The following is a 115,343-nucleotide window of genomic DNA, read 5'->3' as shown; positions in this document are numbered from 1 at the left end:
GGCTAACACATTGCCGCCCAAGCTATAACCTACGGCATATAAAGCCGAATCAGGATAATAGGTTTTAAGTTGTTTCAGAGTGAAAGCTAGGTCATCAAAGTCACCACTGTGATAACTTCTTGCCAAGCGATTCGGTTCGCCAGAACAGCCGCGATGATGGTGGACTACTGAGCATAATTTAGCTTTATTTGCTTCTACTAGTATTCTACGAACATAGTGTGACTCTGTGCTACCTTCTAACCCATGGGCAATCACGAGAATAGGGTCACCATTTTGTGGCTGACCTAACCAGTCTAAATCAATAAAATCGCCATCAGGAAGCTCTTGTCTTTGGCGAAAGGTGTCTGGTTTGGCCACTTTGAACATGAAGGGCAAAATAGTCTGTATATGTGGGTTAGCGGCCCACCAGGGTGGAGTAAAAGGGTTTTTTATCGACATGAGTCATTCAACGAGTGTTTGTGAAAGTTTAAACGTGTGTTTAAATATGATTAGTGTCACTGTAACACAGATAAAATTATCACAACAAAAATAATAGGGGGAAGAAAATGAAACGTCGTACCTTTCTTACCGGTGCTTTTGCTGGTACTGCTGTACTCGCTTTAGGCATTAATTTATACCCATCAGACCCTATTGCTATTGGTGGTGATACTCAGTATCGGGTGTTATTCAGTGTGCTTATTCCTGTGCTGTTAGATGGTGCTTTACCGGAAGTCGCCAGCCAAAGAAAATTGGCTATTGATACGACTATTGATGCTATTCAGGCTTCTATTGAGGTGCTGCCGACAGAGCAGCAAGCTGAGTTAAGAGAGCTGTTAGCGTTGCTTGAAAGCCGTTTAGGCCTGTTAATATTGACTGGCAGCATGACGCCATTAATGATGCGTTCGCCAGTCGACTTAACCAATATGCTTGAAGCATGGCGCTTCCATTACTTAGACATGGTACAGACAGCCTATCTTGGATTACGCGAATTAATTTTAGCCAGTTACTATGCTACCCCAGCTCATTGGGGAAAACTAGGTTATGCAAAGCCCACTTTTTTGCTTAATGCCTAATTAACCTAGCTTTTTTCCAAAGGAGATACTTGAATTGGCTATTATTGATCCTATTACCACAGGTTTAGATTCAGGTTGGCAGCACATTGATGCCAGCACTTTGCAGCAAAATCGTCATTTTGAAGCCGATGTTATTATTGTCGGAACCGGCGCTGGTGGTGGAACTGCCGCTGAAGTACTCACTGAGGCAGGCTTAACGGTTATAATGATTGAAGGTGGTCCGCTTAAATCTTCTAAAGACTTTGATATGGAAGAGCGCCACGCATATCCTAACTTATATCAACAAGCCGCTGCGATGAAAACAGCGGATAAAGGCATCGGCATATTTCAAGGCCGAGCAGTAGGTGGCTCAACAACTATTAACTGGACAACTTCAATTCGCACACCGAAACAAACACTCGATTTTTGGGCATCGGAGCGTTCAGTTATCAACACCTCAGCAGAAGAGATGTTACCGTGGTTTGAAAAAATGGAACAACGGCTGAATATTACCGAGTGGCAGCATGAACCTAATCGTAATAATGGGGTGCTGCGCGAAGGCTGCGAGAAACTTGGCTGGGAACATACGGTTATTAAACGAAATGTAACTGGGTGTTGGAATACGGGGTATTGCGGCATGGGCTGCCCGGTTAACGCCAAGCAATCTATGCTAGTGACCACCATTCCTGCGGCATTAAATAAAGGTGCGACCTTAATTTCACGCGCTAAAGTGACTAAACTTGAGCACAGTGGCGATAAAGTTAATGGGTTAACGGCAACGGCATTAAACGAAGGCTTAAAGCCCAGCGGTGTTGAGTTAACCTTCAGTGCTAAGCACTATATTTTAAGTGCTGGCGCAATCCATACCCCGACCATTTTAATGCGCTCTAATGTGCCTGACCCACATAAGTTATTGGGCAAAACCTTCCTTCACCCTTCATTACTTTCTGGCGGATTGTTTGATGAGCAAATTAATGGCCATAGCGGTGCACCCCAGTCTATCTATTCAGATCAGTTTGTTTGGCGAGATGGTGCTGCGGGAGACTTAGGTTATAAGCTAGAAGTTGCGCCTATTCACCCTGTGTTGATCGCCTCTAAAACCATTGGTTTTGGTCAAAGTCATGCGCAATTGATGGCTAACTTCAACAAAATGCAGGTGATGATTGCTTTGATTCGCGATGGATTCAATGAGCAGTGTATGGGAGGGCAGGTGCGTTTGACCGATAATGGTTTTGCATTAGATTACCCGTTATCAAATGATTTTTGGGCCGCTGCTAGAAAGGCTTTTTTATCCATGGCGGAGCTCCAATTTGCCGCAGGGGCAAAAAAAGTATTGCCGATGAATGATGGATTAGACTTCTTAACCTCCTGGAAGCAAGCGCAGGAAGTGATTGGTTCAATGGACTTACGTTTGCTCAAAACTATTGTTGCCTCTGCGCACGTGATGGGCGGCTGCCCAATGGGAGAGGACACCACAAAAGCGATGGTGGATAGTTTTGGGCAATCGCATTATTTTACTAATTTGTCTGTGTTTGATGGCTCAATGTTCCAAACCAGTTTAGGGGCTAATCCGCAGTTATCTATTTATGGCATAGTGGCCAGAAATGCTACTATGTTGGCTGAAAAGTTGAAAGCCAGTTAACGGTTATGGCTAGTATATAAACCGACACAAGCTGTTTGTTTTACTACTAATGTTTTACTGCTAACTCGGAAGATGTGACAGTGTTAGACCAAATAGGCTTAAATAGTGGTAGCTGTTTTGGTTAGCTGAAATAAGTGTGCCATTGATAGTGGTATTGATAGTGGAATTGATCTGAGCATCTTTACCCGTTTTGTTAGATGCTATTGAATCAGCATGAATGAGATTGATACGTTGTAGCAACATTTTTTGGGATTTGTGCTCTAACATCAATTCAACCTGTAACATTTTTTGATATTCATCTGTGGTCAAATGCGCTTTAGCCAACCGCCGCAACTGGCGGTAAGGTTTTAATACGCCAGCTTCCCACGGCTCTATTAAACGGGATAATTGTTGCCAATCATTAATACCAAGCGGATAAGATTGCTGATCTAGCTGCTGTGCTAGTAGTAGGAGATTGACATTCACCTGGTAATTGTCTTGTAGCGCAATATAAGCCTGTGGGTCACACAGGTACTTTTGCTCGCATTGTTGCCAGATGTCATTAGGAAATATTGTCATCGAAGGTTGCCCGTCAGCCATATATCAATCTCTGAATATTCTGTTAACAATTAGCATCGCGCATTGAATACTGTGAAATGGTACACAATGCGCATAAGCTGTTAAGATTCTTTAACCCATTAATCAGCTTTGAATGACAGCTCTATTGCTTCAATTTGCTCTTGTATTTCTAACCAAGCCATTTCACTTTCATCCATCGCCTGAGTCAATTTAGTGCGCTCATTGAGCACCTGCGTCATTTTGGCTTTGTTTTCAGCTTCATACAGGCTTCCATCGGCTAATGTTACTTCAAGCTCTGCTAAACGGTCAGTAAATTTTTGCTGTTCAGTTTCTAGTTTTGTTTGCTGTTTTCTTAACGGTGATACCTTTTGACGTAATTCTGCTTCAATTCTTTTTAGCTGTTTTTTGTCAATCTGTGGTGTATCAGTATTGGTGTTTTCTGACTTTTGATTAGCTTGGGCTGCTTTTGCTGCATCTAATAACCATTGATGATAATCATCTAGATCACCATCGAAAGGCTTCACCACACCCTGGTCAACAAGGTAGTAATCACTGCAGCTGAGGCGTAATAAGTGACGGTCATGCGATACGATAACCATTGCCCCTTCAAAGGTTTGCAGTGCCATGGTTAAGGCATGGCGCATCTCTAAATCAAGGTGGTTGGTGGGTTCATCTAATAGCAGCAGGTTAGGACGCTGCCATACTAGTAATGCCAGTACTAAGCGGGCCTTTTCACCACCGGAAAAAGGTCTTACAGGTGATAAAGCCATATCACCATTAAACCCAAATCCACCTAAAAAGTTACGTAATTCTTGTTCGCGAACACTCGGCGCAGCTAAGCGAGAAAGATGTTGCAGCGGTGTATCATCTAATTGTAAAAATTCAATTTGGTGTTGAGCAAAGTAGCCAATGTTAAGGCCTGGATTGGGTTCATACTTGCCTGATAACGCTTGAAGCTGACCAGAAAGTAACTTAATTAGGGTTGATTTACCGGCACCATTACGGCCCAACAAACCAATTCGAGCACCAGGCACCAAGTTGAGTTGTACCTTACTTAAAATCGTTTTATCACCATAACCCACAGCAACCTGTTCCATTTTTATCAATGGATTCGGCAGGGCTTCGGGTTCACGGAACGCCATTTGAAATGGATTGTCAGCTTGGGATGGCAGAAGCTCAGCCATGCGCTCTAACGCTTTGAGGCGGCTTTGAGCTTGCTTGGCTTTACTGGCTTTATAGCGAAAACGGTCAACAAAAGACTGCATATGTGCACGTTCTTTTTGTTGACGTTCAAAGGCTACTTGCTGCTGTGATAAACGTTCAGCTCGTACATGCTCAAATGCGCTGTAGCCGCCTTTATAGAAATTTAGTTTGTGATGTTCAACATGAATAATTTCATCCACGATGGCATCAATAAAGTCGCGGTCATGGGAAATCAAAATCAAGGTGCCTTGATAAGACTTAATCCAACCTTCTAACCAATACATGGTATCTAAATCTAAGTGGTTGGTAGGTTCATCGAGTAATAATAAGTCTGAGCGGCATAATAGCGCTTGCGCAAGGTTTAAACGCATCCGCCAGCCACCTGAGAAGCTTTTAACTGGGTTGGTTTGTTCCGCATCGCCAAAACCTAAACCGGCTAATAGTGCACCCGCTCGTGCGCGGATAGCGTAGCCTCCAATGGCATCAATTTTACCGTGAATAAGGGCGATAGCATTGCCATCATTTTCATCTTGCGCGGTGATGAGTTGAGCTTCAAGCTGGCGGAACTCAGTATCGCCATCTAAAACATATTCTAATGCAGATACATCAAGCGCCGGGGTTTCTTGGGCTACAGAGGATATTTGCCAATTTGCGGGTAGTGAGAACTCGCCTTTATCTAGGTGTAAATGACCTAAAATCAATGCCAATAATGACGTTTTTCCGGTACCATTTGCGCCGACTAAACCTACTTTGTGACCAGGGTAAATCGTCACAGAGGTTTCGTCGAGTAAGGTTTTACTGCCTCGAATTAATTGTGCTTGGCTAATACTGATCATGAACGCAACTTGAAGCTGTAAAATAAAGTGGGTGGATAATACCGTATTCGCGATTTATTTCCCACAATGACAGGACGAATACGACGCTTCCATGGCAAAATAGCCACTGTGATCTAATTAACCCGAATTGAGAGTGTCTGATGACAAAAATAAAAAAACGTTTTGTAGCGGGTGCTAAATGCCCTAAATGTGGCGCGAAAGACAGTATTTTATTATTTAAAGAAAATAACATTGAAACGATTGAGTGCACCGATTGTGACTATCGTGAGCAGCAAACTGATATCGAAGTGCCTAAAAAATCAACCGGTAATATGATCGGAGTATTTAAGCCTGAGTAAGGATAAAGAGTGTTTTATTATATTGTGAGGATGGGGCTAATACGTTTTTGCCCCCTAATGCCAGTCATACATTAGGGGAGATTAACGCATCGTTTATGTTAGGCTTATTAGCAATAAACGCCTTGCGACAAACATAAAGAGTTTTGCCTAAATACCGCAAGGTCATTATTAATGAACTAACGGATGGAACGAAAATCTATAGATTTGATTTATGTTTAACAGGCAGATGACAATACAGATCTTACTGACTCATTAACTCATCTGGTGACGCTTCAGCTTCAATTTTTGATTTATGCTGATTTAATACTTTAATCACATTGTTATTACTGAGTATGAGTTCATCGAAGCGTTGGTTAATCTCTTGTAATTCTAACCCATAGCTAGGGTCATCTTTGGCTTTAGTTTGCCAAAAACGTTTACGATCTAATTTTTGCACTTCACTTGCTCGCAGAATTTCAAAGTAGCTATTTTCCTGCTTAAGACGATAGATCTCTCCCTCAAGTAATTGGAGTAATTTTTCTTTTGAAATGGTTTGCTTGTTCAGGAGTGCTTTGAGGGGATCAATTTTGATTTCACGTTTATCTGAGTCGATTTCAGTAGTGATACCGTTTTCGTATTCAATTTTATGTTGGCGGAATGCTTCCGGACAAACGCTATGGCTGAATACGACTTTGTCATCTTTCATACATTTATAGATGGCATTAGTGTTCCCCTGCACCATAAAAGGACTGAGTAAAAGCACCAATAAATATATAGTTCTTGCCATGCGGCCACATATCCTTCTGTAAATCCATCATATACCGTTAGTTAGTATAGAACCATCGCAGCTTTATCACATAAATATGTTAGATAAATTTATGTTAAATAAACATCGCAAGTGTAACGATAAAACCAGTTTATTGACAATTGATTTTTTTTTGACGCATGTAATATCTACTACAGAAGTGTTTTTTACTATTTATGCCGCTCAAAATCACTCCTTTACTTAGCGAAAAATGGCCAAGAAAGGTGTGATAGTGTTTTTCTAGGGCTTAATATGAGCTTGCTAGCGGGTGTTCGGTTTGAGTCAGAAGTGCTAATTTTTATTCAGTATCAAGAACACGAGTAATCGTCGTTATCGATCAAATGTTAAGTTATCGATAAGACGCGCTTTGCCTAAATATGCTGCCGCGACAATGACTAAACTGTTATCTTCAGCGGTAACGGGTTGCAAATTGTTGCTGTTGCGGACTTCAAGATAATCTGGCGTAAAGCCCGCTTCAATAAGTGATGCAGTGGCGTGTTGGCTGGCCTCGATAATACTTTCACCTTGCTGAATACTTAGTGCCATTTGATCTAATGCTTGTTTAAGTGCAGCGGCATTAATTTTTTCTTCAGCGGTTAAATAACCATTACGTGAGCTCATCGCTAAACCTGATGGCTCACGAATTGTTTCCACACCAATAATATTAATGGGTAGTGACAGGTCAGCGACCATGGTTTTAATGACTAACAATTGTTGAAAGTCTTTATTACCAAAAAAGGCCATGTCTGGCTGAACTATGTTAAATAACTTATTCACGACAGTGGCAACGCCACGGAAATGGCCTGGACGACTTGCGCCGCAAAGCTCATCACCGATTTCTGGTACTTCTATAAAAGTTTGTTTATCTAAGCCTTTAGGATAAATAGTCTCTGGTGTTGGAGTAAATAATAACGCAGCACCAGCGTCAACTAAGGCTTGTTTATCTGCCGCTAAGGTGCGTGGATAAGCGCCTAAGTCTTCATTTTTACCAAATTGAAGTGGGTTAACAAAAATAGACACAACAACATGGTCAGCTTGTTTCAGTGCTCGATTAACAAGGGTAATATGACCCTGGTGTAAATTACCCATGGTTGGGACAAATGCAACTGTTTCGCCTTTAATGCGCCAAGCATTAACTTGATCGCGAATGTCAGAGATGGCGGCAGTGGTGATCATGATGAATTAAACCTGCGAAATAATTAGTTAAAGATGTGTTCTTCAGCTGGGAATGAACCGTCAGCCACTTCGTCAATATAAGCGCGAATTGCGCTGCGGATTTCACCCGTTTGTTTAAGATAGTTTTTGGAAAAGCGAGGAATGTAACCACTCGATATGCCTAAAACATCATGCATTACTAAGATTTGACCGTCAGTATCTGCTCCAGCGCCAATACCAATAACTGGAATTGAAAGTGCCTCAGTGATTGTTTTAGCTAAAGTTGCCGGAATACATTCAAGGACTAATAATTGAGCACCAGCTGCCTGTAAAGCTTTGGCTTCATCTAAAATACGTTGGGCATTATCTGCATCGCGTCCTTGTACTTTGAAACCACCAAATACATGAACCGATTGAGGTGTTAATCCTAAATGAGCACAAACAGGAATGCCGCGTTCAGTGAGCATTTTAACACTATCAAGTAACCAGTGACCGCCTTCAACTTTGACCATGTTAGCGCCGGCCTGCATTAATATGGCAGCATTTTGCATGGTTTGTTCTGCGGTTGAATAGCTCATAAAAGGCATGTCAGCGATCAGTAAAGCACGGTTTATGCCGCGACGTACGCAGGCTGTGTGATAGGCAATATCAGCAACGGTAACAGGTAAGGTGTCATCATGACCCTGTAACACCATTCCCATAGAGTCACCCACTAATAAAACATCAATCCCTTCGCTGTCAAAGGCACCTGCAAAACTGGCATCATATGCGGTTAGTGCAGTGAATTTTTTACCTTCTTTTTTGAACTTCAATAGGGTAGAACTAGTGACTTTTGACATAGTGGACTCTTAATACAATTCAAATTTATACGCTGTGGAGCATATACTCTAAAGTGGTGAAATCAACTTTTATTCGGTATTTTGTGCAAAGACTGCTGCATTTCTGGTGTCAGTAACGATTTAAGTGCCTGATGACAGGGCAAGATTAAGTCTTCAGCAATTTCAGCCAGCGGGATTAACACAAAGCTGCGCTCTTTCATACCGTAATGCGGGACCTGTAATCTTGGTATATCAATGATGTGTAATCCATATAATAATAGGTCAAGATCTAAGGTTCTTGGCCCCCAACGTTCATTACGCACCCGGCCTTGTTGTTGTTCAATATCTTGCAGGCTATTGAGTAATTCAATCGGTTCAAGGTGAGTATTAAAGCAGGCTACCGCATTAACATAATCAGGCTGAACAACATCACCCATGGGCGTTGAGCGATAATAACACGACACTGTAACATCACCATTGACAGCAATCTTTTTTAACGCGGCAACAGCTTGGTTTAGCTGTTGCTCTGGCTCTGCAAGATTAGCTCCTAATGCGACATAAACTAAAGTCATTATTCTGCAGCTGAGTCCGATTTAGCAGCAGGTTTGCGCTTTCTTTTACGCTGTGCTGTATTGCGATTACGGTTTGAGCTTGTTTTGCCTGAGCCTTTAGCAATATCACTACGTTGTGTTTCATCAGCTTCAACAAATGATTTCCACCAGGTAGCTTGTTTGGCCACACTGCCACCTTCAGCTTCACCGCGAAGTAATAATAAATCATATGCTGCACGGAATTTAGGGTGCTCTAATAATTTAAATGCCCGTGAACCTTGGCTACGCTCAAATCTAAGCTGTAATTGCCAAATATCTTTTGCAGGCGTACTGAAACGGCGTGGAATGCTAATCGTGCGGCATTGTTCTTCCATCACATCACCCATAGCTGCCACTTGCGCATCATACAATGTCAAACCACTTTCAAGTGCGATATCATCAGCTCGTTGCTTTAGCGGATACCAGAGTATTGCCGCATAAAAGAATGCTGGCGTAACCGGTTTATCTTGATTAACTCGATCGTCAGTGCTGCGCATAACAGTATTGAGCATTTTAGCCGCATAGCCCTTAGGGTCATCAGTGATAATGCCATGTATTTGTGGGAATAGCGGGCCAAATAAATCGAACTCTCGCATCATTTGATAATTAGCTTGAGCTTTACCTGCAAAGAAAAGCTTTAACACTTCTTCGTACATACGGGCAGCTGGAATATCGGCTAATAGTGGCGCTAATAATTTAATCGGGGCGGCAGAAATAGGATCGATTTCCATCGATAATTTTGTGGCAAATCTTACCGCGCGTAACATCCGAACAGGGTCTTCACGATAACGGGTTTCAGGATCACCTATTAGCTTGATTTTACGGGCGTGTAAGTCTTCAATGCCACCGCCATAACTGCGGATAGAAAAGTCACTAATATCATAATATAAGGCGTTAACCGTAAAGTCGCGACGCTCAGCATCCTCATCAATTTCACCGTATACGTTGTCACGTAACAGACGACCTTCGGCATTTGATTTTGAAATGGTGTCGCTGTTTTCGCCATGATGTCCACGAAATGTTGCTACTTCAATGACATCACGTCCAAAAACAATATGTGCTAAGCGAAAACGACGTCCGACTAAGCGGCAATTACGGAATAATTTTTTGATTTCATCTGGAGTGGCATTAGTCACAACGTCAAAGTCTTTAGGCTCAAGCCCTAATAGAATATCGCGCACTCCGCCACCGACTAAATAGGCTTTAAAACCTGATTTGTGCAGTCGATAAAGCACTTTTAATGCATTTTCGCTGATCTGGCGGCGCGAAATATCGTGGCTATCACGTGAAATGATATCCAAACGTAGGCCGTTTTGTTCTTCTAACGGCTGGTCGAGCTCGGGCGCTGCTTTATTATCAAATAAATTCTTGCAGAACTGACTAATACGGCGAAAAATAATACACCTCGTTGACACTAAATTAATTGATTAAAAATCTGGCGGGTATGATATACCAATTGTGCGCGAATGAGTAGATAACTGTGTGATAAGTGATGTTGACAAATTTCCAACAGTTGTTTAGTGCTAATCTACCGCGCCAGCTGGTTTTGCTAAGATAATTTCACTGTGTTTTGGCACATTGGCTAAGGAAAACTGCGCTACTGCTTGAGCGAGCATTTTATCTACATGGTCGATATCAACTGTAGGTTGACCTAAAAAGTCTAGGGCGGCATTCAGGCTTTGTTGTGGAGCTTGTATATTGATTGCTTGCGCATGGTTTTGCTTGGAAAGTTTAAATCCTGGTTTTGCACAAGCGAGTGGTAGGTGCAACCAATTAGGTGTTGGTAAATCTAATAGGTGAAATAAGCTGATTTGTCGACAACTGGCTTCTAATAAATCGCTGCCTCTGACGACTTCAGTTATTCCCTGAAAAGCATCATCAATGACGACGGCAAGTTGATATGCAAAAAGGCCATCACTGCGTTTGATAATGAAGTCTTCACCCGCAAAACCACTTTCAACATTAATGTGGCCGCGATTGATATCATCAAAAAAACTGACTTTAGCGCTATTACGAATACGGATAGCACCGGTAGTGTGTGCATTGACGATAGTGGCTAAACCACAGCGGCTATCGTAAACGCCTCCCATAGTTTGAATCATTTTACGGGAGCATTGGCAATAATATGCTTGGTTTTGAGCAACAAGTTTCTCTATGGTGTTTTGATAGACTTGAGTTCGCTGACTTTGATACAACACTGTGCCATGCCAATGTAGGCCATAGGCATCAAGCGTTCGCAGTATGTTATCACTGGCACCGTTAACTTCCCGCGGAGGATCGATATCTTCCATTCTGACTAACCATTGGCCATTTAAACTGTGGGCACGTAAATAGCTACCGAGTGCGGCAATTAATGATCCAAAATGAAGGGAGCCTGATGGCGATGGCGCAAAGCGTCCGATATATGACATATCTTAAGCCGTTTTGAAGTCAGGACAAATTAAATAGAAAGGGCGAGAGTGATCTCGCCCTAAACGTATTTAACCAGCCATTTGCTTTTCTTTGATTTCTGCTAACGTTTTGCAGTCAATACATTGATCAGCGGTAGGTCTTGCTTCAAGTCTGCGGATACCAATTTCGATACCACATGAGAAACAATAACCAAAATCGTCTTCTTCGATTAATTGTAGTGTTTTCTCAATTTTCTTGATCAACTTACGTTCTCTATCACGAGCACGAAGCTCTAAACTGAACTCTTCTTCTTGAGCTGCGCGGTCAACAGGATCTGGAAAATTTGCAGCTTCATCTTGCATATGAGTCAGTGTACGGTCAACTTCTTCACGCAATTGGTTACGCCATGCTTCGAGTATCACTTTAAAGTGACGACGTTGCGTGGGATTCATATATTCTTCACCAGCTTTTTCCTGGTAAGGATCTACACCTGCGATAGCGAGTACGCCAAGTTTCTTAGTGCCTTCAGGCATAACGCATCTCCTGTAATCGTTTGCGTTTAATTGCGGCTTATTTTTTACGGCGCTATCTATACCAGAATCTGTATAGCGTGGCAAATTTTTTACGGTATAAATCTATTTTATTTAATTCATACCATCACTTTGCATGGACCGATAATTCTACTGGCTTGGGGTGACAATAGGGTTTGATATGCCAGTACTTCAACGCCTTGGTTAATCGCTTTATTGAGTAAGTCTGCGTACTGAGGATCGATATGTGCGGCGGGTTTCACTGTTGATATTCCACTGTGCTGCACCACAAACAATAATACGGCACGATGACCCTGTTGTACCATTTCGATTAATTCTCTTAGATGCTTTTGTCCCCGCGTAGTAACGGCATCAGGAAAATAACCTTCACCTTGCTCTAACAAGGTACAACTCTTGATTTCAATATAGCACTTAGGCCGGTCTTTGCGCGTTAAAAGAATGTCGATGCGGCTATTTTCTTCACCGTATTTCACTTCACGCTGTAAAGTGGAGTAACCAGTTAGCTCGGTAATAACGCCACTATTGATAGCTTCCTCGGCAAGTGCATTGGCTCTAGCACTGTTTACGCCGATTAAATGATCTTGATCCGATTGCATTATTTCAAATGTGTGGCGATATTTTCGTTTCGGGTTATCTGATTCAGAGAACCACACACTTTGACCAGGATATAAGCAGTTTTTCATTGAACCGGTATTAGGGCAATGAATGGTAATTTCGCTGCCATCATCTAAAATGATATCGGTCAGAAAACGCTTATAACGTTTAATGAGTCGGCCATGTTGTAGCGGGGGAGTGAAGTCCATATAAATTGATTTCGTGGCAAATAATAGTAACCATACATCATTAGATAAAAGAATGTGACAGCTGATATACTATTGTCAATTTCGTTATTCGGCTGAATACATTATTATTCTATGGTGACGTACCGCGAAAATGCTGCAAACAAGGAATTTATCATGCAATTTATGACTGTCATTTTAACTCAAGAAGCTCCCGCAACTCATTGGGGCAAGTCCGATGTCACTTTTGAAGGCCAAAATAGCTTCATTCATTTAAGTGGGAATGCACCGCTTCGCCAAGTGCAAATGGCTGCCCGTAAAATTCGCAATCAAGGCATTAACCAAGTTCAACTTCAAGGTGAACTATGGACTGTTGATTTACAGTGGGTGTTCGCCCAAGGCTTTGCCACCGCCAAACCTGGCTATGAAGTGGTTTGGTGTGGTGATGACCAACAACAGCAAATACTAACAGATCGTGCGCAGTCCGCTGCGTTTGCCCGTAAGTTAATTAACGATACCCCTGAAGACCTTTCGCCAGTGTCACTGGCTACCCAAGCGGCAAATTGGCTAAAAGATATTGGTGGCGATAAAGTGACCTTTAATATCGTTGAAGGTCAAGACTTGTTAGCTAAAAAATGGGTTGGTATTCATGCGGTTGGCCGTGGCAGTGAGCGTCCACCGGCATTATTAGAATTAGATTTTAATCCGCTTGCGGCAGATGCTCCCGTTGATGTTGCGCTTGTGGGTAAAGGCATCACATTTGACTCTGGCGGTTATAGCTTAAAGTCGTCGGTAGGTATGTTGGCGATGAAGTGCGATATGGGCGGCGCTGCAACTGTGACTGCTGCTTTAGGTTTAGCCATCAAGTCTGGTTTGAACAAACGAGTCAAACTGTATTTATGTTGCGCGGAAAACCTAGTCAGTGGCCGTGCATTTAAATTAGGCGATATTTTAACCTATAAAAATGGCACCACAGTAGAAATTGTTAATACAGATGCAGAAGGCCGTTTGGTATTAGCTGATGGTTTACAGGCTGCTTCAGAGTCAGGCGCTAAATTAATTATCGATGCAGCGACCTTAACCGGCGCTGCAGTTATGGCGGTCAGTAACGAATATAACGCAATATTTTCACCACAAACCGAAACGATAAAAATGGCGCAACAATGTGCAGCCGCAGTGGGTGAAAATGTGTGGCCATTACCGTTAGATCCTTGGCACCGCGACACTTGCCCATCTGCTTACGCTGATACGGCCAATAGTCGTCCAGTTAAAGGTGGCGGCGCAGGTGGAGCATCAAATGCAGCAGGTTTCCTATGGCGCTTTGTAACACCTGAGGCAAACTGGCTGCATATTGATTTGGCGGCGGCGTTTGAGTCTTCTGCAACTGGGTTATTTAGCGCAGGCGCAACAACCCATGGTGTACTGACAGTGGCTGAAATTCTGAAGCGATAACAGCTATCTTAATACCTTAAGCTAAACGGTATTTAAGGTATCAGATAAGTGTTTGAACTCAAGCCATCGAAAGATGGCTTTTTTATCGCTGACAATCAATCGTTTTGTAATGGCCAACTGTGCAATATGTTATATTGCTCGCCTTGTTTGGTTCTAACTGAACGATACAAGTGTAAATATGTTGGAGAGACTGTGATGGGTAACTTATGATCCAGATTAATTAATCTTTGTTGTGCATAATCTAGTCTGTCAGCTTTTTTAAACAAGGTGATATGTGGTCGATAGTGCCATTGGCTTTGGTGAAGACCTAAGTGCAAGCAAACTTGCTGAGCGGCATCAGCCATGTTAAGCAGTATGTCGTCGGCAATCCCCTGGACACATATTATGCCTGGCTGAACCCATAGGCAAAGTGTGTCTAGCGTTAAATGAAATACAGGTTTTATTAGCTTATCTAAAGCATCCAATAGTCTTGGTGTGGATGAATGACTCACTTGGCCAAGAAAAGCTAAAGTAATATGCATATTTGATTGTGTTACGGGTAAAGCTTCGGTATTAATACATGTTGTAAGCTTTTGCTGTATATCAAAAAATTTACACTTATCTGTTTTGTTGACGCTAAATCCAATAAATAATCTTTGTGCAGCTATTGGGTGACTTGATTTCATTATTTATCCCACTATCTTTAGAAACAGATTAATTAGCATAACGGGGTACTGACGAAAACAAGGTTTTCGACTATTGTTAATCTTGACCGTGTTAATCATGATGAAGCTATACGGAAAGTATGTAACATGTGTAAATAGAACAAAATACTTTGGGCAGTCAAGGAAGATGGCATTATGTCTATATGAACAATATATCGGCTATACCCTCTGACCACTGGCTGTAAAGAATATATCTCGCGAACTTTATTATTGAGTTGATTAATGGCTGAAAGCACCCAGAATTTATTGAAACAGGCTTTGACCTATGAGTCTTTAGAAATGGATAGCCCGATGTCAATGTTAATGATTGATAGTGTGCTAGCGCTAATATGCAAACAACTTAGTTGCGATATCGTATTCGCGATTAAAAGTAGTCATAGCAATAACACATTTTCACCCAGCCTTGATATCGTCGACACTTCAATATACAAGGTTGCTAGTCATTTTACCAAACACTTCCCACAGCAAAACTTCTTAACTCAAGCGATTGAACAAAACAAAGACTTGATTGATCTGGTACTCAATTTATCAAAGCCACTACATATTGATCAGCAACATTCTTCGGCTACAACAGAACAAGATCAATACATTTGTCAATTTTTTGCACAGTCTATTGATAAAAACTTAGCCATATCACATTTAGAAATAACTCCAGCGGCCAGTGTGGGTAATGTCAATGTGGTGCTTATTGCAATGTCATTACAACAAACCACGGTAACAATTGAGTCTCAACCACAAAGCTGTGAAAGTTTTTGGCAATCTGTATTAGATGAACACTGCTTTCATTTAGCAGCCGTTTTTGAACTGAAACGATTATCAGTTCTATTGGACAATAAAGAAAAACAATACCAAGAGCTATTCAGCCATTTGCCGATGGCGTGTGCATTAATTGATGTTAAAAATTTAGTGGTGCTGCAAAATCAAGTATCGCAAAACATGCTTAAGTTTGAAATTGGTCAGAGTTTGTTTGATTGCCTTCGAGATGATGATCACGCGCTATTACAAGATACATTGCATATTGTTAGGCAAGGTGTGCTTCGACAAGCTTGGTGTGAGGTGCCACTAAAAATAGGTATGTCAACCCATTGGTATAAAATGAGTTTTTGCCACGCATTAAATTCGCAGCAACAACTATTATTAATGGTTGAAGATGTCACCGAACGTTATCGTTTAGCCGACGAACTGACATTTCACTCTAATCATGATGCGTTAACCGGGTTACCTAACCGGGTGCAATTTGAAGGTATGCTGGATGAGTTACTTGCCAGCGATGAAGCTATTCCAGCTTGCGTGGCCTTTCTTGATTTAGACCAGTTTCAAGTTGTTAATGATTTAAGCGGTCACCAGGCTGGCGATGAATTATTGCAGCAAGTCTCTAAACGCCTTAAGCAGTTGGTACGTAAAGGGGATGTGGTTGCTAGATTAGGCGGTGATGAGTTCGGTATTTTAATGTATCACTCAGATGAAGTGTCTTCTCAACAAGTCGCTAAGCGAATATGCCAACAGCTTTGTGAACATGAGTTTACATGGAAAAAGGTGAAACATAATGTCAGCATGAGTATTGGTATTGCGACATTTGATCCTAAAGCTAAAGATATTTATGAAGTCATGAGTCAGGCCGACGCAGCATGTCGGCTTGCTAAACAAGAAGGTCGGAATCGCTGGCATTACTTTAGTTCAGACGATCCGCAAGTCCATATTCTTTATACTCAAATGGTTGCTTCTGTCGATATTACCGGTGCCTTAGCACTTAATCAGTTTGAGTTGTTTTACCAGTTAATCGAGCCCCTTAATCATAATGAAGTGGGTTTGCATATGGAAATTTTGCTGCGCATGGTGCTAGAGGATGGCAGCTTTGTTTCCCCGGCGATTTTCTTACCTGCGGCAGAACGATATAACTTAGCATCAAGAGTCGATCGTTGGGTCATTGATAATTTACTTAAATGGGGCAGCGAAAACCTCAATATTTGGCGAGAATTATCCATGGTCTCAGTTAACTTGTCAGCCATGTCGCTGGCGGACCAAAAGTTTATGAGCTGGCTTGAAATGCGTTTAATGGTTGAGCCTGAGTTGGTTGATAAACTGTGTTTCGAAATAACTGAAACCGCAGCAGTCAGTCAGTTAGAACAAGTAACCGCATTAATTGATTTGTTGCGTCCGTTAGGCTGTAAACTGGCATTAGATGATTTTGGCTCAGGTTTTTCAAGTTTTGCTTACTTAAAAACCTTGGATGTAGACTTTGTTAAAATTGATGGACAGTTTGTGGTAAACGTGTGTACCGATCGCAGAGATAAAGCCATTGTTTCAGCGATTTGCCAACTCGGTAAAGATATGGATTTCGAAGTGATTGGTGAGTTTGTCGAAACCGCTGAAATCGGCGTAAAACTAAAAACATTGGGTGTTGATTATGCCCAGGGATATGCAATTAATAAACCTTGCCCATTATCCACCCTTAAGTCCGGTATTCGTTCACCTTGGCTGGCGGTTCGTGGACTTGATAATATGATTTACGATATTTAATCCTTTGCGAGTTTGCAATAGTGCACAGGGACAGTAAAATGACGCAATATAAAATATTGATGGCAATATGAATCATGGCTTTAAATTGACTAATGGATTTGACCGTACCCCATTATTGTGAACATATATGTTCGATGTAAGCATAAATAAAAGCACGCATTAAAACATTAACTGTAGCTCCTTAGGCCCCCTTAAATCATTTATACTTTGTTAAATAATTTGACTTCAACTAGCCCTATGGCTGATGTAACCAACATGAATCCTGCTGTTTTAAATGTGCCTATTACCGCTGTATTGCCTGATATTTTGCATGCGGTTTCATCTCATAATCAAATTATTTTACAAGCTCCCACAGGTGCAGGTAAATCAACGGCACTGCCTTTAGCTTTACTTCAATCGGGTAAAATTAAGGGCAAAATATTAATGCTGGAACCTCGTCGAGTAGCGACTCGTAATGTGGCGCGCTTTATTGCACAACAACTCAATCAGCCCCTTGGTCAGCAAGTGGGTTATCGAGTGCGGGGTGATAGCCAGGTTACTGCTAAGACTCAACTTGAGGTGGTCACCGAAGGTATTTTAACGCGGATGATCCAAGATGATCCTGAGTTAAATGGCATTGAGATGATTATTTTCGATGAAATTCATGAGCGCCATTTGCCCACTGATATTGGTTTAGCCTTGGCGTTAGAAGTACAATCATCATTGCGTGAAGATCTGATTATTCTGGCAATGTCAGCAACCCTAGAAGCGCTGCCACTGCAAACTTTAATGCCTGAGGCGCAGGTTATATACAGCGAAGGAAGAAGCTTTCCTGTTGATGTGAAATACTCCCCTATAGGGTCTTCACCAGATTGGCTTAGCCATATGGCTAAAATTATTGCCGAGTTAATGCTTGAGTCAAAAAGTGATAGTGCACAGCAAAATGGTTCTTTGCTGGCTTTTTTGCCTGGCAGAGGCGAAATAAATCGCTTAGCGAGTTTATTGCAGCCAAAGTTAAGCCAAGATATTTTATTGTGTCCTTTATACGGTGACTTAACCGCAGCTGAGCAAGATAAAGCGATTCAAATAGCCCCTAAAGGTTTTCGTAAAATAGTGCTTGCCACTAACGTTGCCGAGTCCAGTTTAACGATTGAAGGTATTACTATGGTGGTCGACAGTGGCTATCAGCGCAGTGCTAACTTTAACCCTAAAACCGGTGTGTCACGTCTGAGTTTAACCCGTATCAGTCAAGCGTCTGCTGTGCAGCGAAGTGGCCGAGCAGGGCGCTTATCAGCCGGAACAGCGGTTAGACTGTGGAGCCAGGAAGAACAAGGGCGTTTATTAAAGGCAACATCACCTGAAATCGTGTTGTCTGAGCTGACCAGCGTAGCATTAGATTGTGCCTGTTGGGGCGCTAAGCAATTTAGCGATTTAGCGCTATTAAGTCCAGCCCCTAAAGTGAACGAGCAATTAGCTTGGCAATTATTACATCAGCTTGAGCTGGTGGATAGCGAGCATAAAATTACCGCATTAGGCCGAGAGGCGCACCAATTAGGGTGTCATCCACGTCTGGCGCATATGTTACTTAGCGCCAAAGCATTAGCACAACTTAATGGTACACCTGAGTTTGCATTATTAGCCTGCTTAATTGCAGGCATAATAGAAGCCAGAGGTTTACCCGCAAAAGGCGCTGATATTAGTGGCTATTTGTCGATGGCTTGTCAGGGGCAAATAGGCCAACAAGCCAAACAGTGGCAAAAGAAATTGTCACTACAGGGAGATATTAAGCAGTCTGTTCACCTAGCGAGTGATTATGATATTGCCCATCTTTTGGGGTTAGCGTATCCAGACCGCATAGCCAAAGCACGAGGCCAGTTAGGTTTTGTGTTAAGTAATGGTACCGGCGTTACCCTTGACCCTCAAGATCCACTCGTTCATGCACAATGGTTAGTGGTGGCTGATTTTCAAGAAACCCAAGGTAGAAATGCAGGCAGAGTGTATCTAGCTTGTGCGTTAGATGAGCGTTTATTAAATGATGAACTTGCGCATTTAGTGACCCAGCAAAGGGTGAGCGGTTGGGATGAAGCTAAAGGACGTTTCTTTGCGCAAACCCAAACACAGTTGGGCAGTATTGTGCTTAAATCTGTGGCTGACACCAGCATCAGTTCAACCGATATTCGAGCTGCATTAATGGCATTGGTGCAACAAAAAGGCCTAGCCATTTTAAATATGGATGAAAGTGTTAAGCAGTTGCAATTAAGGGTGATAATGGCCGCGCATTTATTGCCAGATTTGTCAGCCAAACACCCTTGGCCCGATTATACCGATGCCGGTTTAATGGCCAGTACAACTCAGTGGTTGATGCCTTACTTAACCGATGTACGCAGCTTAGCGCAACTGACTAAGTTAGATTGCGGCAAACTGTTAATTAATCACCTTACCTGGGAGCAACAGCAAACTTTAAATAGTCTAGCACCTACTAGCTGGCTGATGTCTACCGGAACGCATGCGCCTATTCGATATCAGCTGCCTGTGGATGAATATGGCCAGGCGTATTTTGAGTATCAACAATTAAGGGCTTTACTGAGCGTTAGGCTACAAGAAGCGTTCGGCATGGGTCAAAGCCCGGTATTATTTAATGGTAAACTGACCGTAACCATGGAATTATTGTCACCCGCGCGGCGACCGCTTGCGACAACGGCCGATTTAGCCAGCTTTTGGCAAGGGCCTTATGTCGAAGTGAAAAAAGAAATGCGCGGCAGATACCCTAAGCATTTGTGGCCAGATGACCCTGCCAATACAAAGGCAACCAAATTTACCAAAAAGAAAACTCCAGGCTTATAAGCCATTGAAGCAATTTTATCTTATTAATAACCTTGTAGAGCAACATGGCAAAAAATAAAGCAACAAAGACATCAACAACAAAATCCTCAAAGCACAAAAAAGGCTGGTTGCTAAGTCTACTTTCATTGGCGTGGAAACTGTCACTCGTCGGTCTTGCATTTGTGACCTTTTACGCTATTTATCTTGATCAAATTATTGGCCAAAAATTTGAAGGTCAAAAATGGCATTTACCTGCACAAGTCTTCAGTCGTTCTATGGCACTTTATCCTGGGGCTGCTATTAATCATCCACAACTTATGGCTGAGCTTAAATTACTGGGTTATCGCAAAGTGGCCAATCCCCGCCAAGTAGGTGAATTTTCTGCATCGAGCACGCGTATAGAGTTGTGGCGTAGGCCATTTTTACACCCAGAGGGAAATCAAGCTGAACAACGCGTGATGATAAGTTTTGATAGCTTAGGAGTTAATTCTGTTGAGCGAATGAGTGATAAACGTGAATTAGCAGTATTCCACTTAGAACCTGTTTTATTAGACCGTATTATTGCCAGCGATGGCGAAGACCGCTTATTTGTGCCAACACCAGAAATGCCTAAATTAGTGGTAGATTCATTATTGCTAGTGGAAGACCGCAGTTTTTATGATCACCATGGTGTTAACCCCTTGGCTATTGCTCGTGCTGTCGTGGTTAACATTACCGCTGGTCGCACCGTACAAGGTGGCTCAACGTTAACTCAGCAATTGGCTAAAAACTTCTTTCTAAGCAGTGAACGTTCACTTATTCGTAAAGCTCGTGAAGCATTAATGGCAATTATTATTGATTTTCGTTACAGCAAAGAGGAAATCCTTGAAGCCTATTTAAATGAAGTCTACATGGGGCAAGATAAAGCCCGTGGTGTACATGGAATAGGTTTGGCATCACAGTTCTATTTTGGTCGCCCAGTGGCTGAACTGACCGTAGCGCAGCAAGCATTTTTAGTGGCGGTGATTAAAGGGCCATCTTATTACAACCCGTGGCGATATCCAGCACGTGCACAAGAAAGACGTGATTTAGTGTTACGTATTTTAATGGAGCATGACAAGCTAACCGTCGCGCAGTACAAAGCCGCGGCAGAATCTCCTTTAGGCTTAAGGGATGGGAAAAAATCTGTCCACCAAAAACTGCCCGCATTCTTTGCTGTGGTAAAAAATGAATTAAGTCAGCGCTATAGCGATAGCTTATTAAGCCAGTCAGGCATAAAGGTCTACACTACACTTGATCCTATGGCTCAAGATGCGGCTGAAAAAGCTGTTGTGTCGACGTTAAAGTCATTAGATAAGCGAGCTAAAAACGTCCAAGTTGGCATGGTAGTGACAGACAAATACACCGGTGGTATTGCTGCAATGGTTGGGGACAAACAGCCTAGCTATGACGGTTTTAACCGTGCGGTTGAAATTCGCCGACCTATTGGCTCGCTCATTAAGCCGTTCGTATATGCTGCAGCGTTAGCTCAAGCGGATAAGTTTACTTTAGCCAGCCCATTAGCCGACAAACCACTCACCTTGAAAAATGAACAAGGTAAAACCTGGTCACCCAATAATGTGGATAAAAAATTCAGTGGTGAAGTGTCTTTATTAGAGGCATTCACCCACTCAATGAACGTACCAACAGTTAACGCGGGTTTAGCGGTTGGGGTTGATAACGTCGCAACCACCATTCAAAAAGCTGGTTGGAATGAGGCTATACCGCATTATCCTTCTATGTTGTTGGGCGCGGTGAACGGTTCGCCGTTAATGGTCGCACAGGTTTATCAAACCATTGCTGATGAAGGGCGCTATCGCAAACTGACTTCGATCACTGCTGTATTAGACAGTCAAAATACACCGCTTGAGGTCAACCGTTTAGTAAATGAAATAGCCATTGATCCCGCAACTGACTATTTAGTGCAGTATGCGATGCATAATGTTGTACAAAAGGGCACAGCTAAACGCTTAGGTGCAGCATTTCCAGGTGTTAGGTTGGCCGGTAAAACGGGCACCAGTAACGACAGCCGAGACTCATGGTTTGCGGGTTTTGACGAGCGAAATGTCGCCGCTATTTGGGTCGGACAGGACGATAACAGTAAAACCGGTTTATATGGCAGCAGTGGCGCTATGGCGGTTTACCAGGCATTTTTACACCAACGTCCGCCGTTAAGTTTACGTATGCCACCGGTTAACGGCATTGTGAATGGTTATTTTGACCAGACAAATGGTGCAGCCATGCAACCTAAGTGTCATAACGTAGTTAACTTACCCGCCCATCAGGTCAGTTACAAACCCGCAGCAAATTGTGGTGAATCATTATCTTGGTGGCAAAAGTTGCTTGGCGAGTAACGACTACTTTTGTTAAGGCATTCATGCTGCAATTTGCAGCGTGAGTGCAGCATAAACATCACGGCATTAACGTATGGCTTATTTTAGCTGCTTGCTTGTATGCTCACCGTTTCGTGACGCGGGTATAAAACAATCAATGATATGCTTAATAAAATGAAGACGGGTCAATATCTAAACTACTCGGAGAGACTCCTCGCTCTATATAAACCTCAGATTTTAATAAATCAATCATAGTGACTTCGCTGTAGCGTTTATTTTTTTGCGAATAAAAACATTTCACTATTGGGTGTAATGCATCGCGCCCTTTAGCTTGCCAAACTATCCCGACTTGCTCATTAGACAACAACACCAGAGAACCTACCGGATATATTCCAATGCAGCGGATAAACTCATAAACTAATTTTTGGTCTAAATGAAATGGGGTTAAACTGATCAAAATTTTGAATGCTGCAGCTGGGCTCATGGCTTCTTTATAGCAACGCGTTGCAGTAAGGGCATCAAAAATGTCAACAATGCAACTCATGCGCCCATGCAGAGGAATATCATCTCCTTCTAAACCCTTAGGATAACCACGACCATCAATTTTCTCATGGTGCATGAGGCAAACATCTTTACTTATTTGTGACAAGCCTTGGGTATCATCCATGATGGCCATCGCATAGACTTGATGCAACTTCATATGCTCAAATTCATCCGGAGTAAGTTTGCCGGGTTTGTGTAAAATGTTATTATCGAGTTGAATTTTGCCTACGTCGTGGACAATACCTCCGACAGCCATTTGCCTAAGTAAGTCGGTATCAAGGTTTAAATGATGGCCAAAAGTCACCAGTAAAAACGCAACATTAATAGAATGTTCCATCAAATAAGCATCTTTAGTGCGCAGTGCTGAGATACATTTAAAGGCGTCGGCATCATCTAATATCAACTCAATCATCTGGTCGGCAACAGCCTCGAATGGACCGACTTCAATCGCTTTGCCTTCATAGGTTTCTAATAAGACCTTTTGAATTAAGCTTTTGGCTTCAGTGAGGAGTTTTTTAGCATAGGTGCTTTTATCTTCTCGGGAGGAAATGGCTTTTCGTACTAGAGGATTTAGGCCAGTTGATTTTGTTGTTTTTAGCCCACAAGTGTCCGATGAGCGTTCTATATCGACCCATACTGTGGTGATATTATTTTTTATCAGTTTAGCGATTGCATCACTGTGTTTGATTTGGCCTGGATTAAGCACGTCTACTTTGTCTTGTTGGCGATCAATTGCCACAATGAACATCCCTAGTACAAGCTTATCAATTGGGATTTTAATGACATTGTTTGATCCAACAGAATCGCTCATGTACATATTACTCCAAAAAAGGGGACTGAAAACGAGTAGGGTCAAGATAACATTAGATTAACATTGTTAATCAATTTAGCATATTCAGCGAGGGATTATCTATTCAAGCATGAGGCTATGAAGATATTTATTAATCTTCATAATAGTCATTTTACCCAAGGGGTTAGCTCTGTTACTATTTTGATCCTGCAGGCTTGATTCGTTTATAAGCTGACTTATATGGATTAATAGTATGAAGTAAGTCGATTTTGAAACTCGAGTTAATTTGTTTAATACTGATCTACCCAGTGATTATTACCTGTCGTTTAGTGATTACTTATTGCTTAAATCAGTTTTTAATTTAGCGATTTCATTTAGCATGGTTATTTGGTTTTGTTCCATCTTAGCTTGATTTGCTTCCATACGTAATAATGCATTTTCTAACTCATTTTTAATCGCTTCTTGATGTGCTTCATTGCGCTCAGACGATTCATCGGGGGAGACAAAAACTGAAGCCATATAACCTGAAATTACCCCAAAAAAGCTTACGCCACTGATAATTACAATACCGCCAATGACGTGCCCTAAAGTACTCACTGGATAAAAATCACCATAGCCTACGGTTGAAATGGTGACTAATGCCCACCAAATAGCTTGTTCTGCGGTATGAATGTTTGCGCCATCAACACCCGACTCAACGATAAGTATCAGTACTGAAGCGTTGGCTAAAATCAGAACCATCGCTAGCAGCAAACTTGCCAATGTGGCTTGCTTTTTTTGCTTCAACAAAGGTAAAAAAATCGAGCGGCTGGTGCGGATCAGTCGAATAACGCGCAGTATTTGAAATACGCGAGCAATTCTTAATGCTTCTATAGCTGGAATGCTGGCAACAAAATCTATCCAATGATGGCGCCAGTAGTAAGCTTTATTGCGTGCTTTAAACAAGCCCCAAAAAAAACGACTCATAAAAACAAAACAAATACCGCCGTCGATATACAATAAAATACGATAGGTCTCGGGTTCGAGCTTGCCAAAGGTCAATGCTAAAACAATGATCACCGAGAAAAATGATAAAATCATCATCGCAAAATCAAAAGGATTGAGCGAGTTAATATTTTTAGTAGCCCATCGCTTAGATTTGATCATCAAAAAAGTCCGTTTAGTAAAAGTAGATCTTGGATTCGTTAAGTGGCATTTTTGACATAAAAAAACGCGCTAGGCAAAAGTCTAACGCGTTTTAAGTATTTATTCATTATCGGTAAAACAATGAGTCATTATTTCTTATCGATAAAATGAACCAGATCATCCAAGACTCGCTTTTTGATTTCAAGCTGAGCATCTGATGGTAAGGCATATTTTTCTGCTAACAATACATAATCATCAGCGCTTAGCGATACCGTCAGTCTAGGTCGCTTAGGGCGTTTAGATACCGACAAACCCAGAATGGTGCGAATTTGATCAGAAGGACTAACACCGCGATCTAGCGCGGCCTTACGGATAGAATATTGAAATTGCTCATCAATATCAAAAGCCACTTGAGTGGCTTTGGCTGCTTTTTGATTATTTAACCATTTCTCTGGTAATGGTTTACCTTTGCTCATAGCGTCGACTCTCCTAGATTAGCTTGCAGGCCAGTATTCGCGGATATCCGTTAACGGGCGATATAAGGTCAACATGACCTCAGTGTCGCCACCTTCATAAACTTCAATATCAAGCGCGTGAGTGTCTTGGTTATTAATGAGTGAGTAACTTTCAAATGCTTCGCCGCGGGCACCATTTTCATCCTGTGGAGGTTTTTGACCACGGTAATCTTCACGGTGAAAATAACCAAAACCGGCAAATTCCACTTGATGATAATCGTCGGACAGCCACTGACCAAACTCTTCAGCTGTGTCAGCTGATAGCGTTTGTAAGGTTAGAGTCGCTTTGCCTGGTTCTTCAAAAATTTCAGCAAAAGCATCTAAGTCAAAAAGCTTATCAACTGTGTCGCGATTCACTTTAATAGAAAAACTTAAATAGGCTTCGTCTTCCACCACGTATGACATAAAAATTGGGCTGCCACTGTGACCACGTAATAAGTATTCACATTGCTGCGAACGTTCATATTCGTAAGTGTGGATAGCTTCAACCTTTAGCTGCTGTCCGCGCAATTGCGCGGGCAACGCAAAGCTGTCATCAAGGGTTAACATATCACCCTTGAGCAGCTTATTGGGATGGTCAAGCTGGCGCTTAGGGGCTTCTTTTTTGCCGAATAGGCCGCTTAAAAATCCCATAATCAATTAGCCTTTACGTGCTTTAATACGATCAAGTACTGCATTAGCACTCGACTTTTGCTCACCAATGCCAGCTTCTGCTAGTTTGGCGTGTAATGACTTGTCGCTGTTTTCTTCCGCTAATGTTTCAGACGCTTTTAGGCGGTCATCAAACTGCTGTTGACGAGCTTTGATGCGCTCTAAAGAATCTTTAGCGTTAAGCAGTTTTGAATTGCTTGAGGCGAATGAGTCTGTGATGGTCGCAGTGGCTTTTTGCACGCTTTCAGTGGTTTTTACCATGCTTAATTGACGTTGGTAATCAGATAACTGGCGTTCAGTTTTCTTAACCAAATCTTTAAGGCGAACAGCATGCGAGCTAAAGCTATCATTGGCAGTTTGTTGCTCAGATAACTCTTGGTCAAGTTGAGCGATTTTTTCTGCAATTTCAATTGCTAAAGCTTCATTACCTTTATCAAGCGCTTGAGTGACATAACCTTCATGCTCAACAACACTGCGCTTCAAACGATCAACCTCACGATTGGCTTGCATTTCTTTCGCCATAACGTCAGTTAATTCACGCTTGGCGTTAGTTAAATGTTTTTCTGCATCACGAATTTCTTGTTCAAAAATACGTGTTGAGTTAGCGTCAACAATGCTTTGACCAACTTCTGTCGCGCCGCCACGAAATGCGGTTAGGATTTTATTTAAAATGCCCATAATTGACTCCTTAATTCAAAAACTCTGAGAGTTCATCGATCACTTCCAAACAGTTGTCTGAAAGTACTGCTAATTCTTGCTCAATCTCTTCCATACTGGACTCGACTGATAATGCACCGTAAACCACATATTTATCATCGATTTTTGCGAATGAAGATAGTGGCATTGGAATGTTGAGCTCTAACATGGTCTCAAACATTTCTGCGCGGCGTGATTGATTGACTTCATCTTCGCCCCATAAGTAACTGATGCACAATATTTGGTTGTCAGTCACTGAGACAAAAACCGGAATTTCTTCTCGGCCAACAACGTTGACTTGGAGCACTTCTACTTCCCCGTCAATTGGGTAACAATCAAATTGAAAACCGGTACGGCTTTTGTCACAAAGACCATTTAAGTGGTTAGCAATAGTGTGGATGTTCATAGTTGTCCTTATATGACATATTATGTCTGCGTTAAAGATAGCATCAAGACATAATATGTCAAGTGCTATCGTGTCCATTAAAAAAGATTCATCACTTCATTTTCAGACCATGCAGCTAAATGATAATGGTAAAGCTGTAATGAGCCAATGTGGTTGATTTTGACATCTTGTTGTTCAGCATAGTAATTGCCAGGAAATTCGAATGCTCCGTTGACTAAGCCTAAGGTGAGCCAGTCGCTTTGAATAGGCAGTTGAGGAAGTGCCGCCAACCTATGTTTAGGTGATAAACCTTGTTTACTGCCAATGCTCCAGCCCCATTCGCCAAAGCTGGGGACATTATGGTGGAACTGGTCGACCTTAAAGCCTGCAGACGCTAGGGTTTTGCCAATAGAGATAAAGGCTTTAGGGGCATGATAAGGTGAGGTTGATTGTACGGTGATAATACCATCGGCACTGAGTAGCTCATTTAGCTTACGATAGAATAAATCGGAATAAAGTTTATTTAAATCAGGGTGACTAGGGTCTGGTAAGTCAACAATGATGGCATCAAAGTGTTGACCTTGCGCAATTAAGCTATCTACCCCATTAAAGGCATCATCATTGATAAGTGTCAATCTGGGGTCATTTAAACTATTGCCGTTCAATTCCAGCATTGCTTTGCTTAAAAAAGCTGGCATGTCATCGGGAGGTGACTTAAATAAGCTGACTAAGTCTTTATCTAAATCTATTAGGGTGACTGTTTTAGGTTCCCAAGCAAGTACTTGTTTTAGACCTAGACCATCGCCGCCACCAATAATTAACACATTGTCATGTCGTGCACTGGCTGCCAAGGTCGGGTGAACCAAGAAGTTATGGTAAATGTGCTCATCACTACTGGAGAACTGTAGTCGGCCGTTGATATACAAATTATAAACTGGGGCTAATCCATTACCTCGTAACCGCTCGGTAAAAGTGAGCTGTTGAAAACGGGTTGATTTTGCATATACAACTTTATCTTTGTATAACAAATTATTGAAGTGTTGTTCCCACTGTGGCCCTTTGGTTGCCAATAGTCCAATGCAGACGCTAGCAATGATATGCCCGACAAGTAGCCATTTGACATGGTTGATATTATGCCAAAAGCGCCAAATGAAAATAGCGCCAGCAATCAGGTTTACACTGGCGGTGAGTGCGGCTGCAAGTTGGATATCTATCGATAACATAAAGAATACCCAAATAGCAGCACCAATCCCTGCACCTACGTAATCCGCACCGTAAATCGTCCCCGCATTATGGAGTAAATGCGCTTCCGAAAGCGACTGCCTGACCCTGGCGATCAGCGGGATTTCCATACCAATCATCAGGCCTAATATCACTCCCCAAACATAGGGAAGGTATTCACTTAGCGACTGTAATGTGGCAATAAAGCCACCGTTTGGCAGTTGATCTGGTGGCAAACCTAAGTTACTGGCAATAGCCAATGGCAGTTGTTGCCCAAAGCCAATAACTGCCGCGGTAATGATGATGGCGAACGAGCCACACAAGGCGACACTTAGTTCTAAAATGGCAAAACCGGTGAAAGCACATTTGATTTTACGTGCGGCAAATGCGCCAACTCCCATAGAGACAATCATTAAGCCGATCATGGTGTAAATAGCGGCTTCTAACGCGCCTAATATTCTTCCAGCATAGTGTGAAAGTAGGTACTCATAGATTAAACCACAACCGGCAAGTAGTGCCATAATGCCCAGCAGTAAGGCATCATCAAACCAGGTGATACGTTTATTTATAGGTAAAGTTGGAGAGGCAGCATCACTTTGCTTGAAATCCTCCGCTGTTGATTGAGGTGTTTGTGTTTCAAGCAAAGTGTTAGACATAGTTGTTAAGCCATTAATGCCGTTAAGATTAGGGCAACAGCAATGCTGATTGCCATTTCAACCGCGGCAATACCGATGTTGTGTTGTTTTTCGACTTCTTCGGCTAAGTTAATACCAGCCAGGACTAACTTCTTGACTAGCATGATGACCAAACTCATCAGCACTAGCATCACAAAAGAGAAAATTAACCAGCCGATAAGATTACCCACATAGGCGGTTGGAATGTATAGAATAAAGTGGCTGGCGGCATTAAAGCTAAGTGCCATCGCAATCATATAACCGCTGTGACGTATCGCGAGAGCTGTTTGTCCTTGTTTTAACGCTTGTTGCATTGAGGCATCTTGATTACGTTTGGCATAACGGCTTTCACGCAAGCGAGTTAAAATAACTAAGATTAATTGTGACACTAAAAACGCGCTGAAAATGGCAATGAAAGTGTCGATAGTGATGTCTTCTACCCACATTAATACGGCGCGAATTATAATCGCCGTTGCGATAGCTGCCGCAGCATCTACTATAGCAACTGATACATTACCCTTAAGTATTTCATCACTTTTATTAAATTCATTTAAGGCAATTTTGTCATGGAGATAACGCCCTAGCTTAATCAGTACTAGCCCGAAAAAACCGTACGCGGTCATGCCGATGGCTTCGGTGGTATATGATATTGCCGCTTCTCCGGTTATTGCGCCTGTTAGCACAATACCTAAAGCTGCGACTGCGCCAGCAGTGCTAATACCAAAGGCAAAATTATCGCGTACTGCGAGTTCTTGGGTGCTATTAACCTTAATTGACCAGCCCTGCAAATAACGCATTAAGGCTAATAAGATAACTGCGATAGTTAAATCAATCGCAAGAATAATGAGTAGTGGCTCTGTGATGCCATATTGTTGAAGAAATGTCATTGTCAGTCCTACCTATTTGCCACGACTAATGCCGCGAGTGGTGCGGCTACTTGAATTACGGAAACTACTCGTTTTTGAATAGTTTGAACGAAACTTATTGCTTGCTGTACGGGTTGTACTACTGGCTTTAGGGGCACTAGTACTTTGACGAGATAAGCTGGTCGATCCTGTACGAGGTTTAGCGTATGGGCTATCAAACTTTTTACCTTGGCTGGCGAAGCTTTTTTTGGTTTGCTCATAGGTTTTAGCCTGCGAGGTTGCTTGCTGAGGAGAGGTGTAGCGATAGCGGCCGACATCATTGTAGTAGCTATAACCACGGCGGCTTGACCAATTGTCATAACGAATAGGGCGTTGGAAAACATTAGAGAACATCGCATACATGCCATACCAAGCCCAAAACGATGTACCGCTTGAGTTCGATTGCCAACTGCCATAAGACGGATTACCTACCAATTGACTGCCTGGACCAAAATCTTCACTGCCATTGGCTAACGCCGCCGCTTCACGGCTAATAGAATTTACTCGAGCTAATTTACCTTGAGATAAATCGGCAACCACGTTAACCGGGTCTGACAACATATCGTTATACAAGCTGGTGTCAGTGGCTTGGTAGACGTTTTCCGCTTCAGCCAGTTGCTGGTCTAAGTCAATAAAATTAGCCGCATTCGCCAAGTCAGCATTGCGACGCAGCAAAGATTGGTACATAGGCCCAAGGGTGGTGGCATCTAATGCCAGCTCACTGATTAATGGCGCAAGATCAGGACTTTGCCTAGTGAGCAATTCACTGTATTGCTTTAACAAGGTTGCATTGCGTAATTGACCAGTTTCAAGACCGCTTTTTAGTTGCGCTAAACGCTGTGTGGTTAATTGTTGATATTTTGCGATTTGCTCAGGTCGATCATCACCGCAGCCCGTAAGATTTAGGCCAATAAAAAGCATGATGAAAAACGTGAATACACGGGGAAACTTGCCAGCCATGTTTTCTCCAAGTGTTATAAAATTCATGTGCATAGGGCACAATTTTTAATGTGCGTATAGTACAGGGTATAGTATCTTGAGTATATTAACCTTAACTCCAAATAGTAAAAGCACTTAAAGCGTTATTTGTTCTGCTCACAGTACAGAATTCAGTCGTAATAGGCTCGTTGTTGGTGCCCAAATTACCTTTGAAAACAAAATTACGTAAATGCTTAAGATGACAGTTTATATTCTAAGTCATATTAACTCGGTCACTCATCTCTTGTTTTTGAGTTAAAAATAAAAAAAACTTCAGGTTCAAGATATAACATTCTTGACATATTATGTCTAACAGAGAATTTGAACAAAGGATAATTATCGCCATGCCATCTCAAAGTAACAAGGTATTATCTGCACAAATACAGCAAGTAGCAGAAAGTTACTGGTTAAGATTAGTCGACCTCTGGCCTGAGGCTAAGGCGCTGACTAATGTTCAGCAAACCGAGCTGCGCACTGTATTAGGACTAAGTGATTATATTGCTGATCAGTTATGCCGTAATCCTCAATGGATACCTCAGCTTTTTAACGGTTTGCTCGATGAAGTGGTGCGGGCTGACTTTGGTAAAGAACTGGATCAAATCCTGACAGCGCTCACTACTGAAGAGCAAGTTAAGTCGGCGTTGCGTCTATTTCGTAATAAGCAAATGGTACGACTGGCATGGCGAGATTTTGCTAATTACGCAAAACTAGAAGACTCTTTAGTTGATTTGTCTGCGTTAGCCGAAGCATTAGTGATTGCGGCAAGAGACTGGCTTTATAGAGATACTTGCCAACAACTGGGCACACCTACCGATGCTGAGGGTAAACCGCAGCCTTTATTGATTCTCGGTATGGGTAAATTAGGTGGCCGAGAGCTTAATTTCTCTTCTGATATCGATTTAATATTCACCTTTCCTGAACATGGCGAAACAGTGGGCGGCCGTCGTGCGATAGCTAATCAGCAGTTTTTTATTCGTATGGGACAGAAGCTAGTTAACCTGCTTGATCAAGTCACCGCCGATGGTTTTGTGTTCCGAGTTGATATGCGTCTGCGTCCCTATGGCGAAAGCGGGCCTTTAGTGGTCAGCTTTGCCGGCCTTGAAGATTATTACCAGGAACAAGGACGCGACTGGGAACGTTACGCCATGGTAAAAGCCAGAGTACTTGGCCCCTGGACTGCTTACTGTGACGAGTTACACGGCTTATTACGTCCGTTTGTATATCGCCGTTATATTGATTTTTCTGCGATTGAGTCATTGCGAAAAATGAAGCAAATGATCGCCCAGGAAGTGCGTCGCCGCCAATTAACCGACAACATTAAGCTCGGAGCTGGTGGCATTCGTGAAGTGGAGTTCGTGGTGCAAAGTTTTCAGTTAATTCGTGGTGGCCGTGAACCTTCACTGCGTCAGCAAAGCTTATTTGGCGCGATTGATATTTTATACAGTTTAGGTCAACTGGAATACTTAGCTGTTGATGAGTTAAAACATGCTTATATTTTATTGCGCAGAGTTGAAAACTTGCTGCAAGCTATTGATGACAAGCAAACCCAGACATTACCGAATAACTCATTGGACTGGGAACGTTTATGTTACAGCATGGGGTTAACCAACGAAACGGATTTACGCACTCATATTGAAGCGGCTATGGCAAAAATTCATGGTCATTTTAATGCTACCGTGGGAGGCAGTGATTCACATGAACATAGCGATCATTGGACAAGTTTGTTTTGGAATATTCAGCAAGATGATCATGCTGACAATTTATTGCAAGAACAGCAAATTGAAGACCCTGAATTATGGCCACTTCTCAGTGACTGGCGTAATACCGTTTCTAAGCGATCAATTGGCCCCCGAGGTCGAGAAACCCTAGACCGGTTAATGCCAAAATTGCTAGAAGAGTTAACGGTTCAAACTAAACCCAGTTTGGCATTTAAGCCGGTATCTAAGGTGTTGGATAAAATATTAACCCGCACCACTTATCTTGAATTGTTATGTGAAAATCCAGGCGCCCGTCAACAATTGGTCAGTTTATGTTGTGCCAGTCCGTGGATTGCTAAAGAGTTAGCCAACTTTCCAATGCTGTTAGATGAACTGATCGATCCCGCTCAACTATATGATATTACCTCTATTGATGACTATCCAAGCGAGCTGCGACAATATCTGCTGCGTGTACCAGAAGATGATATGGAGCAGCAAATGGAAGCTTTGCGACAGTTTAAGTTATCGCAACAGCTAAAGATTGCCGCGGCAGATGTCACCGGAGTATTACCTGTCATGCAAGTGAGCGACCACCTCACTTATTTGGCTGAAGCTATTATTGAGCAAGTTGTATTGCATGCTTGGCATCAAATTGCAGCACGCCATGGTGTGCCTCAAGGAACCTCTCCAAATGAGATGGGTTTTGCGGTTATTGGATACGGTAAATTAGGTGGGATTGAGCTGGGGTATGGTTCAGATTTAGATTTAGTCTTCTTACACGGTAATAACATTGCGGGGACGACTGATGGCGAACGGCCGATAGACAACAGTCATTTTTATTTAAAATTAGCTCAACGCATAGTACATTTATTTGCGACCCGTACCACCTCAGGTGAATTGTATGAAGTTGACATGCGCCTACGTCCATCGGGATCCTCAGGATTGTTAGTGAGTGAAATTGAACGCTTTGGTGAGTATCAAATGCAAGATGCATGGACTTGGGAGCATCAAGCCTTAGTGCGTTCGAGATTTGTATTTGGCGACCATGAGTTAGCCCATCGTTTTAGCTTACTAAGGGCGCAAGTATTACAAATTCAGCGCGATAAAAATGAACTGGCCACCGCGGTAAGGGATATGCGTATCAAAATGCGAGATCACTTGTTGCAGGCAAGCGCTGGCATGTTTAACTTAAAACAAAGTGAGGGTGGAATTGCTGATATCGAATTTATCGCCCAGTTTATGGTGTTGGCTTATGCACATCAATACCAAGAGCTAACCATATGGTCAGACAATGTGCGTATCTTTGAAGTGTTGGCCGATTTAGAACTGATGCCAGTAATGCAAGCGCAGCATTTAACTCAAACCTATTGCTGGCTAAGAGATCACAATCATGAGCTCACGTTACAACAAATGGGTAGCCAAATTGATAACGATTTAGTTAAAAATAGAACGGAAACAGTGATTGAAATTTATCGTCATATTCTTGAAATGAAATATTAGTTAGGCCACATTCATAGGGAAGAATACTCCTTAATTAATGTGTTTATACTGTATTGGTTATGGCTAGAACTAAAACAGGTTAACTTTAGATAAAGTTAACCTGTTTTGTTATATAGCTTTTAACTGTTGTTGACAGTAATTAACTCACGACTAATTTTTCAATCCAAATTTGATACAAAGGTAAGCCGATAAGCACGTTAACAGGGAAGGTTATTCCCAATGATGCCAGCATAGCTAAACCAATATTGGCATCGGGTATTGCCGCTTTAATTGCAGCAGGTGCGGCTATATATGAAGCACTGGCGCTTAACCCTGCCAACACTAGAATACTGCCTGAAGGTAAATCTAGCATCAAGCCTAAGCCAATGCCTACCCAGGCTAAAACAAAAGGAGCTATTGCTGCAAAAGCCAGTAAGCGCCATTGTTTATAAGGCAGTGGAAAGCACACTTTTGCTGTGCTAATCCCCATTTCTAATAAGAACAATGCTAAAAGTGTTTTAAAACCACCCATTAAAATGGGGGTTAATGGCGCCATACCTTCAGTGCCATAAAGCCAGCCGATAACCACACCACCACACAGTAAAACCACTCCGCGACTAGTCAGCGCTTCATGCAGAACACTGCCATGGGAAGCGGTTGTTATTTGAGGGTTATTTTTAGCCTCTAAATGACGGTGCAGCCATAACATAATAATAATGGCGGGTAATTCTAATAGCACTAAGTAAAGTGTGGTTTCAGGGCGTAAAGGTAAATCAGAATAATCTACCATAGCTAATACCACCGCAAATGTACCAGCGCTAACCGAGCCGTAGTGAGCAGCAATACTGATGGCTTCTTTTTGTTCGAGTTGTATCGCTTTACGTAAAATGGGGTATAGAGTGAGAGGGATAATAAAACCCAGCGCAATAATGGCAACCAGTTCACTTATTTGTAGGTTATGCGTCTCACCATGTAATGCCATGCCGCCTTTTAAGCCAAGGGTTAACATCAGTAAAATGGTCAGGGTTTCGTAGGTGGCTTTAGGGACTTTAAGATCGGATTTAATTAATCCTGCAAGCAGACCTAAGGCAAAAAAAGCAATGACAATATCAGGCATAGTAACTTATGTTCTCGTTATGGATGAAATTTCATTCGATAATTTTATGGGCTGATTGTGCCTTGTATTCGTATTTGATAGCAATGTTTTATCAATGAAATTGCGATATGGTGTTTACGATCAATGAAGTGCTATATTCAATGGCTAAACTGACTTAGATAACGTGAAGAGAGTGCTATGAAAAACGAAATTGATATCCATAGGGCTTTACGGGTCTTTAATAAAGTGACCCAATATGGTGAGAAAACATCAGATACTGCAGAATCGGTCTATCACTTATGCGGCATTAACGCATTAACAGGTTTTGATGGTTACACCATTACCTTAAGCGATGTGCAGGTCAAGTTAGATATTTTCTTTCATAATAAATACCAGTTTGATTACCCTAATAACGAAGCGTTAGATAATTTTTTAAAGCGCTTTAGTGATGTAGAAAAATTTACCCGCGATTAGTTTACAACCAGCGGCGCATTTCAATTAATCTGCTATAGGTACGTTTAAACTCAAATGATAATGCACCGCCTTGGTATAGATTTTCAAGCGGGATATGTGAATGTATTATAAGGCAGACTTTTTGATCATATAGTTCATCCACCAGGCTGATAAAGCGGCGAGTTGGATCATCTTGTATTGAATAGGCGAGTTGTCTTTCTCCGGTGCTGGTGGCGATAACACCATCTTCAGTGCCTCGTGCTTTAATCCAGCTTCGAATTTCACCGCCTAATGCTGGCACCTCACTGAGTAAAATTGCCTTAAATTGTCCTGCTAACTCGATATAGTCCAGCGCACTTCTAGGGCCATTGCATAGTGCATCAAATTCAAACCAAGCAAGAGTGTCTATGGCATTTTTGATCGGAATAGGTCGCTGGCAAATAGAGATAATGTTTGCCTTAAATGGCTTGTTTTTATCAATTGCTAAAGCGGCATTGTGCTTTAATAGGTGAAAAACACTGAGTGCATCGAGCTTGGACGGCAAAGTAAATAAAGGATTATGTAATGCAGTACCTGACTGTAGATGATGTTGCTGGTCGCAAGCTGAATAGGCACTCAAGCGATGATCGACGCTACCATTAAGGTGAATTTCTTGGGTATGGTGTTTCAGTAACTCAATAGTGGGTAAAAAGCGATCCCGTTGTAAGCCGCCTTTATACAACTCATTAATGGTAATGTTAGAGGTGGCGACTAATATTACCCCCTCGGCAAATAATGTCTCAAATAGGCGTGCTAGTAAAATCGCATCGCCAATATCGGCAACAAAAAACTCATCGAAGCAAATCAAACGATATTGTTGTGCAATATCTTTGGCGATGTGGGTGAGCGGATCTCTAATGCCAGTGGTTTGATTTAGACGCTGGTGCAGCATGGCCATAAATCGATGAAAATGCAGACGTAACTTGGGTGTATTAGTGATGCTTTGATAAAACAAATCCATCAAAAACGTTTTTCCGCGGCCGACATCCCCCCACAAATAAATCCCTTTTATATCATGGTCATTACCTGAAGAGCGCAATTGGTAGTACAGCGAGTCTAATGCTTGCAAAGCCACAGATTGCGCGGCATCAGGCTGTAAGCTTATTTGGCTTAGGGCCTGGTACTGTGAAAGGGGCGATAATGTCATAATGGGATTCAAAGGAATAAACGGCATTAGTATAACTCAGTTCAATTTTATCATGGGTCGCGTTTATGCTCAGTTTGATGTAAATTTGCAACACCCCTAATCTGTAAAGGATAAAATAATGAACAATAAAAGCAAGGGTGTAACTTACATTGGGGCGGATATGTCGCTCAAGGGTGAGATCGACATTCAAGGTCCTGCATTGATAGCGGGCAAAATTACCGGCGTAGTTCGTTCTAGTGATGAAGTTAAAATAGAGCCCTGTGGGGTAATAGATGGCGAGGTATATTGCCAAGAGTTACGTGTAAGCGGCACGCTAAAAGGCAAATTGTTTTGTAATAAACTGGTGATTATTAGCACAGGTGTTGTTGAGGCCGATGTGTCGAGTCACGATATGGAAATATATGATGGTGGCCAATTTATTGGTATGCGGACAAAAGGTCCTGATGCCGGTGTGTTACCTGTATCAAGTGATAGTGACACTAGTCAGATTTCTCAGCCAGCAAACTCTAGCGATAATTGTCAAACTGAAATAGTGGCCCCCAACTCACTCAAAACAACAACTAGCGCGTCCTTAAATAAAGATCAAAAAACCAAGGCATCTTCCAATAAAGTCTTACTCGGTTTTGGTGCTGTTGCTGTCGCAGCTTTGTTAGGCTGGCAATCTGGCGCATTAACTCAGTTTGCACAAACGCCAAAGGTAAGTTCTGAACCTGCACTTTTTACCCCATCATCTGAACCGGCACAATCAATAACCGAGCGTAATGCCGTTAAGTTATTGAATGATGTTCAAACTGAACAGTTTTTTGTTGAACAGAAGGAAGAACTTATCAATGCTGGGTTAGCGGATCCTAATGTGGCAATGGAGGATTTACAGGCAATGGAAACATCCAATGCACTAATGTCAGACAATATAGATACATTATCTAAAGAGTCAATGGCGGCAACCGAGCAAGTAGCCGATAACATAAAAAGCTCAGATGTAGTGAAAGCCGTTGCAGATTCAAAAAGCACTGAAGACAAAGAAGACAAGATAGCCGCTAAGGTTAGCGCGATTACTGATGCGGTGAATAAGACACAAGCAGATGACTAATTGACTAGCAGCAAAGTGGCTGGGTGCAATTATGTTGTAGCGAAAATCTCATTAAAGTAAAAAAAGACCCATATAATATGGGTCTTTTTTATACAAACTTTCTATGATTAAGCACAAGCTTTGCTATATAACGCAGTTTAGTCGCACAGATATTTAAGGATTGATACGTGTTGGAATACCAGTACGTTGCTCTAATAAGCGTTTTAGTACAAAAGAATCTGTTTCAGCGTGTGCAATAAAGCGAGTCGTTTCTTTATTGAAAGTTAATGCTACAGGCTCGTTAGATTCAAATTCATTTTGTGTTTTAGACAGTGGTTGATGTACTTCTAAATAACGATTGCCATCAGGTTCAGCGGTGTATTTAACCGGTTGATTAACAAACTCGACTCGGGTGCCCACAGGAACTGTGTTAAATAAATGCTCTATATCATCATGACGTAAGCGGATACAGCCTTGGCTTATCCGTAAGCCTATACCAAAAGTAGCATTGGTGCCATGAATAGCGAAAAGGTTACCGATATAAAGGGCGTATAAACCCATAGGATTATCAGGGCCTGCTGGCCATACAGCCGGTAAGGTTATACCTTTGGCTTCATAGATTTTACGGGTTGTAGCGGTAGGCGTCCAGGTTGGATTTGCGCGCTTACGTTGTACCGTTGTTACCCAGCTTTCTGGCGTGTCTCTACCAATTTGGCCAATACCAATAGGTAATACTTCAACGGTATTAGTCCCTTTAGGATAGTAATACAAACGCATTTCAGCCACGTTGATGACTATGCCTTCCTGCTTGGTATTAGGTAAAATCAATTGATGTGGGATCACCAAAGTGCTACCTGGAGTTGGTAGAAATGGGTCAACACCAGGGTTTGCTTCTAACACATTGGTTAACCCTAATTGAAATTGTGATGCAATATCTTCCAGTGTCAGTTTACCTTCGGGCACCACATAATGTTGATTTTCACCTACTAATAAACTGCCTTTGGCAGGTAAACGATATTCTAATGCAATACTATTGAAGCTAACTATTGCCATAGTTGCAGTAAAAACGGCATATTTTACAAGGTTTAACATAATGCTGTGGTATTCCTATTTAATAGGGTTATTTTATGTGGCAGCTGATACGCTGTAACAGGGCGCATCGTCACTTATTCAGGTTAAAATATCAACCCATTTTTAGGTTCATATATTATATTTAACCGATAGAAATCTGATTTCTAAATATACTGGATTAGCTAGCAGACGACTTAGTGGATCTTTATTAGTCGTAAAGCGATGGACTATTTTCATCTGGGCGTGTTTTAAAGCGTCGATGAAGCCACATATACTGGACACGTCTTCTATTAATTATTTGTTCAATCATTTTATTACCGCGTATCGCATCATCAAGTTCATTGTCGCCAGGAAAGTTATCTAGAGGTGGCAATATCTCAATTTTATAGCCTTTATCGTCACTTGTGCGTTCAACAACAAAAGGTAATACGTTTGCCTTACCTAATTTAGCCAACGAGGTTGCCCCAGTTATTGTAGCTGCATCAGGTACTGCAAAAAATGGAATAAACACCGCACTTGAACGGCCAAAATCTTGATCCGCCGTGTACCAAATAACATCCGGTGCGCGTAAGCTGCGGATCATCTGACGTACATCACGTTTAGGCACTAGTCCTTTGTTAGAGCGTAGTCGGCCTTTTACCTGTAAATATTCCATCACTGGATTGTTATGCGGGCGATATACTCCAATACCAGGTTGGAATTGACCAAAAACACGAGCGCCCATTTCTAACGGTAAGCAATGAACCGCAAATAAAATAACGCCTGTACCATTTTGCAAACTGTTTTCAACATGCTCCTGGCCTGTCATAGTCATGTGAGCTTGTACTTTTTCATCCGACCACCACCAAGCATTAATGGTATCAAATAGTGCTTTACCCGTTTCTTCAAAGTTACTTTTTAGCAATGCCTGTTGCTCATTTTCAGGCATATCGGGGAAACACAGCTTAATATTACGTTTAGCGGTGTGAGTTCTACTTCCCGCCACAATCATTACTAAACGGCCTAATCCGGCGCCTATTTTCATTTGCATTGAAATCGGTATAAGTTGGGTTATGCGCATGATTGCTACGCCTAACCAGAGTAACCAATACTTAGGGTGATAGAGTTTTGAGGTGAATTGGGCTTTTTCGATCACAAATGACTCGTTTATCGATGAATTTTTTTAATATTCTAACTCATTTCTCTGTGAAAATTAGGTACAATCAAGGGAATTTTTTACAACAAACAGTGATTACACTATGAAGGTTTCTCTTCCTGCTTTTGAAAATGCCCGTGTTTTAGTGATTGGCGATGTGATGCTTGACCGTTATTGGGTTGGCCCAACGGCACGTATTTCGCCAGAAGCCCCTGTTCCTGTTGTGAAAATAAATCAAATTGAAGATCGTCCGGGCGGAGCGGCTAACGTGGCATTAAACGTTGCTGCTTTAGGTGGCAAAGTGCAACTAGCCGGATTAGTTGGTAAAGATGAAACTGCTGAAGCGCTGACTTTAGGGGTAAGAACCCTTGGGGTTGAACCACAATGGCTGGCAGTTGAAGGCAAACCGACTATTACTAAGTTACGCGTATTATCGCGTAGCCAGCAGTTAATTCGTCTTGATTTTGAAGAGCCCTTTGAACTTAGCCACAGTGAACAGCTATTTCAGCAAGCTGAAGCCTTGTTAGATGATATCGATGTATTAGTGTTATCTGACTATGCTAAAGGCGCCATTATCGAACCTAAGGCGTTTATTGCCAAAGCCCGCGCTAAAGGGGTGAGTGTATTAGTTGATCCAAAGGGAAGTGATTTTGGTCGTTACCATGGTGCTTCATTAATTACCCCTAACATGAGTGAATTTGAAGCTGTTGTAGGTACTGTTACCTGTGAAGATGATCTTATTGCAAAAGCAAAAAACTTATTAACTCAACATGATTTTAAAGCCATTTTAGTAACTCGCTCTGAAAAAGGCATGACGTTAATTACCCTGGATGAACCTGAATTACATATTCCTACCGTTGCGCGCGAAGTACATGATGTTACTGGAGCCGGTGATACGGTTATTTCTGCCTTGGCTACTTCTATTGCCGCAGGTGCGACGCTTGCACAAGCCTGTGCCATTGCCAATACCGCAGCGGGTATTGTTGTCGGTAAATTAGGTACCTCTACAGTAAGTCGTATTGAACTGATTAGCGCCCTCAAAATTAATCAAGGTGAGTCGGGCTTTGGTGTCATGAGTGAAGACCAGTTAGCCTATGCTATGGATCAAGCGCGTTTACGTGGCGAAAAAATAGTGATGACCAATGGCTGTTTTGATATTTTACATGCGGGACATGTCAGCTATTTACAACAGGCTCGTGCCCTTGGTGACCGATTAATTATTGCCGTGAATGATGATGCATCGGTTAAACGTTTAAAAGGAAATGGCCGTCCAGTTAACCCGGTTGATCGCCGTATGGCGGTTTTAGCTGGTTTAGCGTCAGTTGATTGGGTTGTCGCTTTTGCTGAAGACACACCACAGCGAGTTATTGCGCGTTTACTGCCTGACTCGTTAGTAAAAGGTGGGGATTATAAAATTGAAGATATTGCTGGCGGAGCAGAAGTCATCGCTAATGGTGGTAAAGTAGAAGTACTTGGTTTTGAGGAAGGGGTGTCAACGACAGCAATTATTCAAAACATTATGGCTAATAAATAGTGTGACGCTTTTTTCAAGGCTGAAATTGCCCTTCACTGATATCTTTTTTATTCATATGGTTAAATGCTATCGATGCATTTACTCTTGTGTCGATGTGAAGGGCAAGTCAGGTCAATTAATCAAATTAGTTGGCCTGCTGTTTTGTATTGTTCAGTCAGTTAATCTGCATGCCGAGCAGTTAGATCATATTACTCACCAGCAACAAATATCTTCAGTAGATACCCCGTCAGAATGGGTTAATATTTTCAACAAGCAGGCATTAATTTGTCCGCTGGCCAATATTGACTTCTGCCTCAAAGAATTACCACACTCTCTACAGAAACAAATAGAATTATCAGCACTGAATGTTCGCCAATCTATGGGCTATAAAAGTGCGATGGTGTTAGCTGTTAACCATCCAACTATTGCGGGAGTTATAGTAATACAAGCTGACCGAGAGCCCAAGCAACAGACCGGCTCATTAGGGCTTGAAACCTTTAGTATTGAGCTTGTTAATCAGGCTCAATTGAGCTTGTGGCATGAGATTGGACACTTGCATAATATTGCATTGCAGGGTCAGGAATTACCGTCAAACTTAACTGATTACCAGCATGAGTGGTTAGCTGACGTTTATTTATTTTGGCATTTAGCGCAAACACAACAGCTACATTTTGCCTTGCAACAACTGCATCGTCGTAACTTAGCCATTATTCATGATAGTGATAACTTATCTCATTGGAGTGCCCCTCAACTGCAGTATTTGTTACAAATGAATGAACAGAAACCATACGTAAAAGATATTCCTTATCGTGAATTTATAGCGCAAATTTATCCCCAGCTACCCAATTATTCCACCAGAGACATTAGCGAATTTTCAAGTTTAATCCAACGTACATTTGGTGCGGGTGTGGTGCAACCATTACCCAATTATATGTTTTGGCGCCAACCCGATTTAGCCAAAATTCTTCAACCGACATTAGATTTTTTGATGGGAAAGCCAGCCGCACAAAAATGGCGCAGTCAATATTTAGAGTCATCGCAAAATTTGTAAGCGCTATCTACTGATTTATATGATTTATTTAAAGTGAAATTTTTTGTTGTATTTTTGCTAATTGCTTAGGGGCTGCTTAGTAGAGAATTAGATTAATACTCTTTGAATTTTAAAGGTAAATTATTAACAGGTGTATCAAAATGGCTGAATTTTGATACATTTTGTCGTGTAAATGTTGGCAAGTCTGTTGTTTCTGGGGTTATTTTTAGCGGTACTTTCTAATGCTGTCTGGTAAGATTTTCTCCCAAATTATTAGCGAGACACAGTTGCATGGCCAAGCGTTCAAGAGTTGAAACCGAACAAACCGTAAATCAAATTTTAGATGAAGCCCTTAAACAAATCCTTACCATAGGTTTTCAGGCTATGTCATATACAACCTTGTCAAATGCAACTGGCATTAGTCGAACTGGTATTAGTCATCACTTTCCAAAAAAGACCGAGTTTTTAGTGCGTTTAGATCATAGGATCGGGCAGCTATTTGTTGATACACTCGATTTTAGTTCTATTGCATCGTTAGAGTTATCATGGAAGAAAGCAGTGCAGGGTGAAGAGCATAAGGCAGTACTGAAACTGTTTTTTAGCCTTTGTGGTACCAGCGATGATAACGTGACATATTTTAAAGCAGTCAATATTGCACAAGAAATAGCGTCAACTGAGTTAGGTGAGGATGGCGTAAAATGCGTAAATCATTTAATAGGTTACAGTGCTATTTTATTGCTAGAAAGTACGCCTCAACAAAAAGCGGCTTAATTGATAAATTGTCTGAGTGGGCTTCCCTTACGTCCACTAAGACCATTTGAATGCTTATATAAAATCGCTGCGACCAATTCAAATAGTGTGCTAAATCTACCTATCGTTATGTTCTACAAGTTATGTTTGCTTTTCAGCGAGCATGATGATGTATCTCCCTCATGCCCCCAAAAACGCTAGTAACATCTATTGCTTATTTAGTCTGCTGCAGTCACATCTACTGATCCTGATATTGACGACATAATCTATATAAATAGGTGTCATTTTAGGGGGAGTAATATTTTAGTGGTGGCAAGGCTGTTAGGGTTACCGGCACTTATCTCATGGTTTATCGACAGTGTTTTATTGGTAGTTTTTGATAGGGAATGCTGGCTTGATAAAGTAGTAAGGAGATCATTGGGTGTTAGTTAAATAACAATCGTTTAGCGTATTTTTATTTGTAGTGAAATTGAAGGGTAATCGCGCTTATTTATCATCAAGTAAGCGCGTTTTTTAAGCCAAGCGGGAGGATTATAAAGTGTCTTTACGGGATTGGTAATTTTGACACATTTGTTGCGCTTTTTCTTCGTCGTATTCACGCAGTCCACTTAGCACTAAGGTTTTTTTCCCTGTACCAATAACACGTTCTTCATGACGCAATTCAAAGGTCAAGGTGACATCACCACGTTTGCCATTAATTAATAACTGTTGATCAATTAAATGTAGGCTAATGTCATCAAAGTCAAAGTGGTCAAGATGAAATGACATACTTTCGTAAATCACCAAAGGACGATCAGGGTTAATCATTACCTGGTGTTGCTTCATCATAGGAACCAATACGTGGACAAAGTTTAATCCAGAAAACGCGACATAACTTTTGATGAATGCGGCAGTTTGTACATCACATTGACATACTTGCCCCTGGCGAGTGACGTGCATGTACTCTTTATTTTTCGCATCAATGATAGTGAACTTATCTTCGCCAGCATTGGGTAAGCACAATTCAACCCCATCACCGACCATACCAGCAAACTGGAATGTCATGTTTTGGCTTAAGCCATATTCGGTTAAGACCAGTGCAAATAATAAGTCACCCGGCACACAAAAACGTTTTGCGCCGACATCATGGATAGGGTTGAAATCTCCAGCAACCCGTTTAGCAAAATCACTGGCTTGTTGTGCCGCGATAAAAACACTTTGATCTTGCTTAGAATAATAAGGTGATAAAAACATGATGGAATGAGTCTTATAATTAATGGTTAATTTTTTCACCGTAGTTTACTGCACATTTAGCAATATACTCACCCGATGACTCGTTATCTTTTGATACAAAGTCAAATCTGAATGTTTTTTGTACTGACTGGCGGTGATCTAATTCACATATGTGAAATTGGTCGCCACAAGACTACCTTATTTGTAAATAAAGCGTACCTATTTGTTGATTTTAAGGCTCGCTTAAGTAAAAGTACGCACAATCACTAACGCTAATAAGAATTGTTTTTATTTGTATTTTGGTAGTTAGTAGTATTTGGGAGAGTTAACATGAGCCAGTCAAACACCTTACGTTTGAGTGTTTTAGCAAGTGCATTATTGATGAGCATGGGTGCAACAGCCGCAGATAAAGCTGCCGGCACAAAGCAAGTAACTAAACAAGCCAACATTGAACAAATAACCATATTCGGTAGTCGCAATCCTATTAACACTGTACCGGGCAGTGCGCATGTTATCTCTGCAGCTGATATTGAGCAGTTTAAGTATACCGATATTATGCGTACATTGGCTTCAATTCCAGGTGTGTATATTCAAGAAGAAGACGGCTATGGCTTACGCCCAAATATCGGAATGCGCGGTACAGGTCAAAATCGTACTGAAAAAATTACTATTATGGAAGATGGCGTATTAGCCGCTCCAGCGCCTTATTCTTCACCAGCGGCTTATTATTTCCCTACTTCTGGTCGTATGCAAAGTGTAGAGATTTTAAAAGGTAGCTCTACGGTTAAATATGGTCCACGTACCACAGGTGGCGTAATTAACATGCTATCGCGTCAAATTCCAGATGCTGATTTGGCGGGTAAAGTGGATGTTGCCGCTGGTCAAGATGGCTTTGGCAAAGTACATGCTTATGCCGGTGGTCAAGGTGATCGCGTCGGTACGGTCGCTGAAATCTATCGTTACCAAGCTGACGGTTTCCGTGACATCAATGGTGTTGGCGGTGACACTGGTTTTGTTAAAAATGATGCGCTTGCTAAAGTCAGCATTAAAACGGATGAAACTGCTAAGTATCAACAAATTGTAGAGTTAAAACTGAAGTACGCCGATGAGGTTTCTAACGAAACTTATATGGGGTTAACTGATGCTGATTATGCTGCAACGCCATTTACGCGTTATTCTGCGTCACAAAAAGATCAAATGACCACTGAGCACAAGCAAATACAGTTAAATCATGTGATTGAGCTTAATGATGCACTTTCACTTAATACTACGGCTTACTATAACGACTTTCACCGTAACTGGTATAAAGCGGATAAAGTGGGTGGTTCAAGTTTAAGCAGTGGCGGTGTACAAAATGCAGCTGATTTTGACAAGGGCTTAGTTACCGCACCTATTGACGTGAGTGTTAAAGCGAACAATCGTAGTTATTTATCTCAGGGTTTACAAACTGAATTGAATTACTTTGTCGGTAACCATGAGCTTGCATTTGGTGCGCGTTACCATGAAGATGAAATGGACCGTTATCAGTGGGCTGATACCTATCAATTAGACACTTCTCAAGTAATGAACCGCACTAAAAGCGGTATTCCGGGCACAGATTCTAATCGTATCGATAGTGCAGAAGCCTGGTCATTGTTTGTTCAAGATCGTATGACCATTGGTGATTTTGCTATTACCGCGGGTGTTCGCTACGAAGACGTTACCACTAATCGCGTAGATTGGGGTAAAGCAAACCCAGGCCGTGATGGTGAAGCGAGTAAAGATGTTGATAACAGTTTCAGCGCTATCATGCCTTCTTTATCAGCGACTTATCAAGTGAATGACGCGCTTATCGTATTAGCAGGCGTGCAAAAAGGTTTCTCTCCTGCTGCACCTGGTAACGCTGACGGTCAAGAAGAAGAAAGCTGGAACTATGAAGCAGGACTTCGTTATAACCAAGATGCGTTAACATCAGAAGCTATCGTATTCTATGGTGACTACAGCAATATGCATGGTAACTGTACAGCGGCTCAAGGTTGTGATGATAACAACATTGATAACCAGTACAACGCCGGTGAAGTTGATGTAACGGGTTTAGAGTTGAGCTTAGGATATGAGTTTAACCAAAAAGGTGAATTAAGCTTCCCAGTGAAGATGGCCTACACCTACACCAGTGCAGAGTTTGGCTCTGATTTTACCTCTGACTTTGAAAGCTGGGATAGCGTAAGTAAAGGTGACTCGCTAACTTATCTGCCAGAAAATCAGTTATATCTATCAGCAGGTGTTGCAGCAGAAAGCTGGCAAGTGACATTGGCGGGTCGTTATACCGACGATATGCGCACTAAAGCGGGTCAGGGTGATATTCCTGCTGATCAGTTAATTGCTTCTAAAACAGTATTTGATTTATCAGCGCGTTACTTTATTAACGACGCGTCAGAAGTATACTTAAATGTAGATAACTTATTTGACGAAACCTACATGACCACGCGTGTTCATGGCTCGGTTTTCTCTGGTAAGCCACAATCTGCAACATTAGGTTATAGCTATAAGTTTTAAGCTTGGCGTAATAGTGAACGAGTAAAATCAGGAGGGCTAACCATGTTAGCCCTCCTTTTTTTATAATATTTTTTGGTACCTAATTAGCTATATTGAGTCAATGAATCATTAAGATTAGGTAAGTTGATTCATTTTGTTATGGATAACAGTTATTTGCGGAGTAAATAAAATGAGTTTAAAAGCAGACAGAGATATCGAAAAAACATACACAACGGCTGAATTTGTTGCAAAACTAAGGCGATTAGCTGACTCACTTGAAAGTGGAACTAAATTTGAGATCCAGATAGCCGGTGAAAGAATTTATGTGCCAGTGCGTGCCACTTACAATATAGAGCATGAAAGAATTGATTCAGAACAAGAAATAGAATTCCAGATTAAATGGTCAAACGATTAAATTATTACTCTTGATTATTGTATATGGGCGATAAATAGCTGAACCTTGATTAAGGCTAGTCTATATAAAACAGTATTGTTGCTGGTTATAAACATAAAAAAATACCAGCCTGTTGGCTGGTATTTTTATGTTGCAAAGCTCAGTAATTAAAGTGCTTTTAGAATCGCTTCTACGCTGTCTTTAGCATCACCAAATAGCATTTGAGTATTGTCTTTAAAGAACAGTGGATTTTGCACTCCCGCATAACCTGTGTTCATTGAACGCTTAAAGCCAATCACGTTTTGCGCTTTCCACACTTCCAGTACTGGCATGCCAGCAATTGGACTGTTTGGATCTTCCATCGCAGCAGGATTAACCGTGTCATTGGCACCGATCACCAAGACGGTATCAGTACTGCTGAAATCTTCATTGATTTCATCCATTTCTAATACAATATCGTACGGCACTTTTGCTTCGGCTAACAATACGTTCATGTGACCAGGTAAACGCCCTGCAACGGGGTGAATACCAAAGCGCACCTTGATGCCTAAATCACGTAATTTACGGGTAATTTCTGCAACCGGGTATTGTGCTTGCGCAACCGCCATACCATAACCTGGGGTGATGATGACTGATTGAGAGTTTCTCAGCATATCAGCAACATCTTCGGCATTGGTTTCGCGGTACTCTCCCACTTCTTCATCGCCACTTGTGGCGACAGCATCGTTACCAAATCCGCCAGCAATGACCGAGATAAACGAGCGATTCATCGCTTTACACATGATGTAAGACAGAATTGCGCCCGATGAACCAACCAATGCACCGACAATGATCAGTAAGTCGTTTGATAGCATAAAACCTGCAGCGGCTGCAGCCCAACCTGAGTATGAGTTAAGCATTGAAACCACAACTGGCATATCCGCGCCGCCAATCGAGGCCACTAAATGCCAACCAAACGCAAAGGCGATTAGCGTCATAATCAAGATTGGGGTAACCGCACCGCCTGTTTGCACAAATTGCACCATTAACACTAACGATACAATCACCGCGGCTAAGTTCATCTTATGACGATGGGGCAAGGTCAGTGCTTTTGATGGCAGCAATCCGCGCAGTTTGGCAAATGCCACTACAGAACCGGTAAAGGTTACTGCACCAATAAATACCCCTAAGAAGACTTCTACAAGGTGAATATTAAGCATTGCCCCAGTTAAGTGCTTACTTTGCTGCAGCGCTTGGCTTGCCTCAGCAAATGCCGCTTCAGCCGTGGCAAGCGTAGTGTCTAAGTCATTACCGATTGCTACTACAATTTCGTTAATTGCCTGTGGGTGTAAATCGATAAAGCTGTTGTAACCCACTAATACCGCAGCCATGCCCACAAAACTGTGAAGAATAGCAACTAACTCAGGCATTTCGGTCATTTCAACTTTCAGTGCTAAGCGAACGCCAATTGCGCCGCCAATCACCATAGCTAAAATAATCCATACAACGCCTGTGGTACTTGGGTTTAAAATAGTTGCACCAAGGGCAATAACCATCCCTATGATGCCAAATAAATTGCCGTTTTTAGCCGTTTCTTGTTTTGAAAGCCCCGCAAGGCTTAAAATAAACAATACCGCCGCGACAATATACGATGCTGTTACCAGTCCTTCTGACACGATAATTCCCCTTAATCTTTACGGAACATTTTCAGCATGCGCTGAGTGACGGTAAAACCACCAAAAATGTTAATACTTGCAATTAACACTGCGATAAATGACAGCACTGTGACCAGTGTTGAACCCTGTCCTATTTGCAGCAAAGCCCCGACAACAATGATGCCTGAAATGGCATTGGTGACTGACATAAGCGGTGTATGCAATGAGTGAGACACGTTCCATACCACGTAGTAACCGACCACACATGACAATATAAATACCGTAAAGTGTGACAAAAACTCCGATGGTGCAACTGTGGCTATTGCGCCAAATGCCACAATGCCAGCAAGGCCTAAAACATACTTAAGCTTAGAAGGGGCTTTGGGCTGAGCATTTTTGGCCGCAGGCGCAGCGGCTGGTTTGGCTGGTGCTGCAGACACTGAAATGGCCGGAGGCGGGAAGGTAATTTCACCGTCACGCGTTACCGTCATATTACGCATAACAACATCGTCAAAGTTAAGCAGCGCGTTACCGTCTTTTTCCTTGCACATTAACTTCATCAAGTTCACAAGGTTAGTGCCATAAAGTTGCGATGATTGCGCCGGTAGTCGACCAGGCAGGTCAGTGTAACCAAGAACTTTTACACCGTTGTCGGTGATAAATTTTTCGCCCGTCACGGTATATTCACAGTTACCGCCAGTGGCCGCCGCTAAATCGACAATCACAGAACCTGACTTCATGCTATCAACCATGTCTTTGGTGATCAGCTTAGGCGCAGGGCGGCCAGGAATCAGTGCGGTGGTAATGATAATATCGACATCTTTTGCCTGCTCGGCAAATAACGCCATTTCAGCAGCAATAAACTCTTCTGACATCACCTTAGCGTAACCGTCAGATGAACCGCCTTCGGTGTTCTCAAATTCAAGCTTTAAGAATGTGCCCCCCATAGATTCAATTTGCTCGGCTACTTCTAAGCGAGTATCGAAGGCACGGACGATTGCGCCCAGTGATCCCGCAGCACCAATAGCGGCAAGGCCAGCTACACCCGCACCAATAACCAGTACTTTAGCCGGTGGCACTTTACCTGCGGCAGTGATTTGGCCGGTAAAGAAACGGCCAAATTCATGGGCGGCTTCAATAACTGCACGATAACCACCAATGTTAGCCATAGATGATAGGGCATCTAGTGACTGAGCGCGTGAAATACGTGGCACCATGTCCATCGCCATCACGGTAATTTTTTTCTGAGCTAATTTGTCAACTAAGTCAGGATTTTGAGCTGGCCAAATAAAACTAACAAGGGTAGTGCCAGGTTTCATTTTGTTAATTTCATCGTCTGTAGGTGCATTAACTTTAAAAACAAAGTCAGCTTGGTATGCATCTGCGACAATTTCAGCCCCTGCGTGTTCAAATGCGGCATCATCAAAACTTGATAATTTACCTACATCCGCCTCTATGGCCACACTAAAGCCGAGCTTTTTAAGTTGTACCACTGTGGCTGGCGTCGCAGCAGCGCGCGTTTCACCTGCAATACTTTCTCTCGGTATTCCAATCTGCATGACTGTTCCCTGATGGTTAATGAGTAAAATGCGATAAGGCTCCCCCGCCAAATAGCATAATATTTTCACATGATCATTCGTTGACGGTCGTGATCAACAAATCGATCGTATTTGGCTGGCATTGATATCAGTTGATGAACATCAATAGGTCTCTGTTGACGGTACCTTTTGGGCATCGTTTTGTTGTTTTATGCAGAGAACAATTAACTTGATAGATAACCAATTGTTAATCCAGCTTCTTAGCTTGCTGTAGACACTGCAATCAAACAAGTGCTGCAGGGTTAATTAATGCTGTTTTAATTAAGGGAAATTAAAAACTTTTAACTAACCCACACTTTTGTAGCCTAAAAAAACGACTTTGCATATTCCTAAATGGAATAAAAAATTATCTTTTATTCTTTTTTGCTTTTAGCGGACAGGAGTAAGCTTACAAACATTACACTGTTATAAGGCCGTCTTATGTTGTTAAACGAACTATCTTCATTAGCTTCACCTTTGTCACCAGGGCAAGTCGATAAGCTAAAACAACTCACCTCTGAGTTATCTGCTGTGCAATTAGCTTGGGTAAGTGGCTACTTAGCTGCCAGTGCTAACGCTAATGACAGCCAAAGCCTACTGGCTGGAGCTACACAAGCAAGTGCTAGCCAAACAGTGACTATTCTTTATGGTAGTCAAACCGGCAATGGTCGAGGGGTAGCAACAGAATTAGCGGCTAAAGCACAGGCACAAGGTTATGCAGTTAATTTAGCCTCAATGGGCGAATATAATGTGCGCCAATTGAAGCAAGAAACCCTATTGCTAGCAGTAGTGAGTACCCATGGTGAAGGCGAAGCGCCAGATGACGCGATGGAATTGCATAAGTTTTTAGCTTCAAAGCGTGCCCCTAAACTGGATAATCTTCATTACTCAGTGCTCGCGCTAGGTGATTCAAGCTATGAATTATACTGCCAAACAGGTAAAGATTTCGATGCTCGTTTTGCTGCATTAGGTGCAAAACAATTACTGCCATTGGCTGAATGTGATGTTGATTACGAGCAGGCTGCGTCAGATTGGCAAGACAGTGTATTAGAAGCCGTTAAACCTCATATTCAAAGCGTGGGTGCAGGCATAGTTTCTGTACCACAAACACAAGCTGGCAGCAGTGCGTTTACTAAGCAACAACCGTATACCGCTGAAGTATTAGTCAGTCAAAAGTTAACCGGACGCGATTCAGACCGTGATGTACGCCATGTAGAAATTGACCTTGGTGAATCAGGTATTTCGTACCAAGTCGGTGATGCATTAGGTATTTGGTTTAGCAATAACACTTTACTTGTGCATGAAATTATTTCAGGTTTAGGTTTATCTGCAGATGATCAAGTCATCGTAGGTAAAGAAACCTTAAGCCTTGTTGACGCCTTAACAGATAAAAAAGAGCTAACCCAGTTATACCCTGGTTTAGTAAAAGCATGGGCTGAATTTAGCGGCAGTGCAGAGCTATTGGCATTAAGCGAAGATAAAGAGCAAACACGTCAGTTTGTACTCGCCAACCAGCTGGCTGATTTAGTGGTCGCATACCCAGCTAACGTTACCGCAAGCCAATTAGTTGAAGTATTACGCCCATTAACACCGCGTTTATATTCAATTGCTTCTAGCCAGGCTGAAGTAGAAACTGAAGTTCACTTAACGGTTGCATTGGTTGAGGATGAGCGTCAGGGTCAAGCCCGATTTGGTGGTGCTTCTCATTTCTTAGCATCAGCAGAAGAAGGTCAAGCGGTTAAGGTTTATGTTGAACCGAATAAGCATTTCCGTTTACCTGAAAACCCAGAAACCCCAGTGATCATGGTAGGCCCTGGAACCGGTGTAGCACCATTCCGTGCCTTTATGCAGCAACGTGCCGCAGACGGCGTAACGGGTGACAGCTGGTTATTCTTCGGTAACCCACACTTTGAACAAGATTTCTTATATCAAGTTGAGTGGCAGCAGTATTTAAAAAGTGGCGATTTAAGCCGTTTAGATGTAGCGTTTTCACGTGATCAAGCTGATAAGGTTTATGTGCAGCATCGTATTACCCAGCAAGCTGAGCATGTATGGCAATGGTTACAGAATGGTGCCCATGTTTACATCTGTGGTGATGCAGAGCGTATGGCTAAAGATGTACATCAAGCATTAGTTGGCGTTGTAGTATCACAAGGCGGGCTAACTGCTGATGCAGCAGAAGCTTACTTAGAAGATTTACGCAGTAATAAGCGTTATCAGAAAGACGTGTACTAACCTTATAGCATTAGTATCAGTAACAGAATTAGGCTTAGCTGCAAAGAGGTATTGCGACCCGATGAGTCAATAGCAATGCCGCAGCTAAGCGATTAAGCAAGATTATTGTCGTACCAGGTTATTAATCGTTAAGTCATTAAGATTAAACGATCAACGCCTTAGCGAATATAGAATTAAGAGGCTGTCTCCATGAGTGATGAGCAAAAATTAGCAGTAAACGAATACCTAAAAATCGACAGTGATTATTTACGCGGTACTATTCAAGAGGGTTTAGACACCCAAGTGACCGGATCGTTTAGTGATGGCGATCAGCAGTTAATTAAATTCCACGGTTTTTACCAACAAGACGACCGTGATTTACGTAACGAACGTAAAGAGCAAAAGCTAGAACCTTTATATAGCTTCATGCTACGAGCTCGCGTGCCAGGCGGTATTTGTTCGCCAGCACAATGGTTAGATGTGGATAAAATCTCATCAACGCTAACCACTTCGAACAGTATTCGTTTAACTACGCGTCAAACGTTTCAGTATCACGGCATTCCAAAGCGTAATCTAAAGACCTTGATCCAAGGCTTAGACAGAGCTGCACTTGACTCTATTGCGGCATGTGGTGACGTAAACCGTAACGTAATGTGTAACCCAAACCCGGTTCAGTCTAAGCTGCATCAGCAAGCTTATGCCGTGGCTAAAGAGCTATCTGATCATTTACTACCACACACTCGTGCCTATGCCGAGATCTGGTTAGATGAAGAAAAGCTATTAGACACTGAAACCCATGAACCGGTTTATGGCCAAACATACTTACCGCGTAAGTTTAAAATGGCTGTATCTGTGCCGCCAGATAACGATGTTGATGTTTACACCAATGACCTAGGCTTTATTGCCATTGAAGAAAACGGTCAGCTAATCGGCTTTAACTTAGTCGCTGGTGGCGGTATGGGTTCAACCCATGGAGAAGTTGAAACCTTCCCGCGTTTAGCCGATGACTTTGGCTATATCAAAACCGCTGATGTGATTAAATTTGCTGAAGCCGTGATGACAGTGCAACGTGACTGGGGCAACCGAGTTAACCGCAAACGTTCACGTCTTAAATACACCATAGTTGATCATGGCTACGATGCATTTAAAGCCGAAGTTGAAAAGCGTACAGGCATTAAATTCGAACCTAAACGTGATGTCGTTATCGGTGATCGTGGCGATCGTTACGGCTGGGTTGAAGGCATTGATAACAAGTGGCACTTAACCTTGTTTATCGAAAGTGGCCGCATTAAAGATGTACCGGGTAAAACACTGCAAACCGGTTTACGTGAAATCGCTAAGATCCATAAAGGCGACTTCCGTATGACTTCTAATCAAAATATGATTATTGCCAATGTTGCAGCTGAAGATAAGGCCGAAATTGAAGGCTTAGCGCGTAAGCATGGTCTATTAGGTGAAGTGTTATCGGCAACCCGTGGTCACTCTATTGCCTGTGTGGCATTACCTACGTGTGCATTGGCGATGGCTGAGGCTGAGCGCTATTTCCCTGAATTTATCGATCACATCGATGCATTACAGCAAAAACATGGCATTGGCGAACAAGCTATTGTGGTGCGTATGACAGGCTGTCCAAACGGCTGTGCGCGTCCTTTTGCGGCCGAAATTGGTTTAGTGGGTAAAGCACCTGGTCGTTATAACTTGTATTTAGGTGCCAGTTTCGAAGGTACCCGCTTAAACAAAATGCACAAAGAAAACATTCAAGAAGCTGAAATTTTAGCTGAGTTGGATGGTTTGTTTGGCCGTTACGCTGTTGAGCGTGATGCGGGCGAGACCTTTGGTAACTTTACGGTACGTATTGGTGTCGTAAAGGCGGTTTTAGACGCCGCTAAGGATTTTCATGGGTAATTTCTCTATAGGACCTGAGCAGTTAGTGGCATTGCTCAGCCAACCTAAAGAGGTTCAGCAAGCTGAACTAGCAAAGATAAATCAGTTTTTATCTGCTTTAACCGCAGCTGAGCGTGTGGCATGGGGTCTGGCATTTTTGCCAGGCGAGCATGCTTTATCCTCTAGTTTTGGTATTCAGGCTGCTGTGATGTTGCATCTAGTCAGTCAGGTTCAAGCCGATATTCCGGTCATTTTAACTGATACCGGTTACTTGTTCCCTGAGACTTATCAGTTTATTGATCAGTTAACCGAGCGTTTAGACTTAAATTTGCAAGTATATCGCGCTGATCAGACTGCTGCATGGCAAGAGGCGCGTTTTGGTAAGTTGTGGGAGCAAGATTTAGCCGGACTTGAGCAATATAATCGCATCAATAAAGTTGAGCCTATGCAACGTGCCTTGGCTGAACTTAACGTGGGCACTTGGTTTGCGGGTTTACGCCGCACACAAGCAGGTACGCGTGAAGCATTGCCTATTCTAGCGATTCACGGTAATCGTTATAAATTACTGCCGATTATTGAATGGTCTAACAAAGATGTGCATGAGTATTTAACCGCCCACGCTTTACCGTATCACCCATTATGGGAACAAGGGTATGTGTCGGTTGGTGATACCCATTCAAGTAAGCCATTAGAGCTTGGGATGACTGAAGAAGAAACCCGTTTTAATGGTATGAAGCGTGAATGTGGATTGCATTACGAGATATAGCTTTTCGATTATGTTACTGTGACCGTTTTTAGGTTGAGTAAGTTGTCTTGAGTAAATTGAGTAAGTATTTGAATTTTAAAATACTCCCTAAAAAGAGTTAAATTTTGTTTAAAAAATTAGGCAGAGTACGCAATACTCGTCTACATTTACTCATTCCCGTAGATAGTTTTTTGTAGACACTTTTTAGGACTGTTTTTGCAGTCCAAGTACCTCCAAAAGCTTCGCTCGCATCCTCGAGCACATTGATTGACTTGTTAGCGTAATAAGCAATCAAATTTAAGCCCCAACAAGCATTGCTTGTTGGGGCTTTATATTATTCACCCTAGCTGTTTTTTTTGATCCTATATCACACAAGAGTTACTTCATTTCTGGGCGAAAAGTGCGCTTGGCTTAAATTATTTTTACAGGCTTACCATGGCATTGACTTACCGACACGCGCAGCTTTTGATTTAAACAAGAGCGCTCCCTATAGATCTTCCGCCCTGTCCATGGGGCGGACGGTCGTCTCGCAAACACTCATGGTTCACCTTTATAGTCTTTGCGTAACCTTTGAGCTTTAAAAAACTAAACCCATATTTTGCATCCGAGACTTAATTGAGATCACCAACCTTATATTTGGACAAAGGCAGGTTGGAAGATTTGTTTTTATAAAAGTGTAACCAGATCCAATTAAATCCTCATAGGTTTGAGATTGACTACAAGTGCAGATGATCCAGCGAGACGCCGCCAGCACATCCATGTGGGCTTAACCAAAACATCCTTGTTTTGGATACTCGCTGGCTCATCAGCACCTGAATTTTTGTTTCTTCGATTTAGCTTCATTGATGGCAGTGGCAACACAAGAGTTAACTCGTTACCGTACATAAACGTTTCAGTAAGTCAATTTTTCAATTTACTTTTTATAAAATTTACCCTGACCCCACTAAATTCCCTGACCCTACTAAATTCCAAGTTGCTAATACGGCGCATAAAAATATAAGTAGTAATAAATATCGCATCGGTTTATCACCATGTTGGCTATAAAAAGTATCACCTGATATGGTTTTTACTTGGGTTTTAAGTACGTTGGTTTCAAATTGTGGTGTACTTTGCTGTATATCATCAATTGGATCGTAGACTGCGGTAATGCCGTTATTGGTAACACGTAATAAAGGTAACCTTAGCTCTTGAGAACGCATTCTCGCTATTTGCATATGTTGATGGGCCCATGTGAGTCACCGAACCATGCATCATTACTGACAGTTAATAAAAGATCTGAGTTTTTTTGGTAGTTTTGCCTTAAAAAATGAGAAAATACAATTTCAAAACAATTGGCTGGTAAAATATTCAAGCCGTTAGCAACCAGTTTTTTTTGTATCGCTTCACCTTCACTAAAGGATGACATAGCTAAATTAAATAATGGTGCTAATGGTCGTAAAATATCTTCAAAAGGCACAAATTCACCGATAGGTAATAATTTATGCTTTCTATAGCGATTGTCATGCAGGTAATGATAGTGACCTTGCTTACTATCTGAATTTCGTTTTCCAACAACAATGAGGTTGTTATATATCGCTTTAGTATCAAATTGATAGTCAACAATTCCAGTTATCAGCGCTGTATTATTAAATGCCGCAGCGCTGTCTAACTGTGTTAAAAAATCACCTGCCAAATACTCAACTTTTGGAATGGCGGCTTCGGGCCAAACAACTAAATCTACATCCCAGTTTTTGCGGGTGAGATCTTGGTATTTTTGCATTATTGACCAAGCATGATCAGGGTTCCACTTAAGTTGCTGTTCGATATTACCTTGTACTAATAATACCTTAACCTGCTTGTCTTGATGTTGAGTATCTGATAAGTAAGGCGAAATAAATAAAGTTATGAATAAAATGCTTAAGCTTGCTAATAAAAACCAAACTTGCTTTGTTTGAAACAGTAAATAACCCGCAAAAGAGAGTATTAATACCACGAAAGATAAACCAAATTCACCGATTATCGGGCTTAAAAAGTTTAAAGGGGAGTCAGTTAAAATGTAGCCTAAAGATAGCCATGGAAAGCCAGTAAGCACAATGCCTCTCAGAGTTTCCATTAATATAAAACAGATTAAAAAGTAACTAAACCAGTGCAGAAGGCAATACTTTGAGTGGGAGGATGATGAGCGCTTATATTGATATAACTTACAACTGAGAGCAAATGCAAGTGCTGGATATAGTGCCAGATATGCACATAAAATCAACATTAGCAGCAGTGATATAATTAAAGGTAAGCCACCAAAATCAGCAATGGCAACATGAACCCAACTAATACCAATACCAAACCAGCCTAAACCAAAACAAAATCCAAGCTGAGCTGATTTTTTTACCGTTGTATTTTCATCAGTAGGTTTGACTAACCAGATGATGATTGCGAAACAAAAAAATGACATTGGCCAATAATTAAATGGTGCATAACTCAATGTCATACACGCACCAGCAAAAATAGCTAATAGTTTTTTAAACCAAAAAATTTTCATCAAATTTGTCATTGAGCAATCAGATCTACCAGTTTACTAACCATAATATTTCGGGAATTATACCCGAAACAGCCTCAAATTAGTTGCGTCGTTGTGCGTCGTTGGGTCAGAGTAAACTTTATAGGGCAGTTAATAGGCACATGCTATTGAATGGCTTTTTCTTCCCTAAATGGCGTGCTCGATGATTATGTTCGAGTTTACCCAACTTTGTCCTTAAGTTTTCATACTTTAATCTACTTTATAGTTTTAATTCAATGTTTTAATAAAAGTTGTATAGGGTAGGTTAAATCAGTCCGTGACTTCAATCTAATCCATTTTCTGCAGCAGGTTCTTATACAGATGATATTTTCGCGTTTTCGATTTAACTTCATTTGTAACAATTCCATAAGAAAAGCTGGGATGTCCGTTTTGAATTGAGGTCATCGAGAAAAGGCCGTGAGCTTGGCATGGATGCCACGCTAGCTTTCGTTGGGCCAGGGACGGCTCATCGGAAGCGTTAGGGCTTTTCGACAATGGCCGAAGCCGGATACAGATGAAGTTTAAAGCTGGATCGATCCCCATCGAAAATTATGCGCTTTTCAGCATTTTTCGTCAGGGGCGGCAGGGTGATCCAAGAGGGTATTGCTGTTGATACCCACTTGGTCTGGTGTGGGTGAAGCGCCACGACGTTGGTGGCCGCAGGCCATATTTCCAAACAAACTTTGAGGCATAAATAATTTACAGGCTTACGATCCTAGGCACATTTCTGGACAAAAATGTTCTAATGTACCTTCGGATTAGTTACAAATTCAAATATCTTCCATAAATGTTACGAATGAAAAATGGATATATAGCCCTATCCTTAAATTACAAACGTTTATCAGCATCTTTGTAAGCTTCAGCGCCTTCTCTTTTTCCAACTGCTACGACAAAAACAGTGATCCGCTCATCTTGCACTTGGTATATCAATCGATAACCCGCGCTACGCAACTTGATTTTGTAACAATCTGATAATTCTCGTAACTGATTTGCTTCGACACGAGGGTTAACCTGCACCTCAGCCAACTTCTTCTTAAACTGCTGGCGAATGGTATCACCCAACTTGTGCCATTCCTTCAAAGCACGGGGATCAAACTCCAATTCATAGGTCATCCAAAGTAACCTTCACGCCAGGTTGTGGATCGGCCAAGCGAGCCTTTGCTAATTCTAAAAGGGCTTGGTCCTCATCGGTTAACAGTACCGGCTTAAATGGCAGCACCCCTCTTTGCGCTACATATTCCAATGTTTGGCGTAGCAACTCTGATGGCGTCACACCGAGTTTTTCCAAAGCCGCATAAGAGCGTGTTTTTAGCTCATCATCGACACGAATATTAATGGTTCCCATAATCAGACTCTGTAGTTACAAATGTAATTACATGTTATGGGTTTGCTGTACAAATAGCAAGCACCAAATGTTGTCAGATAGCGCCCCTAGGTCGAAGCGCCAAAAAATATCAAACTATTATATAAATGCAGAGTAGTGTCGAAAAGATTTTATGATGTTAATAGTAGATAGATTTACCTCAAAATGGTGCTTTCATAAACTAGTGATAACGATGTTCGAGCAAAGTTTAAATTGGATGTTCTCTAACAAGGAGCAAGGGCAAAACCAAGTTAGTGTTCTTGAAATCATCTTTTTCCACTCAATCTTTAATTCCTGCAGGTTAAACTAAAGGTGTCAAATTTAGCTTATTGATTACACCTTTCAACCCGAGTAGCGGCCTCTATTTAAAATGATAATCATAATTAAATACAGGCCTAAGCTAATGCGTTAAGGTCGAATTAATGTTAAATTATTGAATCGTTTACCTATGCCTTTGAAAGTTGGAAATAGGTACTTTTGACCAACAGATAATCCTTGTGACTCTCATGGAAGAGTTAAATAGTGAATAAATTGGAGTTTATAAATGAATAAAATGGCTGTTGCAGTTGCTGTATTAGCGGTTGGTGCGGGTGGATATTATTTTAGCCAACAATCTAACTCAGTAGTGGCAAATCCTATGTTGGACTATATTCCAGCAGATACGTTAGCGTTTTCAGGGCAGTTAAGCCCTTTTCCCTTTAAAGATTATCTGTATAGCTCTGCGGGAAGTGCTCAAGGTTATTCAGTTGAGCAGCTTGGTGAGTTGAGCGATTTTTCTGAGCCGCACGAGAAGTTTTTCTTAAGTCTTTATAAGCAATATCTGACATTGATGACCGAGCCTGACAAGCTGATAGCGCATTATGGTTTACCTGATGAGATGCAAAGTTATTTTTATACTCTAGGTGCTTTGCCAGTGATGAAGCTTCAATTAGCTGATGCGAAAGAGTTCTGGGCTGAATTAGATCGCGCTGAGCAAGAAAGTGGCTTAACGCACACAGTCGGCACCACCGCAGAGCTTGAATACCGTGCTTATCGATTGACCGGTGAAGACTCTGATGAAACAGTGGATATTATCTTTGCTGAAGATAAAGGTTGGTTAACCGTTACATTAAACACTTCATTTAACCAAGTTGAATTGTTGCAAACTGCGTTAGGTGCCAAAAAAGTTGATAACCCAATTTCTGCCACCACTATGCTACAAGATATCGCCAAGCAACACGGCTTTATGCAAGACAGTATTAGCTTTATCAACCATGTTGAGTTAGTGAAAGGCATCACCTCTACCGATGGCAACATGTTGGCTAAGCAAATTACTAAATTGGCAGCGCTTCAGGATGAAGATCCATTTGCCGAACTTCACAGCGAACAGTGTCAAACTGAGCTAATGGGCATTGCTAATAACTGGCCACGTTCGGTTATGGGGTTTAAGTCTTATTCTGTATCGCGTGAACAAAGTACATTTGATGCGCGTTTTGTGATTGAAAGCAAAAATGCAGTGATACTGGATGCATTATCTAAAATGCGTGGTTTTATTCCTGATTTTGGTGCTGATGCTGCCGACCATATTATGTCATTTGGTTTAGGGATTGATGTGGCTCAGTTAGCACCATCTTTAAACACGGTTTGGAAAGATTTAAAAACACCAAGCTACCAATGTCAGCCTTTAGCTGAAAGCCAATATGCATTAGAAGAGTTCAACCCAGCCATGATTGGTATGATGACCGGCATGGCTAATGGCGTTAAAGGGTTAAGCTTAACGGTAATCGATTATCAGTTAAAAGATGCTAATGGTTCACCTGCTTTTGATAAGTTAGATGCGTTAGTGACTATGTCTGCTGAAAACCCAACCCTGTTACTTGATATGGTTAAACCTATGTATCCACCTTTAGCTCAGGTTGATTTAAAGGCTGACGGTGAAGCGGTTGATGTGACTTCATTATTAATGTTGCCACCTGAGTTTGGCGTACAAGCAAAAATGGCTGTTAAAGGTCAGCATTTGGTCTTGTTTGCCGGTGATGAAGCGCAAAAGTTAGCGGATAGCTTAGGTAAACAAGCATTAACTTCAAATGGTTTGCTTAACTTGGCGGTTGATTACGAGAAAATGTTATCGCCAATGATGACCATGATAGAGCAAAGCGGCGAAGAAGTGCCGGAAGAGTTGTCTATGATGAAAGATTACAATATGAGTATGCAAATGACGATTGATATCAATGCTAATGGCATTGAGATTGGCTCGAAAGTGAATACTAAAGCCGCTAAGTAATTTGTAGCAAGTGCTTGAAAATAAACAAGCCGTTCGCTTAATCGCGAGCGGTTTTTTATTGGCCGAAGCGCTAAAGCTAAACCTAAAGCGAGTGCATGCCAACCTTAAGTTGTCGGACATTTAGATGTAAAAAATCGACCCCAGATATCATTCTGAGGTCGATTATCAAGGTTACTGATTACTGACGTTAAGTTATCAAAACCAGAGGTTAGTTAACTAAACCACGACGCTTTAATAGCGCGTCAGTTGAAGGTTTTTTACCGGCAAAGTCGATATAGCTTTGCATTAGATCCTGGCTATTACCTTTTGACAACACTGCATCACGATATTTTTGGCCATTTTCTAGGGTTAAACCACCTTGTGACATCATGTGCGAGAACGCGTCTGCGGCAAACACTTCAGTCCATAAGTAAGCGTAGTAACCGGCTGAATAACCGCCGCCGAAGCTGTGGCTAAAATAGGTGGTTTTATAGCGTGGTGCTACAGGCGTGTAATCTAAACCGTGTTTTGCTAGTGCTTGTTTTTCAAAAGCGGCAACATCACTAATTTCAGTTCCTGCAGCAATTGAGTGCCATTCCATATCAAGCAGCGCTGCAGCTAAGTACTCAACCGTACCAAAACCTTGGTTAAAGGTATGTGACTTTAATACTTTAGCAAGAAGTTCAGCCGGAATAGGCTCGCCGGTTTGATAGTGCTTAGCGTAGTTTGCTAGCACTTGTGGCTCTATACTCCAGTCTTCGTTGGCTTGTGATGGAAACTCAACAAAGTCACGTGCGGTTAAAGTGCCCGCTAAACTTGGATATTTAACCTGTGAGTATAAGCCGTGAATAGCATGTCCAAATTCATGGAACATGGTGCTCACTTCGTCAAATGTCATCAGTGTAGGCTGACCTTCGGCAGGCTTAGGAATATTCAGCACGTTATAGACCACTGGCTTAGTATTTTTTAAGAATGATTGGCTAACCAATTCATCCATCCAGGCTCCACCACGCTTACCTTGGCGTGCATATGGGTCTAAATAGAACAGGCCAATTGAGCTGCCGTCTTGGTTAAATATTTCATATGCGGTCACATCTTTATGCCACACAGGTAAATCAGCGCGCGGCTTAACTGTGATGCCATAAAGCTTATTCATCGCAAAGAACAAGCCGTCATTTAGTACAGTGTTCATTTCAAAATAAGGCTTAACCTGGCCGTCGTCTAGGTCATATTTAGCGGTACGTACTTTCTCTGCATAGTAAGCCCAGTCCCATGGCTCAAGGGTAAAGTCTTTACCATCTTTAACAATTTCAGCTTGAATATCAGCAGCTTCAATTTTTGCTTTAACCAGTGCTTTTGGTGCTAGGTCGTCAAGTATGCCGTAAACCGCTTCTGGGTTTTTTGCCATTTGATCGCCTAGTGAGTAAGCCGCCCATGTTGGGTAACCTAATAGTTGCGCTTTTTGTGCACGTAACTGAGCTATTTTAATGTTTAACGGCGCGTTAGTTTCCATGGCGCGATAAGCAGAGGTTTGCCACAGTTTTTTACGTAAATCGCGGTTTTTAAGGCTAGATAAAAGTGGCTGAGTGGTGGTGTTCACTAAGGTGATCATATAACCCGTTTTGCCGGCAGCTTTTGCCGCAGAGGCTAGTGATGCGATGTCGTTATCTGATAAACCGTCAAGTTGCGCTTTATCTTCAACCAAGATCACGTCATCTGTGAATGATTTCAACACGTTTTGTGAGAAGCTGGTTTCAAACTTGGCTAATTCACCGTTTAACTGACGCATTGTGCTTTTGTCTGCATCAGACAATTCAGCGCCTGAACGTACAAAACGCTCGTAGTAAACTTCTACTAAGCGTAAATCTTCACCGGTTAATGTCGCTTTGTTTTTATAAATAGTTTGAATGCGGGCAAAAAGCTTTTCATCAAGATAAATATTGTCCTGGTGCGCCGTTAACTTAGGAACAATTTGTTCTTCAACGCTGATGAAATTGTCGTCAGAAATTAACCCGGTAAGATTGAAAAAGGCGCGTTGAGTACGGTCTAAAATAGCACCGGTTTTTTCTAACGCGACAATGGTGTTGTCAAACGTGGCGGCTTCAGTGTTATTAGTAATCGCGGCAATTTCTGCTTTGTGTTCTGACATGCCCTGTTCAAATGCAGGTAAGTAGTCACTCGCTTTTAGTTTATCAAATTGCGGCGCCATATATTGTAAAGGGCTTGGCGTTAATAGCACGTTGTCGGCAGCGGCAGGCGTTTTTGTCATTGTTGATGCCTCTGCGGTCGTTTTGCTGGTCATTGAAGTGTCTGCTGATTGCTCTGAACAGGCGCTAAGCATCAGTGCAGCACTGACTGCTGTTGTTATAAGGGTTTTACGCATTGAAATATCCTTGGGTCTTTGCCCGATTGAGGTGTTTTACGCCTATTCAAAATATGATCGTAGCGTTGAATAGTGGCCGTAAAAACATAAAATAATAACCTCAATACAATACCAAGCCTTCGCCTTGCCGCATAGGGTTATGATATTAACTAAGATTAATTTTTAAAATCTATGCCACCAATAGTGATATTTGCGAGATATATAGGAATCTAAGTCATAAATTTTAGTGGTATTTTATGGATATTCGCGTAGCTTAATAATGATGCATACGCACGATAAGGGCGATAGATGAAAGCGGGTAAACACGATACAAAACTGCTAAAACTTGCAATGGAAATAGGCATGGGCTACGCGCAAAAACGGGGTTTTGCTGATTTTGGAAAAGGTATTTCACCCAAAGATAAAGTGGAATGTATTTATCGATTATTGGTTGAAGACAACCTGATTCAAGCCTTGGCCGAAGATAAAGATGATGGTCCGAATCGCAAGCATAAATTGATATTATGGATCAGTAAGCAACTGCCTAAAGAGCACGAATTACTCAACTGATCTTTACTCTTAATGATAGCGTTAACGGTATTAATGGCCTTTGGCATTGCTTTATTCAAGCGATTACTACATTCCAGCGTCTGTTACTTTTCAGTCATGGTTACATTTTAGAGATTGTTAAATGTTAGAAAAAAAGCGAACTTTAAAGAGTTCGCTTTTTTGTTGGGCTATTTTCGGCTATGTCACTCATCTTATGGTGACAACGCTATATATGCCCAATAGTCCTGTAGCTTACAGCCTGATCACTAAGCATAGCCTTTACTCAAATCATACAGACGATTTGACAACTCTGATGACGAGCTACTGACATTGGCTAATTCAAGCGCATCCTTGGCATTTAAGTCATTACTGACTCTAATGTTTTCGGCAAGCTGGTTAATTTCGCCCGACACGTTTGACTGCTCACTGGCTGCTACTGCTATTTGCGAAGTGCTGCGACTTATGCCGCTAAACACTTCGATAATTTCATTAAATCCTGCAATAACTTTCTCTGATCGAGTCAAAGACTCACTCGATAAAGACTGTGAACTGACAATAATATTCACGCCCTGGCTAGCCGATGTTTGTAACTGAGCTATCATAGCTTCTATCTTGCTGGCTGACTCTTGAGAGCGGCCTGCTAGGGTTCTTACTTCATCTGCAACCACCGCAAACCCGCGCCCCTGTTCACCCGCTCTAGCGGCTTCAATGGCGGCATTTAATGCCAACAAATTCGTTTGCTCTGAAATACTTTTAATCACATCTAACATAGTACCCATTTGTTGAGAGTCCGACGCAAGACGATTAATAATATTGGCAGTTTGTTGAAGTACTTCTGACAATGCCTGGTTGGCTTTACTATTTTCTTTAACATCATCCATACGTCGTTGAACCAGACCTTGGGATTCGTCGACGGTTTCTGAGGTTGATTTGGTGTTTCGTGCAACCTCTGCGGCGCTGGCTGACATTTCTGTGATGGCAGCGGCAAGCATGTGGTTTTCTGTTAGTTGTGACTCAGCGCGCTGCTTTAGCATAGAGGACATATCATTTAGCTGTTTGGCTCGGGCTTTGGCCTCCACTGCTTCGTTTGCTATCTGTCCAAGTAAGCCCTTAAGATGTTCGCTGTATTGGTTAACAGCTTGTTTTAAATTTCCTATTTCATCATGCCTGTCAATTTTGAGCGTCGCAGCAGAACCACCACTGATTAACATGCGAATTTGCGCAGTGGTCTCATTCACCCATTGCATCACTTTGTTGGCATTCAAAATCAGAATACCAACAAAAAAAAGCAGCATTGGAATAAGCGTAGCATATAAGCTTAAGCTTAAATCACTGATAGGTTTTTGGATGATAGGGTCAGGTAGCACTATGCCAATCTTCATGCCTTCTTCTGCCATATCCATTATCGCCAACATAGAGCCACTGCCTTCAACAACGCCCTCTGGCAGTTGAATGATGGTCTGGCCGCTGTTGATTGCGCTTAATAGCGGTTGTAAGCTGCTATCTTGGGTGACAACATCATTGAGTTTTTTCATATCAAGGGATGTTGAGCGAATACTTGGAAAGCTAATAATTTGATTGTCTTGACCAAGTACAAAGTTGAACCCGCCCGATTCTTGGTTTTGGCGCTTAAACAGCTTGTCTAAACCCGCTAGCATTAAATCAACGGTTGCCACTCCCCAAAACTGACCTGCTCGATTAATTGCGACAGTGCAGGTGACCATGGCGGTGCCACTGACCGGATCTTCATAAGCTTCAGACCAACCGCATTGTCCAGTGTTAAGTGAACGCCCCGCAATATACCAGGCTTCATTATGATAGCCAGGACCACTCGGTTTATTGTAATCATCAATTTTGTCTAATTGCCCTGAAGCATTTCGTGCCCAAAAAAAAGATTTTAATGCCACACCTGAGCTAAAAGCGTTAGGTTCTGGCCAAATGCCCCCGCCAGCGACATTGGCATTGCCAAACTGGTCAATTATTTGGGGGAATAGCAGCGAAAATTGTTGTTCATCTAAGGGTAAAGTTGCTGCTAACGAGGCTAAGCTTTGGGTCAACACCGCGCCTTTACTGAGTTCAATTCTTACTTCATTAACACTGGCCGAAATACGTAATAGCTCTTTCTTCTCAACCTCTTTTTGAATAACCGGTAATGCTAATGTCTGCATTACCACATAAATAAGTACAATTGCTGTGACTAATAAACCCACACTAAGGTAGGTCGCTTTTTGTGAAATTAATAACGTTTGCTTTTCCATTAGGAATACCCTTTACGAGCTCACTGAACCGGATGTTACTTTCGCTTTAGCATCACGAATTAACGCTAGTAATATTATAGTCACTATCTTTTCATTCGGTTGTTTATATCGTCAGCTATACCGTTACTTGTAATGTAACTCTGCCAGGGTAACTTTTACTTTTAGCCCAAGATGATTTTAATTCATGTTGGTTAGCTGTAGAATCCGCCCCTTCTTTTGCTGCTGACCTAATATTTGTGCCGTTATGATGATTGACCTAGCTTTACTGCCTGTTTATTTAACCACTGTTATCGCTCTTCTATTAATACCGGGTCCTGACATGCTATTAATCGCCAGCTCTAGCCTCAGCTATGGCCGCAAAGTGGGTGTATATGCCAGCTTAGGCAATGCAACTTCTGGGCTTATTTTAACCTTGCTTGCGGCCATGGGGGTGTCTGCATTGGTTGCCATGAATCCAATGGCATTAGAGTTATTGCGTTTACTGGGTGGTGCTTATTTGCTTAAAATGGGCTGGGACTGTATGCGCAGTCTCGCAACAGAGGCCCCTGAAATAGAGCAGCAAAATAACTTAGCTAAATTGCTTTATCGCCGCGCAGTTACCAGTAACCTTCTTAATCCTAAAGCACTGCTGTTTTTTGTTTTGTTTTTACCGCAGTTTGTCTCTACTCAGCTTAGTGCCAGTTCAGGCGAGCAAATGCTGGCATTAGGGCTATTGCTTAATGTGATGGGATTGTTGTTTAATTTGTTGCTGGTGGCTTTAGTGGGAAGTTTAGGTAAACCCTTGCTGAATAATGAAAAGTTTCGTACATATCAGAACAAGTTTATGGGCGTGATATTTTTTGCTTTGGCGATTTGGTTACTGTCTTCTCAAATATAGAATGTTAGTTAACGCATTGAATAAATGTGTTATTAGAAACTAAACAATAAAAAGCTACGGTTATAAACCGTGGCTTTTTATTATCTATTTACGCTACAGATATTAATCTATTGCCGAGTTAGATTCACTTTAGGCTAGTTAATTGCTCATTATTTAATTGCAGCGATTTCTTTTTCAACCGCAGCAACCACAGCATGAGGACTGCTTAGATATTGTGAGTGGTCGATAAAAATAGCGTTGTCATTGACGGTCATGACCATAACAGGGAAGCCTGCAGTACCGATGACTTGTTGAATTTCTTCAATGCCTTCTAGCACGTGTTCTGCTTCTATACTCAGCTCATCTTTAAACACTTTATTTGATGGCGATAGTTTAAATTTTTCGACAATGGCATTGAAATCGTGTTTGTTATCTAACGGGTTGCCTTCAATGAAATGTGCCCTTTGTATAGCATTTAACACATCTAATTGTTTGCTGGCTTGTTTGCTTTGTACCCATCCCATTAGGTTTGCGGTTTTCACTGAGTTCTTAGGGCTATTTACATAGCGGATATGATCTCTGCCAAACTTAAGTCCACTGATCCGTGCAGCGGCTTCCATCTGTTCTTCGCCAGCACTGTCTTGGCCTATGTAATGCGCACTGTGTAATAAGTGAACAATCATTTCAGGGTAGGCTGCTTGCAATGCATTGACCAAAGGTGTTGCGGCATAGCTCCAAGGGCAGTGTGAGTCGTAGATAAAATAAAGCTCGGTGGTCATTAAGGTCATTCTTGTTGGCGGTTGATAAGTTGATCCTAAATAGTTTGTTGGCATTATTCAATCATTGAATCAGTGTTTATTGTCCAATGATAAACTCTGTTGATAAGACTAATGGATATCTTGTGATTATTCATGCTGGTTTAACGTCTGACCTATACAGTCATGGCATTAACCTTAATAAATCATACTTGATTGCAGGAGTGAGAATGTCGCAGGCTTTTTTATCGAAAACACGTGTTTTAGTCATAGGCAGTTGTTTGGCTACGGGAGTTGTATTGTCTGGTTGTGGCTTTTTCGGTGCTGATGAAAAACAACAAGCAGAAGCGCTTTGGTTAGCGAAAGATGAACAGCTAAAATCCGCCATAGAGGCTGTTCGAAGCGAAGGCATTGATGCGGTGATTAAGAGCGCTGAAACGGGTAGCGTGTCAGCATGTGTTGCTGCCAAATTAAGTCAAGATCCGCTTGGTGAGTTAGTCAGTGTGGAAGGTGCTTTGGCTGAGTCAGCTCAGGTTGCTGAATTAATAGGTTCAGTACAAAAGTTACTGGAGCAAGATGTCAGCTTTGAACAAGTGGCTAGTTTGCTTCAAAAGGGGGCTGATGCCGCGTCTTACGCTAAGGCATTAATTGAGCAGCAAGGGGTAACGGGCGCCATAGCCAGTATGCAGCAAATGGCAATGGCTAGTGAGCAATTTGCTACCCAAGATTTAGGTGGCCATTTTCAGCAACTTCTACTTGAGTGTCAGACTAAATAATCTCTGATCGGGTTAAATAAAAAATGGGGTTCAGATTTTGTCTCAACCCCATCAATATAATCTGCTTATTTTATCTAAACGGCGATCAGTTGGTTATCGTAATCAAGGCCGCAGGAATAATAAAGAAGACGGTAGCAATATAAGCCACTACCGTTAACTTATTCTGTTGGGCTTTTTCAGCTAACCATTCGGCACAATATATCGGCCAGTTGCGGAATAAAGGGATACCGTAAAGCACTAATACACCTAATACGTTAAAACACAAATGCACAAGTGCGATTTGTAATCCCAATATTGCGTGATCGCCAGAAACAGCCATTGCCGCCAGTAATGCGGTAATACAGGTGCCAATATTCGCGCCTAAGGTGAAGGGATAAGCTTCTTTTAGGGTAATAATATTGTTGCCTATAAGCGGCACTATCAAACTTGTCGTGGTGGATGAAGATTGCACCAGCACTGTCACAGCTGTACCTGCTGCAATGCCATGACCAGGTCCGCGACCCAATGCCGTTTTTAAGATTGTTTCTGCGCGTCCAACCATTAAGGTTTTCAGTTGCTGCCCCATAAATAACACCGCAAAAAACAAAATGAATATACCCAATCCAATGACAATCGTGCCATTAATGATTGGGTTTTCAAACTGTAGTTGGCTGGAAATAAATTCGGTTACAGGCTTTGTCATCGGTTTGATAAAATCGAAACCAATGCTGCCAGAACTGCCCATTGCAGCAAAAGGGGCGACTATCCAGCCGCTTAACTTTTCCAGTAAGCCAAACATAATTTCTAATGGTAAGAAGATACACACCGCGAGTAAATTGAAGAAGTCATGTACGGTTGCGCCTGCAAAGGCACGACGAAATTCATGCTGACAACGTAAGTGTCCTAAGCTAACTAAGGTATTGGTTAAGGTGGTGCCTATATTTGCTCCCATGATCATGGGAATAGCGATTTGTAGAGGTAAACCGCCAGCGACTAAGCCGACAATAATACTGGTAGTAGTACTTGATGATTGGATTAACGCGGTGGCAATTAAACCGACCATTAATCCGGTTACAGGGTGTGAAGCAAACTCAAACAATGCCATTGCTTGTTCACCGCTTGCTAATTTAAAACCTGTACTTATCATTGCGACAGCAAGCAATAGTAAATACAGTGATGCTATTAAACTGAACCAACGCAATGTATTGCCAATTGGTAAGGGAGAAACGCTCATGCAACAACTCCAAAATGACACTTATGTGACGCGGCGCATTCTATCAGAAGGCAAAAAAAAGTAATCAGTTTGGCAGAGCAAATTGAAAATATATTTCTAACAAAAAGCGTGATCTTTTTCATGTAAAATTCAGAGTGTGGTTTTTAATATAAGCTTTTGAAAATATTGGTTTATATTTTTAGGTGCGGCGACTTGTTACGGTGTTACTCTGTATTCAGTTAACGATAAACATTATCTTGGTAAACATATCAATGGATGAACCGATCACTATTTCACTGCCTTCACTTATTCATCGAATAGAGGGAAACAATGTTAAGCATGCTAAAGCTATAGCCTTGCAATCTGGTTGTGAGCTTAAACGTGTGCGTCGTTCGAGGAACTGGCTGATAATAGGTTCGGCGATTCAGGTGCAATCATTTTCAATGCGATTAAAAACAGAGCAGACTGAGGCGTTTGGTTATTTAATCCAAAAAATTGATACAGGCTTACTAGGTCATGCTGACAAGTTAGAATCGTTAGAAAACAAGCTTAAACGTTTAATCATCCAAAGCCCCAATATCACCTTAAGTGAATTAATGCAGATCACCGATTGCACTGTAGCTGAAGCAAGAGTTGCCCGTTTTAATGCTGATTTATATTAAGTTTTCTCTGGAAACACATAATCTAACGCTAACTTTGTTATTCTAAAGTAATAACTTCAGCGCGATTAAGGGGAAAACGCTAGCCTAAAGCTGCAGTGTTAGTCATCAATCACTAACGGCTTAGCTGCCCTTGGCCCGTATAATTGAAAGCACCATGATTGTCTATAACAGCAGGTGCTTGGATTGGTTCTTCAGTAGATGTTTTTGGGGTTTGTGCGACAGAAATATTCTGCCATTTGTTAACCACCTTTGCTAATGCCCCGCGGTTTGATAGGGTGGAGATGGCATTGTTTATTTCCTGTAATAAGCCAGAGCTTTTTGTTTGTTTACTTAACATGAAATGAATTTTATTGCTGTCTACAAGAAGAGGTAATGGTTCTAGTGCAAGATTCTCTGATTGATTCGCTATGTAAGGTAAAGAAATGGAGTCGCCGATCAGAATATCGCCTCTTTTATAGGCGAGCATCCTTACCGATTGTGCCGCATCCTGGCTAATAACTAATAAGCCCTGATTTTGTAATTCTGCTTTTGACTGTAAATAGTCCTTCCCATACCAGCCATAGGTAGGCACTAACAGCGTTAACTTCTGACTAAAAATATCCTGCCATTTTTCTATACTAATTTGAGGTAAGGTATCTGCCTTGGTAAACAATCTTATTTCTTCATCTCTGTATGATTGGCTAAAAAAGGCATACTTCTCTCGCTCTTTTGTGTAGCTGGCTCCCATCATCATGTCTAAGGTGCCAGCTTTTAACATTTGGTGAGCACGCTTAATCGGCATGTGGATAAAGTTTACTTGGCAGCCAAGATTATTAGCAACAAGAGTAAGCATGTCGATATCGAGTCCGACAGCATTACCTGAGGCGTCAACCCAAGAGTAGGGTGCCCAATCATTAAAGCCGACTTTTATCGGTTCAGAACAAATTGATTCTGCATTTTGCCCCCAAACAATGTAAGACTGGCAACAGAATAGCAGAGTAAATAACAATGTATTTTTCAATATCATATTGGCCACTGTTTTGCTTTGGTATTGAGCGTGGAATGAATTCCCTTACGTAGAAATTAATATTTTACTAAACTTACTTCATCCTAGCCTGCTATCCCGCTCATCGCTAGCGCCAAAGATGATTAAATTAGAATAATATTGATTTGCTGAGAAATTATTTTTAAGAGTTAGCTCACGTCAAAAAATAGAGAAAAGTTAAGTCATCATATGCGGCTAAGGCTAATTTAAGTGGAGTAGAACAACTCCACTAGTGAACATAAAGCACCATGAACATTTTATATCATCGATTCTACAAACTAGTCTTGGTCAGAATTTGCGTCTACAATTCGCTGTAAGCGTTCTTGTTCTTCTTCCCTAGCAGCATTAATTTCCTCAAGAATGGCACCCACATCGGCAATATGCTCACTTTCTTGGAATTCGCCGGTCAGTTTCGAAAGAGGAGTTAACTCTCCCGCTTCAAATAATGCCCACATTTCTTTGGCATACTTAGTCACGGCAAGCTCTGGAGCGAATTGACTATAGTAGTTGGTCATGTTGTTTACATCGCGGGCAAACATCCATTCTGCATTGTTATTGGCGGCCGCATCAACAGCTTGAGGTAAGTCAATAATGACAGGCCCGTTACTATCTACCAGTACATTAAATTCAGATAAATCACCATGAACTAAACCAGCACATAACATTAACTTAGTATATTCAATCATGCTGGCATGATCACGAATAGCATCCTCGGTTGTCATTTCAACGTCGTTTAGGCGCGGTGCTACCATACCGTCATTATCTGTGACCAATTCCATCAACAATACGCCTGAATAGCAGCCATAAGGCTTAGGCACACGTACGCCTGCATCCGCTAGCTTATACAGTGCATCGACCTCGGCATTCTGCCAGGCTTCTTCTTGTTGGTCGCGGCCAAATTTCGATCCCTTTTCCATCGCTCTAGCGCGGCGACTATTGCGAACTTTACGGCCTTCTTGATATTGCACTGCTTGTTTAAAGCTTCGCTTGTCTACATCTTTATAAACTTTGGCGCAGCGAATATCCTCGCCGCAACGCACGACATAAACAGTAGCTTCTTTGCCACTCATTAATTGACTGAGGACTTCGTCCACCAAGCCTTCTTCAACCAGAGGTTGGATTCTTTTTGGGATTTTCATTGCGTCCTTATACCGTAAATATGCGTAGGATGGAATGCCCAAACGAGGGTTTTTCTACATCAAAGTAAATGTGACGTTTATTTATACTAAAAGATATGTTTATGATGTACCTCAAATGCCATGTTTTTTGTCCTATGTAGATATTATATTTATCCTTGCTGTCATTTGTACATTTTTAATCTAAGATTGCATAAATGCCGTCATCACTAAAGAGTTGGACTGAAGTATGAAAGAAGTTGATTTTCGTAGTATTGATAAAATATTTATTAAAATGTCTATTAATGACAAATTTTGGGTCATATTTGGTGTCTTTGCACTTGCAATAATCAGCCTAGCGACTTTTCGTTATCAAGACAATATCAACCTAATAGAGCAGCAGTCACAATTTATGCTTGAAAGCCAATTAAAAGGTATTTTGCAAGCGACTGATGGTGCTGAACAAACAGATAAGTTAGATAAATTAAATATTCAAACTACAGGCTTATCTCAGTCAAGCCGTAACCGAGACTCTATCACTGCTGTTATGCGTGCAACATCTGGTGAGAATTACGCTTTGACTGAAGCTGTTGCCAATCAAGAAGCCGCAGCTAAAAGTGATGCGTTAACGAGTGCGTTTTTAACCCTGTTATGGCTATTGCCTTTCGGGTTAATTACTTACTGGAATGCTACCTTTATTGGCGGCGCGCTGTGGGTGCTTTGGAATACGACCGAAAACATTGGCAAGGGTAATCTTACCTCTCGATTAGGTTTCCATCCTGGCCGGGATGAGTTTGGTACCATTGGTTGTGCACTTGATAAAGCCATGGATACTTTAAGTGAGCTGGTCACTACAGTTAAAGCGAATGCTAAAACATTAAACAGTACTTCAAATTCGTTTGCCAATGTAAACCATGAAAGCGAATTGCAAATTGATCACCAGTATTCATCTCTTGATTCGGTTGCTACGGCAATGGAGGAAATGACCGCTTCTGCTGCCGAGGTGTCTAGCATCTCGCAGAAATCAGTCAGTCAAGTTGAGCAAAACTCAAAATCTATTAGTCAAAGCTTTGAGCGAGTCCAAAAAGCGATTAGTGAGATTGAGCAATTATCAGTGCTTATTGAGCAAACCTCTGAGTCAGTTAATACGCTAAAAACAAACGCGGTTAATATTAATGATGTCATCACTACTATTAATGCTATTTCCCAGCAAACTAATTTATTGGCGTTAAATGCTGCTATTGAAGCTGCGCGCGCAGGCGAGATGGGGCGTGGTTTTGCGGTAGTGGCCGATGAAGTCCGTACCCTAGCCAGTAGAACTCAGGCTGCAACGGTAGAAATTCATACTATGATTGAAAACTTACAATCAGAAACCAACAATATGGACCGTATTACTCAGAATACTGTTAAGCAAGCACAGACCAGTAGCGAGCTTGTGAGTCTTATTGGTACCGATGTCAGTTCAATTAACGAATCTTCTCAAGTCGTCATCGATATGAGCTTCCAGATTGCAGCATCATCGCAGCAGCAAAGTGCAGTCGCAAATGATATTGCATCGGAGCTAAGCGATATCCGTCAAAAAGCCAATACAATTAAAGACCTGGCAAAGCAGTCGTCAAATAGTGTTAAAGATTTATCTAAAGCATCAGAAAGTTTAGGTAAAATTTTAGAGCATTACCACACAGCATAGGCCTCTTTTGGGCCGCTTAATATGGGGGGACTCTGATAAGGGTTTTACTCATATGATTGCAATAGCTTAGATTTTATATCTAAGCTATTTTTATATTAGCGGTTCGCTGAGATAAGGATGATGGCTGAGTGATATGATTATTTGCTATCATAGGCGTATTCGGCGGCTCATATTGAATAGATTGATATTGATACCGTTGTCGTTTTTGCTACAAAAAAACCGAAAATTCGGTTATTGGAACTCTTTATGATTGAATTACAACAGAATAACCCACTACATGGTTTAAAATTAGAAACCATGGTGACAGAGCTAGTTGACTTTTACGATTGGAAAATCCTTTACGCAGCACTGCGTTTAGAGTGTTTTCATACTAACCCAAGTATGGAAGCCGCTGTGAAATTTTTAAAAAAGACTGAATGGGCTAGGGAACGCGTAGAAAACTTTTACCTTTATCGTTTTAAACGTATGCCTAAAGGCAGTGCGGCGCAGTTTGAGTTAAAACCTCGAGAACGCGGATTTTTTGATGGCATTATGCCGCGTAAACCTCAAGAGCTAACAGTGGAATTAGTTGCTGAGATGCGTGACAAAGCGACATCGGATTATCAAGAGATGAAGCGAAATAATAGTCGCCCTAAATATGGTAAAGATAAGCCAAGAACCCAAGACGCTTATGCACAGAACAAACGTTCTAGTAGCAATCGACCAGCGCCATCGCAAGACCCTAAAAATCCTTGGGGTAACTAGTTTTTAGCTAAAAGGCCTTTTAACTTAGCAACTGATTGATCAAGTTGGTTGCTAAACTTGCGCAGGTTTAATCAACTTAGTTAATTAATATAAACAAAAAGTAGCGCTTTTTTATTCGCTACTTTTCTATGACCTACTTTTTTATCCGCTATTTTTTTATTCCTATAATAAGTATCCGTAATGGATAGCTATATCTGCACTCTAGTAAGACAAATTTCACCAATTCCATGAATTATATGGCCAATCAGAGCTTCTTCAGTTTTTCAGTTTGAGGCACATTGTTAAAACAAGGGTTGTTCCCTTAAAAATAGTGCAACAAAGAAATGGAAAGACCGAATTCTCTGTACTAGAATGTTTAGGCGAGAGAGCTTGTTATCATTGTATTGCAGCAGTTTGATTGTATTGCCTTAAAATAAAGACGGTGTATTTATAAATTTGCACTAATTAAGTCTTTACAATAATCAAAACTGAGGTATTATGTAGCCTGCTCTGGCAAACAGAGTTATTAATGAATATTAAGTAAAAGAAAAGCTTTAGATCTCTTCGTTTTATCGTTGTTATCCACAGTGTTTCCCTTAGCTTTATAGTCACATTCAATAATTCAAGCTTCAGTGCATCGCATTTTCGCGATAGATTTATTAATTATTATATAAGGGACACAAAATGTCTAAAACAACTGGTTTAGTAAAATGGTTTAACGAAGATAAAGGTTTTGGCTTTATTACTCCTGATAACGGCGGCGCGGACGTTTTCGTTCATTTCCGTTCAATCACTTCAGATGGTTTCAAAACTTTAGCTGAAGGCCAAAAAGTATCTTTCGAAGTAGAACAAGGCCAAAAAGGTCCTCAAGCAGCTAACGTTACTGCTGAGTAAGTTCTTACTTTAGTAAGATAGCGCAAATAGTCTAGCGACTGTTTGCGCTTTTTTTTGCCTAAAATTTGATATTAAGTAAGACTTTCTCCGGCAAATCTACTGCCAGTACATCCTATTTTAAGCCTATTTATTGTTAACTATTCTATTTCAGCAAGTCTATTTTAAACCTATTAATACTCCCCCACATTATTACCACTGTTCAATTACGACGTTTCCTTAAGTTATCGCTTGTTGTGATGGCATAAATCATTTGATGCACCTATGTAGCTCACATATACCGGTTACTTTAAGGGCGAATAGCCTCAGGTATTTGTTGCAACTTCAATTTCCTCATTATTGTGTATTCAGGCTTATGCAAGGCATCTAAAAATTGATAAACTCAGCATCGACGTTAAGCCTTGTATTGATCCTTATATTGATACCTCTGTAATGTTGATTTTTACTGTGTTGACATCATGACCATATAACGGCATTGATTGACAAATTTTACCCATAGGAATTCTAAAGTGACAGATTCAGCTATCCGCCTAAATAAATACATCAGCGAAAGTGGCATTTGCTCAAGACGTGATGCCGACCGTTATATTGAGCAAGGTAATGTATTTATTAACGGTAAGCGTGCCCAGGTAGGCGATCATGTTAACGCTGGCGATAAAGTTAAGGTTAATGGTCACGATATCGAACCTAAGGATGCAGAAGACCTGGTATTTATTGCGCTGAATAAACCAGTGGGCATTGTTAGTACTACAGAAGGAACTGAACGCGACAATATTGTTGATTTTGTTAATCATTCAACACGTATTTTTCCTATTGGTCGGTTAGATAAAGACTCGCAAGGGTTAATCTTTTTGACGAATAACGGTGACTTGGTTAATAAAATCCTCCGGGCAGGTAATAATCACGACAAAGAGTATGTGGTTACGGTTAATAAACCGATTACCGATAGCTTTATTAAAGGTATGGCTGCAGGTGTACCTATTCTTGGTGTAGTAACGAAAAAGTGTAAAGTTGAACAAGTTGCACCTTATGCTTTTAAAATTGTACTTGTACAGGGATTAAACCGCCAAATTCGACGTATGTGTGAGCATTTTGGTTTTGAAGTGACTAAGCTTGAACGCCAACAAATCATGAATGTTAGCCTTAAGGGATTACCTATTGGTGAGTGGCGCGATTTAGATAAGCAAGAACTCGATGTGTTGTTTGAGATGATAAAAGACTCATCATCAGAAGATAAAAAGTCTGTGGCCAAGAAAAAGCCAAAACCTAAGCCTAAAACCGAATCATTGCGCGATAAAATTGAAGGGCCAGAACACTTCATGCAGCATAATCGCAGCACAAAACATAAAGGTCAGGCAAAAGGAGCGCCAAGGGGGCAAACTAAAGGTCAGGCACAAAACGGCAAAGGTAAACCTAGCCCGTCTAGGAAGCCTAAGCGTTAATCGCTCAAATTGAATACTTTAAAGGCCATCAACTAAAATTGATGGCCTTTTTTAATGAGCGGATTAACGCAGCCTTGGATAGATAATAATTTTCAGCACATTAATCAATAGAAACTGACACCATATAGACTCACAAGACTAAACTTTTTTTAATTTAGCTCGTACAACAATTATGTTTCACTGACATTGTGAGTATGACTTGTCTTCATATCGCGGCTTGTTTTGTTTTACCAACGACTTAAGATTAAAAGATAACCTTGCTTTGAGTGCCTTGATCCGTCAAAGCACTGAAATCGCTTTTGTGTATGTGTTTGACCCTATGTTATTGAAAGCGAATAACTACCAGCAAACTTCTATCGGCCAGCATCGACTTGATTTTATACTGCAGTCGTTTGACGATCTCCGCAGTCAACTTAGCCTTTTGGGTCACCAACTGCATGTTTGTTATGGCAAACCTGATGTGGTGATTTCTCATATTGTGCAATCAAACAAAATTAACTTAGTCGGTTATTCAGATAATGTCGGTTGGAATGAAATCAAACTTTGGCAGCGACTAAAGCAAAAGCTAACACAAGTGAAGTTTGTGTCAGAGTGGAGTGATAGCTTATTCAGTTATGAGCAAATGAATGAATTCGATACTGAGTTTTCGAGTTTCTCGCAGTTCAGGCGCAAGGTGGAAAAATACCGTCTTGAAGTGTCTCAATCTTGCCAAACCTGGTTAGATACACTGCCTAATCCATTCATTATTGACACAGCTTTGTTTGATCAACACCAAATGGGATTGCCTTTAGTTTTGGCAAGTCAGCATCAACAAAAGTCATTGATGTTAGGTGGCGAGCTAAGTGCGCTCAAGCATTTACATCACTACTTCAGTAGCGATTTACCCAGCACATATAAGGTGACGCGTAATGAGCTGGATGGTTTTGATAACTCGACTAAATTTAGCCCTTTTTTAGCCCATGGTAATCTTTCTGCTCGCCAAATTTGGACTGCTGTCCGTCAATATGAAGATCAACATGGTGCTAATGATTCTACCTATTGGATAGGCTTTGAATTACTTTGGCGAGAATATTTCCATTGGTTAGCCTTGAGGCTAGAAACGCAATTATTTAACTTCAAAGGAGGCAAACAAACCGCGCCTTTAACCAGTTACTTTCCTGAACGTTTTCAAAAGTGGTGCCATGGCACAACACCGTATCCGTTAGTTAATGCCTGTATGAAGCAACTCAATGCCACTGGATATATGTCCAACCGGGGCAGGCAAATTGTCGCCAGTTGTCTGGTCAACGAGTTAGGCGTTGATTGGCGCTATGGCGCGGCATATTTTGAAAAACAGCTTATCGATTATGATGTCGCTTCAAACTGGGGTAATTGGCAATACATTGCAGGTGTGGGTGCAGATCCAAGAGGTGGTCGTCATTTTAATATCGCCAAACAAAGTAAAACATATGATCCGGACAATGTATTTATTCAAAAATGGCAGGGCGAGCAGGGAGTGTGTCATTTAGATTCAGTTGATGCTGCAGATTGGCCAATGTCTGCTGAAATGTCTTCAGAGGAAAGTTAATGTCTATAGCCGTTGTATGGTTAAAACGAGATTTAAGACTATCTGATCATCAGCCTTTAGTTAATGCAATTAATAGCGGCTTACCGGTGCTGCTGGTTTATTGCTTTGAGCCAATTTTAGTTAATGACCCACATTATTCGTCAAGGCACTGGCAATTTATTATTGAATCTCTGACTGATATGCAAACTAAGTTGCCCCAAGGGAGTTTACTGTGCAGTGCAGATCCAGCCATACAAACTTTGTCTGATTTGCACCATAAGTATGGTATTACGCAGTTATTTTCCCATCAAGAAGTGGGTCTAAAGGTGACCTTTGATCGTGATATTGATATTAAACATTGGTGCGATATAGAAGATATTGCTTGGTATGAAACGCCTTATGCGGCGGTTATTCGCGGTTTACCTAATCGTCAACATTGGGATAAGTACTGGCAACAGGTGATGCGTTATCAATTTGAGTCGATAAACTTAGCCACAGTAAAATGGCTAATAGAGCCGCTTGCTTGCCATTCGCTGGCTGATGTTGCGCAACACTTTAACCAGGACAAAGGTGACTTTCAACTTGGGGGCGAAAGTATGGCATGGCAAACGCTTGAATCATTTTTTCAAGGTCGTGGTCAGTCTTATGCCTATAGTTTGTCTAGCCCAGAACTGAGCCAGCAGCATTGCTCACGTTTATCCAGTTATCTTGCCTGGGGTAATATCAGTCTGCGTCAAGTTTATCAGCATCTGCTTAGTCATTGGCATACCAAAGGCTGGCGGCGAAGCTTAGTGGCACTGAGTTCGAGATTACATTGGCATTGTCATTTTATTCAGAAGTTTGAAAGTGAATCTGAGATGGAATTTCGTCCAGTAAATCGAGGTTATACCAACCTACCACGTGCTCACGGTGATGATGCTGATAATAAGCTGCTTGCATGGGAGCAAGGTCAAACTGGCGTGCCTATGGTTGATGCTTGTATGCGCTGCTTGCATCATACCGGTTATATTAATTTTAGAATGCGCGCCATGTTAGTCAGTTTTTTAACTCATCACCTGCAAATAGATTGGCGTTTAGGGGTTAAACATTTAGCGCGGTTATTCTTAGATTTCGAGCCAGGTATACATTACAGCCAATTTCAGATGCAAGCTGGGGTGACCGGTATTAATACTATTCGGATTTATAGTCCTGTTAAGCAAGGGCTGGAAAAAGATCCTCAAGGTGAATTTGTTAAACGTTGGGTGCCAGAACTTGCCGAAATACCTGCACCTTTAATTCATTCACCTTGGCAGTTATCTGCCATGGAGCAAATGATGTATCAAGTTAACATAGGTACAGATTATCCTGCACCGATAGTCGACTTAGGTGAAACCTATAAATCGGCCCAAAGTTTACTTTGGCAGTGGCGCACTAAGCCTGAGGTTAAGCGGGAAGCTTATCGACTTTTGCAACGTCATGTGAGGCCAGATTAGATGAAAAAATCCCAGCTTCCGTCTAAGATATGTTTGGTGTGTTTACGTCCATTTAACTGGCGTAAAAAATGGCAAAAGGATTGGCAAAACGTTAAATATTGTTCTAAACGCTGCGCTGGTGAACGTAAAGCTATACTTCCAAACCTAACTGAGGGTAGCGATGTTGAACATGCTAATTTGCGCCCCGATAAGCCCAGTAGTATTAACACCAGCATAGATCAAATAATGCCCATTCAGACAGTGAACCGGAGTGAGAGATGAAGTCAGCAAAAAGGTTGCGGTTAATTTTAGGCGACCAACTTAATGCCTCGCATTCTTGGTTTCGTGAAAAAGATCAACATACTTTATATGTTATTGCCGAGCTGCACCAAGAAGCCAGTTATACCCAGCATCATGCCCAAAAAATATCAGCCTTTTTTGCTGCTATGTCACAATTTGCCAGCGCACTTGAACAGGTGGGCCATCGTGTATTGCACCTAACCTTAGATGACACTGCGCAATATCAAGACTTACCAGCATTACTGACGGCCTTATTTCAGCGTTACAGTGTTACAGAATTTGAATATCAACTTGCTGATGAATACCGCTTACGCAAGCAACTTGATACTTTTACTCAAGGGTTAACTATCACAGCAACCTCTTATGAGACCGAGCATTTTTATTTAACGGATGCTGAGTTGTCTGACTATTTTCAGCAGGATAAAAAACATCGGCTAGAACACTTTTACCGTAAAATGCGACTACGATTTAATGTGATGATGCAAGGGACTGAACCTACTGGAGGCCAATGGAATTTCGATCAGCAAAATCGTCAAAAATTAAAACCCAAAGACTTTGTTTCTGTACCTGAACCCTTGTTATTTAGTAATGATGTCACATCAATATGGGAACGAATTCAACGGCATAACATCCATACCCTAGGTGAAGTGAATACCACCTTGTTGTGGCCAGTCAACCGGCAACAAGCATTATCTCTTTTAGAGCATTTTTGCCGTTTTTGTTTAGTCAGATTCGGACAGTTTCAAGATGCAATGACGGCTAAATTAGATACTTTGGGCGAATCTAAGCAGTGGACCCTTTATCATTCACGGTTGTCCTTCGCCCTTAATACTAAAATGATCAGTCCCCAATGCGTTGTTAATACCGCTATTGCACATTTTGAGTCGTCTAATGGCGAAATAACCCTAGCGCAAATAGAAGGCTTTGTGAGGCAAATAATCGGTTGGCGCGAGTTTGTGAGGGGGATTTACTGGGCCAATATGCCGGACTATTCAACGTTAAATGCACTTGGCGCATCAAGGTCGCTACCCGATTGGTTTTGGACCGGCAATACTAAAATGAATTGCCAGCACCATGCAATCAAGCAATCGCTTGAATATGCCCATGCACATCATATTCAACGGCTGATGGTCACAGGCAACTTTTGTTTAATCGCCGGCATTCAACCCGATGAGGTCGATGCTTGGTATTTAGGCATTTATATCGATGCTATTGAGTGGGTTGAAATGCCCAATACCAGAGGCATGAGTCAATTTGCTGATGGCGGTATTGTAGGCTCGAAAGCCTATGCGGCCAGTGGTAACTACATTAATAAAATGAGTGATTACTGCGGTGACTGTGTCTATCAAGTCACTAAGGCGCACGGCGCCAATGCTTGTCCGCTGAACTCATTGTATTGGCACTTTATGAGCCGGCATCAAAATGACTTTAGCGCAAATCCACGCACTAAAATGGTCTACGGCAATTGGTTAAAAAAACCAGCGGAAGATCGCCAGATTATTTTAGACCATGCGGAACACTTATTGGCTAATTTATCAGCGCTATAAGACATAATAGATACTATCTGCCTGTTAATTTAGGATAAACCATTAATGAAACACTTAACTTCTGAAGATATAACCGCGCTAGAACCACGTTTTAGAGCACGTTTTATTAACAGCTTATCAGGCTTTAAGAGTGCCAATTTAGTAGGCACTCAAGACGCAATGGGTATAACTAATTTATCTATGATTAGCTCAGCGTTTCATATTGGTGCAGATCCCGCATTAATGGGAATGATTATCCGCCCCGATGGTGTGCCCAGAGATACCTTAGACAACATTAAACAAACTGGGGTTTATACTATTAATCAGGTTTCGGCACAGATTTATAAGCAGGCTCATCAAACTTCCGCCCGTTATGATGTTGGTGTGTCTGAATTTGAACCGGTGGGCTTAACCGCTGAATACATTAACGATGTTGCTGCGCCATTTGTGGCACAAAGTCGGCTGAAGTTTTCTTTGCAAGTGCGTGAGATTATCCCGCTCGCCATTAATAACACCATTTTAGTGATTGGTGAAATCAGCCACGTTTTATTTGTTGAGCAAGCATTAAAAGCCGATGGCTATCTTGATATAGAGTCACTTGAAACCGTTGCTGTATCCGGGCTTGATGGCTATCACACTACCAAGCGATTAAGTCGTTTAAGTTATGCTAAACCCGATCAAGATTTATCCCAGTTATCCGTTGATGGTGATTAACCATCCATCAAATACAGAGTTTAAGTCAAGTTATTAAGCTAGGTTAGAAAGTTACTGGCATGATCTGAATCACGGTGGCATTGGTCATTTAAGGGCACTATATTAGTTATACGTAATCCTTAAAATTAAGAGATAAAAGTGACTGATGCTAGGCTTATCTTGTTACTAAAAACCAGTATAACGATAGGAATTAGCTTAATTCTGACGGGTATTTATCTGCACAACTTCAGTGAAACCGTTGAGGCTATGGGCGTAAAAGGCATTATTGTCAGCGCCATGTGCGTTGCCTTTGGCATGGTGCTGTCATTGCCCACTAAAATGTACCTTACGTTTCTTTTGGTGATGAGAGAGTCAGAAAAGCAAAAATAAAAGTATTAACGTCCCATAGTATGTTGCAGCTCTATTTTGATCTTTCCCATTATGCTTTGCTGTTATCAGCTTAATTCAGACTTTTTGTTGAATAAACCCAAGACTATTGAGCCAAAAACACCGATAATTCACCTTAATTAGATAATTTGGCCGTTTGGCCGTGAATGACTGTAGGCGTATTCAATGGAAATCAAAGTAAATTTTCTCGACAATTTAAGACTAGAAGCCAAGTTCGATGACTTTACCGTCACGGCTGATCAACCTATTCGCTACAAGGGTGATGGTTCTGCGCCGAGTCCTTTTGATTACTTCCTTGCCTCGTCAGCGTTATGTGCCGCCTATTTTATTAAGGTGTACTGTAAAGCGCGTGATATATCGACTGAAAATATCAGATTGTCGCAAAACAATATTGTTGATCCTGAAGATCGCTATAACCAAATTTTCCAAATTCAAGTAGAGCTACCCGCTGATATTTCTGATAAAGATCGCGAAGGGATTTTGCGCTCTATTGATCGCTGTACCGTGAAGAAAGTGGTGCAAACAGGTCCAGAATTTAAAATTGAAACCGTTGAAAATCTCGATGCCGATGCCAACGCAATGTTGATGGGGCAAACTGAAGTCGATTCCAGTACCTTTATTTTAGGTAAAGATTTACCCCTTGAACAAACTATTCAAAACATGACCACCATGTTAGCTGACCTTGGGATGAAAATTGAAATTTCATCGTGGCGTAACATAGTGCCAAATGTGTGGTCTTTACATATTCGTGATGCAGCATCACCTATGTGTTTTACCAATGGTAAAGGCGCCACCAAAGAAAGCGCACTGTGTTCAGCCTTGGGCGAGTTTATTGAGCGTTTAAACAATAACTTTTTCTACAATGATCAATTCTATGGTGTTGAGATCGCCAATAGCGAATTTGTCCATTATCCGAATGAGAAATGGTTTGCTTTAGAACAGGATGACTCACTACCAACAGGCCTATTAGATGAGTATTGTTTAGATATTTATAATCCAGATGAAGAGCTAAATGGCTCGCACCTAATTGATACTAACTCAGGCAATATTGCTCGCGGTATTTGTGCTATTCCTTATACGCGTCAGTCTGATGGTGAAACGGTATATTTCCCGTCTAATCTAATCGAAAATTTGTTTTTAAGTAATGGCATGAGCGCGGGTAATAACCTAGAAGAAGCCCATGTGCAGTGTTTATCTGAAATTTTTGAACGTGCAGTAAAGCGTCAAATCATTGAACAAGAAATAGTGCTACCAGATGTGCCAATGTCGGTACTTGAAAAGTACCCTAGCATTCTAGCGGGCATTAAAGGCTTGGAAGAACAAGGCTTCCCTATTGTAGTGAAAGATGCGTCATTAGGTGGCCAATTCCCGGTGATGTGTGTGACCTTAATGAATCCAAGAACTGGCGGCGTATTCGCCTCGTTTGGAGCACACCCAAGCTTTGAAGTGGCGCTAGAACGCAGTTTAACTGAGCTGTTACAAGGGCGCAGTTTTGAAGGCTTAAATGATGTGCCAAAACCAACATTTAATAGCATGGCAGTGACCGAACCTGAAAACTTTGTTGAGCACTTTATTGATTCAACAGGGGTAATATCTTGGCGCTTCTTTAGCAGCAAGTATGACTATGAGTTCTGTGAATGGGATTTTTCCGGCACCAGTGAAGAAGAAGCGAGTGGACTGTTCGGTATTTTAGACGCTATGGGTAAAGAAGTGTATATCGCTGAATTTACTGAATTAGGCGCTTCAGCTTGCCGTATATTAGTGCCGGAATATTCCGAAGTTTACCCAGTGGATGACTTAATATGGGACAACACCAATAAGTCGCTTGCTTATCGTGAGGATATTTTAAACCTGCACTCGTTAAGCACTAAAGCCCTAGGCAAGTTAGTTAATCGTTTAGAAGAAAGCCAGCTTGATAACCAGACAGATATTGGTACCTTAATTGGTATCGTTTTTGATGAGAATACGGTTTGGGGGCAGCTAACCATTATTGAACTCAAAATAATGATTTACTTGGCACTAGGACAGCATGAAGATGCCCTGGAATTAGTCGAGGAGTTTTTGCAGTTTAATGACAATACTGTACAACGCCGCTTATTCTATCAAGCAGTCAATGCAGTGCTTGAAGTGACCTTAGATGAAGACTTAGCGCTAGAACACTTTATCGGTAACTTTAATAGAATGTTTGGTGCTGAGGTAATGGACAATGTGGTTGGGTCTGTCTCGGGCAAGGTACGTTTTTATGGTTTAACTAAAACCAGTATCAATTTAGAAGGGATCGAGCCGCATTTAAGGCTGATTGAAAGCTACAAGAAGCTTCATCAAGCGCGTCAGCAAAAGTTATAAGCATGAAAAAATAATTAAACATAATAAAAAATGCCAGCGATAACGTTTAAGTTACCGCTGGCATTTTTTTCGCTTATCTTAACCGTGTAAATATCGCCGCCTGACCCTAAAATATTGACAGGCCTAAAACTCGGCAACCACTTTTACTGTGTCATTCACTGAGCCGCTGTCTATATAACCAATCATACTTGGGTTTGAAGAGATCAATTTGATCATGTCCTCGGTACTGGATACTTCTTTGGGTGGTGTCCCTTTACCAGTAAACATTTTCTTGGACCAATAAGCTTTTAGCTGACTTGCTGACTTACTTAATACAGTAGAGTCAAATGTCTCTTTAGCCGCCTGTGACGCATCCATATTAATTGGGACAACTTGCTCTCCACTGGGGAACGACTTTACTTTACCAAGATAGATGTTTTCGATATATTTTTGATCGATACTGTCAGCGTTACTCGGGTGAACAATAACCGCAATTGCCGCGGATGCTTGCAGTGATATTAAGCTCAACAGGATTGAGCATAGTAATTTATTCATATCTCTCTCCTAGAATACTAAGTCAATACCAACAGAAACCGCTTTAGCATCACCGGCAACTTTCAAGCCCGGCCCGCCATTATCTTCTACGTCATCATATTGCACTTTAAGGGCAGCAGAAGGATGAAAATCCCAACGAACGCCAAATGATGTCGTATTATGAACTTCGCCAGCAACACCATCATTAAAGTCAGAATAAGAAACGTAAGGGGTAAAATCGCTAATTCTGTAACCAAGGGTGATTAAGTAAGTATCTAGATCGTCACCCTGTAAAGACAGACGATTTAATTCAGTTAATAAGATAAAGTTTTCATAATCGATATTGACTGATAACCCATAAAACTTACCTTTTCGCTCTGTGCTGCCATCCCACTCTTGTTGAACATCATCAATATAGCGTTCATTGGTGTATTGCATATGGGTTAAGCGAATATCTAACCAATCGCGATTAAATTGAACAACGATACCGCCAATATCTTTCCAAATTTCACGGGTACTTTCTAAAAAGAAAAACTCAGATAACAGTTTATTTGGGTCACTTTCCTCTTTACCATAATAAACTTGACCAGACACGGTCCAATCACCAACTAAATAGTTGTAAAGTGCACTAACCCCATTGTAGTTAAATATTTGCCAAGTATAGTTGTCTGCAGGCGGTCTAATCCAAGTATATGCATAACCGACATCAAAAAAATCACTGTAATAATAGAGGGGAAGACGCTTTTTACCCCCTTGTAATGTCCAGTTATCGTTTACATCATACGATACATAAGCCCATTCAAAATCGGCAGAAAAATCATTAGCGCCTCTTGATACTACTTGAGCTGTTGCTGATAAGCCTTCCATCAAATCGGCACTGAATTGAATACCAATTAATGTATCTGGGTTAAAACTGATTTCTTCTTCATAGACGCCCACTAAAGGGTAATCTGCTAGAAATGAGGGGCCTAAATCAAACTCTTCAACGCCGGAGCCTTCGAGCACTTGACCACCGACGACCGAAGCAAAGCCTGAAATATTCACTTCAGCTACAGCTGGCGATGCCAGAAATAGTGAACTGATGACAATTGCTATCTTCTTTTTCATAGAAAAACCTTAACAGTGAGGTTATATTCACTATTAAGGTTAGGACAGTTTTTTATTAGTGCAACTTTAGTTTAACTTTTCTGCAACTTATTTAATGTGTTATGGTCTAAAGCTTTTTTTTGCTTGTAAGCACTGTTTTTAATAAGCATTACTTAGATATTGTTAAGGATGCTGAAATATATTTCTCTAAGCTCCCATTCTATATTTGTCGACTCGTTTAATGGCAAACAACATCCATATCGTCAGTACCACGCTGCAACTCGCGAGTGAAATCCATACACCGAAAACACCGAATGCCCATGCAAAAAGGTAAATTACCGCGGCAATTAATATTAATTTTAACCCCGTTAAAATAGCAGACTCTTTGGTAGCACCAATAGCTTGGAAAAAACTCGCTCCAACAAGTAATAATCCTTCCATAGGCAGTCCCCAAAAATACCATCGTAACCCTTCAATCGCCACAGGGGTTAATTCAGGGTTATTCCCGGCAAAAAGATACACCATCCACTGTGGGCGAGTGTAAATTAAAATAAGCCCAATAACGGCGACCACTAAAGTCATACTAAATGCAATGTGGCGAGCCTCTTTGACCCTGTCGTAGCGACCTGCGCCAGCATTAAAGCTAAAGATAGGCTGGGTGCCAAAAGCAATCCCTTCAAAAACCAAATAGAAGATTGCCTCGGTATAACTAATGACGCCATAAACCGCAACATGTAAAGGGGCGCCTACCCAGAGTAAGGCGGTATTGTGAAGAGTGAGTACTATCGATAAGTACAAATTCATTAAAAAGCTCGGAAAACCCGTCTTAGTAATATCGATGCAATGCTCTGCTCGAAGCCGCATTTGCGACCAATTGATTTTTAATTGCGTTTTAGTGCCAAAAAAATGCTGTAAGCACAATAAGCCAGTTACGGCTTGACTTAACATGGTGGCTATCGCCGCACCTGCTAGGCCAAAGGGATATACCACTATAAATAACCAATCTAAAAAGGTATTTAATATGCCACCAGTAATAAGAACACAGGTGACAAAATGTGGTCTTCCATCGTTACGTAATAGTGCTGTAAAAGCTAAAGACATAATAGGGAAATGGCTCAGGGCAAAGTACCAGAATAAATAGTCATGGGCACTGTGTAATACCTCACCTTCGGCTCCTAGTGCAATCAAGATATCCTTAGCAAACAGGCTCCCACAAACGGCAAAAAATAATCCAGCCAGTAAGCATAAACTGAATGCATTACCCAAAATATGCCGAGCCTTGATAATATTACCCTTACCAAGGTTCATTGATACAAGGGCTGCGCTGCCCATTCCTATTAAGGCCCCTACAGCATATAAAATGGCACCGACAGGGTAAGCTAACATCATTCCTGCTAATCCTGTCTCACCCAAATAGTGGCCAACAAACATACCATCGATGGCAACATAAATACCGGTAATTAACATTGACGCTATAGTCGGTATTGAATAGCGCCAAAAAAGTTTTGCAACAGGCTGCTCTAACAAGCTTAAATCTTGTTGAGCTGGCTGTAATGATGTACCTGTTGACGACATAGATATGACTCAAATAATAGAAAATGATGTTAACCAAAGTGTTTATCTGAAAACACTGAAGTGATATGCAAATTGATGTGTTAGCTGAAAGTATGATCTATGACACATATCAATGCTGGTCATACTGTTTTATGCCTGTAAAAAATAGAGTTTAACGGGGTCCCTTCACCGATGACTATTCTATTATTAACCGCTACGATAGAATACGTCATTGCTATTATATTTTAAGTGTTTTTTCAGGGGTTTTGTATGACTAATACTATGAATCAAGCCTATTTCTGGGCTTGCGACATATACAATTGTCAGAGTAATGATGTTGATCTATTGAGTGCTAAACTCGCAACTGAAATAACGCGTTTACGCTTTAATCAAATGACTTTAGGATCGGTAGATGATTTGCCTATTTGTCTGTATCAATCAAGTACGCCAAAGAATGATTTACCTTCAGTGTTAATTTGCGCAGGCTTTCATGGCGAAGAGGCAGCTGGTCCATGGGGAATGCTCCACTTTTTACAACAACTTCCTGATGACATCTTAGAGCATCTTAACTTGAGTTTGTTACCCTTAGTTAATCCAAGCGGGTTTAGTAACGGACAAAGGTTCAATCTATTTGGTGAAAATCCCAACAGAGGATTTGTGCTTGAACAGCAGCAACCTAGGTCGAATCAATATACCTCTGTAGAAGGTAAATTATTACTCCAGCATGCTGGTTTATTAGCAAAGTTAAGTCGAGACGGTGTGCTGACATGTCACGAAGATGTGTTGCTCAGTGATACTTATTTATATTCATTTGAATCAAATTGCTCGCCTGGAACTTTCAGTTTTAGTTTACGAGATGCGCTAGCACAATATTTTACGCTAGCTCAAGATGGTTATATTGATGATTGTCCAGTAACAAGTGGGGTGATATTTAATCATTTTGACTCATCATTTGAGTCTTTTTTAGTCAAGCTTGGGGCTAAATTTGGTGCATGTACTGAAACACCAGGTCAGCAAAATTTTGATCAAAGAATATTAGCTAACAGCGCCGCAATGAAGGCTTTTATTGGATTATATAAAGCAGATTATTAATGTTTTTGGTAGTAGTTTTATTGTTGCTTGCTGGTGTAGTCGCTAGCTAACTGCTGTAATCGTTGCAAATTTCAGGTTCGGCCCATTCTTGATTAAGTAATTCGACGATATCTCTACTTCAATTCAAATTAGGGTTAAACGCAAGGTAAAACGGAGAATCACTTAAGGTGCCAGCAAAGCGAATGTGAGTAGATTTTTTATACATGTATTGCTGTAAATTAAAAACTTATTTTTATCTGAATTCAAGTGATGCTTATTTTATATTTGTTGGTTTTGGAACGTCACCAACGAAATTGAATTTAAAACACAATTATTTAGGTTATTCTGAAAGCTGAAGTTGCCAAATGTTACTTTGACTTAACTCTATTTGGTCACATGCAAAAAAATTGTGCTTATAAGCCATATTGCAGTTATTAGGCATGCGTCCTGTAAATTCAAAAAGTATTTGTGTCTCTGAATTTTTCAGATTTAATTCCTTATACTTTTTATCTAGCAAATAATAAATTTTACTATCACGTAATTGCCAATGTCTCCACCCAGCAATCGGAAAGTCATTAATTAATAGTGTTTCACTACCTGTGTGTAAATCTAATTGATATAACCCTGAATGATTGAATTTAGTGAAGTACAACTGCTGCCCATTACTTTGGGCGCTATAACCTCCTTTTGTCGTGAGTTGAGAAATTTCACCCGTTTCAGACGAAAGCTGCCAGATATTCCATTGGTTATTAACTTCAGCACTAAATAATATTGACTGCTGTGAATAGGCTACGTGGTGTACCAGTGAAAATTGCTTAGCGAGTTGTTGCCAATGTCGGTTTTTTACAGAATAGCGATATAAGTGATTGTTGATACTGGCAATCAGGTCCTGATCATCAGCTGACCAAGACATTGCGCTAATATGTCCTATATCGCCATCAAACTCGGCAGTATAAGCCGCTTGGTTTTCCGATTGAATATAGACTTTTTCTTTACCGGTACGATTAGATTTAAATGCTAGGATGTTACTTTTATTACCTAAAGTAGGCTGCTGACTGATCCATGAGCTTGCGGTTAGTGCAACGGATGACGAGTTTTGCAGTGAATGTCTGAAGATGTTCATCGTTGTCTGGCTTCTTTCTGTAATAATTGAACTTAAATCATCTCCGGCAGCCAGCCTTCCAAATTGATCACTTTTTTCTACCGTGGTTAATATTGATGTGTTGATATCAAACTCAAACTCAAACAACCCTTCACTATTAGATGCCAGCAAATGATGGTCTGATCGCCAAACTAAGCCATATATACTATCGATGAAGGGAACCTTGGCAATAGTACTATTATCGTTAAGATCTATTAACTTAAGATTATCGGTACCATTATCGCTGTACTCAACTACCGCTAAAATTTGATTTTTTGTAGACAAGGAGAACAAATAGTCTCCTAAATTATTGCCTATTTGTTTTGGGTGGGTTAATTGTTGCTTTCTGCCTGTATCTAATTGATATGCATAAATGGCATAAGGCTCAGATATGCTTGGGCGATATTGATAAATTAGTCTTTTGCTATGTTGATCAAAAGCTAATTGAGTGACGACTCTTTGACCACAATTTAATACTAAATCTAACTGTTTGGTGGCTGGGTCCAATTTAACAATTTCACATTCCCTTTGTTGTAAATTATTTAACCGGGATGCATAGATAAAACCATCGGCAGCATAGATTACATCAGTGTAGTAATAGCTATCATGGGTCATTGCTAGCGGTGGGCTGTCGGCTTGTTGCATAAACAGTTGGGCATAATCGTCAGCACTGGCTCTATACAGAAAAACCAAACCTTGAGTGTGCGGATCAAATGATGGATTAAAGGCGCTGCCCTGAAGGGCAGTTTTCGGCTGCCTGTCTAGAATTTGAAGTAATGGTTGTTGGATGCTTGATTGACTAGATTGATAAAAACTTACTCCTACGATGACAAGTAAGATGATAATGCCTAATGCCGTTGAATTGAATGCAGTAAATAATGCGGCAAATTTATTAATTTTAATGTCAGTTGCTTTAGGCTGAGGGAGTATTTGAGCCTGATTACTTGAGTCTGTTTTGGTATTTACTGCGTCACTTAAATTATGAGGTGTTAATAAGGTAGGGCTCGCGGTGAATATATAACCGACTTTACTGACCGTTTTTATCCATATTGGAGATGAAGGAGTGTCTTCGATGAGCTTTCGAAGTTCACCAATCGCACGATTTACCGCTGCATCACTGACAACTCTTCCGCCCCAAACCTGTGTAATTAGTTGTTCTCTGGATATGGCTTCTTGAGGATGGTTGCAAAAAAATACTAGCAATTCAAAAATGCGTGGTTCGCAAACTAAGTGAACGTTATTTTTCTGTATTTCTACTTTTTCAAGGTCAACGGTAATACTACCAAATGCATAATGCATCTATATCCTTATTATTTAGCTGATCATTATCATTTCATTATCAAACCATTCTTACTTCTTTATTGTTCCTAATCAAGGTAGTGGCACACTTAAACCACAAAAACGATGAAAGGATTATCATGAAGAATATATCGAATAGCATTAAGTATCATACCCAAAAAATGAGTTTTTCACGACATTTGGCCCAATCAATAATGACGTTACCTGCAGCGTGCTTAGCAATATTGAGTTTATTAGTAGGATGTGGAGGCGGCAGTGACAGCCCTGATATTCCAGAAGTTAAGCCACCACAAGCAACTACTTGTGCCGGTACATCATTACCAATCGATGCTAGTTGTATGACGGTCAATAATCGTGATGTCGTTATTTATAAACCTAATGCTGAAATAAAAGGTATCGCCTTATTCCTACATGGTGCGCCGGGAACACCACAGAAAGTGGCGGGCATTTTTGATGCAAAGAGTTTAACAAATGAAAGGCAATTATTATCAGTATCTCCCCAAGGTAGTCATAACTTTTGGGGGTGGGATAGCGAAAACAGTGACAATGGCGGAGCTATAGATACAGATTTTATCAGTAGCTTACTTGTCCAACTTCGAGCAGAGAATAATATCACAAGCGATAAAGTGTATATTTTTGGTTATTCGGCAGGTGGGTTTATGGCTTATAAGCTTGCATGTGCAATACCTGAGCAAATTACTGCGGTTGTCTCGCTGGCAGGTCAATTTAGGGGAGACTTTGACCAATGTACAACATCTACAGCAGTTACGCTGCATCACTTTCATAGCCCGCAGGATTCTGACGTACCCATTTCGGGGCGAACTAATGGTGATATTCAATCTGTAACGGATACATTAGCCCATTGGCGACAAATAAATGGTTGCAATGATGTCGTTACTTCAATCGAACATCCAGCAGTTAATAATACGAGCAGTGGCACCGAAACTTCTGTTTGGCAAGCCTGTTTAAAACCTGTTAGTTTTTCGCAAATCAATAATGTACCGCATGAAGCCGTTTATGATTCTGAAGTGTTAAAGCAAATTTACGCCCCAATATTTAATTAACTATTTATATAGTTAATAACATATTTGATTTTTACGGAGACACTATGTACTCAAAAACTGTTTTTCCTATATACATTGCGATTATTTTATTTATAAGTTTATCTGCATGTGATGGTGCATCGTCTTATATTGCTAATGTCTCGGACAATAATCAGCAAAATGGTGATCTTGGGTCACCAAAGAGTAATTTACCTGTCCCTGATAATCGTTTTTCAAATGAATATAACATCCTATTATTTGGCAATAGTCATGTGTCAAATCAAGCGGATTTGATCAACAAAATTATCAAGGCTGGCAATAATAAAGCACAAGTTACAGTTGTTAATGCTGGGGGAGGTTTTTTAGATGATAAGGGAAGCCAACTGAGGCGCAATGACTTATTAACAACGCAACGGTGGACGCACCTTATTTTACAGGGGCAAAAATACTCACAATCAGGAACGGAGAGTTACTCAACTTTAGAAACTCAGATTTGGATTGAAAAAGCAAAAAATGAATCAATTACCCCAATTCTTTTTCCTGAACATCCGCAACTAGGAAGGAGCAAAGAAGGTAGACAGGTTCACCAGCTTCATTCCAGCATAGCCGCAGTACAAAAATCTTGTGTTGCCCCTATAGGACTAGCTTGGGATAGAGTATTGATGATATCGCCAAGCCTTAGATTACATAGTTCAGATGGTAACCACGCGTCATTAATGGGCAATTTATTTACAGCGTTAGTTTTCTATGAGGTGATAACTGGAAACTCAGCAGACCTATTGCCTTACATTGCTGATATAGACGTTGATGAACCGACTCAACAATTACTCGGCCAAATCGCATCTGAAACCATTCAAGCTAATACACCTTGCTTTTTTGGCTGATAATTAGAAACCATGTTCAGTTTTGACGTAATTCATAATAGTAGAGTAGGTATCAACCCATAGCCTATCTTTGTTTTCTGCTAAATATTGCAGTAATTCATTATGGGCTTTATCACTTACCGTTAAATAGTCGCCTTCAATACCATGAAACACAATGTTAGCTAGCCCCCCTTGGGATTGGACTTCATTAACGAATGCGATCAGGGTTTCACCACTGACATTTTCTGGCATCAGTAATAGATCAAACTTGGGGTCGTATTGAGGGTTATATCCTTTGATCGCGATAAAAGAGTCTCTAATCGCGTTAATATAATTGCCATCAGATACATTAAAATCACCACATGGTGGAGTGAAAGTGCGACTGTTTTTATTATCGATAGCGTGAAGCAGCGTATTGGCTAACAGCACTTCTTGACGTATGTGACTGATTACCTTGGTATCTAAATCATGATATGGCATCACCCAATCTCGCCCTGATATGGATTTACGACAAGGATGGTACAGGGTGTGATTTCCCAGTTCATGACCATTGGTAGCGACTTGACGCCATTGTTCGATGTTGGTGGTCAAGTTTGGGTTTGAAAGCGTAAGGTAGAATGACGCTTTAAAGCCATATTTATCTAGCGCAGGGACTGCATTTATTAACTGGCTATTCAACGCATCATCATATGAAAGGCTCACGGCAGCTTTATATTGTTTCGGCCATTTAAAAACGGCTACTGCTTCATCGGCAAAAACATCAGTAATGACTGTAAGTGTCACTAATCCATAAATAACAAATTTAATGTTCACGCATTAGGTCCTTTATAACAGGATTAAACCACGCCATATTTCAATGGATTTTCATATTAGGTTATGTTTTTTTAACATTGATATTTTATGTGATTATCTATAAATTTGTTCTTCAACATTAATAAAAATTTTTACTAATATTTCAAATGTTTAATCGTTATAGATATTTAAACGTACTACATATTAGGTCTAATGTTAATAAAAGGTCATACTTTAAAATGGAATAGTTGATCTAAAAACACTCTCAAGGATGATTTATGTTTAAACCACTACGCTATGCAATTTTGTCCACATGCCTGTCTAATATCGCGTTTGCAAGCGAGCTGCCAGCTATTCTTGATTACTTACCCAAGTGTGAACCGATCATTTTAAGTGAATATCATCAGCAGTTAACTTTTATAAATGATGAAAATGATGATGTAACTACTAAGCTAAATACTGATGATTTTAGAGAGCAATCAATAAAAAATGCATTGTTAGTGGCTCAGCAAAATGGCAAAAAATCAGGTGCTGAAGCCATTATTATTGAGCAACTATTCACCTTAGATTTTGTTAAAAAAGTGGCCGGTAATAGTGATGAAGATAAATACGACAATTATAAAATCAACGTCAATATAGAAGCAAAAAACATTACACTTTGTGATAACAAGGAGCTTACGACTAAGCGGACTCCCTTTGGTAGTAATGGTATGAGAGTTCTATTATCCGATACGTCAGTAGTGTTGGCTGTACCAAATAGTAAATCTTTAATGATCAGTGCCGATAAACATAAGCCGCCTAGCGCAAGCGTGTCTGTCAATGGTGCTTATGGCGTTATGTTAGGTGATCCGCTATCAATATTAAAAGCCCAAATGGGGCCTGAAAGTATTAGATTATTAGACCATGATGGTACCCAAATATTGGGTTATGGCAGAAGTCTATGGTTTTATGTAAAGAGTAATAAAGTGATAGGTATTGCTAAAAATGAGGCTATTCTAAATAGCCATGGCACAAATCTCATCGCGTTTAGTGAAAACTATGATATTGATAATTGGTTTATTAACGATGTCAATTATAGAGACACATATCAAAGTGTTAACCAAAATCTCGATTTGGTTCAGCACGGTGATGAGACCCTTGTGTATAGCGACACATCCCAACTATTTTTAAACTTTAAAAGTTTTAAAGTCGATCTCTATAAGGACGCTGAGCTTCTAGTGAATGGTTTTACAATATTGCCATCAGGTGATAAAAAAAGTCTGCAAATATTAATTTTACCGCGACAGACTCTATTGAAGTGAGCCATTTTTTTACTATGAATACCGAAGATATGTACCAGCTAGACGATCAACAGCGGAGTAACCAAGTTAACTTAAATGCTGACGGTGTTTGGGTTATTGCTAATGAAAATCTACTTTTGGGTGTCAATGATAAGGGGATTGTTAACAGAATCAGAGTGACGGAATCTATTATTAAAGAGCAAAGTAAACAGGATTTTAACCTTGTGCTTGCACGTTATAACATTCCAGTTTTGAAGTCTGATTTGTTAAAGTTGTATCCAAATGCAGAAGATAATTTTGACAGTGTGATGGTAACTAAAGGCACAAAATTGCTATTTGCGACCTTTGACTCGGATGAAGATAATGCACAATTAATCGACATTATGATTGAGCTTTAGATCAGAGAGTTGACCGCGAAGAGACTAAATATTTTTCAGTATGGTTTCAAGCCTATAATGCATAAAGTCACTTTTGCGACGATTGCTATAAATACAGGCAATAAGATTTTTAATTAACAGTCACTAAGTTGGTCTGAAGATTTCAATATTTGCCATTTAGACTATATTTTACTGACATAGAGTGTATTTTAGACTAAATATCAAGGATGTAATATGCGTGACAATCAACCCGTAACACAAAAGCTGCACGTTTTTAAGCCTCATTTCAGATTGATTTCTGGTACAGATGCCCGCGGCCATATTACCTATTGTAATGATGAATTTGTTGAAGTAAGCGGTTTTACACGTGAAGAGTTGATTGGAAAACCGCACAATCTCATTCGACACCCCGATATGCCTAGCGCGGTGTTTAAAGAAATGTGGTCCTGCATTTCTAGTGGAAAAGTGTGGATGGGACTGGTAAAAAATAGACGTAAGAATGGTGATCATTATTGGGTCAGTGCGTTTGTAACCCCAGTGTTCGAGAATAATAAAGTCGTTGGGTATGAATCAGTCAGAGTGATTGCTCTTCCATCTGAAATTGCACGCGCAGAGACCATGTATGCCAGATTAAGAAATAATTTACCTCCTAGAAAGATAATTGCCAATGCGTTTCAACTGATTAAGTCTTTAACACCTGTTTGGTTACCATTAATGCTATTGAGTGTTGTAGCGGCTGTCATGGGAGGTGGAATTGAATGTATTTTAATTCTAGTGACTATGCTGATATCGTGTATTTGGACTTATTATCGTAATGAGTCCGATTGGCGTGAACTGTATACCTTAAGTCCTGATTCATTTAACGACTTACTTGTCGCGATGACTTTTTTTGATGACCTAGGGGAAAAGGCAAGAGCAAAGCTTGCGTTAGGTTCTGAAATCGCCCGTTGTAGAACCGCACTCACTCGAATTGAAGATTCGGCTCGTTCTTTAGATGTTATTGTAGATAAAACACAAGCGCAGGCTAAAACCACCGCAAAAGCCGTGGCGTTACAAAGTCATTCAACTCAACAAATTGCTTCGGCAATTACTCAAATGTCTACCGCAATTCAAGAGGTTGCGGGGAATGTCGAGCGCAATGCATCAAGTGCAAAACAAGCTCAGGTCACGGTTCAAGAAGGTGCTGAGTTAGCCAACTCCGCTAAAGCATCGATAGATAATTTAAATATATCCGTTACAGACATTGCTAAAACGGTTAAAGAGCTTGTTGATTCAACTAATGAAATTAGCCAAGCCGCGAGCTTAATTTCTAATATTGCTGATCAAACTAATTTACTTGCCTTAAACGCAGCGATTGAAGCGGCTAGAGCTGGAGAACAAGGCCGAGGGTTCAGTGTAGTAGCTGATGAAGTACGCGCATTAGCTTCAAAAACCCGTGAATCTACAGATAAAATTCACGATATTGTAAAAATACTTTCTCAACGAGCTGAAAATGCACTTGAAGTTTCAGGTAAAGGTGAACAAGCCGCTGCCCAAGGCGTTGAAATTGTTGAAAAAACAAGGTTGAAGCTGATTTCTACCAGTGATTCTGTTGAGCTAATTACTCAATTATCAATGGATATGTCTGCAGCAGTTGAGGAGCAAAGTGCGGTGGCGGAGCATATTAATCAGCAAATTATTGAAATAGCTGATGCTTCAGAAGCGACCAAGGAGTCATCGGAAACATCTTTACAAATGAGTCATGATTTACATGATTCCGTTACAGCAGTTCGTTCAATTATCAGGCGCTTTGCTGTAAATACTTTAGGTGACAAATAAGGCACTACATTCCAATTTCAGATGCGATTTCGTACTAGTTTTCAAGTGATATGGACATTTTATTAAGGTATAAATTGTCCATTAATATTGGATTTAACGGTACTAATAAACCAGTGTTAAATCCTTTATTATTCTCCTCATTGACCTAGCACTATGAGGAAATCATCCATGTCTCACCCAATTATTCAAGATTTAGAACGTCGTTATACCGTAAAAAAATACGATTCAAATAAACGTATCTCTGCTGAAAATATTGCAGTGCTACAACAAGCTATGCGTTTATCCGCGTCTTCAATTAACTCGCAGCCTTGGAAGTTCATTATTATTGAAAGTGATGCGGCAAAGCAGCGTTTGCATAATACTTTTGCAAACAAGTATCAATTCAATCAGCCGCATGCAACTGAAGCTTCACATATTATTCTATTTGCACATAATCCTGCTTATACCAAAGATGATTACCGCAAGGTTGTTGATGTTGAAGTGTCCTCAGGTCATTTGCCGGCAGACATGTATGACAATATGCTTAATGGTGCCTTTGCCTTTGCTGAAGCTAATACTAATGACGCTGGCTTTAATGGCGAATGGACTAAGGCTCAAACCTATATTGCCTTAGGCAATACTCTGCATGTATTAGGGCGTTTAGGAATAGATTCAACTCCTATGGAGGGTGTTGACTCTGAGCTTATTGGTGAAGAGTTTAAGCAAGAATTAAACGGTTATGTGGTTGAGGTGGCATTAGCCATTGGATATCACAAAGAGGGCGAGGATTATAATCATGGTCTGCCTAAATCACGTTTACCGATAAAAGATATCTTTACCGTATTGTAATTAGCATAACCTGACACGGACTAAAAAAGCTTATTTAGTCCGTGTTTTATTGTGGTGGGTCAGATGCGCTAAGTTGGTGAGTGGTGTTGAGTCATTAAATCTGCTATCAAATTGTTGACCTTAAGCGAGGAATTGTATTGCTAATCACATTCAGAATATTTATGTCTGGTATTTAATGAGACGATCGGTCTATTATTGGTGATGAACATAGAAACAGTAAAGCCTCGTCGTGGTCGTCCTCCCAAAGCCAACCGTGACAATCAAGATACTAAAGCGGCATTAATCCGTAGCGGCCTAGAGCAATTGACTGAAACCGGTTTTGCTGGCTCGGGTATTGATCTTATTTTAAAAAGAGTGGGCGTGCCCAAGGGGTCGTTCTATCACTATTTTTCCAGCAAAGAAGTTTTCGGCCAAATTGTGATTGAAAACTACGCTGGCTATTTTATGTATCAATTAGATAAGTGTTTGTCCGATGAGTCTTTACCCGCACTCCACCGGCTCAGTTTATTTGTTGATAAAGCTAAGCTTGGTATGGAAAAGTACCATTTTAAGCGTGGGTGTTTGATTGGTAATTTAGGTCAAGAAGTCGATTTACTACCAGAGAGCTATCGTCAGCAATTGATTACTGTTTTTGCGAGTTGGCAGCAGCGATTGTCCCTGTGTTTTACCCTCGCACAAGTTAATGGTGAGATTAGTCAGTCTGTTAATTGCGACAAGTTAGCTGAAATTTTTTGGGTCGGTTGGGAAGGGGCTGTCAGCCGAACAAAGCTAGTCCAAAATACACAACCTTTACAAGATTATTATGATTTTTTTATGAAAAGTTTCCATTAATTACACTTATCTAGACTTGCTTGTCATGAGCCGTAAATAGGTATTATTAATAGAAATTTTAATTTGTGTTATAAAATTTTTTACATTTAAATAGACGATCGGTCTAATTGGGGGTTTTATGTTTCGTGGCATGTTAATTGAGAAAGACGAGCAAGGTTATCGCGCAGCAGTAAAAGATATTGATGAGTCCGTTTTACCAGCAGGTGACGTCACTGTTAGCGTGCAATACAGTACATTAAACTACAAAGATGGTTTAGCGATTACGGGTAAAGGCCCTGTTGTAAGACAGTTTCCTATGGTGCCAGGGATTGATTTAGTCGGCGTAGTGGCACAATCTGATAGTAATAAGTTTGTCGTCGGCGATACCGTTTTATTAAATGGTTTTGGTGTGGGTGAAGTACATTGTGGTGGACTTGCCCAAAAAGCGCGATTAAAAAGTGACTGGCTTATTCACCTGCCTAAAGCGTTTTCTGCTCGCCAAACAATGGCCATTGGCACAGCGGGATATACCGCCATGCTATGTGTCATAGCATTAGAAAAAAATGGTGTGACTCCTGATAAAGGTGAAATATTAGTTAGCGGCGCTAATGGCGGCGTCGGCAGTTTTGCTATCGCCATTTTAGCCAAGCTAGGTTACCAGGTCGTTGCGTCCACAGGGCGTGCTGATCAAGTTGATTATCTAAAAGGCTTAGGTGCCAAAGAGGTTATTGATCGTCAATTACTGTCTGAACCAGGGCGTCCCTTAGCCAAAGAGCGTTGGGCGGGAGCGGTTGATTCTGTTGGTAGTCACACTCTGGCCAATATTTGCGCGAGTATAAAATACGGTGGCACTGTTGCTGCCTGTGGTTTAGCTCAAGGTATGGATCTGCCCGCAACCGTTATGCCATTTATTCTACGGGGGGTGACATTGGCTGGTATTGACAGTGTTATGCGCCCTATTAGTGATAGAGAAGAAGCCTGGCAGCGTTTAGGTGAGATTTTCGCTAATCCGAGTGAACAGGCTATGTTTGATAATATTTCAACAGAGATCAATCTGAACGGAGTAATACAAGCAGCCGAAGATTTAATGGCGGGTAAAATCAGAGGTAGAATTGTGGTTGACGTCAATGGATAACATCTAAAGTTTAATTTTTCCCTTAGAAGCTGAGGTTAAATAAAAAAATGCCAGTCAACTCGCTGACTGGCATTTTAATTATGTTGCTACTGATTAGTTGAATACTTTAACAAGCGGGCACGAAACTATGCCAACCTATACCCATATCTACTACCAAATACGTACGCGTTGATCTTCAGGTAAATATAGCTTGTCGCCAGGTTTAACATCAAACGCTTTGTACCAAGCATCGTGGTTACGAGGCGCTAATGCACGGTAATGTCCTGGTGCATGCGTACCAGCTTTCAGTTGGCTTAACATACTTTGTTCGGTACGCTTTTCTTTCCACACTTGTGCCCATGCAAGGAAGAAGCGTTGATCGCCCGTTACGCCATTAATAACCGGCGCCTCTTTACCATTTAAGCTTAATTGGTAAGCGTGGTAAGCCATAGATAAGCCACCTACATCGCCAATGTTTTCACCTAGACTATTACGCCCATTAACAAAATGACCCGTAATTGGCTCGTATAAACTGTATTGTGCGGCGAGTTGATCAGCTTTTGCTTCAAATGCAGCGCGATCAGAATCTGTCCACCAGTTACGTTGAATACCATTGGCATCTGATTTAGAGCCTTGGTCATCAAACCCGTGGCCCATCTCATGACCTATCACCGCACCAATACTGCCATAGTTAACTGCTGGGTCTGCATTAGGGTCAAAAAATGGCGGTTGTAAAATAGCGGCAGGGAACACAATTTCATTAAATGAACTGTTGTAGTAAGCATTAACATATTGCGGTGTCATACCCCAACGATTGCGGTCTGTTTTTTCAAGTTCGGTCGCTACGCTGTCAGCATGAAAATATTGACGTAGTTTATGGATATTGCCTACTAAATCTTGGTTTGAAAGGGTTAAACCATCAAATGTTTGCCATACATCCGGATAGCCAATTTTAGGCTTAAATGCCGCCAGTTTAGCGTGGGCATTGACTTTTGTGTCGCCACTCATCCAATCTAAACCATCAATACGTTGCCCTAGCGCTGTACGAAGGTTTTCAACTAAATCGGCCATCTTTGCTTTTGATGATTCAGGGAAATACCGTTCAACATACACTTTACCAATAGCGAACCCCAGTGATTCAGTGGCTGACATTTCATCAACGGCACGTTTCCAGCGTGGACGAGGCTCTTCTTGGCCATCTAGTTCTTTGCCATAAAAAGCAAAGTTAGCGTTAAACACCTCTTCTGCGAGCAAACCGGCGTTATTGCTTAGGGTATGGTAGGTTAAATAATCCTGCCACACATTAATTGGCTGCTGATTAATTAAGGCAATCATAGCCTTAATCGGTTCTGGCTGAGCCACATTTAGTTGTGGAATACTGTAACCCGTTTGTTCAAAGAAAAGATCCCAATTAAAGTCTGGATACTCTTTTGCTAAATCAGCACGTTTGATTTGATTAAGTGTCAGGTCACGATCGCGACGTTTTTCACGTGGCCACTGACCTTGTGCAATTTGGATTTCAAGCGCCAAAATAGCTTCAGCACGGGCCTGGCCATCTTTGATACCTGCAAATGCAAGCATTTCAGCGATATGACTCACATAAGCACTGCGAATGTGACTAAAGCGCTCAGTGTCTTCTAAATAATATGAGCGGTCGGGAAGTCCTAAACCGCTTGCGCCAATAGTGAATTCATATTGATCAGGGTCAAGTCTGTTAAACCACATGCCGCCAGATATTGGCGAGTCAGCATAGGTAAGCCAAGCATTACCAAACACTTTTGTTAAATCATCAGTGTTTTTAATGGCATTAATTTGATCAAGTGTTGCCTGGATAGGTGATACGCCAAGTTTATTGATGGTGTCTGTATCCATGTAAGCATGGTAAAAATTGGCAATTAATTGCTCTTCAGGGGTTAAATTTTGGCGACTGGTAATATCATCGATAATCGCTTTAACCTGATCTTCACTGCGTTCTGCCAATAGGCTGAATGCGCCATAGCGGGTTTTATCTGCTGGCATTTCGAAGTTGTCATACCAAGTGCCACTGGCATACATAAAAAAGTCATCGCCTGGCTTAATCGCTTCGTTACGGGCGGTTAAATCAATACCAAATTCACCTAACTCTGCCTTTGCTGCAGGTGTGGCTTTTACAATAGCGCTGTTAGTTTGCTTAGGGTCTGATGTGCCACATGCAGTTAAAAATGTACCTGCTAATGCGATGGCAATTAAGGATTTTCTCATTGTTATCGTCTTCCTTTCTGGGCTTTTTATTATAGAATTGTCGTTATAAAGTCTGCTTGATTTTCTAAGACTGACCCAAAATGTCAACTTATCAATTGTTAGCAAAGTTTATAATGTAGACCTTGTCTATTAATTTGAGCTTAAGAATACTGCAAGAGGGAAAATGAGAGGGCATAAGGTTGGCAATATATTATTAACTTACCATTGATAAACTAATATTGAATATTAAAACGCGCAAAACGTGTCAGGGCACGGATCATCGGTGCTTTACTTCGCTGGTCAATAAAAAACTGTTTTTGAGTAGAAAACTTTTTGAAGTGGCGAATATCATCGACAATATGTACCGGACGGCATTCAAACTGACTTGATAAGTGAAGTAATGTTTCAGCATTAAAAGAGAATGACTGTAGCATTTTATTGGAAATATCGTTTTTTCTAGCAACGGTGAGCGCTGATCTGCGATTAATTTGACCGTTAACTCTGTCTTTCAAACGTTTTTTATGTTGTTTCCAGGTGTCTTTGTCAGTTAAAGAATGTATATCTTCAATAATTTGGTTGGGATCACAATCAAACTTCCTCGCAATATTTGCGATTATCTCCATAGAAGTAACATTGACTCCTTTAATAGTGAGATAAACAATATAGTCGCGGCGATCATTGGCTTTTTCAATTTCTTCATGGGTTGGATTTAATGCGTCGTTGGCAAGGTTTTCAGTTTGTTCTACAGATGCAAGCAAGCTCTCGAGTGAAAGCGTTTCAGCTTCTGCATCAGCTTGTGAATGTTGATATTCATTTTGTTTCTTCATCTTTAGTCGCTACTTTTGGTTACTCAGTTTGGGTATTTGCTTTGTTTGTTGCTAATGCTATTCAGTATGCAATCAAGTAACTTTGGCTATTAGGCAAATACTACGTGAAGTCCCTTGCTGTGGAAATATAAAATCGATAATAGTTTATGTTTTTCAATTTTGAATATTCAGTTACGTTATTTTTGCTATTTTTGTTATCGAGTTGGTTTTAGATTGTTTTGAGTCTTGTTGGTTTGTTATTGATAGTCGGTTGAGTCAATTATAGCGATATAACACTCTGTTACTTTTTAAATGACATAAATTGCATAAAATCCAGCAAGCTAACTTATTGCGTGTTAACTTATCGTTAACATTTTGGCTGTCATTATAAATGTAATGATAACCATAATAAATTTGGTATGTGATATTTCAAAAGGCAGGGATATGATTAAAAAGTCATTAAAATGGATTGGTGTAGGGACCTTAGGTCTGGTGACATTGGGCGGCGGGTTTGCTGCACATGAATGGTATGCAGAAAAACCGTTTTTGTTTAGAGCCTATTTAGACCGTGCAATGGTTAAAATGGCCTTTGAAGACCCTGAAACATTAACCTCCTTAGGCTTTCTCGAATCCGTTGGTATAACAGGTCATAACGCTCATTTAGATAATGTCGACCCTGCTAAAGATCAAGCCATGTTTGATGAGTTAGCCGAATTTCGTAAAGGATTAATGCAATACCAAGATGCTGATTTAGATGAGAATCAACAGATATCTAAACAAGTGGCTTTATATTTACTGGATATGTTGGATGAGTTTGAACAGTATCAATATCATAATTACCCAGCTAACCAGATGTTTGGTATTCAAAGTGGTTTCCCCAGTTTTATGGAGTCGACTCATCAAGTTAATACCCTAGAAGATGCGCAAAATTACTTATCGCGATTAGGCGAAGTTAATCGTAAATTTGGCCAGTATTTAATTGGCCTGAAAAAACGTGAACAAATGGGGATTATTCCACCCAGATTTGTGATTGACCGCGTGTTAGATGAGATGCGTGGTTTTGTTGCAACGCCTGCGACAGAGAATATTTTGTATACCTCATTACAAACTAAAATGGATAAAGCTGAGGCGTTTAGCGATCAAGACAAACAAACTATTCTAACGCAAACTGATGTTGCTATTCGTGATTCAGTTTACCCAGCCTATGGCTTGTTTATTGATTACTTTGATGACTTAAAAACTAAAGCGGGCACTGATGATGGTTACTGGCGCTTACCGGATGGAGATAAAGCCTATAATTTGGCATTGCGATTTTTTACCACAACAGACTACAGCGCTGACTATATCCATGACTTAGGTTTGTCTGAAGTGGCGCGCATTCATCTCGAAATGATGACTATTTTTGAAGGCGAAGGCGTTGATGTTTCCAATGGCTATTTGGCCGCAATGAATGAGTTTTCTGCCCGACCTGAGTTTTATTATGAAGACTCAGATGAAGGCCGTGCGCAAATTCTAAAAGACTATCAAACCATTTTAGATGAAATTGACCAGGGGCTAGGCGATACATTTAACATTCGTCCTAAAGCGGGTATGGAAGTAGTGCGTATTCCTGAATTTAAAGAGAAAACAGCACCAGGTGCGTATTATCAAGGTCCATCTTTAGATGGATCTCGCCCAGGACGCTTCTTCGCTAACTTGTATGATGTCAAAACGACGCCTAAGTACGGGATGAGAACTTTGGCTTACCATGAAGGTATCCCGGGGCATCATTTTCAAGTAGCGATAGCGATGGAACTGGAAGGTATGCCGCTTATTCGCCGCTTTGCTCCTTTTACCGCCTATATTGAAGGTTGGGCACTGTATGCTGAACGTTTAGCCTATGAGCAAGGTTTTCAAAAAACACCGGCGGATAATATTGGCCGTTTAACCGATGAGTTACTGCGAGCGGTAAGGTTAGTTGTCGATACCGGATTACACGCTAAAAAGTGGACCCGTGAGCAGGCTATTGAATATATGGCTAATAATACAGGCCGCGCCGAACGCGATGTGGTGTCTGAAATTGAGCGCTATATTGTCATGCCGGGGCAGGCGACGTCTTACAAAGTGGGTATGATGAAAATTCTCGAGCTGCGTCAAAAGTCGAAAGACAGCTTAGGGGATAAGTTTGATTTGCGTGAGTTCCATGATGCCGTGTTAAAGAATGGCGCTATGCCACTGGATTTACTTGAGCGAGTGATTGACACTTATATTGCCGCTAAGCTAGCGGAAACTAAGTAGGTGAATTTAGCGATAGCTTAGCTAGAATAATCAATTAACGATAATTATCACAATAGTGACTTGATTAGCGTGTTAAAAACCAGTTGAATAACAACTGGTTTTTTTATGTTTTTATTTGCGTGATAGTAGATTTATTTATCCCTTAATCTCACCCACTTATTATTGCAGGCGGTTAAATGGCTTCATTAACTAAAAGGCTTGGGTTATTTTTAGATGTAGTGCAGCAAGGCTCGTTTAGTAAGGCTGCATCGCTTCATGATATGGACAATTCGTTACTGTCTAAGCAAATCAAAAAGCTGGAAGCGGACTTAGGGGTACAGTTACTTAATCGCTCAACTCGGTCATTTTCATTAACATCGGCAGGGGAAGATATACTTGAACAAGCTCAGGTACTCATGGAGACTTTAACTCAAATTCAAAATATTGCCGACTCCTATCAATCTGAACCTAGGGGCAATATTCGTATTACCTCGTCGATTAACTTTGGCCAGCAATATCTGCAACCTGTTATCAGTCAATTTATGAAGCAATATCCAAACGTAAAAGTGACTTTGTCGTTAGATGACAAACGGGCCGATATTATTTCTGAACACTTCGATGTGGCATTTCGGTTAGGCAAGTTAACCGATTCTAATCTGGTTGCTAAAAAAATCGCTAAAACGCACTTTGCCATTGTGGCCTCAGAAGCTTTTATTGCAGAGCACGGACAACCTGCAACACCAGAGGCTTTAATTCGCTTGCCTGCGGTTATTTATAACAATGGCAATGTGTGCTTAGATCAAATGTTACTTAGCACACCGCCAGATAGCGATAGCTATAAGGTGTATACGATGCAAGGTAATTACCATGTCAGTGATGTACGCACATTAATTAATGCCGTCACTGATGGATTAGGGTATGCGATGATTGATTTATTTAATTTAGATAAACCAATAATTGAATCTAAATTGGTGCCACTTCTTACAGAATATGGCTTATCTACAGTAGATACTGGCATTTATGCTATATATCCACATCGTAAACCGACTATGCTAATTAGTGAGTTTATTAAGGCCGTACAAGAGCATATAGGTACGCCGCCATTTTGGCTCGAATACATGCCTCATTATCAGAAAATGTATAAAGGCAATTGATAAAATCAGGATGTTAGTGTGTATTTTGCATAGGGCATTTAGCATTGTGCATGGGTTAAATTTTACTTAACTTGAGTCGATTATAATCACTCACTTGGAAACAATATGTGGAACACGTTTCGTGCTTATCAATCTTCAATAATATTATTAACCGCTTTGATGATGGGTGGCGCACTAGGGTTATGGCTGCCTGATTTTGCACTGAAATTAAAACCTATTGGGCAAATTTTTCTTAATTTACTCTTTATGATCATAGTGCCGCTGGTGGCGGTAAGTGTGATGTCTTCTATTGCTCGCATGACGGATTTAAAAAAGTTAGGCGCAATTCTGATTTCTATTATGGCTGTTTCCATTGTGATGGCGATGATCCCCGCAATCGGTATCATTCTACTTGCCTCTGCATTTGATCCCGCACAAGGGGTGACATTAGCATTAGCTGAAACAGTAGATAATACTGGCGGCAGTATGGACTTTGTCAGCCTATTAACAACCAATGACTTTGTTGGCTTGTTGTCTAAATCCAATATATTGGCGCTCATCATTATGTCGGTTATCAGTGGTATTGCCATAGGGCAGTCAGGCGAGGATGGCCGTAAAGTGGCAGATTTATTAGATAGCCTTAATACCGTTATCATGAAGATTATTGCGATCATAATGTACGCGGCCCCGATAGGGTTAGGGGCGTACTTTGCGGCAACGATGGCAAGCCAAGATGCAGCATTAATGGGCACATTTGCACGTGCTGTAGGGCTGTTTTTTATTGCGACAGCTTTTTATTTAACCGTGGGCTCGACATTTTATGCATGGCTGGGTGGCGGTGTTGAAGGCATAAAGCGCTTTTGGCAGAACATGTTAGAACCCGCAGTCACTGCGTTAGGTACCAGTTCATCGTTAGCCACCTTGCCTGTGACGATTCGCAGTGCAAATAAGATGGGTTTGAATGAGCAGATAGCTGAAATTAGTTTGCCTTTATTAGTTAATTTAAATAAAGGCGGTGCAGCTATGATCACCGCATTAAAGATAGTGTTTATTTATTCATTGTTGGGCTTAGATTTCAGTGCCGATGTCTTTATGATTACCGTTTTGATTGCTGTTTTGTCGGCATTTATTATTGGTGGCGTACCTGGTGGAGCATTTTTAGGTGAAATTTTTATTGTGACCACTTTAGGCCTACCACTTGAAGTTATCCCTATTTTAGTGGTGCTTGGGGCGATTACCGATGCCGCGTCGACGGTGATTAATGTGGTACATGATTTAACGGCAACCCAAATTATTGAGCGACTTAACGGTAAGCATTACCAAACGAAAGCATAATAGGTTGCATGAGTATAAAACCTAATATTGCCGAACCTATCGCCAGACATACACAGGCCAGTATTACACGGCTGAGCGCTGTATTGGCGGCGTTAAGGATATTGATGTGAAAAGCGCGGGATCTAGCAAGGTAAAGTCTTACAATCATTGGCCTGCCATTATTGTGGTTGTTATATTATTTATTGCAGCTTCAGTGGCTGTGGTGAGTATTAACCAAAGCCATCAGCAAACAAGCCCTGAAACTTGGACCGCTTTTATCTATAAAAATGGATACCAATCGGCTAAATATCAAATGGAGGATGGCTTTGATGATTATCAAATGTGTAAAGACTATGCTGTACAGCAATCTGAAAAGTTTGATAATGCACCTTGGCAGTGTGGACTTCGTTGCCGTTTTGACTCTATGCGTCAAGGATATCAATGTGACAGTATGGAGAATCATTAGCAGATTACTTGCCTTAGTGAGCCGCAATGTACCGAGAAGCGAGTATGTTTTGGTCTTTTAAAATACCAATAATGCAGCCTAACGTTACCGCATAAACTAAAAAGCATAAGCGCGAGCTTATGCTTTTTATGTGTAAACTTACTTGTTGTTTAAAGCTTGGTATTAGACGCGGGTGCAGCGGCACTTTTGGTTAAGCTACAAGGTGATTCACCTGGGCCGACCAACAATGATGGGTCGATATTGGCATTACACTTCCAGTTAATCAATCCACCATCATTATTGCCAATGCTAGGAGTAAAAGTCAGTTGTGAGTCTTCGCCATAATATTTCGCCAGTTTTACAACAACATCACTTTGCTCTGATAGAAAAATATCACTTATTAACGGATGTGCTTTAAGGTCATTAATAGGTAAATCAATCTTATCTGATGGTTTTGGTAGTCTTGATTTGTCGCTATAAAACTGTGATACCGACATTTTAGCCAGCTGGCTTAAATCAACAATAGAGTTTAGCTGTAGCTTAAGGTTAAGGCCATTATAGTTACTTTGTGCGTCCTGCTTAGTTGCCACAAACCTAGCATCTGTATTTATCGCAGGTGCTGCTGTTATCGGTGCTGCAGTTATAGGTGCAGCTGTTATAGGTGCTTTAGTAGCAGTTGATACCGTCTGTACCACTATTTCATCAGGTTTTGATGCGGCTTGCTCAGATACCACTGATTTAGATTGTGCCGTTATGGCCGCTATCTCGGCGTCATTTGCCTTAGGTTGAGATATCTGTGTAACCGCTTGCTTGGCTATCGCATTTATATTTGAAGGCGCTTGTTGAGCTGCAATTAATTTTTGTGTCACTTCATCTATTGCATCATCGGCACCTAATGTTACCCGCAACACCTGTGATGCCTTATTTGATGGCGTGTTTTGGGCTATTTCAGTTGCAGTATTGTCATCGACTGATTCTATATCTGCGTCTGCTAGGGCTAGTTGAGTAACCTCTGGCTCTGTTGATATAGGTTTTTCGTTCAAAGTTGATACCGCAGGGCTTGGATTAACTGATGTTAGGGCTAGGTCTGTGTGAGATTCTTCAACGAGCTGTTTTTTGTCGGAAGCAACCTTGGTTGGCACAGGTTTTTTTGCTTCTACGACAAGCTCAACTGGCACCGCTGAGGTCACTTGTGAGTCATTCATTGCTTGAGTATCTCTTTCCTTCGAATCTAAAGCCTTAGTATCTATCGCCTTAGTATCTATAGCTTTTATGTCTTTAGGTTGCTCAATAAGCGCTGCTGTCTCTTGGGGGATTAATTGGGTCTCACTCGGTAATATACGATTAGCTACTTGTGACTGTGTTGTTGCTTTTTCTGATTCTGTAGCTACCTGCTCGTCAGCAACAGTTGTCTGCTCGTCTATGGTAGAGATGTTAGCTGCTGCAATATTAACTTTGTCAGTGGCGACACTATTTGTATCGGCGATATCAAGACTTTCAGCATCAACAGTTGTAGAATCAGTAGGCGCTTCAATCTTTGTTGCTTTGATGGCGAGTTCAGGCCGAGGTGGCGCCTTAATGTTGCTAAGTTGATTAAACGCCTGATCTAATGCTTTCATTAGCCTTGTGTCAGCCATTACCATCGGCATAGTTGCCATGGTTTCTGTTGCTAATGTCTCTATATCTTCAGCTTCGACATTTGTTGCATCAATACTGCTGTCATTCTGTGCTATTTCAGTTGTATCGGTAACTGTGGTTTTAGCAGTCGATTCTATAGTCTTAGCAGCTACTTTCTGCTCTGTGTTTATAGTTTCTACTTTATCACCACTTTCAACTTTTGAGGCTAAAGCGAGTGCTTCATCTGCTTTGTCTGATGTGTCTGTAATATTAGCAATAACCTCAACTTCAGTGTTATTGCCGTTAGCGGTACTGCTTTTGGCTACAGAATTATCTACAGGAGGCTTTTCTTCAATAGATTGTTCTATAATAGGCTGTTGTATCACTGGTTTTTCGGTTGCTATTACACTGGCTATTTCCGCAGTGAACGGCGCATTAGTAACGTCTTCTATGGCTGTTGTTATTTGTGTAACAGCGCCAGTATTAGTACTAGCATTGATGCTGTCGATATTCGATAAAGCCGCTTTTTCTAGCTCTTCTTCAACAGTTGTTCCCTTGGTCATAGCATTTTCAATGACTTTATTAGTCACTTTTAACGCTGCTAGCGCTTCGGCCTGTTCCTTTTTTATAGCTGCTTCAGCTATAGCAGCTTGAGCTATCGCAAGAGTGGCTTTACTTGACGTTATAGATGTTGAATCTGAATCTGAGTCTGATTTTGTATCAGATGTCGCATCAATACTATTGTTAGCGACAAGGTTTTCTGGTGTTTCTGATTCTTTTGTTTCTGAAGCTCTTGTTTCTGTGACTCCTGTTTCTGAAACAGGGGCCGCTTCAGTAAGGTTTTGCTCTGCAATAATTATTTCATCAGCTTGTACGACTTTATCGTTATTTGCTGTTTGAATATCTTCTTGGGGTAATAAATCCTTTGCTGATTGTAAAATAGAAGAAAATGTTTGTGATGCTGACTCTTCAATTGCAGCCAAGTCGATATCTTCAATACTGAAAGGGAGATCAGGTAAGTCTTCTGCACTAGGGAGTAGTGCTTGCGCTGAATCAATCATGCTACTAAAGGTGCTTGTCGCATCTTGTTGTAAGGCAGTAAAATCAGTAGAAGCTATTGTGGTGGCAAAGGTTTTTTCACTAGGATCTTTTGGGCTGCCATCATTTAAAAACACCACTTTCACTGTGACACTGATGATGAGTAATAGCGAAATATTAATTAACCATTGATTAAGATCACGCTGTTTATTTTTCTGTCTTTTTTGAGGCTGTACACGGGTGATATTTTTATGCTTGGCGATGACATCACGAGCGATATCTTCAATTTCCTCACGATCGATTGAAGTCACCTCATCTAAGGCTTCAATATAATCGAGTGGTAATTCGATATTATCAGGGTGTTGTGTCCCATGACGAAGTGCGTCTACTTCTAGAACGCGATTTTTAATTTCTTCGATTAGGGGGTTCTGTTGGCTAGGTTGACTAGCTTCGTTCATGGGTCTTTATCCTTGCAAATCTTCAATCGATAATGATAGTTTTTTTATTGTTATTCTATTTATCGTTATATTCGTTAACATATATTGCTATTTTATTTGTCGGTAACAAAGATGCCTGCAATAGTGTTTTTAGAAGTGTATTTTGCACATAGGAAAAAGAAAAATAAGTATAAATTATTTAATTACAATGAATTACTGTATTAATATCTTCCGTGACATTTTTATGTAGACACTTTTTCCAAATGCTTGAGGCAAAATGAGCGCATGCACACTTCTTTAGCAGCGCACAAGATAACCTAACTAGGCTCATCAATTCAAATTTTTTAACAAATTATTATCATTTGTTGCGATTGAAGTGTCATAAAGACGTCTATAGCTATTTATGACCATTGAATTATCAATAAAGACAGTGGTTTAATTGTGAGCAGTTGAGCGTCATTATTTTGTTCGATTAACTAAGCTCTGTTCAAATTATCACTCATTTAGTGTCTGTAATAGGTTGATTTAAGTCGTTTAACAATCCTCACCATGGCAAGTGTTCAATTTGTCCTGCTGCTGTTTATCTTTTGCCAGCACTTGACGTAAATCTTCGCTGCGTTGTTTCACCGCCACGCCATAGCTGTGGTCATCACCCCATAAGTCAGCGAGTAGGGTTAATGATTCATTATCGTGTTTAGAAAATAACTGCCCAGCGCGTTCTGAATCAGCCTGGCTGTGACCTAGCAGTGTTAACGCATCGACACCTAGATTGAGTGCCGAGTCAAAGGTTTCCCGTTTAAAGTGACTAACACCGATACGAATGAGCTCATAGGCGTGGCGCCTATCAACTGCGCGGGCGACAATTTTTAAATGGGGATAATGTTTACGGGCTAATGTGGCTATTTCAATAATTTTATCGGCATTATCGACTGCGATAACGAGCATTTTGGCATTTTTGGCCCCAGAGGCTTCAAGTAAGTCTTGTCTTGCGGCATCACCATAAAATACCTTGTTGCCAAAGCGTCTTAACACTTCTATTTGGCTTGGGCTGTGGTCTAGTACGGAAATATGGTAACCCTGTGCTGACAATAAACGTCCGACAATTTGACCAAAACGACCATAGCCTGCGATGATCACCTGTTGGGTCGCTTCTATATCGGCTGGTTTATCAAAATCAGCTTGAGTTGTAGTGGTGTGCTTGTTGATGACTTTGTCATAAAAAATCAATAATAAAGGGGCCATCAGCATAGAGATAGCAACGACTAAGGTGGTCATTTCACTTTGCTCAGGCGTCAGTATTTGTAGTGAGTTTGTCAGTGATAACAATACAAAGGCAAACTCGCCACCTTGAGCTAAGGCTAAGGCAAATAACCACTTTTGCTTGGTTTGCATCTTAAACAGTTTGGCTAACATAAATAGCACACTGGCTTTAATGGTTATCAAACCTATGACTAACATCAATACTAAAGCCAACTGTTCAAACAACAATGGGAAGTTTATTGATGCGCCCACCGTAATAAAAAATAACCCCAGTAATAAGCCTTTAAAGGGTTCTATATCCGCTTCTAATTCATGTCTAAACTCGCTTTCCGCTAATACCACTCCCGCCAAAAATGTACCCAGTGCCGGTGAAAGGCCAATACTTTGCATAATAAAGGCAATTGAGATAACCAGAAATAGTGCAAATACTGTGAATAACTCCCGTAATCGGGTGTCTGCAATGTATCTAAACAATGGCGCAGATATGTACTTACCCGCCAAAATAATCCCGATAATTACGGTAATGGATACCGCCACTTGTAGGTAAGCAGGCAGGTTGGCAGTGATATTATTATGTGCTGTTGTGGTGGGAAAGTCGGTAAACGCCAGTAAGGGTAATAGCGCAAGAATAGGGATAACCGCGATATCTTGAAACAGTAATACAGAGAAGCTATTTTGGCCTGCTTCCTGCTGTATCCAGCCTTTTTCAGATAAGGTTTGCAATACAATTGCGGTAGAAGATAGTGCTAGCATCAAGCCGATTGCCAATGCGCTTTGCCAGGGTAATTCAAAGACAAGCAAGCAGCCGCTAAAAATAATCACAGTGGTGATGCTGACCTGTAAGCCCCCTAGACCCAATATTGAGTGTCTTAATTTCCAAAGCC

General features: G+C 41.0%; 91 protein-coding genes and 2 pseudogenes (2 of these 93 running past the window's edge). 47 read left to right on the top strand and 46 right to left on the bottom strand.

Annotated features, from left to right (window positions below; genetic code table 11):
* A protein-coding gene (locus tag ACRWQM_RS15035; RefSeq protein WP_434932042.1) for a hydrolase crosses the window boundary here: on the bottom strand, positions 1-432 show its 5' portion. It extends 567 nt beyond the left edge of the window; the window shows 432 of its 999 coding nt (coding positions 1-432); it begins with the start codon at positions 430-432; its stop codon lies off the left edge, out of view.
* 113 nt (positions 433-545) lie between these two features.
* Here ACRWQM_RS15035 and ACRWQM_RS15030 point away from each other — a divergent pair, with 113 nt between their 5' ends.
* Both ACRWQM_RS15030 and ACRWQM_RS15025 read left to right on the top strand, forming a co-directional pair.
* Positions 546-1,052, top strand: a complete 507-nt coding sequence (locus ACRWQM_RS15030; protein WP_434928273.1) for a TAT leader-containing periplasmic protein — start codon at positions 546-548, stop codon at positions 1,050-1,052.
* A gap of 34 nt (positions 1,053-1,086) precedes the next feature.
* The gene (locus ACRWQM_RS15025) at positions 1,087-2,673 is read left to right on the top strand and encodes a GMC family oxidoreductase N-terminal domain-containing protein (RefSeq protein ID WP_434930509.1); all 1,587 of its coding nucleotides are present in this window, start codon (positions 1,087-1,089) and stop codon (positions 2,671-2,673) included.
* 60 nt (positions 2,674-2,733) lie between these two features.
* On the opposite strand, the gene ACRWQM_RS15020 is transcribed toward ACRWQM_RS15025, so the two are convergent.
* Positions 2,734-3,252, bottom strand: a complete 519-nt coding sequence (locus ACRWQM_RS15020) for a TIGR02444 family protein (RefSeq protein ID WP_434930508.1) — start codon at positions 3,250-3,252, stop codon at positions 2,734-2,736.
* A 98-nt stretch (positions 3,253-3,350) separates the two neighbouring features.
* Positions 3,351-5,270: an ABC transporter ATP-binding protein gene (locus tag ACRWQM_RS15015; protein ID WP_434930507.1), complete on the bottom strand. Its 1,920-nt coding sequence runs from the start codon at positions 5,268-5,270 to the stop codon at positions 3,351-3,353.
* Between the two features lie 140 nt (positions 5,271-5,410).
* On the opposite strand from ACRWQM_RS15015, the gene ACRWQM_RS15010 reads away from it, so the two are divergent.
* Complete coding sequence (locus ACRWQM_RS15010; protein WP_226411167.1) at positions 5,411-5,608, top strand: YheV family putative zinc ribbon protein; 198 nt, start codon at positions 5,411-5,413, stop codon at positions 5,606-5,608.
* A gap of 241 nt (positions 5,609-5,849) precedes the next feature.
* Here ACRWQM_RS15010 and ACRWQM_RS15005 read toward each other — a convergent pair whose 3' ends face one another.
* From ACRWQM_RS15005 to sfsA, 8 genes are all read right to left on the bottom strand, one after another.
* Positions 5,850-6,374, bottom strand: coding sequence for a DUF4124 domain-containing protein (locus ACRWQM_RS15005; protein WP_434930506.1), 525 nt, complete (start codon positions 6,372-6,374; stop codon positions 5,850-5,852).
* A gap of 348 nt (positions 6,375-6,722) precedes the next feature.
* Positions 6,723-7,568 (bottom strand): pantoate--beta-alanine ligase, encoded by an 846-nt coding sequence (gene panC, locus ACRWQM_RS15000; RefSeq protein WP_434930505.1) that lies wholly within the window; start codon positions 7,566-7,568, stop codon positions 6,723-6,725.
* 23 nt (positions 7,569-7,591) lie between these two features.
* A complete protein-coding gene (gene panB, locus ACRWQM_RS14995; protein ID WP_434930504.1) occupies positions 7,592-8,386 on the bottom strand; it encodes a 3-methyl-2-oxobutanoate hydroxymethyltransferase in 795 nt (264 codons plus the stop codon).
* Between the two features lie 62 nt (positions 8,387-8,448).
* Positions 8,449-8,937: a 2-amino-4-hydroxy-6-hydroxymethyldihydropteridine diphosphokinase gene (gene folK, locus ACRWQM_RS14990; RefSeq protein WP_434930503.1), complete on the bottom strand. Its 489-nt coding sequence runs from the start codon at positions 8,935-8,937 to the stop codon at positions 8,449-8,451.
* Positions 8,937-10,247, bottom strand: a complete 1,311-nt coding sequence (locus ACRWQM_RS14985; protein WP_434932041.1) for a polynucleotide adenylyltransferase PcnB — start codon at positions 10,245-10,247, stop codon at positions 8,937-8,939. Before ACRWQM_RS14985 ends, folK begins: the two co-directional genes overlap by 1 nt.
* Before the next feature lie 231 nt (positions 10,248-10,478).
* Complete coding sequence (gluQRS, locus tag ACRWQM_RS14980; protein ID WP_434930502.1) at positions 10,479-11,366, bottom strand: tRNA glutamyl-Q(34) synthetase GluQRS; 888 nt, start codon at positions 11,364-11,366, stop codon at positions 10,479-10,481.
* A gap of 69 nt (positions 11,367-11,435) precedes the next feature.
* Positions 11,436-11,879: an RNA polymerase-binding protein DksA gene (gene dksA, locus ACRWQM_RS14975; RefSeq protein ID WP_226411155.1), complete on the bottom strand. Its 444-nt coding sequence runs from the start codon at positions 11,877-11,879 to the stop codon at positions 11,436-11,438.
* 116 nt (positions 11,880-11,995) lie between these two features.
* Positions 11,996-12,700 carry a DNA/RNA nuclease SfsA gene (gene sfsA, locus ACRWQM_RS14970; protein ID WP_434930501.1) on the bottom strand — a complete coding sequence of 235 codons (705 nt, stop codon included), beginning with the start codon at positions 12,698-12,700 and terminating at the stop codon, positions 11,996-11,998.
* Positions 12,701-12,853: 153 nt separating this feature from the next.
* Here sfsA and pepB point away from each other — a divergent pair, with 153 nt between their 5' ends.
* On the top strand, positions 12,854-14,128 hold the full coding sequence (gene pepB / locus ACRWQM_RS14965; protein WP_434930500.1) for an aminopeptidase PepB: 1,275 nt from the start codon (positions 12,854-12,856) through the stop codon (positions 14,126-14,128).
* A gap of 95 nt (positions 14,129-14,223) precedes the next feature.
* Here the strand turns inward: pepB and thpR are convergent, their stop codons facing one another.
* The gene (thpR, locus tag ACRWQM_RS14960; RefSeq protein WP_434930499.1) at positions 14,224-14,793 is read right to left on the bottom strand and encodes an RNA 2',3'-cyclic phosphodiesterase; all 570 of its coding nucleotides are present in this window, start codon (positions 14,791-14,793) and stop codon (positions 14,224-14,226) included.
* Between the two features lie 261 nt (positions 14,794-15,054).
* Here thpR and ACRWQM_RS14955 point away from each other — a divergent pair, with 261 nt between their 5' ends.
* The 3 genes from ACRWQM_RS14955 to mrcB all read left to right on the top strand — a co-directional run bounded on the left by ACRWQM_RS14955 (position 15,055) and on the right by mrcB (position 22,526).
* Entirely contained in the window at positions 15,055-17,352 is a 2,298-nt protein-coding gene (locus tag ACRWQM_RS14955) for a putative bifunctional diguanylate cyclase/phosphodiesterase (protein WP_434930498.1), read from the top strand.
* A gap of 255 nt (positions 17,353-17,607) precedes the next feature.
* On the top strand, positions 17,608-20,175 hold the full coding sequence (hrpB, locus tag ACRWQM_RS14950) for an ATP-dependent helicase HrpB (RefSeq protein WP_434930497.1): 2,568 nt from the start codon (positions 17,608-17,610) through the stop codon (positions 20,173-20,175).
* A 44-nt stretch (positions 20,176-20,219) separates the two neighbouring features.
* Positions 20,220-22,526, top strand: a complete 2,307-nt coding sequence (gene mrcB, locus ACRWQM_RS14945) for a penicillin-binding protein 1B (RefSeq protein ID WP_434930496.1) — start codon at positions 20,220-20,222, stop codon at positions 22,524-22,526.
* A gap of 145 nt (positions 22,527-22,671) precedes the next feature.
* Here mrcB and ACRWQM_RS14940 read toward each other — a convergent pair whose 3' ends face one another.
* The 9 genes from ACRWQM_RS14940 to ACRWQM_RS14900 all read right to left on the bottom strand — a co-directional run bounded on the left by ACRWQM_RS14940 (position 22,672) and on the right by ACRWQM_RS14900 (position 30,970).
* Positions 22,672-23,859, bottom strand: coding sequence for an HD-GYP domain-containing protein (locus ACRWQM_RS14940; RefSeq protein ID WP_434930495.1), 1,188 nt, complete (start codon positions 23,857-23,859; stop codon positions 22,672-22,674).
* Between the two features lie 312 nt (positions 23,860-24,171).
* On the bottom strand, positions 24,172-24,984 hold the full coding sequence (locus tag ACRWQM_RS14935) for an ion transporter (protein WP_434928289.1): 813 nt from the start codon (positions 24,982-24,984) through the stop codon (positions 24,172-24,174).
* A 128-nt stretch (positions 24,985-25,112) separates the two neighbouring features.
* On the bottom strand, positions 25,113-25,439 hold the full coding sequence (locus ACRWQM_RS14930; protein ID WP_226411137.1) for a hypothetical protein: 327 nt from the start codon (positions 25,437-25,439) through the stop codon (positions 25,113-25,115).
* Positions 25,440-25,457: 18 nt separating this feature from the next.
* A complete protein-coding gene (locus tag ACRWQM_RS14925; protein WP_226411135.1) occupies positions 25,458-26,111 on the bottom strand; it encodes a hypothetical protein in 654 nt (217 codons plus the stop codon).
* Positions 26,112-26,117: 6 nt separating this feature from the next.
* Positions 26,118-26,807 carry a PspA/IM30 family protein gene (locus ACRWQM_RS14920; protein WP_434930494.1) on the bottom strand — a complete coding sequence of 230 codons (690 nt, stop codon included), beginning with the start codon at positions 26,805-26,807 and terminating at the stop codon, positions 26,118-26,120.
* 10 nt (positions 26,808-26,817) lie between these two features.
* Complete coding sequence (locus ACRWQM_RS14915) at positions 26,818-27,231, bottom strand: YjfI family protein (protein WP_226411131.1); 414 nt, start codon at positions 27,229-27,231, stop codon at positions 26,818-26,820.
* 77 nt (positions 27,232-27,308) lie between these two features.
* A complete protein-coding gene (locus tag ACRWQM_RS14910) occupies positions 27,309-29,087 on the bottom strand; it encodes a polyamine aminopropyltransferase (RefSeq protein ID WP_434930493.1) in 1,779 nt (592 codons plus the stop codon).
* Positions 29,088-29,092: 5 nt separating this feature from the next.
* Entirely contained in the window at positions 29,093-29,992 is a 900-nt protein-coding gene (locus tag ACRWQM_RS14905) for a DUF350 domain-containing protein (RefSeq protein ID WP_226411127.1), read from the bottom strand.
* Between the two features lie 12 nt (positions 29,993-30,004).
* Entirely contained in the window at positions 30,005-30,970 is a 966-nt protein-coding gene (locus tag ACRWQM_RS14900; protein WP_434930492.1) for a hypothetical protein, read from the bottom strand.
* Between the two features lie 362 nt (positions 30,971-31,332).
* Here ACRWQM_RS14900 and glnE point away from each other — a divergent pair, with 362 nt between their 5' ends.
* Positions 31,333-34,185 (top strand): bifunctional [glutamate--ammonia ligase]-adenylyl-L-tyrosine phosphorylase/[glutamate--ammonia-ligase] adenylyltransferase, encoded by a 2,853-nt coding sequence (gene glnE / locus ACRWQM_RS14895; protein WP_434930491.1) that lies wholly within the window; start codon positions 31,333-31,335, stop codon positions 34,183-34,185.
* Positions 34,186-34,324: 139 nt separating this feature from the next.
* Here the strand turns inward: glnE and ACRWQM_RS14890 are convergent, their stop codons facing one another.
* Positions 34,325-35,281: a sodium-dependent bicarbonate transport family permease gene (locus ACRWQM_RS14890; RefSeq protein ID WP_434928295.1), complete on the bottom strand. Its 957-nt coding sequence runs from the start codon at positions 35,279-35,281 to the stop codon at positions 34,325-34,327.
* A 177-nt stretch (positions 35,282-35,458) separates the two neighbouring features.
* On the opposite strand from ACRWQM_RS14890, the gene ACRWQM_RS14885 reads away from it, so the two are divergent.
* Positions 35,459-35,734, top strand: coding sequence for a DUF3081 family protein (locus tag ACRWQM_RS14885; protein ID WP_434928296.1), 276 nt, complete (start codon positions 35,459-35,461; stop codon positions 35,732-35,734).
* A 1-nt stretch (position 35,735) separates the two neighbouring features.
* Here ACRWQM_RS14885 and zapE read toward each other — a convergent pair whose 3' ends face one another.
* Positions 35,736-36,926 (bottom strand): cell division protein ZapE, encoded by a 1,191-nt coding sequence (zapE, locus tag ACRWQM_RS14880; RefSeq protein WP_434930490.1) that lies wholly within the window; start codon positions 36,924-36,926, stop codon positions 35,736-35,738.
* Positions 36,927-37,017: 91 nt separating this feature from the next.
* On the opposite strand from zapE, the gene ACRWQM_RS14875 reads away from it, so the two are divergent.
* Complete coding sequence (locus ACRWQM_RS14875) at positions 37,018-37,989, top strand: bactofilin family protein (protein ID WP_434930489.1); 972 nt, start codon at positions 37,018-37,020, stop codon at positions 37,987-37,989.
* Between the two features lie 153 nt (positions 37,990-38,142).
* Here ACRWQM_RS14875 and ACRWQM_RS14870 read toward each other — a convergent pair whose 3' ends face one another.
* Together ACRWQM_RS14870 and ACRWQM_RS14865 are read right to left on the bottom strand one after the other, a co-directional pair.
* A complete protein-coding gene (locus tag ACRWQM_RS14870; protein ID WP_404830064.1) occupies positions 38,143-39,021 on the bottom strand; it encodes a L,D-transpeptidase family protein in 879 nt (292 codons plus the stop codon).
* 226 nt (positions 39,022-39,247) lie between these two features.
* Entirely contained in the window at positions 39,248-40,174 is a 927-nt protein-coding gene (locus tag ACRWQM_RS14865; RefSeq protein WP_434930488.1) for an LpxL/LpxP family Kdo(2)-lipid IV(A) lauroyl/palmitoleoyl acyltransferase, read from the bottom strand.
* A 103-nt stretch (positions 40,175-40,277) separates the two neighbouring features.
* Between ACRWQM_RS14865 and hldE the strand changes: the two genes are divergently transcribed.
* The 3 genes from hldE (at position 40,278) to ACRWQM_RS14850 (ending at position 43,488) form a co-directional block, all read left to right on the top strand.
* Entirely contained in the window at positions 40,278-41,708 is a 1,431-nt protein-coding gene (gene hldE / locus ACRWQM_RS14860; RefSeq protein WP_226411109.1) for a bifunctional D-glycero-beta-D-manno-heptose-7-phosphate kinase/D-glycero-beta-D-manno-heptose 1-phosphate adenylyltransferase HldE, read from the top strand.
* A 94-nt stretch (positions 41,709-41,802) separates the two neighbouring features.
* A complete protein-coding gene (locus ACRWQM_RS14855) occupies positions 41,803-42,738 on the top strand; it encodes a hypothetical protein (RefSeq protein ID WP_434930487.1) in 936 nt (311 codons plus the stop codon).
* Positions 42,739-43,008: 270 nt separating this feature from the next.
* Positions 43,009-43,488: a TetR family transcriptional regulator gene (locus ACRWQM_RS14850; RefSeq protein WP_226411105.1), complete on the top strand. Its 480-nt coding sequence runs from the start codon at positions 43,009-43,011 to the stop codon at positions 43,486-43,488.
* A gap of 510 nt (positions 43,489-43,998) precedes the next feature.
* On the opposite strand, the gene ACRWQM_RS14845 is transcribed toward ACRWQM_RS14850, so the two are convergent.
* A complete protein-coding gene (locus tag ACRWQM_RS14845; protein WP_434930486.1) occupies positions 43,999-44,700 on the bottom strand; it encodes a DUF3581 domain-containing protein in 702 nt (233 codons plus the stop codon).
* Positions 44,701-45,009: 309 nt separating this feature from the next.
* Between ACRWQM_RS14845 and ACRWQM_RS14840 the strand changes: the two genes are divergently transcribed.
* Positions 45,010-47,214 carry a TonB-dependent receptor family protein gene (locus tag ACRWQM_RS14840; protein WP_434930485.1) on the top strand — a complete coding sequence of 735 codons (2,205 nt, stop codon included), beginning with the start codon at positions 45,010-45,012 and terminating at the stop codon, positions 47,212-47,214.
* Between the two features lie 169 nt (positions 47,215-47,383).
* On the top strand, positions 47,384-47,608 hold the full coding sequence (locus ACRWQM_RS14835; protein WP_226411099.1) for an amphi-Trp domain-containing protein: 225 nt from the start codon (positions 47,384-47,386) through the stop codon (positions 47,606-47,608).
* A 146-nt stretch (positions 47,609-47,754) separates the two neighbouring features.
* Here the strand turns inward: ACRWQM_RS14835 and pntB are convergent, their stop codons facing one another.
* A complete protein-coding gene (gene pntB, locus ACRWQM_RS14830) occupies positions 47,755-49,242 on the bottom strand; it encodes a Re/Si-specific NAD(P)(+) transhydrogenase subunit beta (RefSeq protein WP_434930484.1) in 1,488 nt (495 codons plus the stop codon).
* A gap of 11 nt (positions 49,243-49,253) precedes the next feature.
* Complete coding sequence (locus ACRWQM_RS14825; RefSeq protein ID WP_434930483.1) at positions 49,254-50,780, bottom strand: Re/Si-specific NAD(P)(+) transhydrogenase subunit alpha; 1,527 nt, start codon at positions 50,778-50,780, stop codon at positions 49,254-49,256.
* A gap of 459 nt (positions 50,781-51,239) precedes the next feature.
* On the opposite strand from ACRWQM_RS14825, the gene ACRWQM_RS14820 reads away from it, so the two are divergent.
* The 3 genes from ACRWQM_RS14820 (at position 51,240) to ACRWQM_RS14810 (ending at position 55,662) form a co-directional block, all read left to right on the top strand.
* Positions 51,240-53,033: an assimilatory sulfite reductase (NADPH) flavoprotein subunit gene (locus ACRWQM_RS14820; RefSeq protein ID WP_434928304.1), complete on the top strand. Its 1,794-nt coding sequence runs from the start codon at positions 51,240-51,242 to the stop codon at positions 53,031-53,033.
* Positions 53,034-53,222: 189 nt separating this feature from the next.
* Positions 53,223-54,917, top strand: a complete 1,695-nt coding sequence (gene cysI / locus ACRWQM_RS14815; protein ID WP_434930482.1) for an assimilatory sulfite reductase (NADPH) hemoprotein subunit — start codon at positions 53,223-53,225, stop codon at positions 54,915-54,917.
* Complete coding sequence (locus tag ACRWQM_RS14810) at positions 54,910-55,662, top strand: phosphoadenylyl-sulfate reductase (RefSeq protein WP_434928305.1); 753 nt, start codon at positions 54,910-54,912, stop codon at positions 55,660-55,662. Before cysI ends, ACRWQM_RS14810 begins: the two co-directional genes overlap by 8 nt.
* A 908-nt stretch (positions 55,663-56,570) precedes the next feature.
* Here ACRWQM_RS14810 and lnt read toward each other — a convergent pair.
* The 3 genes and pseudogenes from lnt to ACRWQM_RS14795 form a co-directional block, all read right to left on the bottom strand.
* Positions 56,571-58,168: pseudogene (lnt, locus tag ACRWQM_RS14805) on the bottom strand (apolipoprotein N-acyltransferase).
* 834 nt (positions 58,169-59,002) lie between these two features.
* Entirely contained in the window at positions 59,003-59,287 is a 285-nt protein-coding gene (locus tag ACRWQM_RS14800) for a type II toxin-antitoxin system RelE family toxin (protein WP_434930481.1), read from the bottom strand.
* A complete protein-coding gene (locus ACRWQM_RS14795; RefSeq protein WP_226411083.1) occupies positions 59,277-59,519 on the bottom strand; it encodes a type II toxin-antitoxin system RelB/DinJ family antitoxin in 243 nt (80 codons plus the stop codon). The genes ACRWQM_RS14800 and ACRWQM_RS14795 overlap by 11 nt, the downstream gene beginning before the upstream one ends.
* 562 nt (positions 59,520-60,081) lie before the next feature.
* On the opposite strand from ACRWQM_RS14795, the gene ACRWQM_RS14790 reads away from it, so the two are divergent.
* Positions 60,082-61,800: a hypothetical protein gene (locus ACRWQM_RS14790; protein ID WP_434930480.1), complete on the top strand. Its 1,719-nt coding sequence runs from the start codon at positions 60,082-60,084 to the stop codon at positions 61,798-61,800.
* 208 nt (positions 61,801-62,008) lie between these two features.
* Here ACRWQM_RS14790 and ACRWQM_RS14785 read toward each other — a convergent pair whose 3' ends face one another.
* A complete protein-coding gene (locus tag ACRWQM_RS14785; RefSeq protein WP_434928310.1) occupies positions 62,009-64,162 on the bottom strand; it encodes a M3 family metallopeptidase in 2,154 nt (717 codons plus the stop codon).
* A gap of 288 nt (positions 64,163-64,450) precedes the next feature.
* Between ACRWQM_RS14785 and ACRWQM_RS14780 the strand changes: the two genes are divergently transcribed.
* Complete coding sequence (locus ACRWQM_RS14780) at positions 64,451-64,711, top strand: DUF5062 family protein (RefSeq protein WP_226411077.1); 261 nt, start codon at positions 64,451-64,453, stop codon at positions 64,709-64,711.
* Between the two features lie 245 nt (positions 64,712-64,956).
* Here the strand turns inward: ACRWQM_RS14780 and ACRWQM_RS14775 are convergent, their stop codons facing one another.
* A complete protein-coding gene (locus tag ACRWQM_RS14775; protein WP_434930479.1) occupies positions 64,957-66,948 on the bottom strand; it encodes a methyl-accepting chemotaxis protein in 1,992 nt (663 codons plus the stop codon).
* Between the two features lie 244 nt (positions 66,949-67,192).
* Between ACRWQM_RS14775 and ACRWQM_RS14770 the strand changes: the two genes are divergently transcribed.
* On the top strand, positions 67,193-67,825 hold the full coding sequence (locus ACRWQM_RS14770; protein WP_434928312.1) for a LysE family translocator: 633 nt from the start codon (positions 67,193-67,195) through the stop codon (positions 67,823-67,825).
* Positions 67,826-67,974: 149 nt separating this feature from the next.
* Here ACRWQM_RS14770 and ACRWQM_RS14765 read toward each other — a convergent pair whose 3' ends face one another.
* Positions 67,975-68,583 (bottom strand): protein-disulfide isomerase, encoded by a 609-nt coding sequence (locus ACRWQM_RS14765; protein WP_226416022.1) that lies wholly within the window; start codon positions 68,581-68,583, stop codon positions 67,975-67,977.
* 206 nt (positions 68,584-68,789) lie between these two features.
* Here ACRWQM_RS14765 and ACRWQM_RS14760 point away from each other — a divergent pair, with 206 nt between their 5' ends.
* Complete coding sequence (locus ACRWQM_RS14760) at positions 68,790-69,335, top strand: hypothetical protein (RefSeq protein ID WP_226411065.1); 546 nt, start codon at positions 68,790-68,792, stop codon at positions 69,333-69,335.
* 85 nt (positions 69,336-69,420) lie between these two features.
* On the opposite strand, the gene ACRWQM_RS14755 is transcribed toward ACRWQM_RS14760, so the two are convergent.
* Positions 69,421-70,548 carry a Na/Pi symporter gene (locus tag ACRWQM_RS14755; protein WP_434928314.1) on the bottom strand — a complete coding sequence of 376 codons (1,128 nt, stop codon included), beginning with the start codon at positions 70,546-70,548 and terminating at the stop codon, positions 69,421-69,423.
* Positions 70,549-70,799: 251 nt separating this feature from the next.
* Here ACRWQM_RS14755 and ACRWQM_RS14750 point away from each other — a divergent pair, with 251 nt between their 5' ends.
* On the top strand, positions 70,800-71,189 hold the full coding sequence (locus ACRWQM_RS14750) for a ribosome recycling factor family protein (RefSeq protein WP_434930478.1): 390 nt from the start codon (positions 70,800-70,802) through the stop codon (positions 71,187-71,189).
* Positions 71,190-71,301: 112 nt separating this feature from the next.
* Here the strand turns inward: ACRWQM_RS14750 and ACRWQM_RS14745 are convergent, their stop codons facing one another.
* Together ACRWQM_RS14745 and ACRWQM_RS14740 are read right to left on the bottom strand one after the other, a co-directional pair.
* Positions 71,302-72,195 carry a substrate-binding periplasmic protein gene (locus tag ACRWQM_RS14745; RefSeq protein ID WP_226411059.1) on the bottom strand — a complete coding sequence of 298 codons (894 nt, stop codon included), beginning with the start codon at positions 72,193-72,195 and terminating at the stop codon, positions 71,302-71,304.
* A 296-nt stretch (positions 72,196-72,491) separates the two neighbouring features.
* Positions 72,492-73,352, bottom strand: coding sequence for a PA4780 family RIO1-like protein kinase (locus ACRWQM_RS14740; protein ID WP_434930477.1), 861 nt, complete (start codon positions 73,350-73,352; stop codon positions 72,492-72,494).
* Positions 73,353-73,578: 226 nt separating this feature from the next.
* Between ACRWQM_RS14740 and ACRWQM_RS14735 the strand changes: the two genes are divergently transcribed.
* The 11 genes and pseudogenes from ACRWQM_RS14735 (at position 73,579) to ACRWQM_RS14685 (ending at position 86,344) form a co-directional block, all read left to right on the top strand.
* A complete protein-coding gene (locus ACRWQM_RS14735) occupies positions 73,579-75,018 on the top strand; it encodes a methyl-accepting chemotaxis protein (RefSeq protein ID WP_226411055.1) in 1,440 nt (479 codons plus the stop codon).
* A gap of 246 nt (positions 75,019-75,264) precedes the next feature.
* Positions 75,265-75,762 (top strand): VF530 family DNA-binding protein, encoded by a 498-nt coding sequence (locus ACRWQM_RS14730; protein WP_434928316.1) that lies wholly within the window; start codon positions 75,265-75,267, stop codon positions 75,760-75,762.
* A gap of 663 nt (positions 75,763-76,425) precedes the next feature.
* Positions 76,426-76,635, top strand: a complete 210-nt coding sequence (cspE, locus tag ACRWQM_RS14725; protein ID WP_226411051.1) for a transcription antiterminator/RNA stability regulator CspE — start codon at positions 76,426-76,428, stop codon at positions 76,633-76,635.
* A gap of 506 nt (positions 76,636-77,141) precedes the next feature.
* On the top strand, positions 77,142-78,074 hold the full coding sequence (rluF, locus tag ACRWQM_RS14720; protein ID WP_434928317.1) for a 23S rRNA pseudouridine(2604) synthase RluF: 933 nt from the start codon (positions 77,142-77,144) through the stop codon (positions 78,072-78,074).
* Positions 78,075-78,273: 199 nt separating this feature from the next.
* The gene (locus ACRWQM_RS14715) at positions 78,274-79,641 is read left to right on the top strand and encodes a DASH family cryptochrome (RefSeq protein ID WP_434930476.1); all 1,368 of its coding nucleotides are present in this window, start codon (positions 78,274-78,276) and stop codon (positions 79,639-79,641) included.
* Entirely contained in the window at positions 79,641-81,092 is a 1,452-nt protein-coding gene (locus ACRWQM_RS14710; protein ID WP_434930475.1) for a deoxyribodipyrimidine photo-lyase/cryptochrome family protein, read from the top strand. The genes ACRWQM_RS14715 and ACRWQM_RS14710 overlap by 1 nt, the downstream gene beginning before the upstream one ends.
* A pseudogene (locus ACRWQM_RS14705) lies at positions 81,093-81,224 on the top strand (DUF2256 domain-containing protein); the annotation flags it as partial.
* Positions 81,225-81,349: 125 nt separating this feature from the next.
* Positions 81,350-82,918 carry a cryptochrome/photolyase family protein gene (locus ACRWQM_RS14700; RefSeq protein WP_434930474.1) on the top strand — a complete coding sequence of 523 codons (1,569 nt, stop codon included), beginning with the start codon at positions 81,350-81,352 and terminating at the stop codon, positions 82,916-82,918.
* Between the two features lie 45 nt (positions 82,919-82,963).
* Positions 82,964-83,611: a flavin reductase family protein gene (locus ACRWQM_RS14695; protein ID WP_434930473.1), complete on the top strand. Its 648-nt coding sequence runs from the start codon at positions 82,964-82,966 to the stop codon at positions 83,609-83,611.
* A 138-nt stretch (positions 83,612-83,749) separates the two neighbouring features.
* Positions 83,750-83,980, top strand: coding sequence for a hypothetical protein (locus ACRWQM_RS14690; protein WP_434930472.1), 231 nt, complete (start codon positions 83,750-83,752; stop codon positions 83,978-83,980).
* Between the two features lie 183 nt (positions 83,981-84,163).
* Positions 84,164-86,344 (top strand): OsmC domain/YcaO domain-containing protein, encoded by a 2,181-nt coding sequence (locus ACRWQM_RS14685; protein ID WP_434930471.1) that lies wholly within the window; start codon positions 84,164-84,166, stop codon positions 86,342-86,344.
* 123 nt (positions 86,345-86,467) lie between these two features.
* On the opposite strand, the gene ACRWQM_RS14680 is transcribed toward ACRWQM_RS14685, so the two are convergent.
* From ACRWQM_RS14680 to ACRWQM_RS14670, 3 genes are all read right to left on the bottom strand, one after another.
* Complete coding sequence (locus ACRWQM_RS14680; RefSeq protein WP_434930470.1) at positions 86,468-86,878, bottom strand: phosphate ABC transporter substrate-binding protein; 411 nt, start codon at positions 86,876-86,878, stop codon at positions 86,468-86,470.
* Positions 86,879-86,887: 9 nt separating this feature from the next.
* Complete coding sequence (locus ACRWQM_RS14675; protein ID WP_434930469.1) at positions 86,888-87,964, bottom strand: porin; 1,077 nt, start codon at positions 87,962-87,964, stop codon at positions 86,888-86,890.
* Between the two features lie 186 nt (positions 87,965-88,150).
* Positions 88,151-89,518, bottom strand: a complete 1,368-nt coding sequence (locus tag ACRWQM_RS14670) for an MATE family efflux transporter (RefSeq protein ID WP_434930468.1) — start codon at positions 89,516-89,518, stop codon at positions 88,151-88,153.
* A 249-nt stretch (positions 89,519-89,767) separates the two neighbouring features.
* On the opposite strand from ACRWQM_RS14670, the gene ACRWQM_RS14665 reads away from it, so the two are divergent.
* On the top strand, positions 89,768-90,589 hold the full coding sequence (locus tag ACRWQM_RS14665) for a M14 family metallopeptidase (protein WP_434930467.1): 822 nt from the start codon (positions 89,768-89,770) through the stop codon (positions 90,587-90,589).
* 319 nt (positions 90,590-90,908) lie between these two features.
* Here the strand turns inward: ACRWQM_RS14665 and ACRWQM_RS14660 are convergent, their stop codons facing one another.
* A complete protein-coding gene (locus ACRWQM_RS14660; protein WP_434930466.1) occupies positions 90,909-93,008 on the bottom strand; it encodes a winged helix-turn-helix domain-containing protein in 2,100 nt (699 codons plus the stop codon).
* 119 nt (positions 93,009-93,127) lie between these two features.
* Between ACRWQM_RS14660 and ACRWQM_RS14655 the strand changes: the two genes are divergently transcribed.
* Positions 93,128-94,072 (top strand): alpha/beta hydrolase family esterase, encoded by a 945-nt coding sequence (locus ACRWQM_RS14655; RefSeq protein WP_434930465.1) that lies wholly within the window; start codon positions 93,128-93,130, stop codon positions 94,070-94,072.
* Between the two features lie 44 nt (positions 94,073-94,116).
* Positions 94,117-94,935 (top strand): hypothetical protein, encoded by an 819-nt coding sequence (locus tag ACRWQM_RS14650; RefSeq protein ID WP_434930464.1) that lies wholly within the window; start codon positions 94,117-94,119, stop codon positions 94,933-94,935.
* A gap of 3 nt (positions 94,936-94,938) precedes the next feature.
* On the opposite strand, the gene ACRWQM_RS14645 is transcribed toward ACRWQM_RS14650, so the two are convergent.
* A complete protein-coding gene (locus tag ACRWQM_RS14645) occupies positions 94,939-95,727 on the bottom strand; it encodes a polysaccharide deacetylase family protein (protein ID WP_434930463.1) in 789 nt (262 codons plus the stop codon).
* A 257-nt stretch (positions 95,728-95,984) separates the two neighbouring features.
* Between ACRWQM_RS14645 and ACRWQM_RS14640 the strand changes: the two genes are divergently transcribed.
* The 6 genes from ACRWQM_RS14640 to acuI all read left to right on the top strand — a co-directional run bounded on the left by ACRWQM_RS14640 (position 95,985) and on the right by acuI (position 101,954).
* The gene (locus ACRWQM_RS14640; protein ID WP_434930462.1) at positions 95,985-97,007 is read left to right on the top strand and encodes a hypothetical protein; all 1,023 of its coding nucleotides are present in this window, start codon (positions 95,985-95,987) and stop codon (positions 97,005-97,007) included.
* Between the two features lie 14 nt (positions 97,008-97,021).
* Positions 97,022-97,384 (top strand): hypothetical protein, encoded by a 363-nt coding sequence (locus ACRWQM_RS14635; RefSeq protein WP_434930461.1) that lies wholly within the window; start codon positions 97,022-97,024, stop codon positions 97,382-97,384.
* Between the two features lie 213 nt (positions 97,385-97,597).
* Entirely contained in the window at positions 97,598-99,181 is a 1,584-nt protein-coding gene (locus ACRWQM_RS14630) for a methyl-accepting chemotaxis protein (protein ID WP_434930460.1), read from the top strand.
* A 168-nt stretch (positions 99,182-99,349) separates the two neighbouring features.
* Positions 99,350-100,009 carry a nitroreductase family protein gene (locus ACRWQM_RS14625; RefSeq protein ID WP_226411016.1) on the top strand — a complete coding sequence of 220 codons (660 nt, stop codon included), beginning with the start codon at positions 99,350-99,352 and terminating at the stop codon, positions 100,007-100,009.
* 201 nt (positions 100,010-100,210) lie between these two features.
* Positions 100,211-100,840, top strand: coding sequence for an acrylate utilization transcriptional regulator AcuR (gene acuR / locus ACRWQM_RS14620; RefSeq protein WP_434930459.1), 630 nt, complete (start codon positions 100,211-100,213; stop codon positions 100,838-100,840).
* Positions 100,841-100,958: 118 nt separating this feature from the next.
* A complete protein-coding gene (acuI, locus tag ACRWQM_RS14615) occupies positions 100,959-101,954 on the top strand; it encodes an acrylyl-CoA reductase (NADPH) (RefSeq protein ID WP_434930458.1) in 996 nt (331 codons plus the stop codon).
* 150 nt (positions 101,955-102,104) lie between these two features.
* Here acuI and ACRWQM_RS14610 read toward each other — a convergent pair whose 3' ends face one another.
* Both ACRWQM_RS14610 and ACRWQM_RS14605 read right to left on the bottom strand, forming a co-directional pair.
* Positions 102,105-104,174, bottom strand: a complete 2,070-nt coding sequence (locus tag ACRWQM_RS14610) for a M13 family metallopeptidase (RefSeq protein WP_434930457.1) — start codon at positions 104,172-104,174, stop codon at positions 102,105-102,107.
* 212 nt (positions 104,175-104,386) lie between these two features.
* Entirely contained in the window at positions 104,387-104,980 is a 594-nt protein-coding gene (locus tag ACRWQM_RS14605) for a hypothetical protein (RefSeq protein WP_434930456.1), read from the bottom strand.
* 423 nt (positions 104,981-105,403) lie between these two features.
* Here ACRWQM_RS14605 and ACRWQM_RS14600 point away from each other — a divergent pair, with 423 nt between their 5' ends.
* The 4 genes from ACRWQM_RS14600 to ACRWQM_RS14585 all read left to right on the top strand — a co-directional run bounded on the left by ACRWQM_RS14600 (position 105,404) and on the right by ACRWQM_RS14585 (position 110,128).
* On the top strand, positions 105,404-107,236 hold the full coding sequence (locus ACRWQM_RS14600; RefSeq protein WP_434928338.1) for a DUF885 domain-containing protein: 1,833 nt from the start codon (positions 105,404-105,406) through the stop codon (positions 107,234-107,236).
* A gap of 176 nt (positions 107,237-107,412) precedes the next feature.
* Complete coding sequence (locus ACRWQM_RS14595; protein WP_434930455.1) at positions 107,413-108,369, top strand: LysR substrate-binding domain-containing protein; 957 nt, start codon at positions 107,413-107,415, stop codon at positions 108,367-108,369.
* Between the two features lie 105 nt (positions 108,370-108,474).
* Entirely contained in the window at positions 108,475-109,683 is a 1,209-nt protein-coding gene (locus ACRWQM_RS14590; protein ID WP_434930454.1) for a dicarboxylate/amino acid:cation symporter, read from the top strand.
* A gap of 106 nt (positions 109,684-109,789) precedes the next feature.
* A complete protein-coding gene (locus tag ACRWQM_RS14585) occupies positions 109,790-110,128 on the top strand; it encodes a hypothetical protein (RefSeq protein WP_434930453.1) in 339 nt (112 codons plus the stop codon).
* Between the two features lie 149 nt (positions 110,129-110,277).
* Here the strand turns inward: ACRWQM_RS14585 and ACRWQM_RS14580 are convergent, their stop codons facing one another.
* On the bottom strand, positions 110,278-113,220 hold the full coding sequence (locus ACRWQM_RS14580; protein ID WP_434930452.1) for a hypothetical protein: 2,943 nt from the start codon (positions 113,218-113,220) through the stop codon (positions 110,278-110,280).
* A gap of 513 nt (positions 113,221-113,733) precedes the next feature.
* Positions 113,734-115,343, bottom strand: partial view of a monovalent cation:proton antiporter-2 (CPA2) family protein gene (locus ACRWQM_RS14575; protein WP_434930451.1) — the 3' portion only. It continues 220 nt past the right edge of the window; 1,610 of the gene's 1,830 nt are visible here — the last part of the coding sequence; its start codon lies off the right edge, out of view; it ends in the stop codon at positions 113,734-113,736.

Source organism: Shewanella sp. HL-SH5 (genome assembly GCF_051163755.1).
Classification (GTDB): Bacteria; Pseudomonadota; Gammaproteobacteria; order Enterobacterales; family Shewanellaceae; genus Shewanella; species Shewanella glacialimarina.
The sequence above is the reverse complement of the archived record's forward strand: the minus strand, read 5'-3'. Positions and strand labels throughout refer to the sequence as shown.

Coding starts and splice junctions, on each gene's coding strand:
- cspE (WP_226411051.1), top strand. CDS start 76,426: ATGTCTAAAACAACTGGTTTAGTAAAATGGTTTAACGAAGATAAAGGT.
- ACRWQM_RS15030 (WP_434928273.1), top strand. CDS start 546: ATGAAACGTCGTACCTTTCTTACCGGTGCTTTTGCTGGTACTGCTGTA.
- pepB (WP_434930500.1), top strand. CDS start 12,854: ATGCAATTTATGACTGTCATTTTAACTCAAGAAGCTCCCGCAACTCAT.
- ACRWQM_RS14920 (WP_434930494.1), bottom strand. CDS start 26,807: ATGGGCATTTTAAATAAAATCCTAACCGCATTTCGTGGCGGCGCGACA.
- ACRWQM_RS14820 (WP_434928304.1), top strand. CDS start 51,240: ATGTTGTTAAACGAACTATCTTCATTAGCTTCACCTTTGTCACCAGGG.
- ACRWQM_RS14775 (WP_434930479.1), bottom strand. CDS start 66,948: ATGGAAAAGCAAACGTTATTAATTTCACAAAAAGCGACCTACCTTAGT.
- ACRWQM_RS14885 (WP_434928296.1), top strand. CDS start 35,459: ATGAAAAACGAAATTGATATCCATAGGGCTTTACGGGTCTTTAATAAA.
- ACRWQM_RS14800 (WP_434930481.1), bottom strand. CDS start 59,287: ATGACCTATGAATTGGAGTTTGATCCCCGTGCTTTGAAGGAATGGCAC.
- ACRWQM_RS14745 (WP_226411059.1), bottom strand. CDS start 72,195: ATGATATTGAAAAATACATTGTTATTTACTCTGCTATTCTGTTGCCAG.
- gluQRS (WP_434930502.1), bottom strand. CDS start 11,366: ATGTCATATATCGGACGCTTTGCGCCATCGCCATCAGGCTCCCTTCAT.
- ACRWQM_RS14875 (WP_434930489.1), top strand. CDS start 37,018: ATGAACAATAAAAGCAAGGGTGTAACTTACATTGGGGCGGATATGTCG.
- panC (WP_434930505.1), bottom strand. CDS start 7,568: ATGATCACCACTGCCGCCATCTCTGACATTCGCGATCAAGTTAATGCT.
- ACRWQM_RS14750 (WP_434930478.1), top strand. CDS start 70,800: ATGGATGAACCGATCACTATTTCACTGCCTTCACTTATTCATCGAATA.
- ACRWQM_RS14930 (WP_226411137.1), bottom strand. CDS start 25,439: ATGAGCAAAGGTAAACCATTACCAGAGAAATGGTTAAATAATCAAAAA.
- ACRWQM_RS14940 (WP_434930495.1), bottom strand. CDS start 23,859: ATGAGCGATTCTGTTGGATCAAACAATGTCATTAAAATCCCAATTGAT.
- ACRWQM_RS14695 (WP_434930473.1), top strand. CDS start 82,964: ATGAAACACTTAACTTCTGAAGATATAACCGCGCTAGAACCACGTTTT.
- ACRWQM_RS14890 (WP_434928295.1), bottom strand. CDS start 35,281: ATGCCTGATATTGTCATTGCTTTTTTTGCCTTAGGTCTGCTTGCAGGA.
- ACRWQM_RS14630 (WP_434930460.1), top strand. CDS start 97,598: ATGCGTGACAATCAACCCGTAACACAAAAGCTGCACGTTTTTAAGCCT.
- ACRWQM_RS14935 (WP_434928289.1), bottom strand. CDS start 24,984: ATGATCAAATCTAAGCGATGGGCTACTAAAAATATTAACTCGCTCAAT.
- ACRWQM_RS14640 (WP_434930462.1), top strand. CDS start 95,985: ATGTTTAAACCACTACGCTATGCAATTTTGTCCACATGCCTGTCTAAT.
- ACRWQM_RS14910 (WP_434930493.1), bottom strand. CDS start 29,087: ATGTCTAACACTTTGCTTGAAACACAAACACCTCAATCAACAGCGGAG.
- ACRWQM_RS14685 (WP_434930471.1), top strand. CDS start 84,164: ATGGAAATCAAAGTAAATTTTCTCGACAATTTAAGACTAGAAGCCAAG.
- hldE (WP_226411109.1), top strand. CDS start 40,278: ATGAAGGTTTCTCTTCCTGCTTTTGAAAATGCCCGTGTTTTAGTGATT.
- mrcB (WP_434930496.1), top strand. CDS start 20,220: ATGGCAAAAAATAAAGCAACAAAGACATCAACAACAAAATCCTCAAAG.
- ACRWQM_RS14795 (WP_226411083.1), bottom strand. CDS start 59,519: ATGGGAACCATTAATATTCGTGTCGATGATGAGCTAAAAACACGCTCT.
- ACRWQM_RS14850 (WP_226411105.1), top strand. CDS start 43,009: ATGGCCAAGCGTTCAAGAGTTGAAACCGAACAAACCGTAAATCAAATT.
- ACRWQM_RS14755 (WP_434928314.1), bottom strand. CDS start 70,548: ATGAGCGTTTCTCCCTTACCAATTGGCAATACATTGCGTTGGTTCAGT.
- ACRWQM_RS14680 (WP_434930470.1), bottom strand. CDS start 86,878: ATGAATAAATTACTATGCTCAATCCTGTTGAGCTTAATATCACTGCAA.
- ACRWQM_RS14760 (WP_226411065.1), top strand. CDS start 68,790: ATGTCGCAGGCTTTTTTATCGAAAACACGTGTTTTAGTCATAGGCAGT.
- ACRWQM_RS14635 (WP_434930461.1), top strand. CDS start 97,022: ATGAATACCGAAGATATGTACCAGCTAGACGATCAACAGCGGAGTAAC.
- thpR (WP_434930499.1), bottom strand. CDS start 14,793: ATGAAATCAAGTCACCCAATAGCTGCACAAAGATTATTTATTGGATTT.
- sfsA (WP_434930501.1), bottom strand. CDS start 12,700: ATGGACTTCACTCCCCCGCTACAACATGGCCGACTCATTAAACGTTAT.
- ACRWQM_RS14780 (WP_226411077.1), top strand. CDS start 64,451: ATGAAAGCGGGTAAACACGATACAAAACTGCTAAAACTTGCAATGGAA.
- ACRWQM_RS14670 (WP_434930468.1), bottom strand. CDS start 89,518: ATGTCGTCAACAGGTACATCATTACAGCCAGCTCAACAAGATTTAAGC.
- ACRWQM_RS14790 (WP_434930480.1), top strand. CDS start 60,082: ATGAATAAAATGGCTGTTGCAGTTGCTGTATTAGCGGTTGGTGCGGGT.
- ACRWQM_RS14710 (WP_434930475.1), top strand. CDS start 79,641: ATGTCTATAGCCGTTGTATGGTTAAAACGAGATTTAAGACTATCTGAT.
- acuI (WP_434930458.1), top strand. CDS start 100,959: ATGTTTCGTGGCATGTTAATTGAGAAAGACGAGCAAGGTTATCGCGCA.
- ACRWQM_RS14600 (WP_434928338.1), top strand. CDS start 105,404: ATGATTAAAAAGTCATTAAAATGGATTGGTGTAGGGACCTTAGGTCTG.
- ACRWQM_RS14700 (WP_434930474.1), top strand. CDS start 81,350: ATGAAGTCAGCAAAAAGGTTGCGGTTAATTTTAGGCGACCAACTTAAT.
- acuR (WP_434930459.1), top strand. CDS start 100,211: ATGAACATAGAAACAGTAAAGCCTCGTCGTGGTCGTCCTCCCAAAGCC.
- panB (WP_434930504.1), bottom strand. CDS start 8,386: ATGTCAAAAGTCACTAGTTCTACCCTATTGAAGTTCAAAAAAGAAGGT.
- ACRWQM_RS14650 (WP_434930464.1), top strand. CDS start 94,117: ATGTACTCAAAAACTGTTTTTCCTATATACATTGCGATTATTTTATTT.
- ACRWQM_RS14595 (WP_434930455.1), top strand. CDS start 107,413: ATGGCTTCATTAACTAAAAGGCTTGGGTTATTTTTAGATGTAGTGCAG.
- cysI (WP_434930482.1), top strand. CDS start 53,223: ATGAGTGATGAGCAAAAATTAGCAGTAAACGAATACCTAAAAATCGAC.
- ACRWQM_RS14900 (WP_434930492.1), bottom strand. CDS start 30,970: ATGGCTGGCAAGTTTCCCCGTGTATTCACGTTTTTCATCATGCTTTTT.
- ACRWQM_RS15015 (WP_434930507.1), bottom strand. CDS start 5,270: ATGATCAGTATTAGCCAAGCACAATTAATTCGAGGCAGTAAAACCTTA.
- ACRWQM_RS14845 (WP_434930486.1), bottom strand. CDS start 44,700: ATGTTTTTATCACCTTATTATTCTAAGCAAGATCAAAGTGTTTTTATC.
- ACRWQM_RS14955 (WP_434930498.1), top strand. CDS start 15,055: ATGGCTGAAAGCACCCAGAATTTATTGAAACAGGCTTTGACCTATGAG.
- ACRWQM_RS14770 (WP_434928312.1), top strand. CDS start 67,193: ATGATGATTGACCTAGCTTTACTGCCTGTTTATTTAACCACTGTTATC.
- ACRWQM_RS14810 (WP_434928305.1), top strand. CDS start 54,910: ATGGGTAATTTCTCTATAGGACCTGAGCAGTTAGTGGCATTGCTCAGC.
- folK (WP_434930503.1), bottom strand. CDS start 8,937: ATGACTTTAGTTTATGTCGCATTAGGAGCTAATCTTGCAGAGCCAGAG.
- dksA (WP_226411155.1), bottom strand. CDS start 11,879: ATGCCTGAAGGCACTAAGAAACTTGGCGTACTCGCTATCGCAGGTGTA.
- ACRWQM_RS14765 (WP_226416022.1), bottom strand. CDS start 68,583: ATGACCACCGAGCTTTATTTTATCTACGACTCACACTGCCCTTGGAGC.
- ACRWQM_RS14655 (WP_434930465.1), top strand. CDS start 93,128: ATGAAGAATATATCGAATAGCATTAAGTATCATACCCAAAAAATGAGT.
- ACRWQM_RS14840 (WP_434930485.1), top strand. CDS start 45,010: ATGAGCCAGTCAAACACCTTACGTTTGAGTGTTTTAGCAAGTGCATTA.
- zapE (WP_434930490.1), bottom strand. CDS start 36,926: ATGCCGTTTATTCCTTTGAATCCCATTATGACATTATCGCCCCTTTCA.
- ACRWQM_RS15020 (WP_434930508.1), bottom strand. CDS start 3,252: ATGGCTGACGGGCAACCTTCGATGACAATATTTCCTAATGACATCTGG.
- ACRWQM_RS14675 (WP_434930469.1), bottom strand. CDS start 87,964: ATGAAAAAGAAGATAGCAATTGTCATCAGTTCACTATTTCTGGCATCG.
- ACRWQM_RS14870 (WP_404830064.1), bottom strand. CDS start 39,021: ATGGCAATAGTTAGCTTCAATAGTATTGCATTAGAATATCGTTTACCT.
- ACRWQM_RS14730 (WP_434928316.1), top strand. CDS start 75,265: ATGATTGAATTACAACAGAATAACCCACTACATGGTTTAAAATTAGAA.
- ACRWQM_RS14785 (WP_434928310.1), bottom strand. CDS start 64,162: ATGCGTAAAACCCTTATAACAACAGCAGTCAGTGCTGCACTGATGCTT.
- ACRWQM_RS14660 (WP_434930466.1), bottom strand. CDS start 93,008: ATGCATTATGCATTTGGTAGTATTACCGTTGACCTTGAAAAAGTAGAA.
- ACRWQM_RS15005 (WP_434930506.1), bottom strand. CDS start 6,374: ATGGCAAGAACTATATATTTATTGGTGCTTTTACTCAGTCCTTTTATG.
- ACRWQM_RS14925 (WP_226411135.1), bottom strand. CDS start 26,111: ATGGGATTTTTAAGCGGCCTATTCGGCAAAAAAGAAGCCCCTAAGCGC.
- ACRWQM_RS14625 (WP_226411016.1), top strand. CDS start 99,350: ATGTCTCACCCAATTATTCAAGATTTAGAACGTCGTTATACCGTAAAA.
- ACRWQM_RS14835 (WP_226411099.1), top strand. CDS start 47,384: ATGAGTTTAAAAGCAGACAGAGATATCGAAAAAACATACACAACGGCT.
- ACRWQM_RS14740 (WP_434930477.1), bottom strand. CDS start 73,352: ATGAAAATCCCAAAAAGAATCCAACCTCTGGTTGAAGAAGGCTTGGTG.
- ACRWQM_RS14735 (WP_226411055.1), top strand. CDS start 73,579: ATGAAAGAAGTTGATTTTCGTAGTATTGATAAAATATTTATTAAAATG.
- ACRWQM_RS14610 (WP_434930457.1), bottom strand. CDS start 104,174: ATGAGAAAATCCTTAATTGCCATCGCATTAGCAGGTACATTTTTAACT.
- ACRWQM_RS15010 (WP_226411167.1), top strand. CDS start 5,411: ATGACAAAAATAAAAAAACGTTTTGTAGCGGGTGCTAAATGCCCTAAA.
- ACRWQM_RS14605 (WP_434930456.1), bottom strand. CDS start 104,980: ATGAAGAAACAAAATGAATATCAACATTCACAAGCTGATGCAGAAGCT.
- glnE (WP_434930491.1), top strand. CDS start 31,333: ATGCCATCTCAAAGTAACAAGGTATTATCTGCACAAATACAGCAAGTA.
- ACRWQM_RS14665 (WP_434930467.1), top strand. CDS start 89,768: ATGACTAATACTATGAATCAAGCCTATTTCTGGGCTTGCGACATATAC.
- ACRWQM_RS14915 (WP_226411131.1), bottom strand. CDS start 27,231: ATGAACATCCACACTATTGCTAACCACTTAAATGGTCTTTGTGACAAA.
- ACRWQM_RS14905 (WP_226411127.1), bottom strand. CDS start 29,992: ATGACATTTCTTCAACAATATGGCATCACAGAGCCACTACTCATTATT.
- hrpB (WP_434930497.1), top strand. CDS start 17,608: ATGAATCCTGCTGTTTTAAATGTGCCTATTACCGCTGTATTGCCTGAT.
- ACRWQM_RS14590 (WP_434930454.1), top strand. CDS start 108,475: ATGTGGAACACGTTTCGTGCTTATCAATCTTCAATAATATTATTAACC.
- ACRWQM_RS14580 (WP_434930452.1), bottom strand. CDS start 113,220: ATGAACGAAGCTAGTCAACCTAGCCAACAGAACCCCCTAATCGAAGAA.
- ACRWQM_RS14825 (WP_434930483.1), bottom strand. CDS start 50,780: ATGCAGATTGGAATACCGAGAGAAAGTATTGCAGGTGAAACGCGCGCT.